Origin of the sequence: Capnocytophaga sputigena, from assembly GCF_002302495.1 — a bacterium.
GTDB classification, from domain to species: domain Bacteria; phylum Bacteroidota; class Bacteroidia; order Flavobacteriales; family Flavobacteriaceae; genus Capnocytophaga; species Capnocytophaga sputigena.
Genome location: NZ_CP022379.1, coordinates 2,511,028 through 2,626,370, shown reverse-complemented (window position 1 = coordinate 2,626,370; position 115,343 = coordinate 2,511,028). Strand labels below are relative to the sequence as shown.

Here is a 115,343-nt window from a genome sequence, read left to right as displayed (position 1 = left end):
TTGCTATCAATCTCATTGATAACCTCCTGCTGACGTTCTTTGCGTTCTCTCACTAAGTTTTGCACTAATAAGAGCGGAATGAGCAATACCAAAGTAAGTGCCCCAATAAGCATCAAACGAAAAGTGTTTGATTGCCATACATTAGATGTTGTTGATGGTTTTTCTGGATACATAATATTTAAATTTACAATTAATAATTAACACTAAAGCACTTTGTATTTCAAAGTGTATATATAAAAAAGAAAGGAGATAATATTCCTCCTTTACGGATCGTCCTCCTTCGGGGGTTCGGGGGCAAATTGGCAAATTGGCAAATTTACTAATCTGCTAATTTCCCAATAATCTTCTCGAGTGCATTTAAATGTTCTTGGAAAGCCTCGCGACCCTTTTCAGTTACTTTATAAGTTGTATTAGTTTTGCGCCCTATAAACGATTTTTCAATAGTGATATACTCTTCAGCTTCCAAGGCACGGGTATGGCTTGCCAGATTGCCGTCGGTTACCCCTAAGAGTTCTTTTAGGGTATTAAAGTTGGCACTGTCATTGACCATCAACACCGACATAATCGCTAAGCGAATGCGGTGGTCAAAAGCCTTATTGATATGTGCTAAAAAAGTTTTCAATTCAGATGTCAGATATCAAGTGTTAGGGATTAAAACTATTACTTTTTAGGTCTGATATAGAAATTTTTATCGCTCAAAATATTAGTAATCATATATTTCCCTTTGTTATTTTTCTTCAATTGATAATCTACGCAAGTTTTCTTCTTTTCCCAGTCAGAAAGCAAAAAACATACTCTATATCTATCATTACCTAAAGAGGTAATTTTCAAACTGCGATTAAGAGTTTTTGCTTCATAGTCTTGTGCTTGTATAAAAGGATCATACCCTGGTGAATTGTCTTCGCCTGGTGGAGAGGGAGGAAATACTTTATTGAACAATTCCTTAGATACATATTTTAAAAATTGCTCTTCTTTCCTTCCTAAATTATCATCGTATATTACTTTGTAAAACTCCTTCAAAGTAGCAATAGCCTTTTGTGTATCACTACTTTCATTTTGGGCTTTTAAAACTGTTGCTCCAATAAGGAAGAATAGTGTTGTGATAAAAATTTTTGCTTTCATAATATTTTACTCTATCCGTCCCAACCTATATCAGTAATTTCTTTGTCGTTAAAATCTATTTCTAACAAATGGTCAGGGGTGAAAATATCTCCTGCCGAGATATGTGCCGAAATCTCTTTACCACCTACCCATATACTGCCACTGTAGACTTCCAAAGTGTTGTACCAATTGTCATCAGCCTGAGGTGTATATTCAATACAATGCTCATTGTAGTAGTTAATGAGTGTCGCTTTAGCATCCGAAAGCCATTCTAAATATTCATTTATACTATGCAAACAGCTTTCTAAGGATGTTTCTTTGTTTATAAAGAATGAAAAATCCTCTTCTTCTACCTCTTTGTTAAAAATCACTACTTTTTTTGTTGAGAGCACATACTCACATTCCAACTCAAAATCTTCTACTTTCTCAAAGTCACTTATTTTAAAGGCAGTCTGCTTTTTCTTTACTTTCAATTTGCGAACATCCTTGATACAAAAAGTATTTTTATGCGTTTTGGCTTTATCTTCCAAAACTAATAGTTTGCTTTTCTCCTTATAATTAGTAGTGTCGGCAATGCGTGCGAAAGTCTCATAAGCCGAAAGGTGGTATTCTAATAAGGTGTACGTATCAGCGAGGATACGCTCTTCCTCTTTAGTGCGCTGGTTTTTAGCTTGCAAATCGTACAACAAATCGTACAATGCGATAGCTCCCTCGTGAGAACCTCCTGCTTTGCGAAAAGCATTAGAAGCATCAATATAGCGTTTTAAGATTTCAGTCATCATTTATTATTTTCGTTCATATTTGAAGTGCATAATGCCTCCATAGAGAATATGGCATACGCCAAAACCTAATGTCCAGAACAAGAGTCCGTAACCAGGGAAATATACAGCTAATAAGCCTAAAATAATTTCGGTAATACCGAGATAATGCACATCACCAAAGGTGTATTTACTCACGTTCACACACGCCAAACCGTAGAAAATAAGTGTCATAGGAGCTAACAGTCCGTAGTACTCATTTTTGATAAGCAACACACTGAGTAAGCCTCCTGTGAGTAGTGGAATCATAAAGTTATACAATGCTCTTTTAGCAGTAGGTGTTACTAAAGTTTCGCCATTGCGTTTGGCTTTGCGTACTGAAAACAAATAAGCTGTGAGAATAGAAGCTACAAGCACTGCTAAAGCAATAGCTATAATAGCTTTAAAGGTTTTGCTTTCGATATACACATACGGATAATAGTTATAATGGTGTTGCAATAATACATACACTCCTGCTGCTCCCATAAGAGCATACACACCTGCCAATACCCCCGAAAGTCCGCTAAGCGAAAGAAAAAGGGTAGATTTACGCATCATTTGGCGTATTTCACGTAGATCCTCTAAATATTTATTTTCTTCCATAGTGAAGCACTTTGTGATGCAAAGTAACTACTAATAGTTGTAACTGCCAAATATTTTTGAAACAATTTGTAAAAATATTTTTCTAAGCACTGATTTTGAATAGGTTACAAAATTAAAAACTTTGCCAAAGGTTGTAGTAATGCATTACAACCTTTGGCAAAGTAAAAATATTGATATGTACAATTAGAATTGTACGATGATAAACTCACTTCGGCGGTTAGCTTGGTGTTCCTCTTCGGTACAAGGTACGCCATTAGAGCAACCATTTACCAATTGCGTTTCACCATAACCTTTACCTGTAATTCTATTTTTCTTAATACCGTGACTTACAATCCATTTGATAGTAGATTTAGCACGACGCTCAGAAAGTGCTAAATTGTACTTATCAGAACCACGACTATCAGTATGCAAACGTACATCCACTTTCATTGTAGGGTATTCTTTCATTATAGCTACGATTTTAGCCAATTGCTCTGCAGCATCTTTGCGAATATTAGCTTTATCATAGTCAAAATAGATGTTTTCTATCTTCAACACTTTAGCTAAATCAGTACCCACAGCTATTTTAGGCGTTGCTGGAATTGGAGTAAGCAACACTTCGGCTGTTACTTTCTGATTGCCATTGAGAGCTATTGATTGTTGCCCCGATTTGTATGCTTCTTTTTCCGATTTGAGAAGCAATTGTAAATCACCACAATCGGCATTGTAGAGAAGAGTGAAATTACCATTGGCATCGGCTGTAGTTTCTTCTAACAGAGTATTATTAGCTCCCCAAAGTGTTACCTTTGCCATTGGTATAATTTGCTTAGTATCTGCATCTTTTACTACTCCTGATAAGCTATACTGACAAGTGAAATGCAATGGAGTATGCTCGTAGAAACTATAAATATCATCACTTCCTTTTCCTTCGGGGCGATTAGAAGTAAGATAACCTATTTTAGTTTGACTATTAATGACATAACAAAAATCATCTTCGGCACTATTAGCGGGACGACCTATATTTACAGGTTTAGTAATAGGGTTGCCTTCTTCATCTAATTTCACTGCATAGATATCCAAACCACCCAAACCAGGGAAACCATCTGATGAATAATAAAGCACATTATCATCTGAGATAAAAGGGAAAGACTCGCGCCCTGAAGTATTGATGCGATCGCCTAAGTTTTCGGGTTTGCCATAACCACTTTTGAGGATTTTAGCACGATAGATATCTGATGAGCCTAAAGTACCTTTCATATCCGATGAAAAGTAGATATACTTACCATCGGGACTGAGAGCAGGGTGTGCCACGCTGTGGATATTGCTATTGAAAGGCATTTCTTGCACATCACCCCATTTGCCGTGTTTATCTTTAGTTGCTTTAAAGATTTTGAGGAGCACCGTTTGGTCTCCATTAGTCTTCACTTCGTTGTTGATGAAGTTATTGCGAGTGAAATACATTGTATTGCCATCTTTGGTAAAAGCAGCTGTCGATTCATTGAATTTGGTATTGATACCATTTAATTTAGCTTTTTTAGTAGCTTTTAAGCTATCGGTATTGGCTTCATAAAGACTATAGAAATTATCCCCTGTCCAATCGGAACGGCGTTTGAGGAATCCGCTTTTAGAAGTAGCATATACGATATTATCACCGTAGAAAGCTGTACCATATTCAGATTTTTTAGTGTTGATTTTTAACAAATTCAGCTCTAACCTATCCGAATTGCGTTTTATCTCTGTTTGATAATCTCTATTTTTAAGGAAAAGAGCTGCTCGGCTATCCGACTTACCTACAAGTTCAGAGAATTTATCCATTATTCTATCGGAATTATCATAGTCACCCACTGTTTTGAGTGTTTGAGCATAACGATAGTAGTATTCTGGTTTGATATTGAAAGGTTTGTTAGTTTTAGCATCTTTGCCTTCAAAAAGTTTTGCATACCACTTATTAGCTTGATTATAATCGGCATTGTAGTAATAAGCATTGCCAAGATTTTCTAAAAGCTCTTGAGGTTCTATTCCTCTCTTTGCAATACTTTCATAAGCATTAATAGCTTGTACATAATCTAAATTCTTGTAGTATTGCGCTGCTTTCTTCAATGCTTCTTTATCGCTTTGAGCATAGCCTAACTGCAAAATCGCCAATGTTATAGCTAAAAAAAGTTTTTTCATAGAATTCAATAGATTTCTTTTTATTATCTAATTTTTAAAGCATTACAAGATTAGAAGAATCGAGGTGATACGATTTTTTTGTAGGTTTTCACCAATTCGTAACGCAAGAAGATTTCGTGTGAACCTGAATTGTATTTGCGCAACTCAGTAGTTTCAAAATCATAACCATAACCTGCAAACCAACGATCGTTGATTTGGAAACCTGCCATTACACTCACCGCTGCAGACCAACGATAAGCTGCTCCTAATACAAACTTCTCGTTGAACATAAAGTTTGCTGAAAAGTCCAATTGCAAAGGCGCTCCAAATGATACTTTAGAAAGTACTGCTGGTTTGAATTTTGTATTTTCTGACAAATCGAATACATAACCTCCTATCAAGTACAAGTGTTGTGCATTTTTAAGCACTGATACTGAACTCTTGTTGTAGTGAGTAGTTTCGAGCATATTAGGCACTGAAAAACCAATGTAGTATTTATCAGTATACCAATACAAGCCTGCTCCTATATTAGGAGAAAATACACTTTCACTTCCTGAAAGGCTTTGATCGGTTTTATCTTTTACATCCAACTTGTTGTAGTCTATTTGAAACAAACTTGCTGAACCATTGATACCGAATGCCAATTTAGAATTTTCAAAGTTTAACGTGTATGACACATCGATTGTTAAATCTGTTTGGTTTTGAGGTCCTATACTTTCACGGAAAATACTACCTCCCAAACCTACATTGCGCAAACTCTCCATAGGCTGGTGATAACTGATGCTTCCATTAGTAGGTGCACCACTGATACCCACCCATTGGGTACGGAACATTCCAAAGAGGCTTCCTACCTCTCGAGACCCTGTGTAAGCAGGGTTAAACAGCATAGTATTATACATATACTGTGTGTATTGAGACTCTTGTTGTGCAAAAATCTCACTGCAAAATAACATTGTTAGTGCTGAAAAAAGTACTTTTTTTATCATTTTATTAAACTTTCTATACTTATTTATCTTAGTTATTTTTGATATAAAATCGGGCAAAGGTACATCTTTTTTATAAATAATACAGCTTCTTGTAAAAAATATTTTCACTTATAGTTTATTTTCTCAAATATAACCAACCTATTTTTCTCTGTAGTTGATGGTTTTCATCGGTGTATTCTATAAAATAGAAGTAAGTGCCTGAGGATAATTCCAAAGATTCTTTTACAGCTACTTTTCCTTGTGTAAAACCTTTAAATGATTGGTTTTTATTATCATAGCCTACAACATCAAACACTTTTAGTCCTTCTTTATTATAAATACGCACTATATTATCAGGATATTTTTCTATACCTTCTATATGGAAATAATCGTTTTTATTATCATCATTGAGAGAAATTGCGTTATAGGTTATCAGTACATTTGTAGGGCTTGCCTTTTCATCTTCTTGAGGTTTAGGAGGGGAAGGAGGTGTTGGGTTATCAGGCACTATTACTTCCACTGTTGTGGCATCACAAATAGTTAGATTCTCTATACACAACTCGTAGTTGAGGGTATAAGTGCCTGCTGGGGTATGAGTAGGTACTATCACATTTCCAGTAGAGGTTTCTATGTAAGGAGCTGTATCCGTAGGTTCTTCTGCTTCAATATTAATATCATCATTTGGAAATTCTATAGGATTATCATCGATTGTATCGTTAGCAAGTATATTCCCAACAATAGAATTCCCCGTATAAGTAAATTCATCAGGAGTTACCACAAGTGAAGAAGGAGGTACAGGAGGAGAGGTAATTGATACTTTCACTATAGCCGTATCACAATTAGACTGGTGATGGATGTCACAAATACGATATTCCAAAGTATAAGTACCTATGGGTGTACCTTGAGGAATAAGTACATTTCCCGCTAAATTAACAGATAAAAGATAGAAATTATCTCTATCTTTACTACCTCCTATCACTTGAAAATTAACCAAAGAAGCATTAGGAGTTTGCTCTCCTATGCTATCATTGCTGTATATACTTTCGGTAATCGTAGTCGTCCCTATGGTAATGGTGTAAGTATCATCACGAGCGACAATAGGAGCTATTGGAATTTCCGTAACAATCACTGTAATAGTAGCAGTAGCACAATTATGAGTATCCTTTACATCACAAATGCGATATCGCAAGGTATAAGTACCTGTAGGCGTACCTTGAGGAATAAGTACATTTCCTGCTAAATTAACAGACAAAACGTAGAAATTATCAGTATCTTTACTACCGCCTATAGATTGAAAATTAACCAAAGAAGCATTAGGAGTTTGCTCTCCTATGCTATCATTGCTGTATATACTTTCGGTAATCGTGGTTGTCCCTATTGTAACGGTATAAGTATCATCACGAGCGATCACAAGAGGGGGGCTAACGATTATTGTAACAGTAGCAACCTCACTACAATTATAAGGGGCTGTTTTGGCACAAAGACTGTAAGTTACTGTATAAGTGCCTGCAGAGGTATGGGCTGGCAAGAAGACTTCTCCAGTTTGTGTAGCGATGTAAGGGACATTTGTTGATGCGGTGGTTGTGCTAATAGTAACACTTGCCGTCGTTACTGATTGAGTGTTGTAGCTATCGTTGGTGAGGATATTGCCTAAGACGATGGTTTGGGTGGTAGTGGTATGGCTGAAAGTATCATCAGTAGTTTGTAAATTTATAGGAGAAGAGCTGACGATTACTGTAACAGTAGCAACTCCACTGCAATTATAAGGTGCAGATTTAGCGCAAAGACTGTAAGTTAGTGTATAAGTGCCTGCAGGGGTATGAGCAGTTAAGAACACTTCACCCGTAGCTGTCGCTATGTAAGGGGCATTTGGCAATGCGGTGGTTGTGCTAATAGTAACACTTTCAGTCGTTACTGATTGAGAGTTATAGCTGTCATTAGTGAGGATATTGCCTAAGACAATCGTTTGGGTGGTAGTGGTATGACTGAAAGTATCATCGGTAGTTTGTAGTTTTATAAGAGAAGGGCTAACGATTATTGTAACGGTAGCTACTCCACTGCAATTATAAGGGGCTGTTTTAACACAAAGACTGTAAGTCAGTGTATAAGTCCCTGCAGGAGTGTGAGCAGGTAAGAACACTTCACCAGTTTGTGTAGCGATGTAAGGGACATTTGTTAATGCGGTGGTTGTGCTAATGGTAACTCTTGCCATCGTTACTGATTGAGTGTTGTAGCTATCGTTGGTGAGAATATTGCCTAAGACAATCGTTTGGGTGGTAGTGGTATGGCTGAAAATATCATCGGTAGTTTGTAAATTTATAGGTGAAGGGGTGACCTTTACTGTAACGGTAGCTACTCCACTGCAATTATAAGGGGCAGATTTGGGACAGAGGTAATAACTTAACGTATAAGTGCCTGCAGGGGTATGAGCAGGTAAAAATACTTCACCCGTAGCTGTCGCTATGTAAGGGACATTTGTCAACGCGGTAGTTGTGCTAATGGTAACACTTGTTGTCGTTACCGATTGAGTGTTGTAGCTGTCATTGGTGAGGATATTGCCTAAGACAATCGTTTGGGTAGTTGTGGTATGACTGAATGTATCGTCAGTAGTTTGTAAATTTATAGGAGATGGGCTAACAATTACCGTAACGGTAGCAACTCCACTGCAATTATAAGGGGCTGTTTTGGCACAAAGACTGTAAGTTATTGTATAAGTGCCTGCTGGCGTATGGGCAGGTAAGGACACTTCACCAGTAGCATTCTTGATGTAAGGGGTATTTGTCAACGTGGTGGTTGTACTAATGGTAACACTTGCAGTCGTTACCGATTGAGAGTTATAGCTGTCATTAGTGAGGATATTACCTAAGACGATCGTTTGGGTGGTAGTGGTGTGGCTAAAAGTATCATCGGTAGTTTGTAGTTTTATAGGATGTAAAAGTGTTTCCTCTATAGGGATAGTTATTTCTTTTTTGATTGAGGTATAGAGAGGAGTAGCCGTACAAGTTTCTCTACCGCTTTCTTCTGTGGTATAATATACCATTTTTGAAGAAGGCACAAACGTCAGTTTTTTATTGGTTTGTAATTTTAAAGTATAATCAAAAGAATCTTCTTTCTTTTTCCCTTGAGGCAATAAGAATGTATATTCTGTGACATTTTGGGATAACGGCACTACACTTTTTAAATCTCCCAATGAGAATACAGGTGTAATTCCTACTGGTAATTGTACTTTAAAATATGATTTTTCACCCGTTTGGATTGTTTTATCAATTGTATTTATTCTAATTTTCCCTTTATACAGCACTTCATCTGTAGTTTCACCCCTTATTTTGCCTTCTTGATAGGACAATAAGTTTGAAACAGTATAGTTGGAAACTATTTTTTCAGTAATTTTAGAGGCTTCAAATAAACCTTCCGTTGTTAAATCACTTCCCCAATAAACTTGATATTGTATAGGTATAACTGAAAAACAATTGGTTATCTCATATATTTCAGAAAAAGAAACTTGAATATTGTTTTCTTTTTTCAGTACATCTGCATTTACTTTATAAAAATACCGTCCTTTGTTAGCAAGTTCTTTAGGAACTATATTTTCTGGAACAAGTAAATATTCTTTACCATTATTTTTCCTATAGCTAAGAGCTTTATTCTTTATGTTATCGGGATATTGTACAGAAAGATAAAATTCCTTTATAGCACCTTCTCCTAAGTTTTTAACACTAAAACCTCTTCTGTTTTCTCCTTTTTCTCCTACTTCTATAGGTTCTGTTACTATTTCTAACTTTGGAGACTTAAGTTTGTAGAATGCTGAAACTCGTTTCTCTACTACTTCTCCCCCTACAATAGCCTCTACTACATCACTATAGTTTACTTCTGTTTTTATTTGATTGGTAAATTTTCTATAAACCAAGAGTTTCACAGGGGAGTCAGAGTTAGTTGTGACTATAAAAATAGGCTGATTGATTGTAGAATCAGTTGTTTTTTCGACCTTAACAAGTGTTCCTTCTTGTTGAGGCACTTCAATTCTAGAATAGTTTATTCCTTCAGGAAAAAAAACTTTTAAGTTTACAGAAGTCTCACCTTTAGGAATTTTTACTTCAATTGCTAAAGGAGCTTCAAAATTTGTTAAAGCAATATGAACAGCAGGATCTACATTAATCCAATTGATAATATTTTGACTAATAGCCGTACTTATTGAAAAGAAAAACAGAAGACTGCTAATGAATATTTGTACTTTCCTACACATTTTCTCGTATCATTTAGTAAATACGGTGCAAATATAGGAATTTTATTTTAACAAAACAACAATAAAAATTAAATCTTTTTTATTAATATTTAACATATCAAGTTTTAATCAACAATAAACTCTACACGTTTATTTGCCTGATGTTCTTCTTCAGTACAAGGCACTCCTTTTTCACAACCATTTACTAACTGAGTAGCCCCATAGCCTTTAGCAATAATACGGTGAGAAGCGATACCTCGTTTGATGAGCCATTGCTCAATAGATTTTGCTTGTGTTTCAGTAAGTTCTCTGTTATATTTATCGTTTCCTCTACTATCAGTATGTACTTTTACGATAATTTTTAAGGTAGGATTATCTTCTAGAAAGGCATCTATTTTAGCTAATTGTACTGAAGCATCTTTGCGAATATTGGTATGTCCAAAATCAAAATAAATATTATCGATATTAAATATATTAGCCAAATTATCTCCTTTGTTTACTTCAAAAACATTAGGAAATAAAGAATATATTTTCTGTTGTGCTGTAGTTAAAGAAATAGGCTGACTCATCAGCTCATAATTATTCTTTTGGATTTCGATATAAGCGTCTTGGAAGTTAGGATATATTTTATTAACCGAAAATACAAAAAAACCATTTATATCACTAGTATCGGTAAGGGTTTCACCTGCCGCATTTATCAAAAATACTTGGGCTCCAGCTACAACTGTACCTTTCTCGGCATCTGTAACTAATCCCATTAAATCATTAGAAGTAGTATTAGGATGTTTAGTAAAAAGCAATTGCATTTTATCATCAAAAACACTCATTTGCCTTTTAGCTTCACTCTTTTTACCTACCTTTTGCAATAGCACTGCATAGCGATAGTGTTCTATAGGATCTAACTGATAACCTATACCTTTTATAAGTTTTTGATAGTATTTGAGCGCTTGAGTCTCGTTGTGATTAGTGTAGTAGTAATTAGCCAAACGCGTTACTACTTCTTGTGTTTCATAACCTCGCTCTACTATTTTTTGATAGAGTTGAGCAGGAATTACTTGTACCTGAGCTGTAGCCAAAGTAACATTGACCAATAACAGCCATAAAAATTTTGCTTTCATATTATTATATCTTTCTTTCTTGGCTACAAATATACAAAAATATAATCACAAGTTGTATCTATAAAAGCAAAAATAAAATAGGCCTCTTGATAAAACAAGAAGCCTATTCTATATTTTTATAAACTACCTATTAGAAGTAAGCGTTCAAAGTAGCTGATAAGATACCAAAACCTGATCTATTTCCTATGTTGAAAGAGAATTTGTTAGTTTCAGCGTTACCGTTGTTAGTAAACAAAAGACCAACTCCGTAAGTGTATTGAGCACCAAGAGCTACTTTAGGGAAGATGAAGTATTCAACTCCAGCGAAACCTTGTACTCCAAGACCGAAGCCAAATTCTTTTTTAGCAGGAGCAGTGAAACCTACTAAAGCATCAGCTCCATAGAAGCCTTGCAAACGAGTAGTACCTTTTCTCCACTCTTTACCATAACCTACAGTCAAACCGAAAGCGGTAGAAGCATCAACATCTTTTTGTTTATCGATATTGAAGTTGAAGTTAACTGTGTAACGAGTTGCTTTGTTATCTTCGTCGAATTTTTTACCTACAAAAGTAATACCTTTTACAGTGCTTGAAAGAACACCAGTGCTGAAATCTAAAACGTTAGAACTTTCTCTGAAAAGATCGTTTCCTGGGTTAGAAGTAGAACCATTAAAAGCTTGACCTAAGTAAGTTAGAGCGTTTCCAACGTTGAAACCAATTGACCAGTCTCCTTGTTTAGGTAGATATTCTTCACCTTTAGAAGAAACTAATTCTTGAGCTGAAGCAGCACCAAAAGCAAATACTGCTGCTAATGATAAAATGATTTTTTTCATCGTATAAATGTTTTTAGTTAAAATTTATATGGCAAAGATAAATCTTATTTTTATATCTACCAAATAAAATGTGAAAAATTTTACACCATCTTTATAAAACGTTTGAAATACAACATTTTATAATTATACAGTAATTATTTTTTTTACATTCTTTAATAGGCTTTGGCAAATAGTACACGTTTAGTAGAAGGTTTACCCGAATAAATACATACTCCAGCTTCTTCTTTGGCATCTAATGGAATACAACGTATTGTTGCTTTTGTTTCCTCTTTGATGCGTTCTTCTGTTTCAGGGGTACCGTCCCAATGAGCAGAAAGGAAACCTCCTTTGGTTTCGAGTAACTCTTTAAATTCGTCATAGCTATTTACCTCAGTAATATGCGTGTTGCGGTACTCCAATGCTTTATTATAGATATTAGCTTGTATATCCTCTAATAGTTGCTGGATATGTGCTACAATTTGATCACCTGTTACGGTTTCTTTTGTAAGGGTATCGCGACGAGCTACCTCAAAAGTATTATTTTCTATATCGCGTTGTCCTACAGCTAAACGCACAGGTACCCCTTTGAGTTCATACTCGTGGAATTTAAATCCTGGTGATTGTGTATCACGATCGTCGAATTTCACGCTAATACCACGTTTTTTAAGTTCTTCTACCAAAGGTTGGATGTGTGTACGCACTTTCTCTAATTGTTCTTCACCTTTATATATAGGTACAATCACTACTTGTATAGGAGCTAATTTAGGAGGTAAAACCAATCCGTTGTCATCACTATGGGTCATAATCAAGGCACCCATCAAGCGGGTTGAGACACCCCAAGAGCTCGCCCATACGTATTCTTGTTTACCTTCTTTGGTAGCATATTTCACTTCAAAGGCTTTGGCAAAATTCTGACCTAAGAAGTGTGAGGTTCCTGCTTGCAAGGCTTTACCATCTTGCATCATTGCCTCTATACAAAATGTTTCATCGGCACCTGCAAAACGCTCACTTTCAGTTTTTAATCCTTTAATTACAGGCACTGCCATAAAGTTCTCTACAAAAGTAGCATAAACATTCATCATTTTTTCAGCTTCTTCAAGCGCTTCGGCTTTAGTAGCGTGTGCAGTGTGTCCTTCTTGCCACAAGAACTCGGCAGTGCGCAAAAACAAACGGGTGCGCATCTCCCAACGTACCACATTTGCCCATTGGTTGATGAGTATTGGCAAATCACGGTAAGACTGAATCCAGTTTTTGTAAGTACTCCAGATAATTGCCTCGGAAGTAGGGCGTACAATGAGTTCTTCTTCTAACTTAGCTTCGGGGTCTACTATCAATTTTCCTTTTTCATTAGGGTCGGTTTTGAGACGATAGTGGGTTACTACCGCACATTCTTTAGCAAAACCTTCAGCATTTTTTTCTTCAGCTTCAAAGTAACTTTTGGGGACAAACAGCGGAAAATAAGCATTGGTATGCCCCGTTTCTTTGAACATACGGTCGAGCTCTGCTTGCATTTTTTCCCAAATAGCATAGCCGTAAGGTTTGATTACCATACAGCCACGCACGCCTGAACTTTCGGCTAAATCGGCTTTTACAACCAATTCATTATACCATTTAGAATAGTCTTCACTACGTGATGTTAAATTCTTGCTCATATATATTTTAAAATCTTTTTATAGATTAGCAGTTCTTCTCCTTGTTTTTGTTTTATGAGGAGTAACAGTTGTGTGTTTTGCTTTGTAGTAATACAAACATTTTTCTATATAAAAATCATTTTGATTGCGAATGAGCCCTGCCACATTATCATTGAACCAAATTTCGGCTAAACTCGCTTTGAGATGTTTAGATATATCACCAACATTTCTATTGAAATCTATTTGGATACGTCTGTTTCTCAGGAAAATGGCAAAGGCTTTTAGCATTTCTTTCGATATTTTATAATCGGTGATGAAATACGCTTTAGAGGGTCGTCTGTTTTGTGATGGGTGTTTATCTAAATACTCAAACAGAAAGAAATTAGTAAGCCCCGAATTGAGTACCTCATTCACCATATAAGTTTCGGGTTTCATATCTATAGGGACATATACATCGGGGTAAATTCCACCTCCTCCATATACCACTTTCCCTTTAGGAGTGATAAACTTCAGTGAATCGGGGATAGAAGCCTCATCTATTTCAAAACTTCGGCGCTGGTGGCGCAAATTATACGGTTTTTGGATAGAACGCCCTGTAGGGGTGTAGTAACGGGCAGTGGTGAGACGTACTGCTGAACCATCGGGTAAGGGCATTTCGCTTTGTACCAATCCTTTACCAAAAGTTCTGCGTCCTACAATCACTCCCCTATCGTTATCTTGCAAAGCTCCTGCAACAATCTCACTGGCAGAGGCACTATTCTCGTTTACTAAGACGAACAGAGGTTTATCTTCAAAAAGACCGCCATCGGTGGCATAAGTTTCTTCAATTTCTTTGCGATTGTTTTTAGTAAATACAATCATCTTGTTCTTATGCAGAAACTCGTCGGCAATTTGTATACCTACATTGAGAAAGCCTCCAGAATTGTTTCGCAAGTCTAAAATCAAACTGTTAATACCTTCTTTTTCTAAGGCTTTCAAAGCAGATGTAAATTCATCGGTAGTGGTTTCGGCAAAGCGATTCATACGAATATAGCCCAATGTATCATTCACCTTGTAGAAACAATCTATACTCCTAATAGGGATAAACTTACGCTCTATAGACAATTTGAAAATACTATCGCTGCTTTTGCGGTAGATTGTCAAATCGACTTTAGATTCCATTTCACCTTTGAGGATATTTTTGATTTTATCGGTGTTTAAATGTTTTTTAAACAGCGTATCACGTCCAGCCATCAAGATACGATCGCCAAAGCGGATACCTTTGTGCATTGCATCGCTTCCCTCAACAGGTTTGATCACAGCAATTGTATCATTATACATATAGAAGCTAATACCTACACCGACAAACTTACCACTCATTGTTTCGGCTACCTCTTCAATATCGTTTTTAGAGATATAGGTAGAATGAGGGTCTAACTTGCGCAAAATACTATTAATTGTAAGGTCTACGATGCTATCGGTATTTACCTTATCCACATAATCTTCCTCTATATAGTCTATAAGTTTACCGAGTTTTACCTTATAAGGATTTTCGGGTACCGTATCTATATCGGTGATAGGCATAGGCACGGGAGGAGGCGGTTTGGGAATATAGAAGTTCGCTAACTGACGACCTAATATAAGCCCCAATGCCAAACTTAAACCTATAAGAATTGGGAGTATGTAGAGTTTGTTTTTCATTGAATGATATTATTTGCCAAAGGCTGTAATCCCCTGTTTGAGCCATTTGTAAAACTCATCGGGGTCATCGGTATCGAGGGTATAACCAATAGGTGCTACCAAGTTCTCTCCTTGGTGATTCATCAACACATAAAAAGGTTGAGTGTTAGCTTTATACTTGAGAGTTTGAAATTCACTCCATTTTTGCCCAATAGTTTTAATCATCTTGCCCTCTCTGATTTGCGATGGTTTCACTTCGCTCTCAGGGAGTTCGCGTTTGTCGTCTACATATAATGAAATCAATACCACTTCATTTCTAAGGGCATCGAGTACTTGAGGATTAGGCCATACGTTTTGTTCCATTTTACGGCAGTTCACACAAGACCATCCTGTAAAATCTAACATTACAGGTTTATTCACTTGTTTGGCATAAGCCAATCCTTTTTCATAATCATTAAAAGTAACGATATTGTGAGGTTTGAACAAGTGAGCCCCATCAGGAAGAGCCCCTTCATCTACATTTGTACTACCTCCTCCAGCGGTATAACCTACACCATAAGGAGATTCACTATAGTGTTGCGGAGGTGGAAATGCATTGATAAGGTTGAGTGGCGCACCCCATAGCCCTGGAATCATATAAATTGTAAAACTAAGGGTTAGTAAGCCTAATAGCAAACGACCTACAGAAATACGATCGGTAGCATCATCGTGAGGCAAGCGTATTTTTCCAAAAAGATAGAGTGATAAGGCAGCGAAAACAGCAATCCAAATAGCGATAAATACCTCACGTTCAATCCAATGGTATTGCAATACTAAGTCGGCATTAGAAAGGAATTTGAACGCTAACGCCAATTCTAAAAATCCTAATACTACTTTCACGGTATTCATCCAGCCACCTGATTTAGGCAATGAATGCAACCAACCAGGGAAGGCTGCAAACAAGGCAAAAGGCAAGGCTATTGCTAATGAGAAGCCGAACATACCGATAATAGGAGCGATACCTCCTTCGGAAGCTGCTTGTACTAATAAAGTACCCACAATAGGACCTGTGCAAGAGAAAGATACTATTGCCAAAGCTAATGCCATAAAGAAAATTCCTACAAAACCACTGCGATCAGCTTGTGCATCTACTTTGGTACTCCACGAGCTAGGCAAAGTAATTTCGAACGCTCCTAAAAACGAAATGGCAAACACTACCAATATCAAGAAAAAGATAAGGTTGAACCAGAAATTACTTGCTAAAGCATTCAAAGCATCTGCTCCAAAGATAGCTGTAATTGCTGAACCCAACAACACATAAATCACAATGATAGAGATTCCATAAATTACAGCATTTTTGATACCTTTAGCTTTAGTTTTGCTCTGTTTGGTAAAATAACTCACTGTCATAGGAATCATAGGAAATACGCAAGGAGTGAGCAAGGCAGCAAAGCCAGAAAGGAAAGATATAAAGAATATTGTCCAAAGACCTTGGTGTGAAATAGGAGTTTGAACAGGAGCTTTGGGTGCTGTAGTTTGGCTTACGGTAGTTGCAGGAACAGTGTTATTTTCCTCGGTATTATTACCAAAAGTAAACTGAGGAGTTGCGCCTTGATTAGCCGCAGCAATCCCTGAAAGGAAAAATTCTAAATCTACTGAATCGGGGGGCAAGCAGTTGCTATCGTCACAACTCATAAACTCTACTTCTGCTTTGATAGACATAGAAGTAACTTCACCCAAGAGTTTAATACGTTGTTTGAAAACTGCTTGTCTATAGAAATAAGCAATTTCCATATCAAACACCTTGTCGTGTTTTACAATAGGTTTAGACTCTTCAGTTTTTCCTACCAACTCAAAAGCAGGCGTTTGGGCGTATTTAAATGAGGTAGGTACCGGTCCGTTAGGCGGGATGTTTTGCCCATAGAGTTTCCAACCTGCCTCAATGGAAGCTGTTGCTACCAAATAATATTCGTTATCGTTGATTTTTTCAACCGCTGTTTTCCATTTTACAGGGTTGTGTATTTGAGCATTTGCTATAGTTGCAAAAGCAATAAGTAGTAATGTAATGAGTTTTTTCATTTGGTCGTTTTATTTAAGAGTGCAAAATTACAACAAAATAATGATATAGGCAATAACAAGCTTTTATAAAGTCTTAAAGCCTCTAAGTTACTTACTTAGTAATTGCTAACAATCCTAATTTACAAAAGTAATTAATGTGAGTTCAATATAATTAATCACTTAACAATCAGCAAAATATTTTTAATCTCCCACGAATTTCACGAATTTACACGAATTTGGGACTGTATAAAACTCTTCGCTTTATATTATCTCACAAATTTTCACCTTACGGTGAATTATTTTGTGAATATATTGTGATACTTTAAAAGTAATTGATTATCAAGGCAATCAACTTTGTCAAAGGTCGTAGCACGACGAGCAATTAAAACTTTGGCAGAGTGTAGCTATGCAAAAGGTTTATAATAGTAGGGCTAATTGCTATTAGCCCCTACAACATACCTAAAAAGCGAGTCTCGCCATATAGAAGCCATCGTAACCTGATTGATGTGCAAATATCACTTCTTCAGCTTCTAAGCGAAAATCTTTTCCGGATTCCGAAGCTAAGAATTTCTCTACTTGTTGATGGTTTTCACTCGGCAATATAGAACAAGTTGCATAAACGAGTTTGCCTCCTTTCTTGAGTAATTTACTATATTGTTGCAAGATTTCTTGTTGGGTAGCACGTATCTCGTCTAAAAACTCAGGGCGTAATTTCCACTTGGCATCGGGGTTGCGGCGCAATACTCCCAAACCACTACAAGGGGCATCGATAAGAACACGGTCGGCAGTGCCTTGCAAGCGTTTGAGCTGTTTAGGGTCTATCAGTTTGGTTTCTATGTTGAAAGCCCCATTACGGCGTGCTCGGCGTTTGAGTTCTTGTAACTTCTGCTCATAGATATCCATTGCAATCACCTGACCTTTATTTTGCAATAAGTTGGCTATATGGAGTGTTTTGCCTCCTGCCCCTGCACAAGTATCGATTACGCGTTTCACCTTGTCGTCTATTTGCATAAAAGGAGCAACTTTTTGAGAGGAAGCATCTTGTACCTCAAATAGACCATCGGCAAAGGCTTGGGTTTTAAAGATATTGCCCCGTTCTACTAATTGCAACGCATTAGGATAGTTACGCAAGGGATAAGTTGCTACTCCTTCTTGTTGTAAAAACTGTTGCAAGCGTTCCAAAGAAGTTTTGAGGGTATTGACACGCAATACTACGGGCGCTAAACTATTGAGAGCGTGCAGTTCGTCATTCCACAAGGTTTCGCCTAATTCTTGTACTCCCAAGGTATCTAACCAATCGGGTACTGATTCACGGAATTTTCTAAGTTTAGAAAGTTCATCGAACTTACCTTTAATTCGGCGAGCAGGCGTATCTTCAAAATAGTTACCCCAATCGGGCAAGGTAATACTTTTTAGGGTTGCCCACACGGCAAACATACGGCGCAGGTTATGCACTGTAAAGGGTTCGTGTACTTCGGCAATTTCGGCATAAAGGCGTTTCCAACGCACGATGTCATAAATAGTTTCGGCGATGAAAGCCCTATCGCGAGCACCCCAACGTTTATCTTTTTTGAGTTGTTTTTCAACTACTTTATCGGCGTATTGCCCTTCATTGAAGATAAAGGTAAGCCCCTCTATCACGGCATCTACTAAGTTTCTGTGTAATTTCATTATACTAAAAATGAGACGGCAATTTTTTATTACCGTCTCTTTTTTTGAGGGGAAATTGCAATAATTCGCCCCTACAATATGATACAAAAGTAATTCTAATATTATTTAATTAAAAGAGCTGTGCCGTAAAGGTAAACAAGAAGTTACCATAAGTTGATTTGATCTGTGCGTTATCAGTAAGGACGGTTTCGTACATTTGGTATAGGTTAGTTTGTTTAGCGATATCATAAGAAGCATCTAAACGAATGCCTCCTAAGGTAATCCCTGCCCCAAATGAATACCCATTAAGGTCTCCTACAGGAGCTATTTTCTTTCTATAAGGACTCTGCTCATAACGATAACCTGCACGGAGACTTACGTAGTTTCTGCTTGTTTCTTGTTCTTTAAACAATTTAAAAGGAATACGGAATTCGCCACCCAATCGCAAGGAAGAAGTGTCTCCTAATTCGTTTTGGATAATAGTATTCTCCGCTTTCATATTGTTACTTCTAAATTTCATATTATCATAGGCTTTATAGGTATAATCTACACTCAATATTGCTCTTTTTTTGATAATATAAGCTATACTACCTGTCCATGAGCCAGGAGTACGAAATTTATATTCACGTTCATACCAAATAGGGTCTCCATAACGATTGATGAGCTCAACATCATAGTCATACGTACGGCTTGCAATTCCTAAAGTTGCATATAAAACTTGGCGTGATTCTTCTTTGAGACTATACCATGTAGGTGATTGATAAGCGACTCCTACTCGTAAATTATCAGTTATTTTAATTATACTTCCCAATTGTAGTGAAATTCCTTCACCTAATGTATTGATATATTGTTTGTGATTAGCATATCGCAGTAAAGGGTTATTATTTTGGAAATTTTCATCCTTCAAGCTATAAAGTGCTTTTTCATTAATGTTATGTACATTTAAATTCATTCCCAAGTAAATAAAATCACCTATTTGAGAAGAGAAGTTAAAATTATATTTATTTATATAACCTGAACGATCTATTCTATAAGTTTCTAATCGTTCTTGATTATAGCCACTAGGTATATAAGTAGTATTAGTAGCTGTAAGAGACTGTGGAGAGAGGACATTTGCCATCAAACCTAAATAAGCCATTTGAGCAGCATAACCTTCTGTACGTCCTAATTTAGCATAGTATTCACCTATTTCCTCTTGCTGATTAGCATGTCTATAATTGTATCCATTAGCAAAAGTATCAAAGCTGAAAGGATTACCTCCGTTACCTTTAGTAGCGTAATACAAAAAATAATCATCTAAGCCTTTGCTATTATAAGCTGAATAAGAAAACTTATCATTATCAAAAGTTTTTGCTAATTGGTAATTAAATCCAAAACTTATTCTTTTAAAAGTAGGTGATGCATCAGGTAGTGTTAGAACAAGACCAAAGTGATTGAGATTAAAATCATTGTTACTTTGTTTGTGATTTCTATCAAGGAAGGCAATATTTCTTTTTTGATTATTATTATTTAAAGAAAAAGAAATTTCACTTGCGTTAAAGACAGCACTTCCTGCAGGGTTTATATTGAAAGCCGAAGGATCACCTCCTAAGGCTCCAAAAGCGCCACTCATTGCTTTGAAACGAGCGGTACCTGTAAGCTCTTCTGTTGTATAACGTAAAGCATCAGTATAATTCTGTGCTTGTATATTCACTACAAAAAGAAAAGCTAATAAAAGTAATATATGATTGACTTTTTTCATTTGTTAATATTTTTAATCACGGTTAGAACTTCTATATCCTCCTCCATTATTAGAGGAATTGCTACTATTATAATTTCCACTTGAATTACTATTGCCATAATTAGAGTTTCTACCTGAATAGTTAGAATTATTAGATTCATAAGCTCTTCTTAATTCATAACCTGAAGGATTGCTATTGTAAGAAGAATTCTGATTTTGATAAGAGGGTCTATTTGTTTCATTGTCATAGCGATGATTATAAGAACCTTGTGTTTGTGAACGATTATAAGAACCTCTGTCATAATCACTATAACGATTTGGATCGCCCCTTCGTCCATCTTCTCTTATGATAGCACGCCCTCTACTATTACCATAGGAATAGTTGGGTTCATAGTAATAATCTCTTGGACGGTAATAGTCGTAATAATATCCATAAGGATAGTAGCCATAAGCATAAGGGTAATAGCCATAGCCATAAAATGAATTATAACCATAATAAGGAGCATAACCATAATAAGGATTGTAACCATAGTAAGGATTGTAACCATAGTAAGGATAGTAGCCTCCATAGTAGTAGTTATCCCAATAAGGGTCGTAATAACTACCCCAACCTAAAGATAGACTCCAACCAGAACGATAAGAACGATAGTATGGATAAGCGTAATAACCATAGTAAGGATTTGCCCAACCGCGATTGTAGACATTTACATTCACCTGTGAAGGGTTAGAACCCCAACCTCCATAAGAAGAAGTTCCTGAAGCATAGGCATTAGAACGGTAACTATTTACATCGGTAAAATGGGTAAAACTACTATCAACAACAGGATTTTCATACTGTTTGGCTTTATCTCTAAAATAGCTGTTATAACCATTATCAGCATAACGATTTTCAGGTGGATAATCATAACGTTGAGGAGGCATTTCTCTCTCTACATAACGTGGCCTTTCGGGCACGGGGTCGTTATAAATGCCATCGGCATAGTAGTAGCCGACGCAAGAAGTGAATGTGAATGAAACTACGATTGCCAAGACAAGTTGTTTCATTACACTTGTAAGTTTTACATTCTTTTTCATAGTCATTTTTATTTTAGTTAATAGCAATGAGTTAATAGTTGATAGCTAATAGTCATAAATCAATTTTTATGCCAAATTCTTTTCTCATCTAGTCTTGAGTTTTCACTTCTTTGAGTTGAGTTCCCCAAAAAAGAACTTTCTCTCCAAAAGTTTCAGCTGCTTGTTGTAAAAGTTGAGGGATAGTATTTTCAATAAAATGCATTAACTGAGTGGGAGATGAGGTTTCGCAATGTACTGCATAATGCTTTTCGGGAGCGTCTAACAATTTGAATACTCGTACTTTTTCTATAGTTCCTGATGTTTTTACTATTGGTAAATAAACAGATTGCAGCCAATTCTGCCAAAGTAAAAACACTTCATCACTCACTACCATCGTTAAATTGTATACGTACATAACTGATTTATTTTTTGCAAAGATAAGAATTAATTTGTAACTTTGCCGGCAAATCACCAATAAATTAAAAACGTATGGCAAGCATTCGCATTTTAAAAAAAGAGATCAACTATGTGTTGGGAGATATCATTGACGCTGTGTATTTCACTGGGAAAATGGAAACCAAAGAGGGCAAAGCTCTTGTAGGAGAAATCCTAAATGATTTTGACTCACTTATTGATAAAGTAGCTGATAAATCAGTAGAAAACAGAGGTGCTCATCTCAAACAAGTAAGAAGAGAGTTTGAAGAAAAAGCAGCTATCTTGATTGGAAAACTCAACGCCTTAGCGTAATTTCACTTTGCTAAAGTCGCAATCCGTCTTTAGCAAAGTTTTAATTTAAAAAAGAAAACAATAATGAAAAAAACATTACAATACATTCTTATCAGTGGTGGTGTAGTACTGCTTTCAGGGTTCTTAGTAAACGCTATGTCGGTTAAGAAAGAAGACCACAATATTTTTGAACAAGCAGAAGCTGAACTAACTGAGAATCCTCTTGCTAGTGAAGAAACTTCTTCTAATCACAAAGATGATTTTTTTGATAACTACAGAACATACGCTATTGACCTACCTGAAAAATTAGATTTTGCAGGTGAAAAAGTACCTATGGATGACCCTGATGTATACGAACGATTAGACCGAGAATTTCTCGTGAATGTTTATTGGCAGTCTAACAGTTTGTTGCTATTCAAGCGCGCCAACAAATATTTCCCCATCATAGAACCTATACTCAAACGCAACAATATTCCTGACGATTTTAAATATTTAGCTGTTATAGAAAGCGGACTCACCAATGCTATATCGCCTTCAGGAGCTAGTGGTTTTTGGCAGTTTATGAAAGCTGCTGCTCAAGAGTACAGTTTAGAAGTAAGCGACCAAGTTGATGAACGTTATCACTTAGAAAAAGCAACGCAAGCTGCTTGTGATTACCTAAATAAAGCCAAACGTAGCACAGGTTCATGGACAATGGCTGCAGCTGCCTACAACGCTGGTGTAGCAGGAATGAACAAACAGACTACTTTTCAGCAAACAAACAACTACTACGATTTGTACCTAAACAGTGAAACTTCGCGTTATGTATTCCGTATTTTGGCTGTAAAAGAAATAATGAAGCACCCCAAAAAGTATGGATTTATCTTCGATAAAAAACACTTGTACAACGAATTACCTACTTATAATGTAATGGTAGATAGCACCATAGAAAATCTTAGTGATTTTGCTAAAAGTCAAAATATCACTTACAAAGAGTTAAAAAATTACAATCCTTGGCTACGTGATAGAAAACTTGACAACAAAGATGGCAAAAACTATTACATTAGGATCCCTAAAAAATAGGAATTAGGAATTAGAAGTTAGAAATTAGAAATTTGCAAGTTTTCTAATCCTTTTTCTTTGGGGGCAAATTGTTTTAATACTTCTGTATTACCATTGGCAAGCCAAAGGTGACTGGGTGTCATACTTGTATCTTCGTTGAGCAAATGGTGTTGTAATAGTATATTTCTCGTTTGTTTAGCAACAGCATAGCCCGAATCTATAACTTTGATATGAGCTGGAATGAGTTGTTGTATCTGTGGTAACAAATAGGGATAATGGGTACAGCCCAATACTAAATAATCAATACCTAAGGCGACCATTGGCAAAAGGTGGCGGCGCAACAATTGAGTCATTTCGGGGCTTTCTATACGTCCTGCTTCTATAAGGTCTACCAACCCCTCACCTACTTGCTCTATAATTTCCACTTGTTCTTCTTGCTTGAGATGCTCACTTGTTTTGGCAAAAAGATCGCTTGCAAGAGTACTACGAGTGGCTAAAACCCCTATTTTTTTAGTTACACTCTGTAAACTTGCTGGTTTGATAGCAGGTTCGATACCTATAAAAGGTACATCCTTATACTTATTTCTCAAATAAGAAATTGCATTAGTCGTACCTGTATTGCAAGCTACTACTATAATTTTAGCTTTTTGAGCTAACAAAAATTGAGTATTGGCATCACAGAGTGCTATGATTTCTTCCTTAGTTTTTTCTCCATAAGGAGCATTCTTATTATCAGCTAAAAAAAGAGTACTCTCATTAGGCATTAAGGCATTAATTTCCTTCCAAATAGTAGTTCCTCCTACCCCCGAATCAAATAAACCTATAGGAGCTGTGGAGAATGTAACATCACTCATTTTTCTATAATCTTATTTTGATGGTGCAAAAATAAAAAAAAGTGTTCATATAGCGAACACTTTTTGTAAATAAACCATTTAAATATGTGTAGTTTTCAATTAGAAACCTAATTTCTTTTTTACAGTGCCATAGAGGTCTTCACCTGTAGCAACAATCACACTTGAACCTGCACTTGAATCTAATACGTATTGCAAGCCTTTTTCTTTAGCAATATTTTCAATAGCAGTTTTTACTTTTTTAAGCAAAGGTTCTACAAGTTCTTGTTGTTTTTTTTGTAAACTTTCGGCAGCTGTTTGTTGAGTTTTACGGATATTTTCTTCCATTGTTTTTATTTCCTCAGATTTTTTAAGGAACTCAGCTTCTCTTGATTTTCTTTGAGCTTCAGAGAGTGCTGCATACTCATTATCATATTTTTGAGCTTTAGCTTGCAATTCTTTGATAGCAGCTTGAATGTCGTTCATATAACCTTGCTCCATTTTCTTCAATTGAGCTTCTATAGACTTTCTTTCAGGCATTTCTTCCAAAAGTTTTTGCACATCTATATGGGCAACTTTCACCTGTGCAGTGAGCATTGTTGTAGCTCCAAAAAAGAGAGCCAATGCAATCATCAATGTTCTAATGTTTCTCATCATCTTTGTTTGTAATATTAGTTATTTTAAAATTTTTACTTAGTTTGTTGTGCGAGATTGTGTTCCCGCTTCTTGTTGTTTTTGCAAGCGTTCTGCTTGTTCTTTTTCACGTTGAGCTTTTAAAGCTTCACGCTCTTGCTGAGCTTTTTGAATGCGCTCAGCTTGTTCTTTTTCACGTTGAGCTTTTAAAGCTTCACGCTCTTGCTGCATTTTCTGTACGCGTTCCGCTTGTTCTTTTTCGCGTTGAGCTTTTAAGGTCTCACGTTCTTGTTGCATTTTCTGCACGCGTTCCGCTTGTTCTTTTTCGCGTTGAGCTTTCAAAGTTTCGCGTTCCTGTTGAGCTTTTTGCTGGCGTTCTGCTTGTTCTTTAGCACGTTGGGCTCTGAAGTTTTCACGCTGTTGCTTCATTTCTTCTGTTTTGCGCAAACGCTCTTGTTCATATTGCACTCGGCGTTCCTCACGTGCTTTTTCAGCTTCTTTGCGTTTTTTTACACGTTCTTCTACAAACTCAAAATCGTAACTTTCTTTTAAGAGCTCTGCCATATCTTTATTGCGATCGGCAGCGTTATCTTTTTTCTTCAGAGCGCGAAGTACTACCTTACTAAGATTGTGTTGCTCGTTAGAAAACAACATTGTCGCATCACTTTTTTCAAAAATAAAGTCATACTTGCGCAATTTACCTATCTCTTGCACTATGTTGAACACTTGGTCTTGAATAGGCTTGGCGAGCAAAAACTTTTGATTGATGTACTCTCCATCTTTAGCATCAAACTTTTGCTGTTTGTAGGCATTGAGGTTGTACTCCATCAAAGCGATTTCCTCTTCCTTATCTTTTATCAATTCGGGAGTAAGTAATGCTTTTTCAGCCTCTAACTTATCTTTTTCAGCTTGTATTTTATTCAGGCGTTTTTCTATCTCTGCTTGCCATTGTTCTACTTGCAATGCAAACTGCTGGTTTGCTACTTTGTATTCTTCCAAATTAGCCAAAATATAGTCCATATCCACATAGCCTATACGGGAAGGCTTCTGTGCAAATGAAAGTGTTATTGTTGCCAATAGCACTGCAAAAAGAACTGATAACTTTTTCATAGAAAATATCGTGCCAAAAATTAGAATTGTTGTCCAAAAATGAAATGAGTTTGCCAACCACTGCGGTTTGTACTATTGGCTGGATTATCAAATCCATAACCAAAATCAATACCCAACATACCGAATTGTGGCATAAAGAGTCTCAAGCCTAAACCTGCTGAACGCTTAAGTTGGAAAGGATTGAAGTTTGAGAATCCATCGTGTACATTTCCTCCTTCAGCAAATGCCAAACCATAGATAGAAGCCATAGGTTTGAGAGTGATAGGGTAACGCAACTCTAATGAGAATTTGTTGAATATAGTTTCTCCACTATCTGAAGATAATCCGTAGTTCTCATAACCACGCATTTGTATATTCTCACGACCATCCATATTGTAATAACCTAATCCATCACCTCCCATAAAGAAGCGTTCAAAAGGTACTATACCACGATTGTTGTTATAAGCCCCAAGATAACCAAAGTCGGCTCCAAATTTCAATACAAACTTGCTGTACAAATTAGTATACCAAGCTGAAGTGAATTTGAATTTATAGAATTCTAACCAGCGGAAGCGTTCTTGGTCTATAGAGGCTATTTTGTCGCTATCGTTATTCGCTATAGCTTGTGTACGCTCTTCTAACAACTTAGCATAATTCACTCCATTAAACAAAGAATAAGGAGGGGTAACCTTTGCGCTGATAGTAAAGCTACTACCTGTCATTGGATAGATAGGGTTAGGTCCGCTAGAATTACGTGATAAAGCAATAGTGTAAGCAAAAGAGTTAGATGAACCATCTTTGAAAGTAAAGAGTCCTAAATTAGGATAATCTTTCAAATCATAGTGTTTATAAGTGAGTGTGTGAGCGATTTGGAAATAGTCGTCTGGAACTCTAAGACGTTTTGCTAATCCTAAACTAAACTCAGTGATATATACACGACGGCTTTTATCTACATCATAACTTCTATAGCTATAACCAAATTGTTCAGTACGGCTAAATGACACTGAGAACTGCACTGGTTGTTTGCCTCCCATCCAAGGTTCAGCAAATGAGAATCCATAAGTGCGATAGTATCTACTCACTTGCAAGCTGAGTGATAAACTTTGTCCGTCACCCATAGGTACAGGACGATAAGCTTTTCTATTGAATATATTTTTGATAGAGAAGTTGTTGAACGATAGAGCTACTGTTCCAATAAAAGAACCTCCTCCATAACCACCTTGTAATTGTACCTGACTTGAACCTGTTTCGGTAAGGTTATACTCAATATCTACTGTTCCTGCATTAGGATCGGCGTTTTTAAATTCGGGGTTGATGTTTTGTGCATCAAAGAGTTGTAACTGACCTAATTCACGCACAGTACGCACTACTGCATCTTTACTATATAGGTAACCAGGGCGGGTGCGCAATTCGCGATAAATCACATAGTCATTTGTTTTTTCGTTACCTTTTACTGTTATTTTATTGAAATAAGCAGGTTTCCCTTCTACAATGCGTATTTCAAAATTGATAGTATCGTTCACCACTGAAGTTTCTACAGGGTGTACTTGAGAGAAAAGGTAACCACTATTTTGGTATAAGTTGGTAATATCTTCAGCATCGGGTTTGGTATTGTCCTGCACGCGTTTTTTGAGTAACACTCCGTTATACACATCGCCTTTTTTGATACCTAAAATTTGATTGAGTACGCGGTCGTTGTAGACTGAGTTCCCCAAAAAGCGGATATCACCGAAATAATAACGTTTGCCTTCTTCTACAGCAATATTTAAACTTACATTACCATCTTTTTCTTTGATGAGAGAATCGCTTACCACACGAGCATCACGATAGCCTTTTTCTTTATAGAAGTCGATGAGATTTGTAAGGTCTTCTTCGTAGTTCTTTTTCACATACTTAGAGCGTTTCCAAAAGCGACCAAATTGTATTTGTTTGGTTTTTTTGAGTTTTTTACGCAACTTGGCTGAACTGAACTGCTGGTTACCTTCAAAAACTATTTTATCTACTTTTACTTTACTACCTTTATCAATATGAATAAGCATATCCACTCCGTTAGCATCGGTAGTATCTACCTTAGTATCAATAGTTACTTTAGTATTTAGGTAACCATCTTTTCGATATTTATTGGTGATATAGTTTCGGGTATTCGCAATCAAACTCTCATTTACTTTAGCACCTTTTTTAATATCTGCATCTTTGAGGAGAGTTTCACTTTTTTTCTGCCCAATACCTGTTACTTTTACATTTACAAGGGAAGGAGTTTCTTTAATAGCTAATTCCAAAAAAACTGTATCTCCCTCTACCTTTTTGATATAGATATTGATATCGCTAAACAACTTATAACTCCATAATTTATGGATAATTGCACTGAATTTCTCACTGGGGATTTCAATTACATCTCCTACCTTCAAACCAGAAGTAGTGAGGATAGTTTGTTCGTTATAACGTTTGGCACCAGTAACTTCGATGCCACCTATGGTGTATTTTTTTCCTTGTCCTAATGATATTCTTTCTTCTTGTGCATTCACAAGGCTTACCAGAGCCAAAAAGGCGAGTAATATAATTTTTTTCAGCATAGTTTTACGTAAGTTGTTCGCTTGTTTTTCCAAATCGTCTTTCTCTATTTTGATAATTGAGGAGTGCATCCTCTAAATGTTTTTTTGTAAAATCTGGCCATAGTACCTCAGCAAAATAGAGTTCGGCATAGGCTATTTGCCATAACAAAAAGTTACTAATACGATATTCTCCACTGGTGCGGATGAGCAAATCTACATCGGGCAAATTATTAGTGTACAAATGTTGTTGTAGCGTTTGCTCGGTGATAGCATCGGCAGTTAATTCGCCGTCTTTCACCTTAGTAGCAATCTGTTTTACAGCGGTGAGCAATTCCTCTCGCGCCCCATAGCTAAGGGCTAAAGTGAGGGTAACTCCAGTGTTGTGTTTTAGTTTATCAATAGTAGCGAGCAATGTTTCACGAGCTTTGGGTGGAAAGCGGTCTAAATTGCCTATAGTGTTCAATTTCACATTGTTTTTCAGCAAACTATCCACCTCTTTTTTTAAGAACTTCACTAATAATTCCATCAAGGCTTTTACTTCTAAAGCAGGACGATTCCAGTTTTCAGTAGAAAAAGCGTACAATGTAAGATAAGGAATTTTGTGTTCTACACAATATTCGACTACCTGTCTTACAGTTTGTACACCTTTTTCGTGACCAAAAGCCCTGAGCAAACCTTGTTTTTTTGCCCAGCGCCCATTGCCGTCCATTATAATAGCCAAGTGTTTCGGGTATTTGGTTATTTCCATTTAAATTTCACTAATTTCTACAATAACAAGGCCATTCTCCAAAAGTATAGGTAAGTGTAAGTCCAGAAAGGGTATACCAATCATAACTTCTACCTATATTACCAAATATAAAAGGACGGTTTTTAGGAGCCGTACCATCTATATTATTAGTAAAGGTAAAATGAAACATCACCTCACCTGCCAAAACCAATCGGTTTGTAATTTTAGCTTTTACACCAAAAGCTACAGGGACTGCAAAGTCGAAATCTCGTCGAGAAGTATCGATAGCATCTGTAGGTTTAGGATAAGCAGGATCAAAATACAAATCATCATGCCAAAATCCTGTAATACCTCCGAAAATATAAGGTGTAATAGGACGATCGAGCAGATTTTTGATTTTGTAGCTAAAGAAATGCCACTCAACCCCTGCGGTCATATCAGTAACATCGGTACGGAAGGAAAACTGACGATTGCGTTTTCCTGGTATATCCGATTGTGCATCATTACCGCTGAGGGCAGTTTTAGTTATCTGCACACGAGCAGACATACGTTCGTGGAAGTTCCATTTGAACAATCCACCAAAAGCAAACTCGTTAGGGTACACGTAGTGAGTGCGACCAATATCAGCAATGGGGTTACTTCCTCCTAAGAAGACACCTAACTCATATCGCTGTGCTGAGGCGAATTGCGCCACTAATACTATAAATAGGATGTGTAATTTTTTGTACATATATACTATTCTATGCAAGGCGCAAATATAGGTGTTTTATATGACATAACACTCATTATTTGTTATTTTTTATTTTATTTAACATTTCTACTTTTCTGAAAAATGTAGTTATTAAGCTGATTTTTAATCATATATAAAACAAATCACTCCTTCACAAAAAAATCGCACTATAAGGATGTATCCACCAAGATTGTGCCAAAATAGCAAAATTGGTATATAAAAATAACTTTGCCAAAGGTCATAGCATTGCAGGCTATTAGCTTTGGCAAAGTTTTGTTAGTTATTAACCATCTGATTTATGCGTGAATAGCACGATTTTCGGTTGCTGCTAAGGCAGCTTCTTTTACAGCCTCGGTGAAAGTAGGGTGTGCGTGGCAAATACGAGCAATATCTTCAGCACTAGCACGGAACTCCATAGCTGTAACAGCTTCAGCTATCATATCGGCTGCACGAGCTCCAATGATATGCACTCCTAATACTTCGTCAGTTTGAGTATCAGCTAAAATCTTGACAAAGCCATCGGTATCCATACTGGCACGAGCACGCCCCAAAGCACGAAAAGCAAACTGACCTACTTTATAAGCAATTCCATCGGCTTTGAGTTGTTCTTCAGATTTTCCTACTGAGGCAACTTCAGGCCACGTATAAACCACCCCCGGTATGAGATTATAGTCGATATGAGGTTTTTGTCCGGCAAGTTGTTCCACTACCAATACCCCCTCTTCTTCAGCTTTATGAGCTAGCATAGCCCCTCGTACCACATCGCCTATAGCATAGATATTAGGCACATTAGTTTGCAAGTGATCGTTTACTACTACCCTACCCCGTTCGTCTTTTTGTACGCCAGCAGCTTCAAGATTGAGCCCACGAGTATAAGGAAGACGACCGACGGCTACCAAGCAGTAATCACCTTCTAAACTAATAGTTTCCCCTTTAGGAGAGATTGCTTTTACAATTACTATATTACCGTCGCGAGTAACTTCGGTTACTTTATGGCTTGTATAGATGTTAAAACCTTGTTTTTTAAGCACTTTAGTGAGTTCACGCCCTAAACCTCTATCCATTGTAGGGATAATACTATCGGTGTATTCGACTACTGATACTTTAGCCCCAAGGCGGCTGTACACTTGTCCTAATTCCAAACCTATCACCCCACCCCCTATTACGATAAGGTGTTTAGGTACTTCTTTGAGTTTGAGAGCTTCGGTAGAGGTAATCACACGTTCTTTATCAAGTTTGATAAAAGGCAAAGTTGCGGGTTTAGAGCCTGTAGCGATGATAGCATATTTTGTTGTTATAGTTTCGGAAGTTCCATCTGAAGCTGTTATTTTCAGTTCCGTAGGTGATTCAAAACTACCAACTCCTGTGAAAACATCAACTTTATTTTTTTCCATCAAGAATTTCACTCCTGCGCAGGTCTGTTCTACCACAGCAGCCTTGCGATCTATCATTTTCTCTAAGCTAAATTTTACCTCTCCAGCAATTTCGATGCCGTGAGCCTCAAGATGTTGTGTTACTTCCTCGTAATGATGAGAGGAATCGAGTAGGGCTTTAGATGGAATACAACCTACATTGAGGCAAGTACCTCCCAAAGTATTGTACTTTTCTATAAGGGCAGTTTTGAAGCCCAATTGTCCAGCGCGAATAGCAGCCACATAGCCTCCTGGACCTGAACCAATGATTACAATGTCGTACATTTTCATAATAGTTACTATTTAATTGTCAATCTGTTTTTTCAATTCTATTGTACACCCCGCAAAGATATAACTTTTTTCTTATTTATCACTTTCTTTTTGCAATTATTTCTTATTTTTGCACTCTAAATAAATTTTACCTTTCTTCAAATGAATTATATAGAATACACTTTTACCATTACTCCTATAGGTATTGCTTCTGAAATATTAGTTGCTGAACTTGCTGAAGTGGGCTTTGAGAGTTTTGTAGATACCGAAACCGGTTTGCAGGCTTATATACAAGAACCTTTTTGGAATGCTGACATACTCTCTGACATACAGATACTTCGCAGTGAAGAATTTCAAATCAGTTACAGCTATCAAACGATTGAACAGGTGAATTGGAATGAGGAATGGGAAAAACACTTTGAGCCTATCACGGTAGATGATAAGTGTACTGTACGCGCTACCTTTCACCCTGAAGCACATACCCCTTATGAGATTGTGATTGACCCTAAGATGAGTTTTGGCACTGGTCATCACGAGACTACCTATATGATGTTGCAATTCCTTCTAAAGGAAGAACTCAAAGGCAAAAAGGTGCTCGATATGGGTTGTGGCACAAGCGTACTTGCTATTATGGCTGCTAAACGTGGTGCCACTGAGGTGCTTGCTATTGATGTAGACGAATGGTGTGTGGAGAACTCTATAGAAAATGTAGAACGCAATGGCTGTAAACAGATTAAAGTACAGCTGGGAGATGCTTCTTCACTAGCTAATGAAAAGGATTTTGACCTTATTATTGCGAATATCAACCGCAATATTCTCTTGAATGATATACCACAATATGTGCCAGCCCTCAAAGCAGGAGGCACTCTCTTGCTCAGTGGTTTTTACAAGGAAGATATTCCGCTTATTCGCGAAAAAGCAGCAGCATACGGTTTGCAATATATTGAGCACTTGGAGCGCAACAACTGGGTTGCAGTGAAATTTGGAAAATAATAGTTATGATTAGTAAAGAGGCTTTAGATAATTAAGAACTTCTTCATTTAAAAGCCTCTCCCCCATTGAGGCTGTCCGAAAAGTTTTATTTATGTGGGCGTTTACAAAACGCCCCTACATAGCACACTCTAAAAGTGATTGATTATCAGATCAATCAACTTTGCCAAAGTTTCAGACTTTGGCAAAGTGTAGCTATGCAAAAGTGATTTTGAGACTTTTTGGACAGCGCCACAATCCGTAAAAGTGAATATTTAGAATACTCTAATATTATTTTGAGATAAATATATTGTGAGTTGAGAAAAAACATAGCGTTCTGAATACATTTTTATTGTAAGTTAAGTTCAGAATGCAAATATTCATTTCAAGTCTCGGACATAATTTTTAAGAATTAAGTTTTTGACAATAAGTTATTTACAAACAAACTTTAACATATTTTTGGAGACACTAGTAATGAAAAATAATACTTTTGCCGATAGAGTTATCAACTTCAACACACATTTAGCATACAACCAATCCTTGCCTGAGGGTTTTGATGTACTCAATCCTTATTTGGATAACCCTGAAACTATGGAAGTGATGCGTGCTTTTTATCACAAATTCTACAACGATAATCACCAACGGAAATTTATTATAGGTATCAACCCCAGTAGGCACGGAGCAGGGGTTACAGGGGTTCCTTTTACTGATACCAAGCGATTGGAAAGCGAGTGTGGTATTGTAATGAAGTCGGCACATACCCACGAAGTATCATCTGTTTTTATGTATGATATGATAAAAGCATACGGTGGAGTCACTAAGTTCTACAATGATTTTTATATCAATTCACCTTTTCCTTTGGCTATTGTGCGAAAAGCTAAAGATGGCAAGTGGCTCAATGCTAATTATTACGATGATGAGGCGCTCTTCAAATCAGTAAAGGAGTATATGATAGAAACTTTAAAAAAACATATCGCCTTAGGAGTAGACACTCAGAAGGTATTCGTATTAGGCAAAAAGAACGCTACTTTCTTAGAAAAGTTGAATAAAGAAGCGGTTTTATTTAGAGAAATGGTAGTATTGGAACACCCTCGCTTTATTCAGCAGTATAAATCAAAAGAGAAAGAGCTGTATATCGATAAGTTTTTAACGAGTTTTGAAATATAGACAATGAAGCAATACGATGTTTTGGTAATAGGTAGCGGGCTCTCGGGACTCTTTTCGGCTTTGCTCTTAGCAAAAGCAGGAAAGAGCGTGTGCGTATTGGAGAAAAATGAGCAGTATGGAGGTAACTTGCAAACTTTTGTGCGCAATAATACGCTGTTTGATACAGGAGTGCATTACATAGGAAGTCTCGCAGAAGGTCAGGTACTATATGAGTATTTTAAAGATGTAGGTATTGCCTCTCATCTTTCCTTAGAACGCCTTGATACAAACGGCTACGACCGTATTTGTTTTGGCGATACACCTAACGTGATGTATCCTCACGCTCAGGGGTATGAGAACTTCGTACAACAACTCCTCGCCTACTTCCCCAATGAAAAGAAAGCCTTAGAAGCATACACCCACACGATGCAATCTATTTGCGATAAGTTTCCACTCTACCGCCATAAACAAGCCGTAGCCGATTACGATGTGCATACGCTTTCTTTGAAACTCTTGGACTTCCTCAATGATATTACTACCAATGACCGACTCAAAGCGGTGCTCTTAGGCTCTAACTTTCTCTATGGAGGCGCTGATGAGCAGACACCTTTATACGTGCACGCACTATCGGTCAATTCGTATATAGAAAGCGCTTGGCGACTCACACAAGGGGGTAGCCAAATCACCCACTTACTCATTGAAAAACTACGCCAATACAGTGCTGACCTTTTCAACCAAAGAGAGGTTATAGGCTTTGAATACAGTGAAGGGAATACTATCAACACAGTACTCACCAAACAAGGAGAGCGGTTTACTGCAAAACAAATTATTTCGGCTATAGATGTAAAGCAACTGCTTAACATCACAGGCAAAACGCCTTTTAAGCCTTCTTTTTGCAAACGCGTGCAGGGCTTACAACCTACGGTTGCTGCCTTTTCATTGCATTTGGTACTCAAACCAAATGCTTTTCGTTACTTGCCCTATAATGTGTATTGGTTTAAGGATAACAATAGTGTTTACCACGCTACTAATTACGCTACTAACGACTTCCCAACTTCGTATATGCTCTCTATGAACCCACCCAAAGACGGCAGGGAATATACTGATAATGTTACTATCCTCACCTATATGAACGCCAATGAATTGCATCGCTGGCAAGATAGTTTCACTACCAATACCGAGGGTAACCCAAGAGGTAACCAATATGAAGTTTTCAAGCAACAACGTGCTATGGATTTATTAGATGTAGTAACTCAACAATTTCCTACACTCAAAAGTGCTATTGCTCATTACTACACCTCTACCCCACTCACTTACCGCGATTATATAGGAAACCCTACGGGAGCATTGTACGGCTACAAAAAAAACGCTAACCATATAATGGAAAGCGTTTTTATGCCACAAACTCACATCAAGAATTTGTATGTTACAGGGCAGAGTGTTGCAATGCACGGATTAGTAGGAGTTACTATCAGTGCGGTGCTCACCTACCAAATTTTGATGCGGTCTTCAGGTTTTTTATAGAGTTTATCACCTTCTTTTACATCAAAGGCTTTATACCAAGCGTCTACATTCACAAGCGGACCAAACGAACGGAAATATCCAGGGCTATGAGGGTCGGTTTTTACTTGGTTTGTAAGGTATTTATCAGTAGAAAGCGTACGCCATACAGTACCCCAAGAGATAAAGAAACGTTGATCTTGAGTAAAATTGCTTATTTTATCTACATTCCCTTTGTCTTTTAAGTACATTTGCAAAGCATCAAAAGCGATGTTTACCCCACCGAGGTCGGCTATATTTTCACCACTGGTGAAAGTACCATTTACAAATACACCTTTTACAGGTTCGTATTGGTCGTATTGTTTAGCAAGGGCTTTGGTAGCGTTCTCAAAGTTCTTTTTATCTTCAGGAGTCCACCAGTTTTGCAAGTTGCCATCACCATCAAATTCAGCACCACTATCGTCAAATCCGTGTGTCATTTCGTGACCTATTACAGCACCAATACCTCCGAAGTTCACCGCAGGGTCGGCTTCAAAATTGAAGAAAGGAGGTTGCAGGATAGCCGCAGGGAACACGATTTCATTATACAACGGATTGTAGTACGCATTCACTGTTTGAGGTGACATACCCCATTTAGTTTTATCTACAGGTTTGCCTACTTTTTCTAAACTCTTTTGGTAAGCCCATTCATTCACACGTTGCAAATTAGTGTAATATACACTTTTAGCGGCAGGTTCAATAGTCAGTTTAGAGTAATCTTCCCATTTATCAGGGTAACCTACTTTCACTGTAAATTTATTGAGTTTAGCCAAAGCCTTTTCCTTAGTAGCATCTGACATCCAAGTTACATCTTTGATATGCTGTGCAAAGCTCTTTTTGAGATAGTCTACCAAAGTAACCATTTCTTCTTTAGCTTTAGGTGGAAAATACTTCTCTACATACAACTTACCAAAGGCTTCACCCAAAATACCATTGATCACACTTAGCGCGCGTTTGTTCATTGGGCGTTGTTCTTGCTGCCCTTGTAACTCTTTGCTATAGAGGTTAAAAGAAAGCTCATCGAGTTCTTTGGTAAGGTTGCTCGCATTATCGGCTACTAATTGATATTTGAGGTAATCTTTGATAAGAGGCAAGTTCTTTTCGTTGATAAACTTATCGTATTGTTTGTACAAACGAATTTCTGAAACAACCACTTTATCAGTGTTTACGCCTACGTTTTTAAGGAGTTGAGGCAAGTTTATATTTTTCACTAACTTGCTAAGCTCAGCCATTGTTTGAGGGTTGTAGCTAAGGTTAGGATTGCGATCTTCCTCATTGGTGAGCATTAGTTTGGCTATAGAGCGTTCAAAATCTACCATTTGTTTAGCTTTTTCAGCTGCTTTGTCGTCTTTGAGCACTTTGAAGATAGCCATTACATAATCTTGATACTTTTGTAAAGCCTCAGTATTCTCCTTGTTGTCTTTTTGGTAGTAATCGCGTCCCATACCGATGCTAAAGTTGCCGAGATACACAGTATTCATATTAGAATCTTTCATATCGGCATATACACCCCAAGCACAAATAGGGTTTTCACCCTCAGGAGTTACCTCTTCTAGATATTTTTGAAGGTCTGCAAGAGTTTTGATATTATCAATTTTAGCAAGAAGTCCTTCAATAGGTTTGAGTCCTTCGGCATCGCGTTTTTTCCAATCGATAAACGATTCGTAGAGGTCTTTTATTTTCTGACCTTCAGTACCCTGAGCAAAGTTTTCTTTGAGGAGGTTATCCAAGATAAGCAAACAATTCTCATCAGTTTTCTCACGGAGGATATGGAAAGAGCCCCACGTAGGTTTATCGGCTGGTATTTTGGCTGTTTTAGCCCAAGTGCCGTTCACATAATTGTAGAAATCATCTTGCGGACGCACCGTAGTGTCCATTTCAGCAAGGGAAAGCCCCTTGTCAGCATTTTTGTCTGTCATTGCATTTTCTGATTTTTTGTTATTTCCGCCACAAGCAACGATGAGTGCTGCCGACGAAAACAACAGTGCGGTTTTTACTGTTTTTCTCATCATCTTGTATAATGTTTTTGTTTAATGAAGCAAAGATAAAAAATAATTAGCAAATAACAATAATGAATATAAAAAAAGCTTTGCTAAACCTTGTAAGAGTTTTGCAAAGCTTTCTTTTTTCTTACCTTAGATAAGCCATTATCTGATACCAAAATTTACTCCTTTATGTTCTCCCAATCCGTAATAATGTTTAAAGTTATAGATAAGTGGTTCCCACTCTAATGGATTGATTTTGTCTCCCTCCATCACCAAATAGTCTTCAGCGTGTACTTGTACTATTTCCAACTCTACAATTGCATACGTATCGCGGTCATTCACTTGTTTTACTATAGCTTCTGCTTGCATAGGACACTCGGCAATGCGTGGAGGGCGCACTTTTTCTGAGGGCAATTGGGTAAATCCTCCAATACTAAACTTGTCGTCTGTATATGTGTATTTATCCTTTTTCACATCAGGCACAGGGTTTTGAGCGGTATAAGGACCTATTGTATCTACTTGCTCCCACATAGCCGCTGTAGGAAAATTGAATACCACTTCAGGCACTTCCATTACATTATGATAGACTTTGTTCAATTTTACAAGGGCTATTACAGCATTTGTACCTATAGTAAAACTACACGAAATAGGAGTTACATTAGCTTTTCCTTCTTTATCTATCGTGCTGAGAAGCACTATAGGAAAGCCATAATAAAACATATTGGGTAAAAAAGATTTCATACTATTTTTTATTTGATAGCACAAAGGTAAGAAAAAAATAACAATGAACAATGAAAAGAATAAAAAAACTTTGCCAAAGTTTCAATTTTGGCAAAGTTTATCACTCGTAATTTATAATTTGTAACTCGTAATTAAAAAAATGCTGCTTTTACTTTTTCAACGAAATCTAATTTTTCCCAAGTAAAGAGCTCTACTTCTATCGTTTTCGTCTTGTGATAAGGCGATGAGAATACTTTGGTTACAACCTCAGGAGTACGCCCCATATGTCCATAAGAAGCAGTCTCGCTGTAAATAGGATTGCGCAATTTTAGGCGTTGTTCTATATCATACGGACGCAAAGGGAAGATTTCTTGTATTTTTTTAGCTATTTCACCATCAGTGAGGTTCACTTTGGCAGTACCATAAGTATTTACATACACTCCCGTAGGCTCAGCTACCCCTATGGCATAACTCACTTGTACCAATATTTCATCGGCAACGCCTGCTGCTACTAAGTTTTTGGCGATGTGACGCATAGCATACGCCGCACTGCGGTCTACCTTGCTCGGGTCTTTACCAGAGAATGCTCCCCCACCGTGTGCTCCTTTACCACCGTAAGTATCTACAATAATTTTGCGACCAGTAAGCCCTGTATCGCCGTGAGGACCTCCAATCACAAAAATACCTGTAGGGTTGATGTGATAAATAATTTTATCGTCAAAGAAAGGTGCGTATTGAGGATACTTTTTAATCACACGCGGAATGAGAATTTTCACGATATCCTCTTTAATTTTTTGAAGCATTTTCTTTTCAGTATCAAAGTCGTCGTGCTGGGTTGAAATCACAATCGTGTTCACACGCACCGGCTTGTTGTCATCGCTATACTCAAGAGTTACCTGACTTTTAGCATCGGGACGCAAATAGGTAATCTCCTTGTTTTCACGGCGTAATGCTGCCAATTCTCTCAGCAAAGCGTGTGAAAGGTCTAAAGCGAGTGGCATATAATTTTCGGTTTCGTTCACCGCATAGCCAAACATCATTCCTTGGTCGCCAGCACCTTGATCTTCAGGTTTTCCGCGGTCTACTCCTTGATTGATATCGGGTGATTGTTCGTGAATAGCCGAAAGTACTCCACACGATTTGGCTTCAAACATATAGTCGCTTTTGGTATAGCCAATTTTCTCAATCACGTTGCGCGCGATTTGTTGTACATCGATGTAAGTGTTTGATTTTACTTCGCCAGCCAATATAACCTGACCGGTAGTTACTAATGTCTCGCAAGCCACTTTAGAGTGGGGGTCGAAAGCGAGGAAGTTGTCAATAAGTGCATCGCTAATTTGGTCAGCGATTTTGTCTGGATGTCCTTCTGAAACGGACTCAGAGGTAAATAAATATCCCATTGATAATTATGATTTAGCAGGGGACGCCATTGTAAAGAAGAACTGTTTTAGCATTTTTTGGGGAACACCCCCAAGAGGTTGCAATCAGTACAAATTTGTCCTCTTTGTTATTAATTGGCGGCAAAATTACAAAATAAAAAACAATAGACAAATAACAACGAACAATTTTTAGTTGTCAAAGCTCAGACTTCTCTGAAATCCTATCTTCTTCTAAATTTGCTAGTTCACTAATTATTTACTACCTTTGCGCCCTTAATTACTGATAGTTGTGGTATTTACCTTGTACTAACAACTATCAACTAAATAGCTAACGACTAATTTATACAATGAAAAACATACGTAATTTCTGCATTATAGCACATATCGACCACGGCAAGAGTACTTTAGCCGACCGTTTGCTCGACTTTACCCAAACCGTTACTGAACGCGAAAAACAAGACCAACTTTTAGACAATATGGACTTGGAGCGCGAGCGCGGTATTACTATCAAAAGCCACGCTATCCAAATGGAATATGTGTACAAAGGCGAAAAATATATCCTCAATCTTATTGATACCCCAGGTCACGTGGATTTCTCTTATGAGGTATCCCGTTCCATCGCTGCTTGCGAGGGGGCTCTCCTCATCGTAGATGCTGCGCAAAGCATTCAGGCTCAAACGATTTCTAACCTCTACTTGGCGCTCGAAAACGACCTTGAAATCATTCCCGTACTCAACAAAATAGACCTACCGAGTGCTAACCCCGAGGAGGTGAAAGATGATATTGTAGATCTTCTCGGTTGCTCGCCCGATGACATTATCCCTGCCAGTGGTAAAACAGGCTTGGGCGTAGAGGCGATTTTGGAGGCAATTATCGAGCGTATTCCTGCCCCTACTGGCGACCCCAAAGCCCCACTACAAGCATTGATTTTCGACTCGGTGTACAACTCTTTCCGCGGGGTGGAAACCTACTTCCGCATAATGAATGGTGAAATACGCAAAGGACAGAAAATCAAATTTATGTCCAACGGCAAAATCTATGATGCCGACGAGGTGGGAACCCTCAAACTCAACCAAGTACCCAAGCAGGTAATTAGTACTGGCGATGTGGGGTACCTTATCACTGGTATCAAAGATGCACGCGAGGTGAAAGTGGGGGATACCATTACCTCGGCAGTAGACGGTTGTACAGAAGCTATTGACGGCTTTGAGAACGTAAAGCCGATGGTATTTGCGGGGATTTATCCGGTAGACACCGAAGATTACGAAGAGTTGCGCGCCTCAATGGAAAAACTCCAACTAAACGATGCCTCGCTCGTGTTTACCCCCGAAAGCTCTGCCGCTTTGGGCTTTGGATTCCGCTGTGGATTCTTGGGTATGCTGCACTTAGAAATCGTACAAGAACGCTTGGAACGCGAGTTTGGTATGACCGTGATTACCACCGTACCCAACGTAAGTTACCACGCCTTTACCAAAAAAGAACCTGAAAAAGCGATTATCGTAAATAACCCTTCTGACCTCCCCGACCCTTCTAAATTAGACCGTGTGGAAGAGCCATATATCAAGGCGAGCATCATCACCAAATCGGATTTTATAGGTCAGGTGATGTCGCTCTGTATTGAAAAACGTGGTGTCATCACCAATCAGCACTACCTCACCCCTGAGCGTGTGGAGCTGAACTTTGATATGCCACTTGCCGAAATCGTGTTCGACTTCTACGACCGACTTAAAACAGTGAGCAAGGGCTATGCCTCATTCGACTATTCACCTATTGGGATGCGTGCTTCCAACCTTGTGAAAGTGGATATTCTCATCAACTCACAATCGGTAGATGCCCTTTCGGCTCTTATCCACGCTGATAATGCTTACAACATAGGTAAGAAGATGTGCGAGAAACTACGCGAACTCATACCGCGCCAGCAGTTCGATATCCCGATACAGGCAGCTATTGGGGCTAAAATCATCTCGCGCGAGACCATCAAAGCCTTGCGTAAGGACGTTACTGCCAAATGTTACGGAGGGGACATCTCGCGTAAGCGTAAGCTCTTAGAGAAACAGAAAGCCGGTAAAAAACGTATGCGCCAAGTCGGCAACGTCGAAATCCCACAAAGTGCGTTTATGGCGGTACTGAAGTTGAATGATTAGACCGTAGCACGGTCAGGCAGTTACTTTAGTAACTTACATTATATCTTAGAAATTTTGTAATACCTCTTTAATAAATAAAAAATATGGACACACAAAATATAGAAAACAAAGAGAATATAATATACATAGAAAGTGTAAGTGATTTTTTAAACGAGATAAAGGGCATAAAGAATAAATCCGGATATACTTTATTCTATAGAGGACATTCTGACAAAAATTATGAGTTAAAACCCTCTATTTATAGAGATGAAAGATTTATAAAGAATGAAGATAAAATCTATAGAGAAACAATTGCTAAAGTACCTTATGAGTTTAATGGAAAAAGCACTATAGAATCATTAGCTCTGATGCAACATTATGGAGTACCTACACGAATATTAGACTTAACAACAAATGCTTTAGTAGCTTTATATTTTGCATGTAAAGAAGTTGAGGAAATTGAAAAAGTTATAAATGAAAAGGGAGAGACTAGCTATAAAAAAAAGGATATGGATGGAGAAGTTATAGTTTTTAATATTCCTAACGAAAGTGTTTGTTATTCTGATAGTGATAAAGTTACTATCTTAGCTAATCTATCAAAATATGATAGAAATTTTTCCTATAAAAAGGATGATTTTTATGAAAGTAAAATAAAAGAAATATACAATAAACGAATTCAGATAAAATTAAAAGAGTTAGATAAAAAAAAATCAGATAATTTATTTAATTATACTCTTCCTCGAAGAGAAAAACTAAAAAAATATATTTATATAAAAAATATAGATCAAAAAATTGAAAAAATAATTCAAGAAATAATTCAAGAAATAACATCAGAATATAAAGTAAATATAGATGATGAGATAAAAAAACTTTTAAAATCTCAATTGCTTTATATATTTCAGGAAAATATAAAAGAAGAACAGCAAGAAGTTATTAAATTTTTAAATATAAATTATTTAAAAAAATTATTACATTATATTAGAGAAGATAAATCCTATTTTAAACCAATTATAAACCCTAATGATATAGCTAAAATTCTTGCTGTGAAGCCAAAATTAGATAATCCACGTATTGTGAGGCAACAAGGTGCATTTTTAATTTTTGGAGTAGAGCCTTCTTTTGATCATAATACTACTAAGCCAATGCCTGAAATAGAAAAGGAATGGATTATTAAAGGGAATAATAATAAAATAATAATAAAAAACTCAAAAAAAGAATCGATTTTAAAAGAATTAGATAAGTTAGGTATAAACAAAAGTACTTTATTCCCTGAAATTGATAAAGTAGCTGATTATATCAAAGAAAAATATACTGCTGAAAACTAAACATTCTCTATGCCCATCCTCATTGGAAACAACCTCTTTATCGAAGAACTCCCAGTAGATTACAATGGGAAGCTATTAGATCTCGACCCTTATATTGCACCGCTAAATACATTTTTTGATAAGTTAGAGGTAACATGTGTTAGGGAGTGCTGTGGTATTCAAGCGTTTTCGTTTATACCTGAGGATATCCACAAGGCACTTGTAGGACTCTCTGCCGAAACTATTGTAACACAACTTAAAGCAATGCAAACTGCCATTGAGGAACAATGGTGGTACAACGCTGTAGGCAGCACTATTCTAAACAATAATTTCAATAGAAAAGTATTTTTGCAACTATTAGCGCATATTATAAAAACCATTGAATCACAATAAAAACACATTTATTTTGTAGAGTGTGTTTTTTTTTACATTTGCACCATTATTCACCAACAACTATTGTATAATGAAAAGATTGAGTTTCTTATTGTGCCTGCTATGCACACTCACAACCCTTTCTGCACAAACACAGTACACCGTAAAAGGTTTTGTGCATAACGCTTCACTCGAAGGCATCGCCAATGTAGCTATCAAAGTATTAGATGCCGACACAAACTTTATTGTAAGTGAACCTCTTACCGAAGCTAACGGACTCTTTAGCTTTACTTCTTCCCCTCGCAAATTGCGTATTTATATTGAAGGCACAGGCAACTATTTGTCGTATACAGGCGAACCTTTTCAGCTGAACAAGTCTATTGAAATGCTTGCTATCGAACTAAAAACATCAGTTACTTTAGAAGAGGTAGTCATTACAGCTCCTCAAAAGAAAGCTGCTGTATATATGGAACAAGGCAAGATTGTGTTTTCACCTAAAAACAGCCTAACACACGCCTCTGGAACGGCTCTCGATGCGCTAAAAAGCACTCCCAATGTAGTGGTAGATAGCAAAAATCACTTGAGCATTGGCGGGAAAAGCAATGTATTGGTGCTCATCAATGGGAAACCTACCTATATGCAACCCGATGATTTGGCAAGTTATCTGAAATCTATCCCAATGTCGCAAATCAAAAAAACGGAATTATTGCTCAACCCTCCTGCCGAATACGAGGCTCAAGGGGGAGCAGGTGCCGTGAACATAGTATTAGATAAAAAAACGGTGGAAGGTACGTTCTTCTCATTGAACAACGGACTGTCGTATTGGTGGAATCTGCGCCAAAATACGGAACTCCAATTGCAACACAGCGTAAAAAAAGGTATATTGCGTTTGGGTTACAATCATCAGTTAGGGCATTACGCAATGGATTACGGCAGCGAGCGCCTACAAAATGGCTTGCGTTACGAAAGTCCCACCGATGATACCGAAAAACGCAAAACTATTGCAGGACATATTGGTTATGACTATTTGCCTGATGAACAACATACTTTAGGTGTGCAACTCTCTGCCAACACCCTATTTGGCAAAGGAACTACTAGCACAACCACTCGCTTTTTCAATGCTGCTAATGTATTGGAAAAAACATTATCGGGCTACAACGATTACTTTATGCAAAAAGCGAACCGCTACAGTGCCAATGCTTATTACACTTTTGCTCCTTCCGATAACGAACGTTACCAGTTGGATATTGATTACGCTTTTTTCGATGGTGGTTCAGGGAATTGGCAACCTAATACTTACCGTTCACCTGCGGGCAATGTGCTTTCTCACGAGTTATATCTTTCCGAAAACGACCGCAAAATACATATCTTCGCTACTTCTTTTCGTTCGGAATTACCGCTATGGGGAGGCAGCCTTACAGCAGGAGCTAAGTACTCACAAGTGTTTTCGGACAATAGCTTTCAGTTTTACAGACACTTGGCTACCCATAACATCATAGATGTAAACCGCTCTAATGCTTTCGACTTCAAAGAGCGTATTTTTGCCGTTTATGCGCAATATCACTACCCTATTACCGACCGTTTGTCTGCTGAGGTAGGGGTACGCAACGAAACTACTTTTTCTAACGGACTATTATTGCCTATTGCGGGTAGTGGAAATAGCCAACAAGAGCATAAAAAACACTATACTAACTTCTTCCCTACCCTGAGTTTGCAATATCAATACAACGATGACCTACAGCTATTTGCAGGCTATAGCACTCGCATCAACCGACCTGAATACCAGAATCTCAACCCATTTGAATATCTTTTAGACGAATTGTCGTATTGGAAAGGAAATCCGTTTTTAGCTCCCGAAAAAATACAAAAAGCTACGCTTTCAGCTTCGTACAAAAAAACTTCTTTCACAATGACTTACAGCTACTCTACCGACTTTTTTAGCAGTATCAGTGAGCCTTTTCAAAGCAACAAAATCATTTCAATTCCTAAAAATATAGGCAGTCAGCACCATTTGCTATTTTCACTCTATCAAGAACTGAATTGGGGCAAGGGTTGCCAGACAACTATTACTCCTAATCTCAGTTATATAGAGAACAAAGGCACTGTTTTGGAAGGCAGTGAGTTACACCTCAATCGTTGGCAGTATAGTATAACAATGCAAAATTACTTTCATTTGCCTTGGCAACTCAAAGGCGAACTCACAGCGGTTTACAATTCACGCAGATTAGCAGGCATCAATGAGATAGCCAAATCTTCAGGCGGTATAGACCTTGGGTTACAGCGCATTTTCTTAAACAATCGCCTTACAGCCACCTTTAGTTTTACCGATATTTTCCATACCCAGCGCTGGGATAGCGAGAGCCATTTGTCTAATTTAGACCTTTATGCTTACGGCAATAGCGAAAGCCGGCAAGTCAAACTAAACCTCACTTATCAGTTTGGAAAAGCCAAAGAAGTCCATACAAACGAACTTGAAGAAGTAGGGCGATTATAATTTTTTAGCGTTTTATTTCGCTATAATAGTAAAAAGATATATCTTTGCGGTTGAAATCATCCCTTGAAAAATAAATTATTAGTATATTTCAAGCAAATAAGATAAACCGATGAAAAGAACACTTTTTACCATCATTGCCCTATTGTTCACGGGCTACATTTTTGCACAAACCGATACTTCGGGTAGAAGTCTTTACCGTGCAACTCCTGAAAAGAAAACTGCCTTGAAGCACACCAAGTTAAAGGTAAGTTTTAACTTCAACAACCAAACCCTCAGCGGAGAAGAATGGCTCACCGCTGCCCCTTATTTTTACGCTACCGATAGCCTTATCCTTGATGCTAAAGCTATGATTATTCACAAGGTAGCCTTAGATCAAAACGGCAAACAACGTGGGCTTTCTTACAGCTATAAAAACGATTTGCTAAAAATAAAACTCAACAAAACCTACCAAAAAGATGAAGCCTACACCATCTATATCCACTACACAGCTCAGCCCGAAAAAGTAACCGATAAGGGTAGCTTAGCGATTACTGATGCCAAAGGGCTTTACTTCATCAACCCTAAAGGAGAACCCGATAAACCTATGCGCCAAGTATGGACACAAGGTGAAACTGAAGGTTCTTCCTGCTGGTTCCCTACCATCGACAAGCCTAACCAAAAAACAACCCAAGAAATTGAAATCACTGTGCCCGAAAGCTTTGTTACCCTTTCTAATGGTCTGCTAAAAAGCAGTGACAAGAAAGGCAATATGCGCACCGACTATTGGGTGATGGATAAACCTCACGCTCCTTACCTCTTCTTTATGGGTGCAGGAGAATTTGCAGTGGTAAAAGATACTCCTTGGCGTGGTAATGTGCCTATTGAATACTATGTTGAAAAAGAATACGAACCTGTTGCTAAACAGATATTTGGCAACACAGGCGAGATGATTACTTTCTTCTCCGAACGTTTTGGCTACGATTTCCCTTGGTCTAAATATGCCCAAATGGTCGTGCGCGAATTTGTAAGTGGTGCAATGGAAAACACTACTGCTGTAAGCCACGCCGAAAGTGCTTATCAAACAGCAGGTGCTTTAGCCGACCAAAATTATTGGGAGCCTATTATTGCACACGAGTTAGCTCACCACTGGTTTGGTGATTTGGTAACTACCGAAAGCTGGTCAAACCTCACTGTAAACGAGTCGTTTGCTAACTATAGTGAATACTTGTGGTTGATGCACAAATACGGCAAAGATGCTGCCGAATACCACTTGAGCAACAACACCCTCCAATACCAACACCGCCCCAACGATTTTGTAAAAGATTTAGTGCGTTTTGGTTATGACTCTCGCGAAGATATGTTCGATTTAGTTTCCTACAACAAAGGAGGAGCTATTCTGCACATGTTGCGCAATTATCTGGGCGATGCAGCTTTCTTTGCAGGACTTACCGATTATCTCAAAACCAATGAATACGGTACTGGAGAAGCTCACCAATTGCGCCTTTCATTAGAAAAAGTAAGTGGTAAAGATCTCAACTGGTTCTTCAATCAATGGTATTTCGGCAATGGTAACCCTGTGGTGAATGTAGAAAAGAGTTTTAGCAAAGGTAAACTCACTCTCAAAGTGATACAAACACAAAGTGAAGACCTCTTGTTCCAATTCCCATTGGATATAGATTTATATATCAACAATCGCGTGATGAGACACACTGTTTGGGTAGATGCTCGCAAAGAGAATGTTTTCACCTTCCCAATGAGAAAAATGCCTACCCTCATAGACATTAACCCTGAAGGAGTGATATTGATGAATGAACAATACCAAAAATCGTGGGCTGAGTATTTATTCCAAATGCAACACGCCAAATCACTCAAAAGCAGATTGCAAGCTGTAAGTGCCCCTATGGAACCCGATGGTAAAGATATTCTAATTGCGGCTCTTAAAGATCCTTTCTTCCAAGTGCGCGTTCTAGCATTGCAAAAACTTGCCAACTACGATCTCAATGCCAAAGAAATGGCTATGGTTGAAAAAATCGCTTCTTCCGATCCTCAAAACTTAGCTAAATCAGCAGCTATGTGGGTATTAGCAACCTCTAAGGACAAAAAGAAATATACTCTTATATTCGAGAAAAACCTTGAATCTCCTTCAGGAGCTATCAAAAATGCTGCTATCAATGGCATAGCTCGCACTGAGCCCGCACGCGCTAAGAGTATTCTTGAAAAAGGAAGCATCAAAGATTTTGATACCGACCAATTAGCAGGATTATCAGGAGTAATTGTAGACAACCAAATGGAGCAATATCTCCCTGCAATACTTCCTTATTTTATATACTATCCTTTCTTTGAAAAAGATAACCCCGATACCGCTGCCAACTTCAAAAAAGGTTATGAATGGGCTATGCATTTAGATAATACTTCACACGTAGAATTATTAGCTAAATCACTCAAAGAAATCGCTAAAGATATGGAAAATCCTGCAGCTAAAGATATGCTTACAAATGTCTTAGATGAAGGTATCACTATCAAACGCGGTTTAAACCAAACTGAATCTGTAAAAAAACAAATTAAAATGTTAGAAGAGATTAAAGGAATGTTCAAGTCGTAGCACGACAAGCTATTAATTTCTTTTACATTGCACACTTTGCCAAAGTTATCTGCCCGTGCGGCTCGCTCCTTTGGCAAAGTGTGTTTATAATATCTAATCTTATGGAAACACTTCAAACAAAACATCTTTTGCTTCGCCCTTGGAAAATTACCGATGCCGAAGCCTTATACACACAAGCACACAATCCTATTATAGGCAAGAGGTGCGGTTGGCCTCTTCACAAAAGTGTAGATGAGAGCCGAGATATTATTGAGGTTGTGCTTAGCAAGCCTCATAGTTTTGCTATTTGTCTGCCCAATAACACACCTATTGGTAGCATAGGCTTGCTTTTACAAGGAGAGAGCAATCTTCCTATAGGGGAAAATGAAGCCGAAATAGGCTACTGGCTTGGAGAAGACTTTTGGGGCAAGGACTATGTTACTGAGGCAGCCCTAAGGGTACTGCAATATGCTTTTGATGAGTTGCACCTTACCCAGTTATGGGCAAGCGCATACAAGGAAAATATTGCCTCACAGCGAGTACTTGAAAAATGTGGATTCCGTTATCATCATACCCTTGAAGATTTCTTGTTTCCGCTTATAGGAGAGAGGCATACAAGTTTAGTATATACATTAAAAAAACAATAAAATAACATTATATGAAAAAACTTATATTAATAGCAATTCTCTCATTAGGAACGATTTCTTGTGAGCAGAAGAAAGCAACAACTGAAAAAACGAGCATTCCGCTCACTTATTCTAATTTGGTAGACACCGCTACTCAAGAAGAAGTGCAAAAAGCCCTTATAGCAGCCGGAATAGCTGAACAAAATGTAACTTCTTTTTTGGAGAGTGTAGCCCTCTTCAACCAAACCGTAGGCGATAAAGCAGGCTTAGTACCAAAAGGATTTGTAACTATTGATAGCCTATTACCTAAATACGATGAGGTTGCTATACAAAATATTTGGACAGCTAAATACCCTATGTTTCAGGGTTATAACTGTCGACTAACCTCTTTTACCCTCTTGCGTGATTTGATTACTTTCCCTGCAGATAAAAAGTTTGCTAGCAAAGAGGAAGACGAGGTGCTTTTTATAGACCGAGAGTCTTTGCACAATACCCCTAAAAAGTTTTTTACCCCAGAGGAAGAAAACAACTTTTTCACCCTTTTTACCGAGGTGCCCACTACTAATACCAAAGATATAAACACCCATTTGCAGGCGATGCAACAAGCGTGGAAAGAACGCGGTATCAATTTCCGTTATAAAAACGACCCCACTAAAGCATCGCTCATATCAGCAGTCTTCCATTCCCAAATCACCCCAGAGGAGAACACCCTCTTTGTGGGGCACGTAGGGGTATTAGTGCCTTTTGAAGGTAAGTTACTCTTTATCGAAAAACTCGCTTTCCAAGAACCTTATCAAGCGATAAAATTTGCCAATCGCACAGAACTTAGCGATTACTTAATGAATCGTTATGATGTAGAATGGGAGCAACCCAATGCCATTCCGTTTATAATGGAAAATGATGCATTAATGGAAGGTTATCGCCCTAATCCGTACAAAAAAGAACAGCGTTTATAAGAAGATAATTGCCATTTGTCAATTATTTTCTATCTTTGCAAAAAATAAGTAGGTATATTATGAATGCTATAGTAGCTGTAGTGGGACGCCCCAATGTAGGTAAATCCACTTTTTTCAACCGTTTGATAAAACGCCGTGAGGCTATCGTGGACGCTGTGAGTGGCGTAACACGCGACCGCCATTATGGTAAAACCGACTGGAATGGGGTTTCTTTTTCTGTTATAGATACAGGAGGTTACTTAGCCGGTGGTGATGATTCTTTCGAGAAAGAAATCAACAAACAAGTCGCCTTAGCCATAGACGAAGCCGATGCGATTATCTTTATGGTAAACGTAGAAGAAGGGCTTACTGGTATGGACGAAGCTGTAGCCGAGATGTTGCGCAAATGCCATAAACCAATATTGGTAGCGGTAAACAAAGTGGATAGCAACAACCGTCGCAACGATATGCACGAGTTTTATGCCTTAGGCTTTGAACATCTCTATGCCCTATCAAGCGTAAATGGTAGTGGAACAGGAGAATTGCTTGACGATTTGGTAGCACTCTTACCCGTAAAAGAACCACAAGAAGAAAACACCTTACCGCGCTTTGCTGTAGTGGGAAGACCTAATGCGGGTAAATCCTCCTTTATCAACGCCCTTATAGGTGAAGACCGCTACATTGTTACCGATATAGCAGGCACCACACGCGATGCTATCGACACGAAATATAACCGCTTTGGATTTGAGTTCAATCTAGTTGATACAGCGGGAATCCGCCGTAAATCTAAAGTAAAAGAGGATTTGGAGTTCTACTCAGTGATGCGTTCTATTCGCGCCATAGAACACTCCGATGTATGTATTTTAATGCTTGATGCTACGCGAGGTTTTGAAAGCCAAGATGCTAATATCTTCTGGTTGGCGCAACGCAATCGCAAAGGCATCGTGATATTGGTTAATAAATGGGATTTGGTAGAGAAGGAAAACAATACCGCTAAAGAGTACGAAGCAGTTATCCGCAAAGAAATAGAACCTTTCACCGATGTGCCTATCTTGTTTGTATCGGCATTGAACAAGCAACGTATCTACAAAGCGATAGAAACTGCGGTAGCAGTGTATAACAACCGCACCAAGCGTATCCCTACTCGCAAACTCAACGAGGTGATGTTGCCTATCATTGAGAACTATCCACCCCCTGCGATCAAAGGAAAGTACATCAAGATAAAATTCTGCACCCAGTTGCCTACCCCTATGCCACAGTTTGCTTTCTTTGCGAATTTGCCACAGTATGTAAAAGACCCATACCGACGTTTTATCGAGAACAAACTCCGTGAGAACTTCGATTTTAATGGTGTGCCTATTGATGTGTATTTCCGTCAGAAGTAATACTATTCTATTAGATTTTTATGTGTTATGAATCACTTTTTAGAACATAACAAAACAAAGATAGACACCTTGTGTAAAAACCACAAGGTGAAATCCTTATATGCTTTTGGTTCAGTGCTTACTCCAAAATTTAATGAGAATAGTGATATAGATCTGATTGTTGATTTCAAACAACAAGATATTTTAGAATATGCTTCCAACTATTTCAATTTAAAATTTGCCTTACAAGCTATTTTTAATCGAGAGATTGATTTATTAGAAGAAAAAGCAGTTAAAAACCCTTATTTCCTAGAGCATATCAACTCAAAAAAACAACTTATTTATGCAGATTGAAATAAAAGTTTGGCTATATGATATATACTTAATGCTATTATTGAAATAGAAAGCTATTCTGAAGAACATACTACTTTTGAAGAATTTAGAAGCGACCTAAAAACCAAAAGAGCTGTAGAGAGAAATATTGAGATAATAGGAGAAGCTATGAATCGCATTTTAAAGAAAGATAACGAGATTCAAATTACACAAGCTCGGCAAATAGTTGATGTGCGAAATAGAATCATACACGGCTATGATACAGTGTCTGATGAAATTATTTGGGCAATAGTAATTCAATATATACCTATCCTTCATAATGAAGTGAGTACCCTTTTAGACGAATAATTTGCAAGAGATATTAATCTCTAAAAATAGAAAATATATAAGAAAAAATACTTGTAAAAGTGAAAAAAAATATAGCAATCATAATGGGAGGTTACTCTAATGAAGCTCCCGTTTCTTTAAAGAGTGCTGCAGTAGTAGCCAAAAACCTCAACCAAGATAAATATGTACCTTACCTCGTTCGTATTGACCGCGATAAATGGGTGTATGTAGATGCTCAAAATAACGAACATCCTATTGATAAAAACGACTTCTCGGTAACAGTAAACGGACGTAAAATTACTTTTGATGCCGTTTTCAATGCCATTCATGGCACCCCAGGTGAAGATGGCTATTTGCAAGCCTATTTTAATTTGATTGGCTTACCGCTCACAGGATGTAGTATGTATGCTTCGGCTCTTACATTCAACAAACGCGATATGCTATCAGTACTCAAACCTTTTGGCATTCTTTCAGCCCCTTCTTACTATCTCAACAAAGGTGAAAACTATAATACAGCTGATATTGTAGCCAAAGTAGGCTTGCCTTGCTTTGTGAAGGCTAATAAATCAGGGAGTAGTTTTGGAGTGTATAAAGTATATGAAGAGGCTCAACTGCCTATGTATATAGACAAAGCATTTGAAGTAGACGACGAAATCCTCATTGAAAGTTTCTTGAAAGGTACTGAAATCTCTATCGGGGTAATCAACTATCGCGGTGAAATAAAAGTACTCCCAATGACTGAGATTGTATCCGAAAACGATTTCTTCGATTATGATGCCAAGTATAACGGTAAGTCACAAGAAATTACTCCTGCACGCCTTTCTGCCGAAATGACTGCTAAAATCAACGCTTTGGCAGAACGCGTATACCGATTGTTAAAAATGGAAGGCTTCAGCCGAAGTGAGTTCATCATCGTAGGTGATACACCTTATTTGCTCGAAATGAATACTACACCAGGGCTTTCAGAAGCAAGTTTATTGCCTCAACAAGCTAAAGTAGCAGGCATCAACCTTGAAGAACTATTCGAAAGCGAAATAGAACGAGTACTGAAACATTAATACTTAATTGTTAATCATTGAAAAGAGCTTTATTTCCAGGGTCGTTTGACCCCATTACCTTAGGTCATTACGATATTATCAAACGTGCTTTAGACCTATTCGATGAAATTGTAGTTGCCATAGGTGTTAATGGTGACAAGAACTATATGTTTACGGTAGAACAACGCAAAGAGTTTATCGAAAAAGCTTTTGCCGATGAACCCAAAGTAAAAGTTACTACCTATCAAGGGCTCACAGTAGACTTTTGCAAAGAAATCGATGCGCAATTTATTCTCAGAGGTTTGCGCAACCCAGCCGACTTTGAGTTCGAAAAAGCTATTGCGCATACTAATCGCAAATTATCTCAAATAGAAACTGTCTTTTTACTTACGGCAGCACGCACTTCGTTTATATCATCGTCTATTGTGCGCGATGTTATTCGCAATCACGGTGATTACACGGTGTTAGTCCCCGAAAGTGTGAGAGTTTAGCCATTAGGGTTTAGAACTCAGTAGAAGAAGAAATAATAATAAAACTTAAAAATATGTGTGGAATTGTAGGTTATTTAGGCAAACGCGCCGCTTTTCCCATCGTGATTGATGGTTTAAAACGCTTAGAATACCGTGGATATGACAGCGCAGGTTTTATCTTAAACGCTGATCAGTTTTACGGAGAAAAAACCAAAGGCAAAGTATCCGATTTAGTAGCCAAAGCAGGCGAGAATGTTCCTACTTATGGTTGCGGTATGGGGCATACCCGCTGGGCAACTCACGGAGTGCCTAACGACATCAATTCACACCCTCATCGTTCTAACTCTGGCAAAATAGCCATTGTACACAACGGTATTATTGAGAACTACGAGAGTATCAAGCAAAACCTCATCAAAGAGGGTTTTGTATTCCATTCTGATACTGATACTGAAGTATTAGTAAACTTCATCGAATACTTCAAAGAAAAAGAAAACGTCAATTTAGAGACTGCCGTGCGCTATGCCCTCAATGAGGTAGTTGGCGCTTTTGCCATTGCTGTAATGGAGGAAAGCAACCCTGAGGAAATAGTAGTAGCCCGCTTGGGTAGTCCGTTGGTAATAGGGGTAGGTGATGGAGAGTTCTTCATCGCCTCCGATGCCTCTCCTTTTATAGAGTATACCCAAAATGCTGTGTATTTAGAAGATGGCGAAATGGCTACCATTCACCTCAACAAACCATTGAAAGTGATTAAAATAGGCAGTAATGAGCAGGTGAGTCCGTTTGTACAACAACTCAAACTCAACCTCGAAGCCATTGAAAAAGGCGGATACGACCATTTTATGCTCAAAGAAATCTATGAGCAACCTAAGTCTATCCAAGACACAATGCGCGGTCGCCTCTTGCCCGATCATACTACCAAACTATCAGGAGTTGATAATCATTTAGAAACCTTCCTCAATGCCAAACGCATCGTTATTGTAGCGTGTGGGACTTCGTGGCACGCAGGCTTGGTAGGTGAATATCTGTTAGAAGAATACGCGCGCATTCCTGTAGAAGTAGAGTACGCCTCAGAGTTCCGTTATCGCAACCCTATTATCAATAAAGGGGATATCGTTATTGCTATTTCACAATCAGGTGAGACCGCCGATACCTTAGCAGCCCTCAAATTAGCAAAAGAAAAAGGCGCTTTTATCTATGGTATTTGCAATGTAGTAGGCTCATCAATTGCACGTATCACCCATTCAGGCACTTATACTCACGCAGGTCCTGAAATAGGGGTAGCTTCTACCAAAGCCTTTACCACCCAACTTACGGTGCTTACCCTTATCGCTTTGCATTTAGGACATAAAAAGGGCACCCTCAGTATGGAAACCTATCAGCACCTTTGTAAGGAATTAGAACGTATACCTCAGTTGCTTGAAACTACTATCAAAACAGTAGATCACAAGGTCGCCGAGATAGCCGAAAGCTACAAAACAGCTACCAATTGCTTGTATTTAGGTCGTGGGTTTAACTTTCCTACCGCTCTGGAAGGGGCTTTAAAACTCAAAGAAATATCCTATATTCACGCCGAAGGCTATCCAGCTGCCGAGATGAAACATGGACCTATCGCCCTTATCGATGAGAATATGCCGGTGATATTCATCGCACCATCTAAAGGACATTATGATAAGGTAGTTTCTAATGCACAAGAAATAAAGGCGCGCAAAGGTAAAATTATAGCCGTAGTAACCGAAGGCGATACTCAAATGGCAGGGTTAGCAAACCATGTGATTGAGATACCCGAAATCAGTGAGGCATTGACTCCTATTTTAGCCTCAGTACCTTTGCAGTTGTTGTCCTATTATATCGCTATCAAGCGCGGTTGCAACGTCGATCAACCTCGTAATTTAGCCAAATCAGTAACCGTAGAATAATTTGGTAATAAAAAAAGAGTCTATTTGTTTTTCCTACAAATAGACTTTTCTTTGTTTAATAAAGAGATAAAATTCTTTAAAAATAGTTTAGCTGTAGAGTAATTTTTCAGCTTCTATGAAAGTTAAAGGTTTTGAAAGAGAAGCTAAATATGAATTATTTGAAACATCTATTAAGTGATTAATATGAAAGGTTTTTGCATCACTATCTACACATTCCTTTTTTATATCTTTCAATAAGTTATTAATCCTTTCAAAATCCTTATTTGAAAAACTGATTAGTAAAGATTGAATATCTTGTCTTGTATTATAGTAAGCAAAAGTATTCTCTTTAATTTTTCCATCATAGATAATATGGAATATTTCTTTTAATAATTCTATATTGCTAAGATTAGTATACTTCAAAATAGCTTTGTTGTTAATTTTATAATCATCTCTTAAGTCAATATTCTTATTTTTAAGGACTCTTAGATGTGTTATATAAAACTCTAAAGCCTTTGGATCATTACAATAGAAAAGAACACTTAAAGCATTAGCTATAAACTCAATTCTATTTGATTTTAAATATCCTTTTGCTTTATCAAGAATAAAATCAATATTTATATCCTCTTTCATGCAACTATCAATTGCTTCCCAAAATAAATATGTATTAATATCTGTACAACATTTTGTTAGAAAACTTTCTTTTCTTTCTTTTGGTAGTACTTCTATATATTCTTTCAAGATAGAAGAATCATGATCTAAAATAGCTTCTTCTATCTTAAGATAACATTCCTCAATCTTATGCTTGATAACATATCTAACATGCTCTCTAAAAGAGCCATAATCCATTTTTATATGGTTAATATTGTAAATGATTTTATCTCTAAAATTTGATTTATCTACTTTACTTTCAATAAAATGAATATTATCTTCCATTTCTCCAATGATATTGCAATACCTCAAAGTTCCTAAGTAAAATTGTCGAGTGTAATTCACTCCATACTTTTTATCAAAAAAGTACAATATTTCTAAGATATTGTAATTAGGATAAATTGAAGAATAGTAATTTTCATCATCAAAAGATATAATATTATTATAGTCAAAATTATTTTCAAGAGATAAGCAAGCTTCTTTTATATAATTGATATGATTATGATTAATTTCAAAAGGTATATCTTTATCTTTAATCATAGATTTTATTTGATATAAGATATAATACTCATTCTCAAGTTTTGAGATGATTTCTTCCTTAGTCTTTGTTTCATCTCCATTTAAAACTTCAATAATAAGTAAATATAAACTATTTCTAATACCATAGTATGAGTTATTTCTATAAGATTCATATTCAAGTTCATGAACTATATCGACACTTATTTTTGTAATGTCATTATCTTCAAAAATTTTAGTTATTCTTTGCTCTATTTTTTGCCTATCAAATAAAATGTCATAGTTTTCCTGAGAAGCTTTTATGTATTTTTTATTATTCTCCTCAATTTCTTCTTCTGTATAGAGTATATTAGGAAAAGTATGACCTAAGAAAGAAAAATGATTGTCAAAATAAAGGGCAGAACGATAATTATGTCTTGAATAATAAAACCTTATAGTAGCAAGAGTGTCGTCTGAGATTTTTATTGTTTTTTCTTTATATTTTTCAACTAAGTAATCAATACATTTTTCATCATTAAATAATGTGATAATCATATAATTATTCTCTGTTACCCCATATTTATCAATAATATAACTGAATACATTAATCTTTTGATCAGACATTTCATTAACTAATGTAGGAAAAATGTTGTTAGGATCATATAGATTAGAAAGTTGACAATCATCTAATTGCATAAATATATCTATAATAGACGAAATATCCTTATTAGATATAATAAAAGAAAGGATTTTTTTTATAAACTTTTCTTTAAAATTACATTTATAAAATTCTGATATCCTAATATCAAAATTATCATCTACAATAATTTTTAGTATTTCTACAAAATGATCTCTATTTTGTATTTTTAAAGCTATTTGAGCAAAATATTCCTTAGTTCCTCTTATTACATTATCTATTTCTCTATTAGGTTCTATCTTGTATAATTTGTATAAAGAATTCTTTAGTATATCAAAATAATTATCAATATCTTCTAACTTATGAAGTATTGTAATTATTAGATGATGAATTTCTCGTGAATAATTATCTTTAAAATATGTGGCAATTTCTTTAAGGAAAGAAATATCTTTATAGAACTCTTTTTCTCTAAAAGTTCTTAAAGCCTCACTTTTTATTTGTAAAGATTCTTGTATTTGATTATTTGAAAGTATTATTGCTTTAAGAGTATTTTTTATTTTATCATTATCCTCATCAGAACATTCCGTAAAAGCTAATACATTTAAAGCAGATATAGTAGTTCTAAAATGTATATTTTTATTAATTACTGACATAAGAAAATCAATATTAGCAAATTCTGCCATTTTATTCATAGAGAAAGGCTGAGTTCCTGCAAACCAATGTTTCTTTTCAATAGCTATATTTGTAAAATGCTTTTTAAAGATATCATTTTTTTGTTCAACATTCAATTTATCCTTTTCTACTAAAAAAAGTATTTCAGGTTCATTATTCAAAAGCCAATCTTTAATGTTTTCAAATTTGTCTTTTTGTAAAATATTTAACAAAAAGCCAATCGTGTTAAATAATGAAGGTTTTGTTTTGTTGATTTCTGAATTTATTTTTATAAAAGATAGGATGTTTTTCCCATTTTTATTAGCTAAGTACTTGGCTGCAAAGAACTCCTGATAATTCTTATGTCTAAATGTAAAGATATTTGAATTAGGTGTCTTTTCTATAAAAGAAACTTCTTCAAAAATTTCGTTGTCCCTACCTAATAAGTTGTATAAATCATTTTCCGATATAAAGTTCTGCTGCATTAATTCATTCACAATAGCCACTTTTTCCAAACAATATTCTATATGAGGAGTGTTGATAGATTCTCTTTTTTTGAATTTTTCTCTATTTAAAAGATTTAATTCTTTTTCAATAGATATATTCCAAATCTCTAATTGACTGTTGGGAAAATTTTTATGTTCCTTATAATAATCACAGAAGAGATTTAGGTTAAAAGAATTTTCTAAAAAAGATCTAAAGCGATTCAGTTCATTAAATGGTAAGGGAATACCATTTTCTCTTTTAAAAATATTACTTATTTGAAGTTCTGATAGTCCTTCCAAAAAAACATATTCAAAATTATCTATTTTGGCAATATATTTTTCATAAATATTGGTTCTACAACTAATAACTACATTAATTCTATATTCTCTATTGTTATCTAAAAATACTTCTAATGCAGATATAAAATCCTGAATATTGGCTATTTCATCAAGACCATCTAAAATAAATGTAATTATAGGTAATTCTCTCCATTCTTTCAAAGGTATTAAATCTTCAAAAGTAGAGGTTCCCCTAAAGTTTTTAAGAGTAATAAAAAAAGGAAAATTCTGTTGTTCTTCTCTTTTATCCCATAGGGAATTAAATAGACACTTTAGTTCAATTGTTTTCCCTATACCTGCATTACCTAATAATACAATTCTATTTTTCTCTTGTAAAAAATGCTCTAAGGTTTCATTCTCTTCATTTATTGTGAAATAATTAATTTCTTCTCTTTTTATATATCTTTTTTCATAATTATCTATTTTTAATATCTCAACGTTGGTAAAATCGCCCAGATTTAATGTTTTAAAGTTTAGTTTGCTTGAAGATATGTTCAGTTCCTTAGATATTGCATCTAATTTATCAGAATTTTCAAATATCTTATCTTTATAATTTTCTTCTATAAAAAGTTTTTTAAGCTCTTTATCTTTTTCAAGATTACTATAAAATAAATTATAAAAAGAAATTATTTGTTCTTTAGTCGGTTCTATAATGTTAGGAATTCTTTTAAATTCATCTAATAATTCATCAAAATCCACTTTTTTAGTTTCAAATAATTTATGTTCAAGTAGCTTTTTATATAAAATTTCTGAGTGATAAAAAGGAATTTTTCCATTTATATCTTCTATAATAGGACATTTCTCACCAAATTCTCGTGTTGTATCTGTTGTAATTTTAACCAATCTACTTGCGTACTTTTTTTTAGGGAAAAATAGCTGTCTAATACAGCTATATCCTTCTTTTTTAACAGTGTACTTTATTAGTTCAATAACAACTGTAGACGTCATAGTTCCAATCATAGAAAAATATTTTTTTTATAGTGCAAAATTAATACTTTCTTATGAAAAATTAATAATAATTCCTAATAAATATTACTTGATGATAAAATTGAAGTAATAAGTATTTTTCGTCATTCGTATTTCGTATTTCGTAATTATTTATTACTTTTGCCCTCTGTAACAAAAATTTAAACCAATGAATACCGTAAATCGTTTATTCGATATACCTTATTATCAACAATCTAAACACCCTTTAGAGGTCGCTTTTGCTACTAAATACAACGGTGAGTGGAAAAAAACCTCTACCGCTGAATATATCCAAAAAGTGAATACCGTAAGCCGAGGCTTATTGCGCTTAGGCATTGAAAAAAATGATAAAATAGCGGTCATTTCAAGTACTAATCGCACCGAATGGCACATAATGGATATCGGCATCCTGCAAGTAGGCGCACAGAACGTACCTATCTATCCCACTATCAACTTAGAGGATTTCGAGTATATCCTCAACCATTCGGAATGTAAATTCTGTGTCGTTTCCGATAAAGAACTATGGGAGAAAATCTCTTCTATCCAAGATAAATTGCCTCATCTAAAAACTATTTTTACCTTCAACGAAGTTCCCTATGCTCATCATTGGCAAGAAATCCTCGATTTAGGCGCCGATGAGAGCAATCAAGCAGAAGTGGAAGCGCGCAAAGAGAGCATACAGAAAGACGATTTGGCGACTATCATTTATACTTCGGGCACTACCAGCCGCCCAAAAGGGGTAATGCTCTCTCATTGGAATATCATCTCTAACATACTGAACTGCCAAGACCGTTTGCCTATTGCCGAAGGCTCTACAGCACTCAGCTTTTTGCCTGTGTGCCACGTGTTTGAGCGTATGCTCACCTATTTGTATCAGTACGATTGTCTAAGCATTTATTTTGCTGAATCTCTCGATAAAATCAGTGATAACTTACGCGAAGTAAAACCACATATCATTACAGTTGTACCCCGACTCATAGAGAAGATTTACGACAAAATCTTTGCAAAAGGTGCTGAACTCAAAGGCATTAAACGCAAACTCTTCTTTTGGGCTCTCGAATTGGGTTTCAAGTATGAACCTTATGGAGCCAATGGCGCTTGGTATCAATTCAAATTAAAATTAGCGCGCAAACTCATCTTTAGTAAATGGCGCGAAGCCTTAGGCGGGCGTATACAGATGATTGTCTCAGGGAGCGCTGCTCTCTCCCCGCGTTTGGCTAAGGTGTTCTCTGCCGCAGGGCTGAAAATTATGGAAGGTTATGGTCTTACCGAAACCGCTCCCGTTATTGCAGTAAACCGCGAATCGGGTAGATATTGGAAAATAGGTACCGTAGGGAAACCTATTGTGAATATAGATGTAAAAATTGCCGAAGACGGTGAAATACTTGTGAAAGGCGAAAACGTAATGTTAGGCTACTATAAAGACCCCGAGCAAACGGATCAAAACATCACCGATGGTTTCTTCCACACAGGCGATATAGGTGAGCTTGACGCTGATGGCTTCCTTAAAATCACTGACCGCAAAAAGGAAATCTTCAAAACTTCAGGCGGTAAGTACGTATCGCCTCAGCTGATAGAAAACCAGTTGAAACTCTCTCGCTTTATTGAGAATGTAATGGTAGTAGGCGAAGGCGAAAAAATGCCTGCTGCTATTATTCAGCTCAATTTCCCATTTGTAAAAGAATGGGCGCGCCGTCACAAAGTACAATTAGGTAAAACCAACGAAGAAATCATACAAAATCAAGCGGTTCACGACCGTATTGCCAAAGAAGTTGAAAAAGTAAATAGTCATCTCGGCAAGTGGGAACAAGTAAAACTTTTTGATTTCACCCCAGATGAATGGACAATAGATGGTGGTCACCTCACCCCTACCCTCAAACTCAAACGACGTGTTATTAAAGAAAAATACATAGACATTTACAACAAGTTCTACAACAAGTGAGAGAAATAACCGATATTACTACTTTTACTACCCAACAGCCTACGGTGCTCACCATAGGCACGTTTGATGGCGTCCATTTAGGACATCAAAAAATTGTTGAAAGAGTAGTAACCACTGCACGTCAAGAGGGGCTTTTAGCTACTGTATTCACTTTTTTTCCGCATCCGCGAATGGTGGTACAACACGACAAAGGCTTAAAACTTATTTACACTTTGGAAGAGAAAAAGCAACTACTCCAGCAATTAGGTGTCGATTTGCTCGTCGTGCAACCCTTTAATGAGGCTTTTGCTCAACTTACTGCTGAGGAGTTCGTAAGTACTATCTTAGTACAACGCCTCAATGTAAAAACGGTGATCATTGGTTATGACCACCGTTTTGGGCGCAATCGTACTGCTAATATAGACGATATGTGTTTATTTGGTAAAAAGTATGGATTTGCTGTAGAAGAAATATCGGTGCAAGAAGTAGATGAAGTATCGGTGAGTTCCACCAAAATTAGAGAGGCATTGAACAAAGGCGACGTTACCACTGCCGCTCATTATCTCGGGACTCCTTATAGCCTCACAGGCAGGGTAGTACACGGACTTAAATTGGGGCGTACCTTAGGCTACCCTACGGCTAATATACAAGTAACCGAAGAATATAAACTCATTCCTAAAGATGGCGTATATGCCGTGTATAGTTACATTGGCGCACGAAAAGTGTATGGAATGATGAGCATTGGCAAGAACCCTACTATCGAAGGGAAAGGAGCTTCTATTGAAGTCTATTTCTTTGACTTCAACGGCGACCTTTACGACCAAAAACTTACCATTGAGTTTGTACAATACCTACGTGAAGAACAGAAATTTGCTACTATCGACCTCCTTAAAAAACAATTACAAGATGACGAAACAGCAGCGCGCAAAGCAATTGCGGTATGACAAAGCCTATATGCGTATGGCAATGGAATGGGCTAAACTCTCCTATTCACAACGCAAGCAAGTAGGTGCTATAATGGTAAAAGACCGTATGATTATTTCTGACGGTTACAATGGTACACCCACCGGTTTTTACAACTGTTGCGAAGATGAGGAAGGCAATACTCATTGGTATGTATTGCACGCCGAAGCCAATGCGATAATGAAAGTTGCCTCATCTACCCAATCATCGGAAGGAGCAACGCTCTACATCACAATGTCGCCTTGCAAAGAATGTAGCAAACTCATCTATCAATCGGGTATCAAACGCGTGGTGTATAAGGAAGGCTATCGCGACAACGAGGGCTTAGCTTTCCTCGAAAAAGCAGGTGTAGAACTCGTCCACTTAGAAGATGTAAGTGAATAAAAAATAAAAATAAGTGCTATTTCTTTGGTAGTTAGAAAATTTTTACTACCTTTGCGCCCGAAAAAATTTGTACATAATAATCATTAAATTAATATTGGAATGTATTTAACTAAAGAAGTAAAAGCGGAAATTTTTAAAAAGTACGCAGGTTCAGAAACCAACACTGGTTCAGCAGAAGGGCAAATCGCTCTTTTTACCCTTAGAATCAATCACCTTACAGAACACTTGAAAGTAAATCGCAAAGATTTCAATACCGAGCGTTCATTGGTGAAATTGGTAGGTAAACGCAGAAGTTTGCTCGATTATTTGAAAAACAACGATATCGAGAGATACCGTGCGATTATCAAAGAACTAAACATCAGAAAATAAGCAATACTAAGGAGGCTTTGTGCCTCCTTTTGTTTATTACAGCAGTTTTTCATTGGTTAAAAACCCTAAAGCCCACAACACAACTAATAAAAAATTTATTAATTTACAATTAACAATTCACAATGATTCCAGAAGTAAAAAAAGAAATCATCGAATTAGGTGATGGTCGTACCATCACTATCGAAACTGGCAAGTTGGCTAAACAAGCCGACGGTGCTGTTGTGGTGCAAATGGGAAATGCAATGCTATTGGCTACTGTAGTATCTGCAAAAGAAATTAATCCTGAAACTGACTTTTTACCTCTTACTGTAGACTATCGTGAGAAGTTTGCAGCAGCAGGTCGTTTCCCTGGAGGCTTCTTCAAACGTGAAGCTCGCCCTAGTGATCAAGAAATCTTGACAATGCGCTTGGTAGACCGCGTATTGCGCCCTCTATTTCCTAAAGATTATCACGCTGAAACACAAGTGATGATTCAGCTTATCTCTCACGATGAGAATGTAATGCCTGATGCTTTAGCAGGTCTTGCTGCTTCTGCTTGTTTAGCAGTTTCTGACATTCCGTTCGATGGTCCTATTTCCGAAGTACGCGTAGGTCGTGTAAACGGTCAGTTTATCGTAAACCCAAGCCGTGAACAATTAGAAGCCTCTGATATTGATATTATGGTAGGTGCTTCTAAAGACTTCGTGGCAATGGTAGAAGGTGAAATGGACGAAGTGAGCGAAAAAGATATGGCTGAAGCTATCAAATTTGCACACGAAGCTATCAAACCTCATATTGAAGCACAATTGCGTTTAGCTGAAAAAGTAGGTAAAACTGAAAAACGTACTTACGAGCCTGAGGTAGAAAACGAAGAAGTAAAAGCAAAAATATACGATTTGGCTTACAATAAATGTTATGCTATAGCCAAAGAAAATACTACTAAACAAGAACGCGGTGAGAAATTCGCGGCTGTAAAAGAAGAGTGTTTGGCGCTCTTTACCGAAGAGGAATTAGAAGAGCTTACTCCTATCATCTCTCGTTATTTTGGAGATGCTGAAAAAGAAGCTGTTCGTAATCTTATCTTAAATGAAAACATCCGTTTAGATGGTCGTAACACTACTCAAATACGCCCTATCTGGTGTGAAGTAAGCTACTTGCCATCAGCACACGGTTCATCTATCTTTACACGTGGTGAAACCCAATCACTTACTACCGTTACTTTGGGTACTTCACGCGAAGCAAACGTAATCGATTTGCCTTCAGAACAAGGTGAAGAACGTTTCTACTTGCATTACAACTTCCCTCCTTTCTCTACTGGTGAAGCACGCCCATTGCGCGGAACTTCACGCCGTGAGATAGGTCACGGTAACTTGGCACAACGCGCCCTTAAACGTATGATTCCTGAGGATTGCCCTTATACCGTTCGTGTAGTTTCTGAAATTTTGGAATCTAACGGTTCATCTTCAATGGCAACTGTGTGTGCAGGTACTTTAGCCTTAATGGATGCAGGGGTACAAATGGTAAAACCTGTATCGGGTATTGCTATGGGACTCATCACCGATGGCGAACGTTATGCAGTACTTTCTGATATCTTAGGTGATGAAGACCACTTAGGTGATATGGACTTCAAAGTAACCGGTACTGCCGATGGTATTACCGCTTGCCAAATGGACATCAAAATCAAAGGTCTTTCTTACGAAATACTTGAAAAAGCCTTAAACCAAGCCCGCGAAGGACGTATGCACATCTTAGGTAAAATCACCGATACGATTGCTCAACCTAACCCAACTGTGAAACCTCACGCGCCTAAAATCGTTAAGATGGATATGCCTAAAGAGTACATCGGGGCATTCATTGGTACAGGTGGTAAGAATATTCAAGACTTACAAGCGCGTACCAATACTACCATTGTGGTGGAAGAAGTGGGCGAATTGGGTGTTGTAGAAATCTTAGGTACTGATGAAGCAGGTATCCAAGAAGCTATCGAAGCTGTAAACGCAGTGAAATTTGAACCTGTAGAAGGAGAAACTTACACTGTAAAAGTAGTACGCTTGGTAGAGTTCGGTGCTTTTGTAGAGTTTGTACCTGGTAAAGATTCATTGCTCCATATCTCAGAAGTATCTTGGGATAGAATCGAAAAAATAGAAGACGCTCTTAAAGAAGGTGATATCATAGAAGTGAAATACCTTGGCATCGACCCTAAAACTAAGAAAACAAGAGTATCACGCAAAGCCTTGTTGCCACGTCCACCACGCGAAGAGCGTCCTGACCGTCCTGCGAGAGAAGACCGTCCAAAATCGGATAAACCATACAATGGTAAACCTCGTAACGACCGCCCTAAAGGACACAATAATAACCAAAAACCACGTCAAGAATAGACGTATGTTATAGAATTTTTGTATTCATAATATTTTTAAAACCGAAGATTTGGTACTTTTATAGTATAAAGTTTTCGGTTTTTCTTTTTTTTAGTATCTTTGCCATCAGATAAAAGATTTGCAAAATGCAAACCAATAGATACATACATTTATGGTTACCTATAATGGGACTACACGCTTTGCATCAAGTAGAAGAGAGTATTTCATTCTGGCAATGGTATATCGACTTTGTAGATAAGATACCCCAATGGTTACAACTCCCTAGAATTGCTAAGAATGCTCATTTAGCAAAAGCTCACCCTGAATATTTTGTGTGGGCTTCTATTGGGCAACTTACTTTGGTAGCAGTCATTGCTTTTTTATGTCGAAAGAGCGAAAAAGCTACAAGAATTGCTCTTGGGATATACCTCACAGGATTGACTTTCTTCTTGGTATGGCATATCTTAATAAGCTATTTCACCCATTCCTATTCACCCGTAATGGTAACCTGTCTCATAGGCGTTTATCTCATCCCGAAATGGGGGTATCAGTTGTTTAAAAGATAGAAACCAATGACTATTTCAGAAATCAAACAAACTTACAGAGCACTTAGTTTAGAAACCTTGTTGAACTTCGGTCGGTATGCTAAGCATCTACAAAATGAGATTGCTAAAGAAAAGGAATTTCGAGAAAAAGAAGACAAAACCATAGAATGGAAATTTTAAAATAAAACAACTATGAAAAAATGGATTATAGGAGCGGTTATAGCCGCTGTAGCCGTAGTAGGCTTCTTTATTTATCGCGCTGTATTGGTAGGTAATACAGCCTTTCAAACCAAAGAAGAAATAGTATATATCCCTACAGGAGCTGATTTTAGCGAGGTATTACACGTGATGAGTCCACTACTGAAAGACCCTACCTCTTTTACTCAAGTAGCCAAACGTATGGGCTATGCCGATAAAGTAAAAGCAGGTAAATACATCATCAAAAAAGGGGCTACCAATATAGATATTGTGCGCACACTCCGCAATCGCAATACTCCTGTAAAACTCAAATTCAACAATCAGGAGCGATTAGAAGATTTTGCTGGGCGCATTGCTACTCAAATAGAACCCGATAGCGCTACTCTAATGCGTGCTTTCTTAAACCCTAACTTCCTCAAAGAAAACGGTTTCACCGATGCTACTGCATTGGCGATGTACATTCCTAATACCTATGAGTTTTATTGGAATACCTCGGCAGAAGAATTTCGCGACCGTATGCTCAAAGAGTATGAGCGTTTTTGGACGCCTGAACGCAAAGCTCAAGCTCAAAAGCAAGACCTTACGCCTATAGGGGTCAGTATATTGGCTTCTATCGTACAAAAAGAAACTGCTAAAGTTGATGAGCGCCCACGCATTGCCGGAGTTTACCTCAACCGCTTGCATAGCAATATGATGTTGCAAGCCGACCCTACTGCTATTTTTGGTTACAAAAACCATCTGGGAGACTACACACTCGTTATCAAACGCGTTACAGGACTGCATACAAGTTTGGAAAATCCTTATAATACCTATCAAAATTACGGTTTACCTGTGGGACTTATCTCTATGCCCGATATATCATCTATTGAAGCGGTACTCAATCCCGAACAACACGATTATTTCTTCTTTGCTGCCGATACTGAAAACTTTGGTTATCACAAGTTCTCACGCACCTTTTTGCAACACGCTCAAGAAGCTAAAAAATATCACAAATGGGCTGATGAAAAAGGCGTTAAATAAAAATAATTATGAAACAGAAATTACGCAAATTAGTTCATAAAGGTCAAGAGTATTTATATCGTGTAAATACTGCTTACAACACTAAAGGAGATAATACCTCATTACTTTCTGTGCGTATTTTCTTAAGTGGAGAGAAAAATACGCCCTTGTGTATTGATTTTATTACCATTGAAGATGAGTTTATGGGGCAACCCCTCAATGGCAACATCAATTTGTTAAATAAAACTACACAAACCAAGGATAATATCAACCTTAATGAACCTAAATACATCCCCAAACTTATTGATTGGGCAGAAACACAAGGTTGGACAGACAGCAACAAAACAGTTCCTTTAAACGGTTTACTTTTTTTGCAATCATTGGGTTATGATACCTCTCCTTTACAAAAATAAGACAAATAATGATACAAAAAGCCTTTCCCTCTTATTTACACAAAGATGCTGGTAAAATTGCAGATTTTCTACAGCAAAATGACCCTAAGAGTTTCAAAACTATAGGAACGGAAGTCGTTTGCCTCAATGGAGAAGTTTTAGAGTTACCTCAAAGAGTCTATTTTGGAGAATTCAACACTCAAAACCTGACTTTGGTTCAAGAGCAAATGCTTAATTGCTTGTATTTGTGTCATTGTAATGGTCATTTAAGAGAATTTTACCTAAGAGAATTGTTAGCAGTAAAAGAAGATTTTGCCTTGCCCTTTATAGCCAAACTTTTTGGTGATTATGTGATAGAAATATTAGAAGTGCTTCACCGCGAACTTCCTAATAACACTCGTGATAGATTGAAGGTCTTCTTTCGTGCCAATCCTCTCTACCAAAAGCGTATAGAGAGCCGTATTGCCAGTTATTGGGATTGTTTCTATAGAAATACACACCCCAATTTCAAAAAATATATAGGATATAAATTATTCCAATCAATCACTAACAACCAACAAATTTGCTAATTTGCTAATTTGCTAATTAACTATTACCTTTGCCTCATAATAAAAAAAATATACTATGGACTTTTTAACAGGAAAACCGCTATCCGACACTATTTACGACACTCTTTTTAAGGCAGAAAAAGAACTTATCATCATTTCGCCTTATATTCAGCTGGGTGATTACCTCAAAGACAATATCTTTAAGCAACACCTCCATAACTCCAAACTGCATATTCTCATTGGCTTTGGCAAAAATGAACGCAATAAAGAGCGTAGTTTCAAGCGCGAAGAAATAGAATATTTTTTAAACTTCCCTAATATCACCATTGTTTATATCCCCGAATTACACGGCAAGTATTATGCGAACGAAAAACAGTCGGTCATTACCTCTATGAACCTTATGGACTATTCCTTGGTAAACAATGTAGAGTTTGGCGTACTTGCCGAAAAAGCCCTCACCGACCTTGTGAACAAAAACAACTTCTTCGAGACTTCTAAAAATACTATTATGAGTGTGCTCGACAGCGGTTACACTATCTTTGCCAAACGCCCTAACTACAACAAGAAGTTTTTAGGTCTGGCAAAAGACTATGTAGGCTCTACTATACATTTGGATTTGGTAGATGATGTACTCTCTAACAGAGCTGTAAAACCTATCCGTTACTCTTCTTTTGTGCCTGAAAACTATGTAAATGCGGAGAACAGACAACGCACAGAAAGAGAGCCTGCACCTGAAAAAGCAGTACAAGAGGAGACTCCACAAGCTATAACACAAGAAATAGTACAACCTATTGCTCAAGCTGCTCCACAAGAAAAGAAAGGACATTGCATACGTTGTAATACAGTTATTCCTTTAGACCCACTGAGACCTCTATGCTATAGTTGTTATCAGGAGTGGGCGAAGTATGGTAATCGTTTTTATGAAGAAAAGTACTGCCATTGTTGTGGTGAAGAGAAAAAAGTAACCGTAGCAACACCTTTGTGTTATAGTTGCTATGCCAAACAATCATAAAATAAAACAAATGTCCCAATTCATTACTCAAAAAGACCAAATCATCGCCCAAATGCGTGCAGAACTCTCAACAACTATTGAGGAAGACCGCTACTATACTGAAGAAAACATCACCGATTGTAACACATATTTGGAGGCTTTCTTGGCTAAATTAGAAAAAGCTGACCAAGCCACAGACAAACAGACTTACCTCGCAGAAGCTATACAAACCCTCTGCGAGCAACTCTCTACTTTTAATAACCCAGAGGAAGAAGAAATGCCTGAATTCCTTTGGGGATTTTTGTATCTTGGCTATACCAAAGAGCTTACTGATTTTATTCGTGAAGCAGCCTTGGCGTATGGCTTTAAGCCTATCCCTACAATAATAGATTTGTATTATTGCAGGGTAGAAATAGGTGGTTTTGATTGGTTTTCAGTAGTATTAGGAGGTATAGAAGAGGAAAACTTTGCGTGTTTGGATTATGATCCTAATACACATCAATTCTATTATGATGAAAACCCTTATGGCGACCCTTTTCCTCTACCTCTTTACAATGTACAAGTAAAACCTGACTACAGCGAATTATCTTTTGAAGTGCTTTCAAGAGATAAACTTCAGCACTTCTGCTTCTTGGCACAATATCCATCGGATAAGGTGTGGATTAAAACTATTTACGATTTACATACTGGGCAAGTACTCTTAACCAAACATAAAAAACACTGGAGTAGTATTACTTTGGTTACCGAAAATGGAAAGCTCAAAGAACTACGCCCCATACAATACGATGAGAGTGGAGAGGTGATTGATATTTTCCAAGAAAACGGCGGTTTTGATGTCTTCCCAATGGGAATCAATGAAAATGGCGAACTACAAGGCAAATACGTGATTGCCAACACCAAGATTATCGAGGAAAAAGTATTCTTTGCCGACCATCGTACAGAGTGGCAACTTTATGAGTTACAAAACATCACTATGCAAAAAGGCAAAATAACCCTTACCTCTACAGAAAAACGATATACTCGCGACCAGAATGGCAAACTGCTTATCAAAAACATTACCCCTATAAGTCTCAGTTACGAACTGAAAAACAGCGATTTTGTATTACACTTCATTGAAGAAGTAATCAATGTAACAAACCAATGAAAAAACTAAAATTCCCTACTCCCTATACAGTACTAATGCTGGTAATTATTTTAGCTGCCAGCCTTACTTTTTTATTACCTTCGGGGGCTTATAACACCTTACAGTATAACAAAGCAAACAATACTTTTGTAATTCACACTTCCGATAGTACTTATGCTCTACCTGCTACACAAGAACAACTCAAGGATTTGGGTATCAACATTCAGTTAAGCAAATTCAAAGAAGAGAAAATACGCAAACCTATCTCAATTCCCAATACGTATGTACAGAGCCAACCGCATTATCAAGGTGTTAAATCAGTGCTCTTCGCTCCTATCAAAGGAATTTACGACACTATTGACATTATATTGTTCGTATTAGTATTAGGCGGATTTATAGGCGTTTTCAACAGTTCGGGAGCTCTAAATATGGGAGTTGGCTATTTGGCTCACAAACTCAAAGGACGTGAGGGTATCCTTATTATTCTACTCACTACTCTTTTAGCATTAGGAGGAACATCTTTTGGCTTAGCCGAAGAAACTTTTGTGTTCTACCCTATGATAGTTCCTATTTTCTTGGCAGCAGGCTACGACCTAATGGTACCGTTGGCTGTAATCTACATAGGTGCCAACATAGGTACATTGGCATCAACTACCAATCCGTTTGCAGTGATTATCGCTTCCGATGCCGCGGGGGTAGATTGGACATCGGGATTGAGTATTCGCATCATAGCTTTGTTTTTGTGTGTTGTGATAAGTATTATTTATATTATCCGCTATGCCGAAAAAGTGCGCAAACACCCCGAAAAATCAATTGTATATGGAGTAGCTATTCCCGAAATATATGCTTCTAACAGCTCCGAACCTACCGCTTCACTCAAACTTTCTACCAAAATAGAGCTCTTAGTATTTGCGTTCTCATTTGTGATTATGATCATAGGCGTATCGCAGTGGGAATGGGATTTTATGGATATGACTGCTCTCTTTTTGGTTGCTGCCATTGCTATTGCATTCTTGCAACGCTGTGGTGAACAGCAATTTATTACTCAATTTATGGCAGGAGCCCGTGATTTGTTAGGCGTTGCTTTTATCATTGGGATAGCCAGAGGTGTATCGTTTATATTGAACGACGGACAAATATCGGGTACTATTTTGCATTACGCTACCGACCTTGTGCAAGAAATGTCGCCTATGGTCTTTCTGCCAATGCTAATGCTTATTTTTGGGCTACTCAGTTTGTTTATAGCTTCCTCCTCCGGAATGGCAGTGCTCACGATGCCTATTATAGGGGCATTAGCTTCAGTTGTAGGAGTAGAAGGACATAGTGTGGTGAATGCCTACCTCTTTGGAATGGGAATAATGGCTTTTATCACCCCTACCGGACTCATATTGCCTTCACTAGCAATGGTAAATATCAACTACAAACAGTGGTTACGCTTCATCTCACCACTAGCACTCATTCTTATAGTAGTACTCACTATTTTATTATGGATTTAAAAATACAAAACTTATGAATATCACTTTTATCATTATTCTTGTTGCTACAATTGCAATAAGCTATCAAGGTTTCAACAATGCGAGTTTCTTCAACCGCTACAAGTTCAATGTAGGAGCGGTGCAAAAAGGCGATTATGTGCGTCTGTTATCTTCTGGTTTCCTCCACGCCGATTGGCAACACCTCATTTTTAATATGATTTCACTCTATTTCTTTCAAGATGTGATTATCGGTTCTATGGGTAACCTACTATTTTTGCTCATCTATTTTGGATCAATGCTACTGGGGAGTATCTTTAGTTTGCGTATCTATAAACATCAACCCTATTACTCTGCCATAGGAGCTTCGGGAGCTGTATCGGGGATTATCTTTGCCGCTATTGCTCTATATCCTAAAACATTGAGTGTAAACTTCTTACCAGGTTGGCTCTTTGGAGCATTGTACTTTGGCTATTCAGTATTTATGATGTTCAACCCACAAAAAGGTGACAACTTAGGGCACACAGCTCACTTAGGGGGTGCGCTCTTTGGTCTGGCAGTAGTAGTAGTTTATGCCCCTGAGATAGTGATACAACACGCTTTCTATTTGGGAGTTATGGCATTGCCTTTAGGCTATATGGGAGTGCGGTTATTAAAAAAATAAGGAAATTAGAAAATTATGGGCTCTTCTATTATCTACATACTTCTTTTAATAGCAATACTCCTTACTTATTACTTTGTAAAGCGATTTCGCCCTCAATCCAGTATTTTTACTTATCTTATCTTTTTTGCAATAGTATCCCCCATTACTTTAGCTGGGATATTGCTCCCGATAACCGTTGTTCAATATATAAAAGACTTAAACCAAAGTGAAACTTACAACGCTAAAATCGTAGATTTTGTATATGAAACAAGAGAGAAAACAGATAGTAGCGACCATACAATAGAAGTTACCGTAAAAGTACCTGTGTTTCAGTTAGTAACCTCACAAGAAGATACAATTACAAAGGAAGCTGTGCATTACAATAGTTCATATTCTTACAAGGAAGAAACAATGTATTGCAAAGTAAACTACAATCCCTCTACAGGAAATGTGTTTATAACAGATAGAGGATTCTATAAAATGCTATCCGTAATGATTTTCTTTGCCTTGTTTTTTGATTTTCTCCTCGTAGGAATTGTGCTTTATGCTTTGGGTAAAGATATGACGCGTTACAAGCAAATGCTGGGGATTGTAGTTTTTCGTATCACTATTCCAATAGCAATACTTGGCTTTGCTGCAATCCTTTTGCTTGCTGCTTATGAAGAAAGTGATATGTCCTTACTTGCCAAAATAGCTTGTATTGGTTTTGGAGTACTCCTTTTATTAGCTTCTATAGGTTTAATAATACTATCCAACTCTAAAAACAAAAACAGAAATAGAAAGAGAAACAGCAACAACCCTCAAAACAACCAACGCTCTCATCCATCTTTTTTAGAATTCAGAAATTAAAATATAAAAAACTTTATACAAAGCTGATTTACAACTATATTTACAAATTGTCCCCTTTCTGGAAAGCTAACGAGTACTCACTATTAGATATTGGGAGGACAAATTGTTAACTGTTAATTGTCAATTGTTAATTGATTATGAGTTATTTACAAGAAGTTATTACCGATGTTTTAGAAAACTATCCCGATAAGATAGAGCGCCTTGTGTTTGTTACTACAGGGAAACGCCCTGCGCTCTTCCTCAAAAAACACTTTGCCGAGCAGGTAAAGCAGGCTACTATTGCTCCTGAGTTCATCGGTATAGCCGACCTATTTACACGTATTTCAGGGGTACAGCCTATCAGCAATTTGCCTTTGCTTTTTGAGTTTTACGATTGCTACACAAAAACTTGTAAAGACACCCCCGATAGCTTTGAAGAGTTCCTCAGCTGGGGACAAACGGCTCTCAAAGATTTTAGCGAAATCGACCAGTATTTAGTAAACCCCGATAAGATTTTTCCTTATATCCACGCCCTCAAAGAAGCCGAACACTGGTCGGGTATGGACGAGCTTAGCGAGATGCAGAAAAAGCACTTAGCTTTCTGGAATAGCCTCGGCGATTACTATTTCGCTCTCAACCGCAAACTCACCGAAATGGGTAAAGGTTATGGCGGTTTCATCGCTAAAAAAGCTGTTGAAAAACTCCCCAAATACCTGCAAACACACACTAATACTATTCATATATTCGTCGGTTTTAACGCCCTTTCCAAAGCAGAACAGCACGTGATTCAATCTATATTAATGGATATAGGCGGTGAAATTTATTGGGATGGCGATACTTATTTTTTGAACAACCCTACTCACGATGCAGGGTTCTTCTTGCGCAAATATACTAACAGTTGGCGCTATTACCAAACTCACAAACCTAAGTTCATACAAAGCAATTACGAAAAAGAAAAAGAACTCTATCTCACGGGAGTACCCAAAAGCATCAATCAGGCGCATAGTGTAGCCGAACTACTCAAAAACACGCCTACCAAAGCATTGGAAAAAACTGCCCTCATCATCGCCGATGAGAATCTGCTCATCCCCGTGCTACAAGCTGTACAACCCAAAACAAGTGTGAACATCACGATGGGTTACCCTTTGCAGCAAACGCCTCTCAACGACCTTTTTGTCGCCTATTTCCGCTTGCATCTCTCCAAGAGTTTTTATCATAAAGATATACTGAACCTGCTCTCTCAACCTTTCTTGCACACCTTACTGAAAGAAGAAGTGGTACGCCATATTTCGCAGTATATCAAAACGCACAACCTCACTTATATCACTCGTAAAAAGCTATTTGAGTCGGTAGATGAATCCGAACACGAAATGCTTACTTTGCTATTCCCCGATGCCAAAGGCAAGGCTCTCATCACTACCCTTATCGACAATGCTATTACGCTTATCTATCGCCTAAAAGCACAAATAGACCCTGAGAGCAATACTCACCTACTCACTCAAGAGTATGCTTATCGCTTCTTTCAGTTATTCAATCAGTTGAAGCAGTTGCAAGAGCAATACGGCTATATCGATTCGGTGAAAACGCTTTATCATTTCTATTTAGATGTCTTACAGAAGAGTTCGCTCAATTTCCGCGGCGAGCCTTTGGAAGGCTTGCAAGTTATGGGGGTGCTGGAAAGCCGTAGTTTGGATTTCGACCGCGTGATTATCACCTCAGTAAACGAAGGGGTACTTCCGTTAGGCAAAAGTGGTGATTCGCTTATTCCTTACGATGTGAAACACGTGTTAGAACTACCTACTTTCAAGGAACGCGATGCCGTGTATAGCTATAACTTCTACCGCATTTTGCAGCGTGCCAAGCAAGTACACTTGTTTTACGACACCGAGATGGACAGCCTGAAAAGCAAAGAAAAAAGTAGGTTTATCCTCCAATTGTTAGCTGAGAAAATCCCCACCCACAAGGTGATACACCAAATCAAAGCTCCTGAAGTATATCCAGCCATATTGCGACCGCTTACCATCGAAAAAACAACTGCTGTAATCGATGCGCTAAAAGTCCTTGCCGAGAAAGGCATTTCACCTTCAGCACTAACTACTTACATCCGCAATCCGCTCACTTTCTACGAGCAACAAGTACTGCATATATACGAAGAAAAAGAGGTAGAAGAAACTGTTGAAGCACGTACTTTTGGAAATATTGTTCACGGCACTTTAGAAGATTTGTACACGCCTTTCTTAAACGAAATACTCACCGAAGAGCATATCAAAAAAATGCAACCTTTGGTACTCCCTACTATCGAAAAACGCTTTGAGGAAGAATATAGAAGTACTGATTTTAGAACGGGCAAAAACTGGCTCATCTTCAATGTAATAGAAAAGTATGTACGCAGTTTTTTAGCTTTAGAACTCAACGAAATAAAAAGTGGTACCGAAATTATTCCTCTCTATTTAGAACAGAAAATAAAGATACCTTTCCAAGCTCCTCACCTCCCCTTCCCTATCTATTTCAAGGGGATTATCGACCGTGTGGATAGGCGCAATGGGGTGTTGCACATTATCGACTACAAAACGGGTATTGTAGAGGAAACCGATGTGCGCATCAAAGATTGGAATAACCTCATTACCGATATTAAGTACGGCAAAGCCTTCCAGCTGCTCACTTATGCTTATATGATTACCAAACACCTAAATATCAATGAAAAAATGATAGTTGCCAACCTATCATTCAAGCGTTTGCAAAAAGGTCTTTTGCCTTTCCATACCTATATCGACAAGGTAAAAGACTATGATGTAACCGCTCAAACTCTCGCTTTGTACAATGAATATACCGAAGAGCTTTTGCGCGAAATCTTTGATATCACAATCCCTTTCTATGAAAAATCCTAACAATTAGCTAATTGACAAATTGGCTAATTGACAAATTATTTGTACTTTTGCCGTTCAAATTCATAATTCAAAACTCAAAAGATGTCTAAACGTTATACCATTACGGCGGCTTTACCCTATACCAATGGACCTATCCATATTGGTCACTTGGCGGGAGTATATGTGCCAGCCGATATTTTTGCACGCTATCAACGATTGAAAAACAACGATGTAGCCTTTATTTGCGGAAGCGATGAACACGGAGTAGCAATCTCTATCAAAGCTAAAAAAGAAGGTACTACCCCTCAGGCTATTATCGATAAATACCACGCGATTATCAAGCAATCATTTGCCGATTTTGGCATTTCATTCGATAATTATTCGCGCACTTCTGCCGCTATTCATCACCAAACAGCTTCCGATTTCTTCAAAAAACTATATGAACAAGGTGATTTTATAGAAGAAATATCAGAACAACTCTACGACGAAGAAGCGCACCAATTCCTTGCTGACCGCTTTGTGATTGGTACTTGCCCAAAATGTGGCAACCCCGAGGCTTACGGCGACCAATGTGAGCGTTGTGGTAGTTCGCTCAACGCTACCGATCTCATCGACCCTAAATCGTCAATCACAGGAAGCAAACCTACGCTAAAAGCTACCAAACACTGGTTTTTGCCCCTCAATCGCTACCAAGAGTTTCTGGAAAAATGGATATTAGAAGGTCATAAATCCGATTGGAAACCCAATGTATATGGGCAAGTGAAAAGTTGGCTTGATGACGAGTTAAAACCACGCGCTGTAACTCGTGATCTTGACTGGGGAATTCCTGTACCTGTAGAAGGCGCTGAGGGCAAAGTGCTCTATGTGTGGTTTGATGCGCCTATCGGTTATATCTCATCTACTAAAGAATGGGCTGAACGCGAAGGCAAAGATTGGCGTCCTTATTGGCAAGATAAAAACACTGAATTAGTGCATTTTATTGGGAAAGATAACATCGTGTTCCACTGCATCATCTTCCCTGCAATGCTCAAAGCCGAAGGCAGCTATATATTGCCTACTAACGTTCCTGCCAATGAGTTCCTCAACTTAGAAGGCAACAAACTCTCTACCTCCAAAAACTGGGCAGTATGGTTACACGAGTACTTGCAAGATTTTCCTAATCAGCAAGATGTATTGCGCTATGCCCTTACCGCCAACGCTCCTGAAACCAAAGACAACGACTTTACGTGGAAAGACTTCCAAGCGCGCAACAACAACGAGCTTGTGGCTATCTTTGGTAATTTCATCAATCGCGTGGCTGTGCTAACGCAGAAATATTACGAAGGAGTTATACCTGCTGCAGGAGAATTCAACGACATAGACACCGAAACGCTTCGCCAAATCACAGAACTCACCGAGAAGATAGAACAATCGTTAGAGCGTTATCGTTTTCGTGAAGCTCAACAAGAACTGATGAATATGGCGCGCTTAGGCAATAAGTATTTAGCCGATGAAGAGCCTTGGAAACTCATCAAAACTGACCCTGAACGCGTAAAAACAGTAATGTACGTCGCTTTGCAAATTGCCACTGCTTTGGCAGTTGCCAGCGAACCTTTCTTGCCTTTCACTTCTGAGAAACTGAAACGTATGTTGCAATTGGGGGCTATCACTTGGGAGAACCTAAAAACAAATGCCACCGAATTGCTAAAAGCAGGACATCGCATTGGCACTGCGGAACTCCTTTTCGAAAAAATTGAAGATGCTGCTATCGAAAAGCAGTTACAACGTTTAGAGAACACCAAATTAGCGAACAAACAAGAAGCTCAAGCCAATACCGAAGTAACTGTAGCTCCACAAAAAGAGCTCATCAGTTATGATGATTTTGCAAAAATGGATATTCGTATTGGTACTATTTTGGAAGCTGAAAAGATGCCTAAAGCCGATAAACTCCTTATCTTAAAAGTAGATACAGGTATCGACCAGCGCACTATCGTCTCAGGAATTGCGCAAAGTTTTGCTCCTGAAGAGATTATTGGCAAAAAAGTAACTGTTTTAGTGAACCTTGCTCCTCGCAAACTACGCGGTGTAGAAAGTCAAGGAATGATACTAATGGTAGAGAATAGTGAAGGCAAATACACCTTCATCAACCCTGATGCCGAGGGAATTGCCAATGGTATTGAAGTAAAATAAGTTTTTTCATTGAATAAAAAGCCCCCAAGAGTATTTGCTCTTTGGGGGCTCTTTTATTGTTTCAACTAAAAGATGTATTATGCAGTGCGTTCAAATTCTTTGAGTACATCCACTAATACTTGTACACTTTCTAAAGGCAAAGCATTATAGATAGAAGCGCGATAGCCTCCTACGCTGCGGTGTCCTTTTATCCCACTGATATTGGCTTCTTTACACAAAGTATCAAAACGTTCTTTGGTGCTTTCATCGGTGAGGTTGAACACTACATTCATTAGAGAGCGGTCTTCTTTGTTAGCATAGCCTACTACTAATGGATTGCGGTCGATTTCTCCGTAAAGCAAATCGGCTTTAGCTTGGTTGCGTTTGCCTAAGGCTTGCAATCCACCTTGTGCTTGTATCCACTCGAGTACTAATAAGTTCACATATACTGCAAAAGTAGAAGGTGTATTGAACATACTATCGTTTTTGATGTGCAACTGATAGTCCATCATTGAAGGCAGCTTACGGCTTACCTTACCTAATATATCTTTCTTCACAATCACCAAAGTAGAGCCCGAAGCGCCTAAATTCTTCTGTGAACCGGCATAAATCAAACTAAACTGTTTGTAGTCTAATGGGCGCGAGAAAATATCAGAACTCATATCGGCTACCAAAGGAATATCAGTTTGTGGCAAGCTGTGAAATTCAGTACCATAGATAGTATTATTGGTAGTGATGTGCAGATAGTTAGCATCTGTAGGAACAATTACATTCTTAGGAATGTACTTATAACCATCAGCTTTAGAGGAAGCGATTACTTCGGTATTGCCAAAGAGCGCAGCTTCTTTTTGAGCTTTGTTAGCCCAAGTTCCTGTATCTATATAAGCAGCTTTGGTTTCGAGCAGGTTGTAAGGCACCATTAGGAATTGCATACTTGCTCCCCCTTGTAAGAAGAGTGTGGTGTACGAATCATCTAAACCAGCGATTTCCAATGCCAAAGCACGCGCGCGTTCTATCACGCGTACAAACTCTGGACTGCGGTGAGATACTTCTATTACCGATAAGCCTGTCCCTTCAAAATCTAACAAGGCTTGAGAGGCTTTTTGGAATACCTCGGGAGCTAAAATAGAGGGACCTGCACTAAAATTATGCTTTTTCATTTTGTTTGTGTTCTGCTTTGTATTTTACAATAAATTCTTCAACTTGGCGTTTGAGGATGCGCCACAATTTATCTTGTGCATACTCACTTGCCCAAGCTACGTGAGGAGTATAAATCACACGAGGATGATCGGCTATTTTTAGAAGAGGATCAGTAGCCAAAGGAGGTTCGCTCTCAAATACGTCGGTAGCAAAGCCCATAATGCGGTTACTTTCAATAGCTTCGTATACTGCTTGAGGATCGACTACTGCACCGCGCGCCATATTGATGAGCAATGGTTTTTTGCGAAGTTTAGACACAAAGTCTTCATTTACTAAATGTTTGGTCTCAGGGGTAAGCGGGCAGTTGAGGGAAATGATATCGCTCTGCGCTAATACTTTATCAAAATCAGTATATTCTTTGCTACGTGGTGCTTTGCCTTGACGTTCAGCCCATAGCACTTTCATACCGAAGGCTTCAGCTACTTTGCTAATAGCTTTACCGATATTACCTACCCCTATGATTCCTAAGGTTTTGCCGTGCAATTCAAACACTGGAGGTTCAGTAAGACAAAAACGACCATCTTTTTGCCAAGTGCCATCGCTTACATTTTCGTGATAGGTCTTGAGAGCGCGCATAGCTGAAAGCAACATCATAAAAAAGTGTTCGGTAACACTCTCGGTAGAGTAGCCAGCTACATTTTTCACTTCTATGCCCAATGCTTTGGCTGCTTCTTTATCGATATTATCCATACCCGTAGCGGTGAGATGGATGAGCTTGAGGTTAGGCAGCTGCCTGAGGATACTCTCATCAATTTTTACCTTATTTACTATAGCTATATCAGCGGGTTTGAGGCGTTGAACAATTTCGTCGGGGGCAGTTTTTTGGAAAGCAACCCATTGAACTACCCCTTTTGGGATATCTACATCTATGCGCTCAGAGAGCGTATTGCGGTCTAAAAATACGGCTTTCATATAATTGACAATTAATGATTTACTATTTTATATTCGGATGCCAGCGGGTAATACATCTTTATATTCCTTATTGCGTTTGAAAAAAGCAATAGCCACAGGACACACAGGCACAACCCTATATTTTTTCTGGGCTACCAGCGCTAAGACCCCTTTGAAGAACTCATCGATAAGGGCTTCATCGGTCGCTTCTGGCAATAAGGTTTTGGTAAAGAATATTTTGCGCTCTTGTATAGCGTAGTCTACAAAGGCAAGTTCACCATTGATTTTGGCTTGGTACTGGCGTGAGAATTCACTGTCTATTACTTCCATTGTATTGCGTTTTTTAGTTTTTTAATTAGTAATATGTATTATTCAACAAAAAGTTGTAACTTTGCTTCTGTTAGTGAAAAAATAAGAGATAAAAGGTAAGATTATTACCAAATTATTTCGCTGCAAAGTTACTAATTTTTCGTAAAAAAACAATACTAAATGAATATAAAAGATAATCCTGCTATTTATTTAATGCCGGGAATGGCAGCCAGTCCTAAGATTTTTGAGCGCTTGCAATTCCCGAGTAACTGCCGTGTGCACTTGCTCGACTGGATTACTCCAGAGAAAAACGAGAGTTTAGCGCACTATGCAGGACGTATTGCTGAAGAAATTACTGAGCCTTCTCCCATACTCTTGGGAGTATCGTTTGGAGGGATTATCATACAAGAAATTGCTAAACAATGTGACAACTACAAGAAATTGATAGTTGTATCGAGTGTGAAAACACAATATGAACTGCCTAAAAAAATGCTTTTGGCGCGCTATACCAATCTGCACAAGTTATTACCTACACGCGCTATTAGCGATTTAGAATTTTGGAAGAGATTTTCATTTTCTGAAGTGCTCAGCAAACGCATTGCCCTATACGAAAAATACATCGGGATGCGCTCACCTGCCTACCTTGATTGGTCGATAGATCGCATTGTGAATTGGCAACAAAAAGAGCCTTTACCCCGCACAATTCACATTCACGGTGATAAAGACCCTGTTTTTCCTATTCAGTATATAAAAAATGCCGTTGTAGTGAAAAACGGCACTCATATTATGATTATCAATCGGTATAAATGGTTTAACGAAAACCTAAATCCTTTGATACTTGAGAATTGAGAATTATCTAATTTTCAGTGTTACTATACTGATAACTGCTAAAAAGATACCTACAATAAGGAAACGCATTACGATTTTGCTTTCGTGATAACCTTTCTTTTGATAATGGTGATGCAAAGGTGACATCAAAAAGATGCGTTTGCCCTCGCCATATTTTTTCTTCGTATATTTAAAATAAGCTACTTGTAGTATCACCGATAAGTTTTCAATTAGGAAAATACCGCAAAGTACAGGAATGAGCAATTCTTTGCGTACAGCGATAGCAATCACAGCGATAATCCCCCCTATAGTCAAACTACCCGTATCGCCCATAAACACTTGAGCAGGATAGGTGTTGTACCATAAGAAACCTACCAAAGCCCCTGCAAAAGCAGCGATGAACACCGTCATTTCTCCTACTCTTGGAATATACATAATATTGAGGTATTCTGAGAAGATAATATTACCTGAAATCCAAGCAAAAATACCCAAAGTCAGGACTATGATAGCCGAGCTTCCCGCCGCCAGTCCGTCGATACCATCGGTAAGGTTTGCACCGTTAGAAACAGCAGTAACAATGAGGATGACAATAGGGATAAATATGAGCCACACATAGTGGTGATAGTTATCACCCGTCCACGCAATAAGGTCGGCATAGTCAAACTCGTTATTTTTCACAAATGGAATGGTAGTTTTAGTAGATTTTACTTCGGGGACAACTACATTATCGGTATTATTTTGGGCAACGACTTCAGTGCGCACACGCCCGATACCTGTTTTTTCGTTTTTAATAGTTACATTGCTATTGAAATAAAGGGTTGCCCCTACGATAATCCCCAAGCCTACTTGTCCTAATACTTTGAAACGCCCTTTAAGACCTTCTTTATTTTTGCGGAAAGTTTTGATATAGTCGTCGATAAAGCCAATAGTTCCCATCCATACAGTTGTGATGATGAGGAGCAAGGTATAGACATTATCTAACTTTGCGAGGAGCAATACGGGAATGAGAGTTGCAAGGATGATGATAATCCCCCCCATTGTAGGTGTTCCTGCTTTTTCATTCTGACCGCTAAGACCTAAATCGCGTACCGTTTCGCCTATCTGTTTGCGTTGTAAAAAACTGATAATGCGTTTCCCATAAATAGTGGAAATGAGCAGAGAGAGCATCAAAGCCAAACCTGCACGAAACGACAAATATTTATATAATCCCGACCCTGGAAAGTCGTAATATTTTTCAAGATTTTCTAGTAAATGGTATAACATTTTTCAATGAACAATTAACAATTAACAATTAAAATGGGGCTTCTCCTTATTTTACTTTTTCGCCAAAAACGAAAATAACACACCTTCTTATTTTACTTTTTCGCCAAAAACGAAAATAACACACCTTCTTATTTTACTTTTTCGCCAAAAACGAAAATAACGCATCTTCTTATTTTACTTTTTCGCCAAAAACGAAAATAACAATTATTTTGTTATAATCACAATTTCATTATCGCGTTTCTTTTTCTTTTTGCCTTCTGGAGCATTTACATCTATTTTTATAGTGTGTGCATCTATTTTTTGAATAAAAGGATGTTTGCCTTTTATTTTCTTTATTTTATTTTCAAAAACAAGGGTATTATTGAGCTCTATGTTGAACATTTTTTTCATTTGAGCAAGACGCTCTGCTTGTTCATCATCGTTTTTGGAATCGAAAATATTCATATCAATATGCAATTCTTTACCTTCCCATTTAAAAGAAGGCAATTGCAGTGGTGTGTTTTTCTGCTTTCCTTTGTCTAAAATAGTAGTGATAGAAGCGAACTGTTCAGGAGGAAAATGACTAAAACGAAGCTCAAATCCCACTTCTTTATCGTCTTTAAACAACCCTTTAATCATAGAGCGTTTGAGCAAAGTAGCCTCTTCTTCTGAGATAGAATCCTTGCTACCTATATTTTTTTGAAAGTCATATACCGATTGCCATTCTTTAGGAAATTTAGGCATATTCACATTTTTCAGGCTATTTTCACCCTGTTTTGCTTTAGCTTCCATAGCGAGCATTTCGCTCATATCTAAGGTCATATCAGTGGAAATAGTTCCATCGTTATGAAAAGTAAATACATTAGTTACACTGCAAGACTGCAAGGTGATGAACGCTATAGCTAATAGAATAAATTTCTTCATTTGTTATATAAGTTTAAGAAAGAAACAAATCAAGGCGCAAATGTACAAAATAATTATGAATGACGAAAAATTTTAGGAATTAGGATTTAGAAATTAGGAAATAATTAGCAAAATATCTGTATCTTTGCCCCCTATTCAAACCATTATGTTTCAATCTATAAAAAAAGAAGCCTTATTGCTGTTGCGCGATGTGGGGGCACTTATCATTCTCTTTGCAATGCCATTGCTATTGGTGGTAACCATTACGCTTTTGCAGGACGGGGCTTTTAAGAATATCAGTGAGCAGAAAACAGCCGTTCTGTTAGTGGATAACGATGGCGGTGAAATTGCTAAAAATATCAGTAAGAGTTTAGAAAGAAGTGCTTTCGAAATGGTGAAAACGCTGGACGGAAAACCTATAGGCGAAGCTATGGCGCGTGAGCAGGTGCTGAAAGGCAACTACCTGCTGGCTATTGTAATTCCCGCTGAACTCTCCTCCAGCTTGCAAACTAAAGTGCAACAGAATGTGGAGACGATTATCAGCACTTTTGCAGGAGAAACCGTAACGCCTACTGAAACGGCTTATACAACCAAAGAAATACGCCTCTATTTTGACCCTACTTTACAGACTTCGTTTAAAGAAAGTGTGAAGAGTGGCATTGACAAATTGCTATACCAAATAGAAAATCAGTTTATTTATAAAGCCTTTGAGAGTCAGTTAGAGGAAGGGGTGCGTTTACCAAAAACTGAAGCGTTAGTAAGTTTTAGAGAAATCAATCCTAATACGGCTACTGCTGCTATCCCCAACGCTACCCAGCACAACGTACCCGCGTGGGCTCTCTTTGCTATCTTCTTCATAACCATACCGCTATCGGCAAGTATTGTAAAGGAAAAAACACAAGGCACAGGACTCCGACTCTTCACGAGTCCCCTACCCTACTGGGCATTGCTCACCGCTAAAATCATTGTTTTTCTGATGATTAGCTTACTACAATTCACTTTGATGGTAGTAATGGGGGTGTTCGTATTTCCTTATTTAGGCTTACCAACATTGGACGTGGGAGGTAAACTTTTACCCTTGTTGTTAGTCGCCATAGCCTCAGGGCTTTCAGCAATAGGATTGGGGGTACTCTTAGGTACTTTAGCAAAAACACAAGAACAATCAGCGCCCTTGGGAGCTACCCTCACAGTGCTTTTTGCAGCCATTGGAGGTGTGTGGATACCTACCTTTGCAATGCCCCATATTATGCAATTACTTTCTAATATTTCCCCTATGAACTGGGGATTACAAGCCTTCTACGAGGTATTACTAAGAGGCGGTTCTGCGAGTAGTTTGTTGCCTAAAATAGGCGCTTTACTGCTCTTTTTCATCACTTGTATTCTTATCTCTATTTATTATGACAAAGCCAAAAGAAACGTATAAACCTGCGAATTTATCTGAGAGTTTTATTATTACGGTACGCTTTAGCGAAACCGACCCGCTTGGTATTGTGTGGCACGGCAACTATATCAAATATTTTGAAGACGGACGAGAAGCCTTTGGGAGAAAGTACGGCATTTCTTACCTTGATGTAGAGCGCGAAGGCTATGCAACCCCTATTGTGAAGAGCGTATGCGAACACAAAAAAATGGTACGATATGGCGAACGCTTGCGTATTGAAACTCAATATATTCCCTCCAATGTAGCGAAACTCATCTTTCAGTATTTTATCTACAACGAAGCTAATGAGTTAGTTTGTACGGGAGAAACTGTACAGGTATTTACTTCATTAAAAGATAATAGTTTATCACTGTATAAACCCACTTTCTACGAAGAATGGGAGAAAAAAGTGATAAGTGACAATTGATGTCTTTACTTTTACTTTGTAGGAAAATTAGCAAATGTCCCTAATGAAGAACTAAAAAAATTATTCAACAAATATAGTAAAATCATTGAAAAAGATAACTTTTATGAATTTAGTGAGAAATTTTCACTTTTAAAAAATAAAGTACTAAAAGAATTAAAATGAACGAATTTATTGAAAGATTAGACTTCTACATAGAGTCTTACGATGTAGAAAAAAGGCTTTACGAAGAGGGAAAAGAATGGCGTAAAAAAGGTTATCTTACCAAAGATGAGTTTATGCAAATTTGCTTGTGAAAATCACGTCGTGCTAAAAAAAGATATGATTCTAACGATGCTGCCCTTGTAGAGAAAATCACTAGAGAAGCCTTTGCAGAAAGTGATGAGAAGAAAAAAATAGAGAAGCTTACAGAACTCAAAGGTGTAAGAATTCCGGTCGCTTCTGCAATTTTAAGTGTAACAGATAGTGATAACTATCCGATTATTGATGAACGCTGTATGCAAGCTTTAAAGACTCTTTACAAAATTGAATGGAAAGTTATTACTTCTAATAGCTGGCTTAATTATTTAGATTTTCTGCGAAAACTTGCAAAAGAACATAACAAAACAGCCCGAGAAATAGAAAAAGGGCTTTTTGCTTTCAATCGAATGGTTTTAGATAAAGATTTAACAAATCTCTATTCTTGAAAACAAAAAAACTTTGTCAAAGTCTCTAAGACTTTGACAAAGGGTATTGCAATTAAGAGTGTTGTGATTATTATTTTTTAAGGCGTTTGACAATGAGCTTTCCAAAGGATTTAGCGGTTTTTGCAAAGCCCTCGCCTATACGTGATTCATTGCTAAAATTATTACCAAACTGATCACCTGGAGCCTCAATAGAACGCAACTGAAATAGTTCTTTATCTTTGTTTTGTGTTTCTACAAATTTCAAGACCATTGTTACTTTGGCAGCTTGTTTCATCACCCAAGCATCCCAACCTGGGTATATCCATTGTACATCCACAATGAGAGTATAAGGGGCATCAGTAACTCCTTCTTTAAATTCAATACCTTTAGATGATGTAATAGTCTTTACCATAAGCTCTAAAAACTTGGGTTTCCAAATACCTTCTTTAGCATTTTCCCACTTCTTAAACCAAACATCACCATTTCCTTTATCTTTATTATTTAGGTATTCACGACGTTCATCTACATATTCTTTTTCGGTAACATTGTCTTTCATTAGTCGCAAATTATCGTATTTGAACTCTACATTTACGACTTTTTGATCTTTTAGGAAAGACAAATTACCTCTTTCTTCTTGAAAATCTTGGGCTGTTACAGCTAAAGTAACACATAAAAATAAGATTGCTAATAGTTTTTTTGTCTTCATATATAATTAATTTAATGGTTTGCGTTTATCTACAAATTTCATCGGTTTGCGACTGCCTAACGGGTAGAGCTGCTGCTCAATGAGGGCTATATCGCAGAACTCAATCTTAGGGACTACCCTTAGTTTAGCGCGAAAATGGTTGCATATTTGCTCGCGAAGGGCTTCTGTAGGAGTTTTTGTTCCTATTTTGATAAGAATTTCATCGGTGAGGATATCATTAGTATTGATTTCTATAATGTAATTCTCTATAGCCTCAAAGCCTGTAAGCAAATCCATTAGGGCTGGCGGGTAGAGGGTTGTTCCTTTGTATTTGATCATCTGCTGTTTGCGACCCAGTACAGGACTCACTCGTGCCGTATGTCGCCCGCACTTACAAGGGGTGTTGTGCATCGCTACTATATCGCCTGTGCGAAAACGCAATAGTGGCATACCTTCCACTCCCAAAGTAGTAATCGTTAGCTCTCCACTCTCGCCATCGGGTACGGGATGACCATCGTCGTCTAATACCTCAGTGATGATGAGCTCGGGGTGGTGATGCCCTCCGTGTTGGTACTCACACTCGGTGAAAGTAGTGCTCATCTCGGTAGAAGCATAAGTGGAGTAAAGTTGCAATCCCTGCCATTTTTCAGTAATCTTTTTTGCTAAGAGTGTAGGACTAAAATCCTGATTGCGCAACGCCTCACCTATACACACCACTCCTTTCACGGAAGAAGCGCGATAGTCGATACCATTCTTTTCGGCATATTCTATCATTTTCAGCACAAAGGAAGGCACTGCAATAAGGTATTTAGGTTCGTACAATCGGATAGAATCCCATTGCAATTCAGGAATTCCTGCCCCTACCCTAATGATGCTTGCCCCCATTTTGCGTATGCCTAAGAAATAAGCTAAACCTGCCATAAAACGGCGGTCGATAGTAGTCATCAGTTGGACTACATCGCCTTTTTGAATGCCTGCACAAGCCAATGAGATAGTTTCGTTGTACGCCAAACGATCTAAATCCTTGTCGGTAAGACCAAAAGTAACGGGCGTTCCCATAGTACCTGAGGTAGAAGCATAGTCTACAATAGCACTTTTAGGCACGCAGAGAAAAGCATCGTTTTCACGCTGCAAATCGTCTTTATGGGTTGTGGGTATTTTTTGTAAATCGGCAAGAGTGCGGATATCCTCTATACGGATATGGTGCTTGCGGAAGAGATTTTGATAAAAAACCGATTTTTTATTGAGATATTGCAATAGTTCTCTCAGTTTTTCTTCTTGAAAAGCAATAATTTCGGCTTCAGATTGGGTTTCTATGGTTGGAAGCAGTGCACTCATTATTTTTATTAATAAAACTTTGCCAAAGGTTCTATGCCTGTGTGGCTCGCACCTTTGGCAAAGTGTAAGTATCTTATTTAAAAAGTCGTTTTAAAGAATTTAAGAATCCTTTTTCTACCACATCGATACCGATACCGAAGTTGCTATCAGCCATAGTGTGATAATCTTCACGGATAGGTTCTAACTTATGCAATGGCAATTCGATATTTGTGAGCGGATTGTACTCTACAATCACCTTACCAGAGTTTTTAGTGATGAACTTTTGGGTTTTATGGGTGAAATACTCATTTTTGATATCACACTCTTGTACGGTGTATTTTTCCTTAGTATCGATATTTTCATCGGTTTTGAGTTCAATTTCATAACGCTCACTATCGAAGTTATGCCAAAAACTCGCATCGCTGTGCTGGTGTTCACGAATGCTGTTTTTCAACACACTACCATCGTAGTACATCAAGAAACGACGACCTTCGCTATCTACAAAGTAAGGTTGCTCGATGGTTGCTTCGTACTTCACTACAAATTCATTTTCCACCTTGTCATCCTTTACTATTTGCAAAGTAGCATCTTTGAATATCTCGCGAAAATCTTTGCCTTTGCGGTCGTTTACATAGTTGAGTGCGTAGAACAAAGAGTTGTTCCAGCTGTCCAAACGTTCGTTTTTATTGCTCGACTTGAAGTAACTACGCATAGAATTAGCGCGATTATAACGATAAGTAGTAAGCAATTGAATTTTACCTATATTGCCTTTGGCTTCTAAAGTGATGCGTTCATCGATACAAAAATCATCGAAATAGGTAGGTTTACGCACTTGTAACTCTTGGTTAGGCAAGATTTCCATAAAGTGACAGAAAGAAATCACAGCGCGTTTCTCCAATCTACCAAACTCATTACGAGCAGTAGCGTCCACAAAGTACTCTTTCCCTTTATAGTTGATTTTCACTATCACGTGGTTGAACGAAAGCAATGAAGGAAGGTAGAACTGCATATAGTAATCGGAATTGTAGTTCACCAACACCACTGAAGCCTCTACGCCAAGATAGTTGAGAATAGATTTCAACAATACACATTTCGCTTTACAGTCACCTTGTTTATTTTGGTAAGTAAGCGCGGGCGCTTGTGGTTTGTGTCCGTTCATCTCATCGGCGTTGTACACGTAGTAGATGTTGTTTTGCACGAACTCTATAGCGTATTGCAATTTCTCGTCGAGGGTAGCCATACTGTTGAGTTTTTCCACCAAATCGGGAGCAAAATCAGCGGGTTGCGCTTTGAATACCTCTTCGTAAAGCGGATAGATATAGTTAGACAAGTCTTTCCAAGTACTATCGGTAGCGAAGTCTATAAAAGGGAAGATTTCGCGGTTAGGGTCTACTGGGTTGATATAGTTTTCTTGTACTATTTCAAACGCCTCTCCTTGTGCTAAATACTTCACCTGACTTGGGATTACGTTACCTTGCTCGTCGCGGAAGAACACATCTTTATAAGCCACGCGTTTGTTGCGATTGTTGATGAGCTTGAAGTGGTATTTGCCATACGCCCAATAAGTATCAGGGGTTACATATACGTACTTCATAAAGTCACGGCGCAAGAACTCTTTTTCAGTAAACACCTTTTCTTTGGTGTCTTCCAAAATGAGGATATCATCGAGGTGAAGGTCTTTGATAGAGAAGTTCAGCTTTTTAGAACTACTGATAATACCACGACCGCTTTGCCCTTCGTTATCCAATACTTTTATAGTAGTATCGGCAGTTTTATCAATCAGCTGACCGTTGCGATACACACTAATACGATGGATGCTAAAGTACTCATTTTCCTCAAGTACCATATCGTACATAGAGGCACGTTCCAAGTTTTCGGGTTGAGTGAGGGTGTAAGCCATCAACGTATAATCGGAAGTACTATTATTATCTACTTTGCTGTATTTATGTAAGAAATAGCAGTAGTCACGTCCCTCATCAGTTTGTTCACGAGAGAAATCAGTTTCTACTAAAAGTTGTACCATTTCATTATCTGAAAGGGATTTAGCCCAATCAGGTGCTTCTGAGAAGCTGTATAGTTCTTTTTCTTCTGTTTGCACTTTTTTTGTTTAGAGTTTTTAAATTAAGAGTTATGAAAGGCGCAAAGGTAATACTTTTTTACTATTTAGCCAAAAAACACTTACGCTTCTTTCATTCCTAAGCCGTTATTGATTGCATACGCCATATTTTCGATGATATGCTTATGTTTGGCTACAAACGGATTGGTGGTATCCCATACATAACCCGCTAATACAGCACAGATTTTTTCTTTTACATCTTCATTACCTGGTTGATGGAAGAAAAGTGTTTGCAAATTACCTGTATACCACTCTTTTACGTAAGATGTGAACACATCGATACCTCGTTGCATATAGTCGGTGTATTCTTTTTGCCAATCTACTTTTTCTCCCGCAAGTTCGCGTTTTACCAATTTAGCTGCCAACATACCTGATTCAGTTGCAAAAGCCACACCTGATGAGAATACAGGGTCTAAGAACTCGGTGCTATTACCGGTGAGTACAAAACCATTGCCAAAGAGTTTTTTCACTGAACAAGAATAGCTTTGTATCTTGTTAGGTTCAAATAGAAAATCGGAATGCTGGAAGCGCTCTCTGTAAAAATCTGAGGTTACGATAGCCTTACGCAAAGCTTCAGCAGTATCACCAGAAGCCGATAGACTATTGATGTAGTGCGTAGGCCCTACGACTCCTACACTGGTATTGCCATTAGAGAAAGGAATCACCCAGAGCCATACTTCTCTCTCTAAAATATCAAAAGAAATCAAAGTACCTTCTTCACCTACCGGGCGCACATTTTCTTCTTTGATATGAGTGAATATAGCAGAGTGGTCGTCTAATTTAGAAGGAGAATTCAAGTCTAACAAGCGAGGCAATACACGACCGTAGCCACTGGCATCAATGACGAATTTAGAGGTGATTTCATACACCTCTCGATTCTTGTCTTTAACAGTAGTAACTTGATGATCATCAAAAAACTGCACATTAGTAACTTCGGTTTCAAAGCTAAGAGGTACGCCTTTGCGAATAATTTCTTGAGCTAAAACATTATCAAAATCGGCACGGGGCACTTGCCACGTCCAATCCCAACCTTTACCATACTTTTTACCGAAATCAAACTGACATACTTGTTCACCACGGATAAAACGGGCACCCCATTTTACTTCGTACTTTTGGGCTTCCAAGGCAGGCATAAAACCCGCTTCGTCAAAATGATCCATCACACGCGGAATAAGGCTCTCCCCCACTACCAAACGCGGGAATTTAGTTTTTTCTACTACGCGTACTTTTACGCCATTATTGTGCAAATAGGCAGCTGACACACATCCTGAAGGTCCTGCGCCTATTACTAATACATCAGTTACTTCTTTTTTCATAAAAACTTTTTTTTAAAGCTACGGGGCAAATATAGTAATTTTTTACTATTTAGCCAACAATTTTGCACTTTTTACCAAGCGCACAAATTCTTTGCGATAGCCTTCTTCATCTTTGCCTATAGCACCATTAGCTAATTCTACTACTTGATCGTAAGTAGCTTGGGCTTTATTGCTATTACCACGCAGAAGGATACCAAACTCGGCTACACTAGCTGCAAAGCGAAAATCTACAGAAGTTTCATTTAAAGATTTCTTAGCAAATAACAAAGGTTCGGTTACTTCTACACTTTTGGCATCTTTTACCTTAGGGTCTTTATAACGTATTTTGAGGAATCCTAACTCATTGCCTTTACCTTTTTCGTTGAGTTCTTTTGTTTGATAACGGAGATTTTGAGCCACTTTACCTTCCGATGGAATGAGTTCGTAGAGGGCTGTGACAGTATGCCCAGCACCTATTTCACCTGCATCTTTCTTATCATCAGTAAAATCCTCATTGGCAAGCATACGGTTTTCATAACCTATGAGCTTATACTCTTTTACGTATTTAGGGTTGAACTCGATTTGCAACTTCACATCTTTTGCTACGGCGAAAAGCGTACCGCTAAACTCGTTTACCAATACTTTTTTAGCTTCGGTAAGATCATCGATATAAGCGTAGTTACCATTACCTTTATCGGCTATGGTTTCAGCCATATCATCGCGATAATTACCCATACCAAAACCTAAAACTGACATATAAATACCACTTTCGCGCTGTTTTTCAATGAATTTTTCTAACTCTCTTGGATTACTAATCCCCACATTGAAATCGCCATCAGTAGCTAAAATAATACGGTTATTACCATTTTTAATGAAGTTTTTTTGAGCTTCTTTGTAAGCTAATTGAATACCACTACTACCTGAGGTAGAACCACTTGCATACAGATTATCAAGTACTTTTTCTATTTTTTGTCTCTCTTTTACAAGAGTAGACGAAAGGGCTACTTTTGTACCGCTGGCATAAGTTACAATCGCCACTCTGTCGGTAGGTTTGAGCTGAGTAAGCAAGAGTTTGAAAGAAGATTTTAGCAAAGGGAGTTTGTTAGGCTCATCCATTGATCCCGATACATCAATTAGGAAAACAATATTAGAAGGTGGAGCTTGAGCCAAATCCAATTTTTTAGCTTGCAAACCAATGCGCAATAGCAAATGCTTAGGATTCCAAGGTGTAGGAGCTAATTCGGGGGTCACGCGCAAAGGAGAAGTAGCCTCCTTAGTAGGTGCAGGATAGTCGTAATCGAAGTAGTTTATCATCTCCTCTATGCGAATGGCATCTTTAGGAGGTAACTGACCATAACCTAACATACGACGCAAATTAGCATACGAAGCGCGATCAACATCGGCAGAGAAAGTGGTAACGGGTTGTTGCGCTACTGCTACAAATGGATTTTCAGAAATCTCTTTGTAGGTTTCATTACTACGCGGTTGCTGTTGAGAAGGTTCTTCAGAATTGGCAATTTCCATTTCTTCTACTACAGCATCATACGCAGGTGGTGGGGGTGGCGGAGGTGGTGTTTCAGGCGAAGCCATTTTGTTCGCTGTAAGTTCTTCCACTGTTGTAGCAGGTGCAGGAGGTGGAAGCTGGTTGGCTGAATTGCTTGAATTTCGGTGACCTTCGGGGTTACCACAAGCCGCTAATAACAAAGCTGATAACAGCATTAAAGATACATTTGTTTTCATAAGGGTAATACATTAAAAATCTTACCCTTATAAAGTCAAATGTTATGCCAAACTAAGCTTCTTCGTTGTGAATAAATCGCTTTTTAGCATAAAGTTCCTCATCAGTTTCTTGATGAGCATCATCGGGCACACAACAATCTACAGGGCATACCGCAGCACATTGAGGTTCATCGTGAAAACCTATACACTCGGTGCATTTATCGGCAATGATAAAATAAATATCATCGCTGATAGCTTGTTGAGGCTCATCGGCATCTACTTCCAATCCGCTGGGCAATACTACTCGTCCTTTTAGGGCTGTACCATCGCTATAGCGCCAATCATCGGCACCTTCGTAGATAGCGTTGTTAGGACATTCAGGTTCGCAAGCCCCGCAGTTGATACAATCATCTGTTATTATTATAGCCATTTTTAGTCGTTAGTGATTATAGTGTTTAAAGGTTGTGGATTAGGAAAGGGCGCAAAGATAATACTTTTTTATCAATTTACTACTTTTTGAATTTGGGTTGTACCTCAAACCACAAGTCTACAAAGAGTTTGGTGCGTGCTAAATACTCGCGTACACGTGTTTTAAAACCGTAGTAGGCAGTAACATCTTGCGCATCAAAACCAATAGCTTGTATATCGTGATGCTTTGCCAAGAAAAGGGCACGCTCATTGTGAAAACGTTGTGAGATAACAATGAATGTATCATAGCCAAATACTTCTTTGGCTCGCACTACGGAGTCTAAGGTTCTGAAACCCGCATAGTCTAAGATAATACGTTCTTCAGGGATTCCGTTATTCATCAAGGCTCTTTTCATTTCTTCGGGCTCGTTGTAGTCATTTCTATGATTATCGCCACTCACTAAAATATATTCAATTTTCCCTGCCTTATATAGGGCAACCGCAGCATCTATTCTATAAAGAAAATACTTGTTGGGCGCCCCACTTTTTAAATAAGGATTAGTTCCTAAAAGTAAACCTACTTTATGTGCAGGCACCTCAGCAACTTGAGTGTACAACAAGTTTTTAGTCTCTTTAGTTACCTGCACGTTACAAGCAATGATTACTAAGAGCAACCACAGTGATAGTAGAGCAGTAACTTTCCAGAAACGTTTGGTTTTTAAGGGTTTTAGAAAAGATTTTATTTTGTTCATTTTGTTTAGGTAAGAAGTAAGAGATAAGAGGTTACTTACCTGCAAAGGCTTTGACATCGTCTTCTGAGATTTCTTTACCTCCTAAGATGATAAGTCGCTCTACTACATTGCGCAATTCGCGAATATTACCTGTCCAATCTTGTTTTTGGAGAAGTTCCATAGCTTTTTTGCTAAATTTCTTAGGGCTAATACCTTGTTCTTCGGCTATTTTTGCTGAAAAATAATCAATAAGTAATGGAATATCATCTCTTCTTTCATTGAGTGAAGGCACACGAATAAGAATTACTGCCAAACGGTGGTACAAATCCTCGCGAAAACGACCTTCAGCTATCTCTTTTTTCAAATCCTTATTGGTTGCAGCTATCACTCGTACATCTACATTGATATCTTTATCACTACCTACACGGGTAATCTTATTTTCTTGCAAAGCACGCAATACTTTGGCTTGTGCAGAGAGGCTCATATCGCCTATCTCGTCCAAGAAAATTGTACCATTGTTAGCGGCTTCAAACTTACCTGCACGATCTTTAACTGCTGAAGTAAATGCCCCTTTGATATGCCCAAAGAGTTCACTTTCTATGAGTTCTGAAGGGATAGCTGCACAATTCACCTCTATCATAGGGGCTTCACTGCGCTCACTCTGGTAGTGAATAGCGTGAGCTACCAACTCTTTACCTGTACCATTAGAACCCGTGATAAGCACACGAGCTTCAGTAGGCGCTACTTTTTCTATCATCTGACGGATTTGTTGCAAAGGAGCACTTTCTCCTATCATCTCATAACTCTTGCTCACCTTCTTTTTGAGGTGTTTATTCTCTACTACTAACTTCTTCTTATCGAGAGCATTACGTACTGTATTGAGCAAGCGGTTCAAATCGGGTGGTTTTGAGATATAGTCGTAAGCCCCAAGACGCATTGCATTTACAGCGGTTTCAAGGTCGCCGTGACCAGAAATCATTACAAAAGGGATTTCAGGTTTCACCTTTTTAATCTCGGTGAGTACCTCCATACCGTCCATTTTAGGCATTTTGATGTCGCAAAGCACCAAATCGTAGTCCTCTTTTTTGAGTTTTTCTACGCCTTCGATACCATCAACCGCCTCCTCTACTTCGTACTCTTTGCTTTCTTCTACTAATATTTTGCTGAGTACACGACGAATAGCCGATTCGTCTTCTATAATAAGTATTTTTGCCATAATTCTAATTTGCCAATTTAGTGCGAGCCGCACGGGCATTAATTTGCCAATTTATGTGGCAAAGATAATAAAAAATTAAAAAACTCTTGACATTTTGCCAAGAGTTTTTCGCGTGTGTTTATGAAAAAGTGTATTTATTAGTTTTTAAATGTAGGTTTGAACTTTGACTGATATACTTGGAACTCTTGTTGGTTAGTAATGCTTTTATGTTCGTCATTTTTAAACATTTTCAAGTAGAGTTCTAATTGGGTAGGTGACATATAGCCAGTGATACCTGTAATCAAATCGTTTTTCTCGTCTAAGAACACCATTGTAGGGTATGCTTGCACTTGCAAGTAATTGGTGAGCGGGTGGAGTGAGTTGCGCGATTGAGCTCTTGCAGGATCATAATCCTTATTCTCAAACTTTTGACCTTTGTAATTTACTACTTCGTTACCTTCACCATTGAATTTCACAGCGTAGTAGTTATCATTTACATAGTTCACTAAGTCTTTGTTCTTAAAGGTGTTATTAGCTAACATTTTGCAAGGACCACACCAATTAGTGTATACATCTACAAATATTTTTTTAGGTTTTTTCTTTTGAGCAGCAATAGCTTGGTCAAAAGTCATCCATTTAATTTCTTGAGCTTCGAGGGTAGCAGTTGTTGCTAAAATAAAAGCTACAATAGCGATGAGTTTTTTTGTCATAGTTGATAAAAGTTTGAAATTATTTCGTGTTTACAGATTTTCAAAAACCGTGCCAAATATATGTTCATCGGAAGGGGTGAGGAACTGCATTGCAATGGGCAAATAGTATAAGTTTTGTAAATGAGATTGTAGGCGCACATAGTCTTTTTCGGTAGTGAGAATACATTTATCTTGCAATTGCTGTATTTCTTCTGAACTAAAATGGTGATGATCGGGGAAGTTTAAGTGCTGAAAATCTGCTCCTTGTTCTTTTAAATACACTAATAGAGGTTGTGGATTAGCAATACCTGTTACCAAAGTAAAAGGTTTTTTGATAAAGTTTGACAAAGAGATAGCTTCATCTTGTTTGAACACTTGTTCATCATAAGCTATAGTAGCAAAAACTATAGGGCAATGAGCCTTTTTTTGTAACTGTTTTTCAATAAGAGAACGTTCACTTTGAGACAAGGAAGTAGGACATTTGGTTACTACCACTATATCAGCTTGTTGCACTCGACTTACTACATCACGGAGTTGCCCCATTGGCAGTAGCCAATCGTTAGTAAATAACTGTTTATAAGCTGTAAGTACTATATTGATTTTTGCTTTTACGGGACGATGTTGGAAAGCATCGTCTAAAATGATTACTTCGGGAGGCTCTGGTAGCGCAAGCATCTGCTCTATTCCTTCCACCCTATTACCACATACAGCTAATATAATATTATCTTTAAATTTCTTCCAAAACTGAAAAGGTTCATCGCCTAAATCGTATACTGTACTATTTCCATTAGCTAATACAAAACCTTTAGATTTGCGTTTATACCCTCTGCTCAACACCCCTACGCGCTGGGTTGTTTTTAGCTGCCTAATTAGATACTCCACCATCGGACTTTTACCGGTACCTCCTACTGCTACATTGCCCACACAAATTGTAGGCACTGCAAAGGTATGTACTTTAAAAATGCCAACGTTATAGCACCAATGGCGCAAACGAACGATTGCCCCATAGATCACTGCAAAGGGGAAAAGCAAATAACGAATGACGAATGACGAATGACGCATTATTAAGTTAATTATATTAATTGACACCTCAATTTTTCTTTATTAATTTGAGCTTTTATTCTGTCTTAATTTCCTTACAACCCATACCAAAAACAGTACAATCATCACACTGAAAGTCATCATCCCGCTAATGTTTTTTAGAAATGTGCAGACACTTCCCAATTGAACAAGCGTAGGGGACAACTCAGGATAACTTTTGAGAGTAATGAAGATACTGATATTCTCAGAATAATCAAAAAAACTGGTAATCAATGGTAAATAACACAAACCTTTTAACCATTTATTTTGTATGGAGAGTTGTTGTAATAGCCTGATGATAATCCAAGTATAAGTCACTGCAAAAAGCCCTGGATAAAATATATCAAAAAATAACTGAGGAAAAAGATAGTAACTTCGCCCCTCACTTCCTAAGGCTGTATATAGTGCTTGCACCTCTTCCAAAGTATAGCCGCCTGCCCTCATATCCAATATAGGTAAGCCTTGCGAAAGTTTTTGCAAATGAGGGATACTTATAAAAATCATTAATGAATAAAGCAAATTAGCTACAATAAATATTATCCATATCTGGCGATTATTCTTATTTCCAAATAAAAATTTATTCATATATCTATTATTTTGTTAAATTATTTTTTGAGGTGTCAAGTTAATGGCATATTAACAGAGGTTGGAAAATAGGTTCTCTTTCAATCAATCTTTTTATTAGATTGTTAAAGATAGTCTCTTTGCTCTGTGAGCGATTGATTCTAAAACTGTATTCTGCTAAATAGCGGTCTATATTAAACTCTGAAACCCAAGAATATATACCTCGTATCCAAGACTTTACTTGGTGTATTTCCTTTCTCTTTTCCTCCTATGGTAAATTCATCAACCTAAACGCTATCATTCAATTTGTGCAATTCACGGGATTTCATAGTTTTGCGGACTTTTTGCTTAAAATAGTGTTTCTGCAGTAGGACTTTCTGTATCAAATCCATAAAAATCTTTTCTGACTTGGTATTTTTTATGACCACATTTACGGCAACAATACCCTTTTTCCCATTTTATGGAAGCTAAGTATTCTTCGCAATCTAAGTCTGTTTTAAAGCGTTCAGTAAACTCTAAGAGGCTTTGTCCCTTAAATAATTTCATAATACATTAATTTTCAGAGCGCAAATACATGAAATTATTTTGACACCTCAATTATTAATTATTTATAATGCCTAAATATTCCTGAATCGGTGGCAGTCCAGAGGGCGTATTTTTGTCCGGCAGCGCGAAGTCCATAGTCTGCCCAAGTGTTGCAGGTATAGAGAAAGTTGTAAGTACTTTTAGCTTCGTAGAAAGCATCGGTAGTGCCATAAACGGCATTGGTGGGTATAGGTATATATTTACCTTGTGCATCTTTGTCGAACTGCTGGTCGATATAGCTTACCAAACGCTTGTATTGTGCAGCTGTAAGACTTAGTTGTGCTACTTTTTCATATCCTTCACTACCTCCTAAATAGGTGGTGTGCATAGCCGAATCACTCATCCAAAAAGCAGCTTTTACTGCTGTAGAGAACTTTAAATCAGCCCAAGTAGGGGTATTGAGGTAAAAGCCTTTGTCGCCCCAACCAAAAGCCAACCAATCGCCTCTTTTTTTTCCTTTGGTATCATCAGGGGAGACTTTGGTAGTCCAATCTATAAACTCATTTTGAGTAGGGAGGACTAAATCGGTATGCTTTCCGTTAGAGAGAAGGTAGATAGTAATAGTTTTGGGCTCTGTGGTTTTTTCTGCAGAAATGGGAATCAATGGCAACAGCAAACACAGCACCCCATAGAGTACTACAAAACCTACTACAAAGAGTAGAGTTTTTAGGAAATATTTTAAAAGTTTTTTAATCATAGAGAGCTTCCAAAAGTTGTAGTTTTTATTTTAACGTGAGTTCGACGTAAGTAATTATTTAACAATCAGCAAAATATTTTTAATCTCCCACGAATTTCACGAATTTTCACGAAATTTGGAGTGCACAAAACTCTTTACTTTATATTATCTCACAAATTTTCACCTGACGGTGAATTATTTTGTAAATAAATTGTGATACAGTGCTGTAAATCAACATTCTGTTATATCTAACTCACGTTATTTTATGACAAATTTCTTGGATTACTTCATCAATATCACTGTATTGAAAATCAACAAACTTTTTAATTTTATCACCATTATAAGTGGTTACCAATCCGAGAGCATCGGCTGTTTGGAGAGTGAGGGTTCGCTTTTTGATACCCAAGAAACTTAAAAAGCCGTCTAAACGCGCCAAACGACGCAATACTTTATGTGAAATCTTTTTAGTAGGAGCTTTCACTCCTAATCCTTTGGCTATCTTTTCAAAAACTGATTGATAAGTAAGATTAGCTGTATTTAGCACAAAACGTTCTCCCGTAACTTCGGAGAATTGTAAGGCAATCATTGCACGTACCACATCGTCTACCGCCACAAAACCTGTGCCCCCTGTGGGGTAATATTTTAGTCCGCTAGCTACTTTTTTAAACAATAAACCAGATCCTTGCTCGTAGAAATCAGCACCTAACACCACTGAAGGATTTACAATAACTACTGGCAATCCTTCTTGAGAGCCACGCCATACTTCCATCTCACCGCCGTTCTTACTGATAGCATAATCGGTATTATTTTCCTCATTATTCCAATCGTTTTCCTCGTCAATAGGTGTGTGAGGCAAGGCAGAAAGGGTAGCTACAGAACTTACATAACAGAGTTTTTTTACCTTAAAATCAATAGACAAGTTTACGATATTAGCCGTTCCCTCTACATTCACTTTGAGGAGTTGAGCAAAATCTTTAGGTTGGAAAGAGATAAAGCCTGCACAATGAAAAACAAAAGTAACATTCGCAAATGCTTGTTCAAGCGCTGGAATGTTACTTATATCGGTTTGTACCCACTCAATAGAGCAGAATTGTTCCGCTCCATTGGGGGATTGTTGTATAAAAAGTTGTTCGACTTTCTCTAACGAATGGGCACTGCGATAGATAGCCCTTACTTTATGCGCCTTGTTTTGAGTAAGGTAAAAAAGCAAGCGGCTGCCAATCAGCCCTGTTCCGCCAGTTACTAAAATCATTATTTTTCGTCTAAAGGAATACGTTCGTCGATAAGTTTGAGAGCTATAGGCGAATCGTTCTCGTTGTAGAATTCGAAGAGGTCGAGGATAGAGTGTACCAAACGTTCTTCTTCTAACTGTTCTTGAACGAACCATTGCAAGAAGTTTTCAGAAGCGTAATCGTCTACTTGGCGTGCTTTTTTGAAGATCGCGAAGATAGATTGAGTAACTTTGATTTCGTGTTCCAAAGTTTTTTCGTAAACTTCTTTAAGTGAATCAAATTCTTGTTGTACTTCACCTACTTTAGGAGCAAAAGCACGTGCGCCATTTTCGTTGAGGAAGCGGAAGATTTTCATCATGTGATCTCTTTCTTCTACAGCGTGGTCATAAAAGAACTCGGCACTGCGAGAGTAGCCATTATATTCAGCCCAAGAAGCCATAGCTAAATAGAGAGAGCTTGCTTCAGCTTCTTTACTTACTTGTTCATTCAATAGGTCGATGATTTCGGGGTGCAAACTAGTTTGCGATCTGGTGTACTTGTGTTTTGTCATTTTAATAAATTGTTTTTAAGTTTTTTAGTGGGTGCAAAGATAGTAATTATTTGCTAAATACGGATAAAAGAGTTGTAATTTAGACGTGTTCTTCCAAATACGCCTTTCGCACTTTTTTGAAGAGTTCCGATGAATATACGAAATCGGTAACGGCTTCATTGTCTGTACGGAAGATTGTATCTTTAGAACCTTCCCACTCTTTGTATCCATTTTTCAAGAAAACAATCTTAGCCCCTATTTCCATTACGGAGTTCATATCGTGAGTGTTGATAACAGTGGTGATATTGAACTCTTGGGTAATTTCCTGAATAAGGTTATCTATTACGATAGAGGTTTTAGGGTCGAGACCTGAGTTAGGTTCGTCGCAGAACAAGTAGTTAGGATTATTTACAATTGCACGAGCAATAGCCACTCGTTTTTGCATACCTCCAGAAATTTCGGAAGGCAATTTGTTTTCGGCATTTACCAAATTCACCCTGCTGAGCACTATATCAGCACGTTCACGGATTTCATCAGCTGATTTTTGGGAGAACATCTTCAAAGGAAACATCACATTTTCAAGCACCGTCATCGAATCGAATAAGGCACTACCTTGAAATACCATTCCCATTTTTTGGCGGAGGGCTACTTGTTCTTTGCGTTTCATATCGGCGTATTTTACACCATCGTAGATGATGTCGCCAGCATCGGGGGTAAAGAGTCCTAAGAGTGATTTGAGGAATACTGTTTTTCCTGAACCACTTTGCCCAATAATAAGGTTTGTTTTGCCTTTCTCGAATGTAGTGGAAATGCCTTTCAGCACTTCAGTTCCATTGAAAGATTTATGTAAATTTTCTACTTGTATCATAGTTCAGCCGAGGCTACCACAGCCTCTTTATTTATCTTTTTCACCAAACCTTGTAGTACTTTACCAGGTCCTACTTCAATAAATTCGGTAGCACCATCAGCAATCATTTGTTGTACGCTTTGTGTCCATTTCACAGGAGCGGTAAGTTGCTTGATAAGGTTGGTTTTGATAGCATTTTCATCGCTTACGGCTGTAGTGGTTACATTTTGATAAACAGGGCATAACGGCTTGTGGAATGTTGTTTGCTCAATTGCTGCAGCTAATTCTTCTTCAGCAGGTTTCATCAGTACTGAGTGGAATGCACCACCTACGGGAAGAACAAGAGCGCGTTTAGCGCCTGCTTCTTTCATCTTTTCGCAAGCCGTCTCTACAGCTTTGAGTTCACCTGAAATCACCAACTGACCTGGGCAATTATAGTTGGCAGGAGTTACAATCCCATCGACTGTAGCACAAAGTTCTTCCACTTTAGCATCCTCTAAACCCAATACGGCAGCCATTGTACCAGGTTGTAATTCGCAAGCCTTTTGCATAGCAGCAGCACGCTTGGCTACTAATTGCAAACCATCTTCAAATGAGAGAGCCCCATTGGCTACTAAAGCAGAAAATTCACCTAATGAATGTCCTGCAACCATTTGAGGAGCAAAATTTTTACCGAGCACCTTGCTAAGGATTACTGAGTGCAAGAATATAGCAGGCTGGGTAACTTTGGTTTGTTTAAGGTCTTCATCAGTACCACTGAACATTATATCGGTGATAGAAAATCCAAGAATGCCATTAGCTGCTTCAAAAAGTGCTTTGGCTTCAGCAGATTTTTCATATAAGTCAAGCCCCATACCTACAAATTGGGCTCCTTGACCAGGGAAGATGTATGATTTCATTTATTTTATTTTTTATAAGATTGAAAGTACAAAGATATTACTTTTCTATAAGAATGCCAAATATTTGCGCCAAAATATCTTTAGCGACTTCTTCTTTAGTTTTTAAAGGAAAACTGATTTGTGTTTCTTTAGTAATAAAAGTAACTTTATTAGTATCGGTACCAAAACCTGCTCCTGCATCGCGCAACGAATTGAGCACAATGCCATTTAAGTTCTTTTTCTCCAATTTGGTTTGGGCATTAGCCACCTCATTTTCAGTTTCTAAAGCAAAGCCTATAAGCGTTTGAGTAGTTTTGATTTTACCCAAAGAAGCTAATATATCGACGGTAGGAACTAAGGTTAGACTGAGATTACCGCCTTTCTTTTTAATTTTTTCGGGGGCTACAGTTTCAGGAGTATAGTCGGCTACAGCTGCGGCGAGGATAGCGATGTCACAAGTAGAAAATTCGGTTACAGCAACTTCGTACATCTGTTGAGCGCTTACCACCCGATGTAAATGAATTTGTGAGTGAATATTCTTTTCAGAAGATGGTCCTAACACTAAATGTACTTCAGCGCCTTGTCGTACGGCTTCATTAGCAAGAGCAATCCCCATTTTGCCAGAGGAGAAGTTTCCTATAAAACGCACAGGGTCAATAGCCTCGTAAGTAGGACCTGCTGTGATAAGTATTTTTTTACCTTTAAGAGGAAGATTTTCGGTGATTGTATTTTCTATAAAGAGCACTATATCTTCGGGTTCAGCCATACGTCCTTGTCCTACAAGTCCGCTAGCTAGTTCGCCATAAGTTGCGGGAATAATATGATTGCCATAGGATGCTAATTTTGCTAAATTCTCGGTGACCGTGGGGTGGGCATACATATCCAAATCCATTGCGGGAGCAATGAATACGGGTGCTTTAGCGGAAAAATAAGTAGCTAACAGCAGATTGTCGCATACCCCGTGAGCCATTTTAGCAATGGTATTTGCAGTAGCAGGCGCAATGAGCATTGCATCAGCCCATAAAGCTAACTCTACGTGACTATGCCAATCACCCTCAGGAGATGAAAAACTCGTAAGCACCTGATTTTTAGACACTGTACTGAGAGTAAGAGGTGTTACAAACTCCTTCGCATTTTCGGTAAGGATAACCTTTACATTATGTCCTTTTTTAGTGAGCAAACGCACCAATTGAGGCGTTTTGTAGGCGGCAATTCCTGCTGTAATACCAAGTACTATATTCATAATTAAATAGATTGAAAAAGGCTTTAAACGGCAAGCGATAGCTTACTACTTAAAGCCTAACAAACAATTTATAAATACCCATTTTTATTCGGTTTCACGATAGTATACCTTACCATCTAACCATTCTTTTACAGCAATAGCTTGAGGTTTAGGCAAACGCTCGTAGAAACGAGATACTTCTATTTGCTCTTTGTTCTCAAAGATTTCCTCTAAACTGTCGTTATTAGTAGCAAAAGCCTCTAACTTTTCTACCAATTCTTTTTTAATTTCGGCGTTTATTTGATTAGCACGTTTGGCAATAATAGAGATCGCCTCGTAAATATTACCAGTAGGTGCTTCTATAGCCGATTTGTTGTAAGTAACCGTAGAGGTAGGAGCATCTATTTTTTTAAAATCCATAATGTAATTATTTTTGTGATGTAAAACTTTTTAGTGATGTATTAATTTTAGCGAGCATATTCTCAGCTTCCTTTTTGAATTTGCTTTCAGGGTAAGCGCGCAACAAGTTGTCATAGGCTTCTTTAGCTGTATTGAGGCGTTCTTCTTTTTTGCTTTCCACACTATTGATTGCCCACTCATAGGCTGAGTGCAAACGGGTGTATAGGGCTTCTTCTCTGAAAGGACTTCCAGGGTTATTGGTTAAGAAATTATCTAACGATTTCATCGCAGCCTGATAGTCGCGTATTTTATCATACTGTTTGGCAATTTCAAAATCTTTCTTTTCCAAACGCGTTACCAAATCTAAGGTAAGCTCGTTAGCCTCTTTGGTATACTCACTATTAGGGTATCTATCCAAAAAGTACTGCAATTTCTCGAGCGCCTGATAAGTATAGGTTTGATCTACACTATATTTAGGTGTTTCTAAGTAAAGCGATTTAGCTTCTAAAAAGGAGGCTTCGGTAGCTTTTTCACTACGAGGGTACAGCTTCTGCAAACGTTCGAACTGATAGGAAGCTAAACTGTACTGCTTGAGTTGATAACAAGCGTCACCATACATATAGTAGATGCGTTCCCCTTGAGGTTTTCCTGCATATTCTGAGGCTATTTGTTCAAAAAGGCGATTTGCTTTTTTGTATTTTTTAGCCTTATAGAGCTTTTCAGCTTCTATGTATTTTACGCTCCCATCTGTAGATTTCAGAGCTTTTTGGTACTCACCACAGGAGGCAAAAAGCACACCGAGCAGACCGATGATGATATATTTTTTCATTAACATTCGGCAAAAGTAAAAAGTTTTTCTGATATAACAAAATTATGTGAGCATTCCGCCATCTACATTGAGCACTTGCCCAGTGATATAAGCCGACATATCGGAGGCTAAAAACACGCAAGCATTGGCTACATCTTCAGGCTGTCCGCCACGTTTAAGAGGAATAGCATCACGCCATCCTTGTACTACTTTTTCATCAAGCACAGCTGTCATTTCAGTTTCTATAAATCCTGGTGCAATAGCATTGCAACGGATGTTACGAGACCCCAATTCTAAAGCTATAGATTTAGTAAAACCGATGATTCCCGCTTTAGAGGCTGCATAGTTAGACTGACCAGCATTACCTTTTACCCCTACCACGCTACTCATATTGATAATAGAGCCTTTGCGCTGTTTGAGCATCACACGTTGTACTGCTTTGGTCATATTAAACACTGATTTGAGGTTTACTTCAATTACTTTATCGAAATCCTCTTCGCTGATACGCATTAGCAAGTTATCTTTGGTGATACCAGCGTTGTTTACAAGGATATCAACAGTGCCAAACTCGGCAACTACAGCATCGACAAATTCTTGTGATTGTGCAAAGTTGGAGGCATCACTTTGATAGCCTTTCACTTTTATACCTTGTGCGGCTAATTCTTTTTCTAGAGCTTTTGCAGCATCTACCGATGAGCTATACGAAAAAGCAATATTCGCTCCGTGAGCGGCAAACACTTCGGCTATACCACGACCGATACCACGACTAGCACCAGTGATAATAGCTGTTTTTCCTTCTAATAATTTCATATTATAATTGTTAATTATGAATTGTTAATTATCTTTAACCTCCTACACATTTTACTTTAAATCCTTTTTCTTTAAGGAGTTGCATAATAGTGTCGCGGTAATCACCTTGTATGAGTATTGTATCATCTTTTATTGTTCCGCCCACTCCAAGGTATGTTTTTAGTTCTTTAGCTAATATTTTGAAATCGCTATCGGCTCCGTTATAACCTTCGATTACTGTTACAGGTTTGCCTTTGCGCTTCTCGTATTTACAAAGTAGAGGTTCATCTTGCAACCATATAGTAGATGGTATTTCTTGAGGTACTTCCTCTTCTATATGGTCGGGGAAAAGATTTTTAAGTTGGTCTCTTAAGTCCATACTTATTTTACTTTGGTATAGTTGACAATCAATTTTACATCTTTAATCACTACTCCTAAAGGGGTAGCAAGGGCTGTATTGGCAATTTTGCCTTCACCACTTGCACTTTTATAACTACCTGTTGTTGTTTGCTTTATATTAGACCCTATAGCAATTGCTAAAGGTACATTCGCACCATTATTAGTTACCATATTAAGAATATGGTTAGTAATTCTTAGTTGGTAATATTTACCTACCCCATTTTCTTTTTGCAATTTTCCTAAATGCACCAAGTGTGAATAGGCAGAAGTAGTGTTGTTAGCGGTAGGGTCGTACTGATAATCGGCTAACACAGCCCCCGTTTGAGCATTATAGATATAAAGGCGTTCAGGAGTTTTGCTATAAGTCACGCTTTCATCTACATAAAAGAACAAACTCGCATCGGTAACTAACCATTTTTCAGATTTGATACGAGCGATATCGGTATCTGAAATTGTAATAGAAGCAGTTTGCCCTAAAGCGCCACTCAAATAAGTTTTACTAGTATCCGTAAGACTTTCACCTGCATTGTTGAAAAGGTTTACAGCAATACCATTGAGAGGCAAATCATAACGGCTGTACTGAGTTTTAGTAGCTGTGCTACCACTTACATAAGCGGTATAACTATACTCCAACTGTATTTTGGCATTTGCCATATTGAGGAGCATCATCACATCTTTAGAGAAGTTAGAGGCACTGACTTGTATTCCTTTAAAATACTTTTTAAAGTCGGTAACACTTGCTAATTCACTACTACCTTCTTTGTCTAATATTTTAGATTGAAAGAAAGAAGTACTAAGAGGAATACGCAAACCAGGGGCTAAGACATCGTGTACAGTTTTAGATTCATCGGCAGTAGTTTGGGGATCATCAAACTGGAAACGAGCGATTGCCTTATTACTAATAGTTGTAGCTGAAGTAGTAGTTGAAACTATTGAGCTACCTAAGTTTGTGAGTATATCAGTATTATTAGAATAATAGACTTTTGATTTTAGGTCGGTACCTATATCGCTGAGGAAGTAGTTAGTTTCTTTCACTTCTACACGAAAAGAAGCACTTTTGTCGCCATAGATGGAATCTAATTGGTATTCAACATTTTGGCTATAGGTAGCATTGTTGCTTGAACTATTGGGATTGAAGAAAGGTATATACAAATAAGCATTCATCACCTTTTCATTTTCAGGTTTATTTTCACTAATTTCTAGTGCTTGAGTTTTGCTACCAAAAGAAGGATTAGCGGCTGGAAGCCCTACTTGTGCAACAATAGTAGCCGATTTAGTACCAAAAGGAGCTTGAGTGTATTGCCCGAGCAAATATCCTCCTAAACCATTGGTTTGTACGGCAGTTTGTTTGACTTGGTTCACTGAAATAGTAGCTGTGAACACGTTAGTTTCGTAGTTAGGATTTTTGAGAAGTGCGCCATCTATTTCGTTGAAATCATCGGAAGAGCAGGCACTAAAAAGTGTTAGTACAGTAAGGAAAAAAAGTAATTTGTAAGTATTATTCATTCGTTTGCTGTTATTTCTTTAGTATTTTAGTGTAAAAATCGCGATAGGAATCTTGGAAAGTTTCTTTATCGCTGTTGTAAATCACTGGTTTTCTTAAGTTTTTGAGATAAGTTTTAAAATCTTCGGGCATATCTTCGCTCACTACAATTACGCCATCGGAGTGCTTGATAGCGATGCGCATCAGGTTGTAGTAAGTAGGATTTTTGAGGGGGTCAATTGTTTTTTTACTAATGCCATCAAAAGCTACTTTGTTGATAAGTGAGGCATCGAGAGCACCTTCGTAATCACTATCAAACACAGAGGTAATAATTTTGCTTTCGGAAAAGATAGGTTCATCTTTATAGTAAGTACGCAAGTAAAGTGGCAACAAAGCAGAAACCCAACCGTGTATATGGATAATATCGGGTAACCAATTGAGTTTTTTCACTGTTTCTACAATGCCTTTTGCAAAGAAAATACAGCGCTCATCGTTATCGGGATACATATTGTTTTCCTCATCAAAGAGTGTGCCAGTGCGTGCGAAATACTCATCATTATCAATAAAGTACACTTGAATGCGTTCTTTGGGGATAGAGGCTACTTTGATAATGAGCGGCACATCGATGTCGTTGATAACAATATTCATACCTGATAGGCGTATCACCTCGTGCAACTGGTGACGACGCTCGTTGATATTACCGAACTTAGGCATAAAAATACGTATTTGTCCGCCGTTAGTATTCACCATTCTAGGGGTTTCAAACGACATTTTAGCCAACTCACTATAAGGCGAATAAGGCAACACTTCCGACGACACGTAGAGTACTTTTTTATCTTTCATAAAGAGTATTTCTTTAATTTATTTTGCTCTTAGAAGGCACAAAAGTACAAAAAAATATGCACATATCCATAAAATTATATAAGTTTGCACCCAAAAAAGATTTTATACCGATGATTTACACACAGCAAAAGGAACTCCATTCACTTATGGAAACCCTTAAAAATCAAGGAAAAACAATAGGTTTAGTACCTACTATGGGCGCTTTACACGACGGACATTTATCACTCATAAAAAAAGCTAAAAAAGAGAATGATATAGCTGTTGTAAGCATTTTTGTGAACCCTACACAGTTCAATAATCCTACGGATTTAGAAAAATATCCGCGTACCTTAACAGCCGATGCTGAGAAGATTGCCCAATACAGTCAAGAGGTAATTATATTTGCCCCTACCGTTGATGATATTTACGGTGAAGAGGTAGTAGCTCAACCTTTTGACTTTGCAGGATTAGACAAAGTAATGGAAGGCAGTTCACGACCTGGGCATTTTGATGGTGTAGGTACTATTGTTAAAAAACTTTTTGAAATTGTAATACCCAACAGAGCTTACTTTGGTGAAAAAGACTATCAACAACTGCTCATCATCCAACAAATGGTACGACAAACAGGCTTTCCAGTGACTATCGTCCCCTGCCCTATCGTGCGCAATAGTGAAGGGTTAGCCCTCAGCTCACGCAACGCTCTGCTAAGTGAAGCAATGACACAGCGCGCTTCATTTATCTATCGCACTCTTTTGGCTGCCAAAGAGCGTTTTGCCACTCATACACCTGCTGAAGTAGAAGCGTGGGTGGTGGATACTTTTGCCAAAGAACCCGATTTTACCTTAGAGTATTTCACTATCACTGATGCTCATAACTTGCAACATATCAATACAAAAGAAGCAGGCAAAGAGTATCGCGCTTTTATAGTGGTATACGCAGAAGGTGTGAGATTAATTGACAATTTGGCAATGTGATGATTTAGCGATTAGCCCTTGAAGGGGACAATCTGGAAAAGTGAGAGTGATGGGAGCTGTGGGAGCAGTGAGAGTAATGAGAGTGATGGGAGCGACAGATAACGATTTGATGATTTGATAGAGGCGTTTGCAAAACGCCCCTACATAACATACTCTAAACAGAGTACTCAATTCTGCAAAAGGTATGAGCTCACAAATAGTTTTTGTTACTTGTTACCTATTTGTTACTTCAAGTTAATTTCCTTTGGTTACTATAAATACATTTTCTTTCTCTACTCCTATCACTTCGTGTTCTACATCTACAGGGATTTGATAGGTATCGAGGTCTTTGAGAACAATTTCTTCACCATTGATAAGAAAACGTACAGTTCCTTTTACCATAATAAGGGTTGCTGGAATATTAGTAGTATGTTTTTTTAGTACAGCTCCTTCACCTAAAGCTATGGCTACTTGTCTCACATTTTGACCATCTTTTACAAAATAGGTAGTTTGTTTATCATTGCGGAAAGTAAGTTTATCGGCTAAATTTACTTTTTGCAAAGATTTTATATGCTCTACAGTTTTGCCATTCACAGCTGCAATATTATGCTTCTTGAGAATATCTTGAGCTTTGCCAGCACGAATTCCCCTACGACAAAAGAGTACAACATTCTCTTTTCCTTTTAATTCTTGCCATCGGGTTCCTATTTCTTCCAACGGGATATTAATTGCTCCTTCGGCTGTACCCTTAGCAAATTCTTCGGGGGTACGCACATCAATTAAAGTAGTATTTTTAGCATTAATACGCTCGGCGAGCGTTTGAGCTTTTGCTGTAATCATCGTAAGCAAAAGCATTCCTAAAGTTATTGAATATTTCATTATTGTTAGTTTGTTTATTAGTTTATTATTTTATTTTTTCAGAAAGTTCGACCAAGCGAATGAACTCTTTGCGATAGCCCTCTTCATCTTTTCCAATCGCATTCTTAGCTAAATCTATTACTTGTTTATATGAGGATTTTGCTTTGTATTTAGAATTTCTTAGGAGCATTCCCCATTCGGCAACAGCGGCGGCAAAGCGATAATCATCATCGGTTTGGGTGAGATCAGTGAGAGAAAAAGGAATAGGAGTGCTTTCTTCTACACTTTTAGCATCTTTTACCACAGGGTCTTTATAACGTATTTTGAGGAAAGCTAATTCGTTAGCAAATCTTTCTTTCACTTGTTTTTGATAGCGCAACCCATCGGTAGTAGCGCCTTTGGCAGGTACCAATTCATACAAAGCAGTTACGGTATGTCCTGCACCTATCTCACCAGCATCTTTCTTGTCATCTTCAAAATCCTCATTGGCTAAAGCGCGGTTTTCATAGCCTACCAAGCGGTATTCTTTCACATATTGAGGATTGAATTCTAATTGTAATTTCACATCTTTAGCTACGGTGTAGAGCGTACCGCCAAATTCATTTACCAATACTTTTTTAGCTTCAGTAAAATTATCGATATAAGCATAGTTACCATTCCCTTTGTTGGCAATAGTTTCTGCCATATCATCGCGGTAATTACCCATACCATAGCCCAATACCGAAATGTAAATTCCATTGTTGCGCTTCTCTTCTACCAATCGTTGCAACTCATCACGTGAAGAAATTCCTACGTTGAAATCACCATCGGTAGCCAAGATAATACGGTTATTACCTTTGGGTAAAAAGTTTTTTTCGGCTACTTCATAGGCAGTTTGCAATCCTGCTCCTCCTGCAGTAGATCCACTAGCCACCAAATCGTCTATTACTTTGGAGATTTTCTCTTTTTCTTTCGCTGGAGTAGAAGGTAAAGCGATACCCGTTTGGCTTGCATAAACTACAATCGCTATCCTATCTTCTGGACGTAAGTTATCCAAAAGCAATTTGAAGGATGCTTTGAGTAGAGGCATTTTATTGGGCTCATCCATAGAACCTGAGGTGTCTATCAAGAATACCATATTAGAAGGTGGCGCTTTGGTAAAATCTATTTTCTTTGCTTGTAATCCAATGCGCAACAGATAATTATCAGGATTCCAAGGACAAGTACTTAGCGTGGTAGTAGCTTTCAAAGGGGTTTTGCCTCCTTCGGCTGGTGGAGCATAATCATAGTCAAAATAGTTGATAAGCTCTTCTATACGCACAGCATCTTTATGAGGCTTTTGTCCGTAGTTGAGCATACGGCGCACATTGCTATAAGAAGCTCTATCTACATCGGCAGAGAAAGTAGTTACGGGGTCTTTTGTTGTTTTCTTAAAGCCGCCTTCATCTATCGCTTTATAAGTCTCGCGAGAACTATTTAAAGTATAGCTATTTTTTGTTCGATAAATTCCACTAACACTTCCTGCACCTCTTATACGTATAGAAGAACTAGTTACGTCTCGTCTTTTTGCAGTTTCATAACTTGTTACCACCACTTCTTGAAGGGCAACGTTATCTTCTTCTAAAACTACATTGATAATCTTCTGTCCGGAAACTTTTACTTGCTTGATTTTCATTCCTATAAAAGAAAACTCTAAAATATCACCATTCTTTACTTTGATAGTGTATTTACCATCAAAATCAGTAGTAACTCCTCTAGTAGTCCCTTTGATGAGTACTGAAACTCCAGGTAAAGGATTGTTAGAGACATCAGTAACCTTTCCAGTTACTTCGTACTCTTGTGCGTAGAGGCTTCCTATAAACAGAAAGCAGAATAATAAAATTTGTTTCATATTGTTAGTTATTAGATGTTAGTTCATTAGGGGTTAATTGTTAGTCCTTAGGGGACTACCTAACAATTGATTAAGTACTAAAATTTATTTTATTGGACAAGTTAGACGAGTCGGACAATTCGGACTAGTTGGGCGGGTATTTTACAAAGGAAATGTAGTGTTAAAAGAGTACAACTGATTATCAAGCAATCAACCTTAACTGATTGCTGCCATTTCCTCCATAAAGCGAGTGGCTAAAGCATCGGCTTCTGCTTGGGTTTTAGCCTCAGTATAGATGCGGATAATCGGCTCGGTATTCGATTTGCGCAAGTGTACCCAGCTGAAAGGAAAATCAATTTTAAGTCCGTCGATAGTGGTGATTTGCTCGTCTGCGTACTTTTCTTGCATTGCGAGCAACACTTTATCTGGATTGAGCCCGCTACTGAGTTGGATTTTATTTTTGCTCATAAAATAAGCAGGGTAACTACGGCGCAAAGCACTCACTGTAATACCTTTTTCTACCAAAAGTGAGAGGAAAAGCACTACCCCTACTAAGGCATCGCGACCATAATGCAATTCGGGAAAAATAACACCACCATTGCCTTCACCTCCTATCACAGCATTTACTTCTTTCATTTTGGTTACTACATTCACCTCACCAACAGCAGCAGCTGCATATTCTACCCCGTGTTTTTCGGCTATATCGCGCAAAGCACGTGAAGAGGAGAGGTTAGACACCACATTTCCTTTCTTTTTACTGAGGTAATAATCGGCGCAGGCTACAAGGGTATATTCTTCACCAAACATTTCGCCTTCTTCGGTAATAAGCGCAAGGCGGTCTACATCGGGGTCTACCACCACCCCTAAATCGGCTTTTACTTCCACTACCTTAGCACAGATATCGGAAAGATGTTCTTTAAGAGGTTCGGGATTATGCGGGAACTGACCGTTAGGTTCACAGTAGAGTGGTACTACCTCAGCCCCCAAGCGTTCTAACAAAAGTGGGATAGCGATACCTCCGGTAGAGTTTACAGCATCGACCGCTACTTTGAATTTGCGTTTGCGAATAGCTTCCAAAGTTGCCAATGGCAAGAGCGAAAGCACCGCATCGATATGGCGTTGTATATAAGTATCGTTATGAGTGATATGCCCCAGAGCATCTACTTCGGCAAAAGTAAACTCATTGGCAGCAGCAATGCGCAAGATTTCTTCGCCTTCCTGAGCGTTGAGAAACTCACCTTTGCTGTTTAGCAGTTTGAGGGCATTCCACTGTTTAGGATTATGACTGGCAGTGAGGATAATACCGCCATCGGCTTGTTCCATAGTTACCGCCACTTCTACGGTAGGGGTGGTACTCAAACCTATATCTACCACATCAATTCCTAAACCTACGAGGGTGTATTGCACAAGATTCTGCACCATTTCACCCGAAATACGCGCATCGCGACCTACAACCACTTTCACATGGTTTTTATAAATATGTTTTTTAAGCCACGTACCATAAGCAGCGGCAAATTTTACAGCATCAATGGGGGTTAAGTTGTCATTGGGTACTCCCCCTATAGTACCGCGAATGCCTGATATAGATTTTATTAGAGACATATTCTTACAATTAAAATTTTATAATTTAGAATTAATAAGCGCAAAGGTAATAAATAATTACGAATTACGAGTTACGAAAGATGTTTTTTTTTATACTAATTTGCTAATTTACTAATTATTGACTATTTTTGTCGCATCAAATTATTCGTTTATGACAAAACATCAACTCCGCGTGCAAGATGCTCTTAAATTCTTTGCACAAAAAGATACTGAATTAGGCTTTCGCAAACTTTTAGATTGTGTAGCCGACACACAACAAATGTCCCTCTACCTAAAGGCTATAGAACTTACCGACTGGAAGGAAAACAATCCTAATGAGTTGGATCAACTTACGGAAAAGGCTTCTGCCTTACTTGAAGAAGTAGGGCAATGCACCGTAGAGGAGGTAATAACTGAAAAAGCTGTGCTTGTTGCTAAAGACATTAAAAAAACCTACAATTCGGGAATGTTTTCATTAGGTCCTGTATCACTTACTATTAATAAAGGACAAGTTTATGGCTTAGTAGGTGAAAATGGCAATGGGAAAACAACCCTTTTGCGCATCTTAGCGCACGACCTCTCTTATAATTCGGGCGAAATAACCTATTACTTCAAAAAAACGCCCACTAATGAATACGATTTACGCACTAAATTAGCTTACATTCCCCAACGCACCGACAAATGGTATGGTAGTTTGAAAGACAATCTCAAATTTACTTTGGCGTGCTATGGTATCCCTGCTGAAGAAAACGAACCACGCACTCTGCTAATAATTGCCCGTTTAGGTTTGTGGAAATACCGCAATCTAAACTGGAATGCACTATCATCAGGGTATAAAATGCGTTTTGAATTAGCGCGCACCCTATTACGTCAGCCAGAATTATTGCTTTTAGATGAGCCTTTAGGGAACTTAGACGTATTGGCACAACAGGTAATATTAGAAGACCTCAAAATGATAGCTAACTCAGTAAATCACCCTATTGCTTTGATATTGAGCTCTCAACAACTCTTTGAAGTAGAAAAAATATCTGACAAGGTAATTTTCCTCAAAAATGGACAATACCGCGAAAATGTTGAGACTGCCCAAGAGAACACCCCTACCCCACTCATTGTAGAAATTGACACCACTAACAGCAGAGAAGAATTATTAGCCGTATTTAGCACTTTAAATCTTGAAAAATTACAGTACAACGGAGGTATTTACATTGCTTATTTTGCCGAAGGCACTGAATATTCTACTGTGTTAGAAGCTCTTGGTAAAGCTAAAATAGAGCTTACTTATATACGGAATATTTCGGCTAGTACAAGGAGATTTTTTGTGAGTTAGGAGTTAGGTGTCAGGGGTCAGGTGTTAGGTTTTAGGAGGTATAGGTTATTAATTATAAAACACTCATTATCAATTGAAAAAATATTTATTAGAACGCTTTCCTTTGGTTTGGAACAGCCATTTAATATGGGCTTTGCCTCTTATTCTCGCGACCCACTTGTTCTTTTTTACGTGGGGGTTTGCTATGGTTACTGATGAGGCTATGGGTAACTATTATTTCAGTTCGAGAAACCGATTTGAAGGCTTGCCTATGGTGATGAACTTTATCGCCATTGTATTGCTATTAGTGGGATGGCTCATTCGCTTATTTAGGAATAATGCTTTTGAACGCTTTTACCCTGTGAGCCGATGGCAACTATTCAGGCAGTTTGTGATATATCTGTTTATTATGGGAGGCATACTCAGTTCAG

Annotated in this window: 101 protein-coding genes and 1 pseudogene (2 of these 102 only partly in view); 42 read left to right on the top strand and 60 right to left on the bottom strand. The window is 37.9% G+C overall.

Annotated features, from left to right (window positions below; translation table 11 throughout):
* The 17 genes from creD to CGC57_RS11730 form a co-directional block, all read right to left on the bottom strand.
* Positions 1 to 173: the beginning of a cell envelope integrity protein CreD gene (gene creD, locus CGC57_RS11810; RefSeq protein ID WP_095899286.1), read on the bottom strand. It extends 1,174 nt beyond the left edge of the window; 173 of the gene's 1,347 nt are visible here — the first part of the coding sequence; it begins with the start codon at positions 171 to 173; its stop codon lies beyond the left edge, outside the window.
* A 146-nt stretch (positions 174 to 319) separates the two neighbouring features.
* On the bottom strand, positions 320 to 622 hold the full coding sequence (locus CGC57_RS11805; RefSeq protein ID WP_095899285.1) for a winged helix-turn-helix domain-containing protein: 303 nt from the start codon (positions 620 to 622) through the stop codon (positions 320 to 322).
* Between the two features lie 38 nt (positions 623 to 660).
* Positions 661 to 1,122, bottom strand: coding sequence for a hypothetical protein (locus CGC57_RS11800; protein WP_095899284.1), 462 nt, complete (start codon positions 1,120 to 1,122; stop codon positions 661 to 663).
* Positions 1,123 to 1,133: 11 nt separating this feature from the next.
* Entirely contained in the window at positions 1,134 to 1,880 is a 747-nt protein-coding gene (locus tag CGC57_RS11795; protein ID WP_095899283.1) for a hypothetical protein, read from the bottom strand.
* Positions 1,881 to 1,886: 6 nt separating this feature from the next.
* Positions 1,887 to 2,501: a hypothetical protein gene (locus tag CGC57_RS11790; RefSeq protein ID WP_002681439.1), complete on the bottom strand. Its 615-nt coding sequence runs from the start codon at positions 2,499 to 2,501 to the stop codon at positions 1,887 to 1,889.
* Between the two features lie 183 nt (positions 2,502 to 2,684).
* Positions 2,685 to 4,652, bottom strand: coding sequence for an OmpA family protein (locus tag CGC57_RS11785; protein ID WP_095899282.1), 1,968 nt, complete (start codon positions 4,650 to 4,652; stop codon positions 2,685 to 2,687).
* A gap of 50 nt (positions 4,653 to 4,702) precedes the next feature.
* Entirely contained in the window at positions 4,703 to 5,617 is a 915-nt protein-coding gene (locus tag CGC57_RS11780; RefSeq protein ID WP_095899516.1) for a PorP/SprF family type IX secretion system membrane protein, read from the bottom strand.
* 115 nt (positions 5,618 to 5,732) lie between these two features.
* Positions 5,733 to 9,839, bottom strand: coding sequence for a T9SS type B sorting domain-containing protein (locus CGC57_RS11775; protein ID WP_095899281.1), 4,107 nt, complete (start codon positions 9,837 to 9,839; stop codon positions 5,733 to 5,735).
* 104 nt (positions 9,840 to 9,943) lie between these two features.
* Positions 9,944 to 10,936 (bottom strand): OmpA family protein, encoded by a 993-nt coding sequence (locus CGC57_RS11770; RefSeq protein ID WP_095899280.1) that lies wholly within the window; start codon positions 10,934 to 10,936, stop codon positions 9,944 to 9,946.
* A gap of 130 nt (positions 10,937 to 11,066) precedes the next feature.
* Positions 11,067 to 11,747 carry a hypothetical protein gene (locus tag CGC57_RS11765; RefSeq protein WP_095899279.1) on the bottom strand — a complete coding sequence of 227 codons (681 nt, stop codon included), beginning with the start codon at positions 11,745 to 11,747 and terminating at the stop codon, positions 11,067 to 11,069.
* Between the two features lie 152 nt (positions 11,748 to 11,899).
* Positions 11,900 to 13,378, bottom strand: a complete 1,479-nt coding sequence (proS, locus tag CGC57_RS11760; protein WP_002677490.1) for a proline--tRNA ligase — start codon at positions 13,376 to 13,378, stop codon at positions 11,900 to 11,902.
* A gap of 18 nt (positions 13,379 to 13,396) precedes the next feature.
* Entirely contained in the window at positions 13,397 to 15,037 is a 1,641-nt protein-coding gene (locus tag CGC57_RS11755) for a S41 family peptidase (RefSeq protein WP_095899278.1), read from the bottom strand.
* Positions 15,038 to 15,046: 9 nt separating this feature from the next.
* Positions 15,047 to 17,074, bottom strand: a complete 2,028-nt coding sequence (locus CGC57_RS11750; protein ID WP_095899277.1) for a protein-disulfide reductase DsbD family protein — start codon at positions 17,072 to 17,074, stop codon at positions 15,047 to 15,049.
* A gap of 438 nt (positions 17,075 to 17,512) precedes the next feature.
* A complete protein-coding gene (locus tag CGC57_RS11745) occupies positions 17,513 to 18,724 on the bottom strand; it encodes an RsmB/NOP family class I SAM-dependent RNA methyltransferase (RefSeq protein WP_095899276.1) in 1,212 nt (403 codons plus the stop codon).
* A gap of 109 nt (positions 18,725 to 18,833) precedes the next feature.
* Positions 18,834 to 20,444, bottom strand: a complete 1,611-nt coding sequence (locus CGC57_RS11740; RefSeq protein WP_095899275.1) for an OmpP1/FadL family transporter — start codon at positions 20,442 to 20,444, stop codon at positions 18,834 to 18,836.
* Between the two features lie 12 nt (positions 20,445 to 20,456).
* Positions 20,457 to 21,497, bottom strand: coding sequence for a hypothetical protein (locus CGC57_RS11735; RefSeq protein WP_095899515.1), 1,041 nt, complete (start codon positions 21,495 to 21,497; stop codon positions 20,457 to 20,459).
* A gap of 88 nt (positions 21,498 to 21,585) precedes the next feature.
* Positions 21,586 to 21,891, bottom strand: coding sequence for a DUF4286 family protein (locus tag CGC57_RS11730; protein ID WP_095899274.1), 306 nt, complete (start codon positions 21,889 to 21,891; stop codon positions 21,586 to 21,588).
* 74 nt (positions 21,892 to 21,965) lie between these two features.
* On the opposite strand from CGC57_RS11730, the gene CGC57_RS11725 reads away from it, so the two are divergent.
* Positions 21,966 to 22,223, top strand: coding sequence for a hypothetical protein (locus tag CGC57_RS11725; RefSeq protein ID WP_095899273.1), 258 nt, complete (start codon positions 21,966 to 21,968; stop codon positions 22,221 to 22,223).
* 63 nt (positions 22,224 to 22,286) lie between these two features.
* The gene (locus CGC57_RS11720; protein WP_172595633.1) at positions 22,287 to 23,264 is read left to right on the top strand and encodes a lytic transglycosylase domain-containing protein; all 978 of its coding nucleotides are present in this window, start codon (positions 22,287 to 22,289) and stop codon (positions 23,262 to 23,264) included.
* Between the two features lie 17 nt (positions 23,265 to 23,281).
* Here CGC57_RS11720 and murI read toward each other — a convergent pair whose 3' ends face one another.
* The 7 genes from murI to lpdA form a co-directional block, all read right to left on the bottom strand.
* On the bottom strand, positions 23,282 to 24,097 hold the full coding sequence (gene murI, locus CGC57_RS11715) for a glutamate racemase (RefSeq protein ID WP_095899271.1): 816 nt from the start codon (positions 24,095 to 24,097) through the stop codon (positions 23,282 to 23,284).
* Positions 24,098 to 24,196: 99 nt separating this feature from the next.
* Positions 24,197 to 24,730 carry an OmpH/Skp family outer membrane protein gene (locus CGC57_RS11710; RefSeq protein WP_040360600.1) on the bottom strand — a complete coding sequence of 178 codons (534 nt, stop codon included), beginning with the start codon at positions 24,728 to 24,730 and terminating at the stop codon, positions 24,197 to 24,199.
* Positions 24,731 to 24,766: 36 nt separating this feature from the next.
* Complete coding sequence (locus CGC57_RS11705) at positions 24,767 to 25,816, bottom strand: OmpH/Skp family outer membrane protein (protein WP_095899270.1); 1,050 nt, start codon at positions 25,814 to 25,816, stop codon at positions 24,767 to 24,769.
* Between the two features lie 20 nt (positions 25,817 to 25,836).
* The gene (locus CGC57_RS11700) at positions 25,837 to 28,368 is read right to left on the bottom strand and encodes a BamA/OMP85 family outer membrane protein (RefSeq protein WP_095899514.1); all 2,532 of its coding nucleotides are present in this window, start codon (positions 28,366 to 28,368) and stop codon (positions 25,837 to 25,839) included.
* A 4-nt stretch (positions 28,369 to 28,372) separates the two neighbouring features.
* Positions 28,373 to 29,095: an undecaprenyl pyrophosphate synthase gene (uppS, locus tag CGC57_RS11695; RefSeq protein WP_095899269.1), complete on the bottom strand. Its 723-nt coding sequence runs from the start codon at positions 29,093 to 29,095 to the stop codon at positions 28,373 to 28,375.
* Positions 29,096 to 29,105: 10 nt separating this feature from the next.
* The gene (gene porG, locus CGC57_RS11690; RefSeq protein WP_095899268.1) at positions 29,106 to 29,804 is read right to left on the bottom strand and encodes a type IX secretion system protein PorG; all 699 of its coding nucleotides are present in this window, start codon (positions 29,802 to 29,804) and stop codon (positions 29,106 to 29,108) included.
* Between the two features lie 296 nt (positions 29,805 to 30,100).
* Positions 30,101 to 31,507 carry a dihydrolipoyl dehydrogenase gene (gene lpdA / locus CGC57_RS11685; RefSeq protein ID WP_095899267.1) on the bottom strand — a complete coding sequence of 469 codons (1,407 nt, stop codon included), beginning with the start codon at positions 31,505 to 31,507 and terminating at the stop codon, positions 30,101 to 30,103.
* A 141-nt stretch (positions 31,508 to 31,648) separates the two neighbouring features.
* On the opposite strand from lpdA, the gene prmA reads away from it, so the two are divergent.
* The 3 genes from prmA to CGC57_RS11670 all read left to right on the top strand — a co-directional run bounded on the left by prmA (position 31,649) and on the right by CGC57_RS11670 (position 35,125).
* On the top strand, positions 31,649 to 32,479 hold the full coding sequence (prmA, locus tag CGC57_RS11680; protein WP_095899266.1) for a 50S ribosomal protein L11 methyltransferase: 831 nt from the start codon (positions 31,649 to 31,651) through the stop codon (positions 32,477 to 32,479).
* Positions 32,480 to 32,929: 450 nt separating this feature from the next.
* Positions 32,930 to 33,622, top strand: a complete 693-nt coding sequence (locus tag CGC57_RS11675; protein ID WP_095899265.1) for an SMUG2 DNA glycosylase family protein — start codon at positions 32,930 to 32,932, stop codon at positions 33,620 to 33,622.
* A 3-nt stretch (positions 33,623 to 33,625) separates the two neighbouring features.
* On the top strand, positions 33,626 to 35,125 hold the full coding sequence (locus tag CGC57_RS11670) for a phytoene desaturase family protein (protein ID WP_095899264.1): 1,500 nt from the start codon (positions 33,626 to 33,628) through the stop codon (positions 35,123 to 35,125).
* Here CGC57_RS11670 and CGC57_RS11665 read toward each other — a convergent pair.
* The 3 genes from CGC57_RS11665 to metK form a co-directional block, all read right to left on the bottom strand.
* Positions 35,089 to 37,152: a M13 family metallopeptidase gene (locus tag CGC57_RS11665; protein WP_095899263.1), complete on the bottom strand. Its 2,064-nt coding sequence runs from the start codon at positions 37,150 to 37,152 to the stop codon at positions 35,089 to 35,091. The genes CGC57_RS11670 and CGC57_RS11665 overlap by 37 nt on opposite strands.
* Positions 37,153 to 37,287: 135 nt before the next feature.
* Positions 37,288 to 37,866, bottom strand: coding sequence for a flavin reductase family protein (locus CGC57_RS11660; RefSeq protein ID WP_095899262.1), 579 nt, complete (start codon positions 37,864 to 37,866; stop codon positions 37,288 to 37,290).
* Positions 37,867 to 37,997: 131 nt separating this feature from the next.
* Positions 37,998 to 39,245, bottom strand: coding sequence for a methionine adenosyltransferase (gene metK / locus CGC57_RS11655; protein WP_095899261.1), 1,248 nt, complete (start codon positions 39,243 to 39,245; stop codon positions 37,998 to 38,000).
* A gap of 326 nt (positions 39,246 to 39,571) precedes the next feature.
* On the opposite strand from metK, the gene lepA reads away from it, so the two are divergent.
* The 13 genes from lepA to glmS all read left to right on the top strand — a co-directional run bounded on the left by lepA (position 39,572) and on the right by glmS (position 55,085).
* Positions 39,572 to 41,368 (top strand): translation elongation factor 4, encoded by a 1,797-nt coding sequence (gene lepA / locus CGC57_RS11650; protein ID WP_095899260.1) that lies wholly within the window; start codon positions 39,572 to 39,574, stop codon positions 41,366 to 41,368.
* A gap of 83 nt (positions 41,369 to 41,451) precedes the next feature.
* Positions 41,452 to 42,672: an FRG domain-containing protein gene (locus tag CGC57_RS11645; protein WP_095899259.1), complete on the top strand. Its 1,221-nt coding sequence runs from the start codon at positions 41,452 to 41,454 to the stop codon at positions 42,670 to 42,672.
* A 9-nt stretch (positions 42,673 to 42,681) separates the two neighbouring features.
* On the top strand, positions 42,682 to 43,044 hold the full coding sequence (locus CGC57_RS11640) for a DUF6331 family protein (protein WP_095899258.1): 363 nt from the start codon (positions 42,682 to 42,684) through the stop codon (positions 43,042 to 43,044).
* A 70-nt stretch (positions 43,045 to 43,114) separates the two neighbouring features.
* On the top strand, positions 43,115 to 45,517 hold the full coding sequence (locus tag CGC57_RS11635) for a TonB-dependent receptor domain-containing protein (RefSeq protein ID WP_095899257.1): 2,403 nt from the start codon (positions 43,115 to 43,117) through the stop codon (positions 45,515 to 45,517).
* A gap of 109 nt (positions 45,518 to 45,626) precedes the next feature.
* Positions 45,627 to 48,098 carry a M1 family metallopeptidase gene (locus CGC57_RS11630; protein ID WP_095899256.1) on the top strand — a complete coding sequence of 824 codons (2,472 nt, stop codon included), beginning with the start codon at positions 45,627 to 45,629 and terminating at the stop codon, positions 48,096 to 48,098.
* 101 nt (positions 48,099 to 48,199) lie between these two features.
* Positions 48,200 to 48,724 carry a GNAT family N-acetyltransferase gene (locus tag CGC57_RS11625; RefSeq protein WP_095899255.1) on the top strand — a complete coding sequence of 175 codons (525 nt, stop codon included), beginning with the start codon at positions 48,200 to 48,202 and terminating at the stop codon, positions 48,722 to 48,724.
* A gap of 11 nt (positions 48,725 to 48,735) precedes the next feature.
* Positions 48,736 to 49,659: a DUF4300 family protein gene (locus CGC57_RS11620; RefSeq protein WP_095899254.1), complete on the top strand. Its 924-nt coding sequence runs from the start codon at positions 48,736 to 48,738 to the stop codon at positions 49,657 to 49,659.
* Between the two features lie 59 nt (positions 49,660 to 49,718).
* Positions 49,719 to 51,023 (top strand): ribosome biogenesis GTPase Der, encoded by a 1,305-nt coding sequence (der, locus tag CGC57_RS11615; RefSeq protein WP_095899253.1) that lies wholly within the window; start codon positions 49,719 to 49,721, stop codon positions 51,021 to 51,023.
* 27 nt (positions 51,024 to 51,050) lie between these two features.
* Positions 51,051 to 51,356 (top strand): nucleotidyltransferase family protein, encoded by a 306-nt coding sequence (locus CGC57_RS11610; RefSeq protein ID WP_095899252.1) that lies wholly within the window; start codon positions 51,051 to 51,053, stop codon positions 51,354 to 51,356.
* 24 nt (positions 51,357 to 51,380) lie between these two features.
* Positions 51,381 to 51,683, top strand: a complete 303-nt coding sequence (locus tag CGC57_RS11605; protein WP_172595647.1) for a HepT-like ribonuclease domain-containing protein — start codon at positions 51,381 to 51,383, stop codon at positions 51,681 to 51,683.
* Positions 51,684 to 51,742: 59 nt separating this feature from the next.
* A complete protein-coding gene (locus CGC57_RS11600) occupies positions 51,743 to 52,720 on the top strand; it encodes a D-alanine--D-alanine ligase (RefSeq protein ID WP_095899251.1) in 978 nt (325 codons plus the stop codon).
* Positions 52,721 to 52,737: 17 nt separating this feature from the next.
* Entirely contained in the window at positions 52,738 to 53,190 is a 453-nt protein-coding gene (coaD, locus tag CGC57_RS11595) for a pantetheine-phosphate adenylyltransferase (RefSeq protein WP_002677379.1), read from the top strand.
* A gap of 53 nt (positions 53,191 to 53,243) precedes the next feature.
* A complete protein-coding gene (gene glmS, locus CGC57_RS11590) occupies positions 53,244 to 55,085 on the top strand; it encodes a glutamine--fructose-6-phosphate transaminase (isomerizing) (protein ID WP_095899250.1) in 1,842 nt (613 codons plus the stop codon).
* Between the two features lie 87 nt (positions 55,086 to 55,172).
* Here glmS and CGC57_RS11585 read toward each other — a convergent pair whose 3' ends face one another.
* Positions 55,173 to 59,282, bottom strand: a complete 4,110-nt coding sequence (locus tag CGC57_RS11585) for an NACHT domain-containing protein (RefSeq protein ID WP_095899249.1) — start codon at positions 59,280 to 59,282, stop codon at positions 55,173 to 55,175.
* A 175-nt stretch (positions 59,283 to 59,457) separates the two neighbouring features.
* On the opposite strand from CGC57_RS11585, the gene CGC57_RS11580 reads away from it, so the two are divergent.
* The 17 genes from CGC57_RS11580 (at position 59,458) to metG (ending at position 78,036) form a co-directional block, all read left to right on the top strand.
* Entirely contained in the window at positions 59,458 to 61,230 is a 1,773-nt protein-coding gene (locus CGC57_RS11580; protein WP_095899248.1) for an AMP-dependent synthetase/ligase, read from the top strand.
* A complete protein-coding gene (locus tag CGC57_RS11575; protein ID WP_095899247.1) occupies positions 61,227 to 62,153 on the top strand; it encodes a bifunctional riboflavin kinase/FAD synthetase in 927 nt (308 codons plus the stop codon). The genes CGC57_RS11580 and CGC57_RS11575 overlap by 4 nt, the downstream gene beginning before the upstream one ends.
* Entirely contained in the window at positions 62,116 to 62,556 is a 441-nt protein-coding gene (locus tag CGC57_RS11570) for a deoxycytidylate deaminase (RefSeq protein WP_095899246.1), read from the top strand. The genes CGC57_RS11575 and CGC57_RS11570 overlap by 38 nt, the downstream gene beginning before the upstream one ends.
* 99 nt (positions 62,557 to 62,655) lie before the next feature.
* Entirely contained in the window at positions 62,656 to 62,925 is a 270-nt protein-coding gene (gene rpsO / locus CGC57_RS11565; protein WP_002677173.1) for a 30S ribosomal protein S15, read from the top strand.
* A 122-nt stretch (positions 62,926 to 63,047) separates the two neighbouring features.
* Positions 63,048 to 65,282, top strand: coding sequence for a polyribonucleotide nucleotidyltransferase (locus CGC57_RS11560; protein WP_095899245.1), 2,235 nt, complete (start codon positions 63,048 to 63,050; stop codon positions 65,280 to 65,282).
* A gap of 125 nt (positions 65,283 to 65,407) precedes the next feature.
* Complete coding sequence (locus CGC57_RS11555) at positions 65,408 to 65,827, top strand: HXXEE domain-containing protein (protein ID WP_095899244.1); 420 nt, start codon at positions 65,408 to 65,410, stop codon at positions 65,825 to 65,827.
* A 6-nt stretch (positions 65,828 to 65,833) separates the two neighbouring features.
* On the top strand, positions 65,834 to 65,986 hold the full coding sequence (locus CGC57_RS12940) for a hypothetical protein (RefSeq protein ID WP_002677359.1): 153 nt from the start codon (positions 65,834 to 65,836) through the stop codon (positions 65,984 to 65,986).
* Between the two features lie 12 nt (positions 65,987 to 65,998).
* The gene (gene mltG / locus CGC57_RS11550) at positions 65,999 to 67,024 is read left to right on the top strand and encodes an endolytic transglycosylase MltG (RefSeq protein WP_095899243.1); all 1,026 of its coding nucleotides are present in this window, start codon (positions 65,999 to 66,001) and stop codon (positions 67,022 to 67,024) included.
* Between the two features lie 8 nt (positions 67,025 to 67,032).
* The gene (locus CGC57_RS11545; protein WP_095899242.1) at positions 67,033 to 67,416 is read left to right on the top strand and encodes a hypothetical protein; all 384 of its coding nucleotides are present in this window, start codon (positions 67,033 to 67,035) and stop codon (positions 67,414 to 67,416) included.
* An 8-nt stretch (positions 67,417 to 67,424) separates the two neighbouring features.
* On the top strand, positions 67,425 to 67,964 hold the full coding sequence (locus tag CGC57_RS11540) for a hypothetical protein (protein ID WP_095899241.1): 540 nt from the start codon (positions 67,425 to 67,427) through the stop codon (positions 67,962 to 67,964).
* 55 nt (positions 67,965 to 68,019) lie between these two features.
* Positions 68,020 to 68,955 carry a phospholipase D-like domain-containing protein gene (locus CGC57_RS11535; RefSeq protein ID WP_095899240.1) on the top strand — a complete coding sequence of 312 codons (936 nt, stop codon included), beginning with the start codon at positions 68,020 to 68,022 and terminating at the stop codon, positions 68,953 to 68,955.
* A gap of 10 nt (positions 68,956 to 68,965) precedes the next feature.
* Positions 68,966 to 70,078, top strand: coding sequence for a DUF8184 family protein (locus CGC57_RS11530; RefSeq protein WP_095899513.1), 1,113 nt, complete (start codon positions 68,966 to 68,968; stop codon positions 70,076 to 70,078).
* Positions 70,075 to 71,553 carry a YfcC family protein gene (locus CGC57_RS11525; RefSeq protein WP_095899239.1) on the top strand — a complete coding sequence of 493 codons (1,479 nt, stop codon included), beginning with the start codon at positions 70,075 to 70,077 and terminating at the stop codon, positions 71,551 to 71,553. Before CGC57_RS11530 ends, CGC57_RS11525 begins: the two co-directional genes overlap by 4 nt.
* Before the next feature lie 13 nt (positions 71,554 to 71,566).
* Positions 71,567 to 72,193 (top strand): rhomboid family intramembrane serine protease, encoded by a 627-nt coding sequence (locus CGC57_RS11520; RefSeq protein WP_095899238.1) that lies wholly within the window; start codon positions 71,567 to 71,569, stop codon positions 72,191 to 72,193.
* 15 nt (positions 72,194 to 72,208) lie between these two features.
* Positions 72,209 to 73,021 (top strand): hypothetical protein, encoded by an 813-nt coding sequence (locus tag CGC57_RS11515; RefSeq protein WP_095899237.1) that lies wholly within the window; start codon positions 72,209 to 72,211, stop codon positions 73,019 to 73,021.
* 137 nt (positions 73,022 to 73,158) lie between these two features.
* The gene (locus CGC57_RS11510) at positions 73,159 to 75,888 is read left to right on the top strand and encodes a PD-(D/E)XK nuclease family protein (protein WP_095899236.1); all 2,730 of its coding nucleotides are present in this window, start codon (positions 73,159 to 73,161) and stop codon (positions 75,886 to 75,888) included.
* A gap of 81 nt (positions 75,889 to 75,969) precedes the next feature.
* Positions 75,970 to 78,036 carry a methionine--tRNA ligase gene (gene metG, locus CGC57_RS11505; protein WP_095899235.1) on the top strand — a complete coding sequence of 689 codons (2,067 nt, stop codon included), beginning with the start codon at positions 75,970 to 75,972 and terminating at the stop codon, positions 78,034 to 78,036.
* A gap of 77 nt (positions 78,037 to 78,113) precedes the next feature.
* Here the strand turns inward: metG and serC are convergent, their stop codons facing one another.
* The 3 genes from serC to CGC57_RS11490 are packed head-to-tail and all read right to left on the bottom strand — an operon-like array spanning position 78,114 to position 80,436.
* Positions 78,114 to 79,175 (bottom strand): 3-phosphoserine/phosphohydroxythreonine transaminase, encoded by a 1,062-nt coding sequence (gene serC / locus CGC57_RS11500; RefSeq protein WP_095899234.1) that lies wholly within the window; start codon positions 79,173 to 79,175, stop codon positions 78,114 to 78,116.
* Positions 79,162 to 80,127, bottom strand: coding sequence for a D-2-hydroxyacid dehydrogenase (locus CGC57_RS11495; protein WP_095899233.1), 966 nt, complete (start codon positions 80,125 to 80,127; stop codon positions 79,162 to 79,164). The genes serC and CGC57_RS11495 overlap by 14 nt, the downstream gene beginning before the upstream one ends.
* A 27-nt stretch (positions 80,128 to 80,154) precedes the next feature.
* The gene (locus CGC57_RS11490; RefSeq protein ID WP_009412912.1) at positions 80,155 to 80,436 is read right to left on the bottom strand and encodes a GNAT family N-acetyltransferase; all 282 of its coding nucleotides are present in this window, start codon (positions 80,434 to 80,436) and stop codon (positions 80,155 to 80,157) included.
* Positions 80,437 to 80,595: 159 nt separating this feature from the next.
* Between CGC57_RS11490 and CGC57_RS11485 the strand changes: the two genes are divergently transcribed.
* Positions 80,596 to 81,264 (top strand): alpha/beta fold hydrolase, encoded by a 669-nt coding sequence (locus CGC57_RS11485; protein WP_095899232.1) that lies wholly within the window; start codon positions 80,596 to 80,598, stop codon positions 81,262 to 81,264.
* Positions 81,265 to 81,267: 3 nt separating this feature from the next.
* Here the strand turns inward: CGC57_RS11485 and mraY are convergent, their stop codons facing one another.
* Together mraY and CGC57_RS11475 are read right to left on the bottom strand one after the other, a co-directional pair.
* On the bottom strand, positions 81,268 to 82,506 hold the full coding sequence (gene mraY, locus CGC57_RS11480; RefSeq protein ID WP_095899231.1) for a phospho-N-acetylmuramoyl-pentapeptide-transferase: 1,239 nt from the start codon (positions 82,504 to 82,506) through the stop codon (positions 81,268 to 81,270).
* Between the two features lie 204 nt (positions 82,507 to 82,710).
* Positions 82,711 to 83,409 (bottom strand): hypothetical protein, encoded by a 699-nt coding sequence (locus tag CGC57_RS11475; RefSeq protein WP_095899230.1) that lies wholly within the window; start codon positions 83,407 to 83,409, stop codon positions 82,711 to 82,713.
* A gap of 145 nt (positions 83,410 to 83,554) precedes the next feature.
* Here CGC57_RS11475 and CGC57_RS11470 point away from each other — a divergent pair, with 145 nt between their 5' ends.
* The 3 genes from CGC57_RS11470 to CGC57_RS13125 all read left to right on the top strand — a co-directional run bounded on the left by CGC57_RS11470 (position 83,555) and on the right by CGC57_RS13125 (position 85,528).
* Positions 83,555 to 84,811: an ABC transporter permease gene (locus CGC57_RS11470; RefSeq protein ID WP_095899229.1), complete on the top strand. Its 1,257-nt coding sequence runs from the start codon at positions 83,555 to 83,557 to the stop codon at positions 84,809 to 84,811.
* Positions 84,786 to 85,235, top strand: a complete 450-nt coding sequence (locus CGC57_RS11465) for an acyl-CoA thioesterase (RefSeq protein ID WP_095899228.1) — start codon at positions 84,786 to 84,788, stop codon at positions 85,233 to 85,235. The genes CGC57_RS11470 and CGC57_RS11465 overlap by 26 nt, the downstream gene beginning before the upstream one ends.
* A 158-nt stretch (positions 85,236 to 85,393) precedes the next feature.
* Positions 85,394 to 85,528, top strand: coding sequence for a hypothetical protein (locus CGC57_RS13125; RefSeq protein ID WP_262482406.1), 135 nt, complete (start codon positions 85,394 to 85,396; stop codon positions 85,526 to 85,528).
* Between the two features lie 460 nt (positions 85,529 to 85,988).
* On the opposite strand, the gene CGC57_RS11455 is transcribed toward CGC57_RS13125, so the two are convergent.
* From CGC57_RS11455 to CGC57_RS11340, 24 genes and pseudogenes are all read right to left on the bottom strand, one after another.
* On the bottom strand, positions 85,989 to 86,603 hold the full coding sequence (locus tag CGC57_RS11455; protein ID WP_095899227.1) for a hypothetical protein: 615 nt from the start codon (positions 86,601 to 86,603) through the stop codon (positions 85,989 to 85,991).
* 6 nt (positions 86,604 to 86,609) lie between these two features.
* Positions 86,610 to 87,920 carry a flexirubin biosynthesis putative acyl-CoA ligase FlxY gene (gene flxY / locus CGC57_RS11450; protein ID WP_095899226.1) on the bottom strand — a complete coding sequence of 437 codons (1,311 nt, stop codon included), beginning with the start codon at positions 87,918 to 87,920 and terminating at the stop codon, positions 86,610 to 86,612.
* Positions 87,921 to 87,993: 73 nt separating this feature from the next.
* Positions 87,994 to 89,997: a DUF3857 domain-containing protein gene (locus tag CGC57_RS11445; RefSeq protein WP_095899225.1), complete on the bottom strand. Its 2,004-nt coding sequence runs from the start codon at positions 89,995 to 89,997 to the stop codon at positions 87,994 to 87,996.
* 80 nt (positions 89,998 to 90,077) lie between these two features.
* Positions 90,078 to 91,331, bottom strand: coding sequence for an NAD(P)/FAD-dependent oxidoreductase (locus CGC57_RS11440; RefSeq protein ID WP_095899224.1), 1,254 nt, complete (start codon positions 91,329 to 91,331; stop codon positions 90,078 to 90,080).
* 45 nt (positions 91,332 to 91,376) lie between these two features.
* Positions 91,377 to 93,050, bottom strand: a complete 1,674-nt coding sequence (locus CGC57_RS11435; RefSeq protein ID WP_095899223.1) for a vWA domain-containing protein — start codon at positions 93,048 to 93,050, stop codon at positions 91,377 to 91,379.
* A 52-nt stretch (positions 93,051 to 93,102) separates the two neighbouring features.
* Positions 93,103 to 93,459: a 4Fe-4S binding protein gene (locus tag CGC57_RS11430; protein ID WP_002677354.1), complete on the bottom strand. Its 357-nt coding sequence runs from the start codon at positions 93,457 to 93,459 to the stop codon at positions 93,103 to 93,105.
* Between the two features lie 79 nt (positions 93,460 to 93,538).
* Complete coding sequence (locus tag CGC57_RS11425; protein WP_095899512.1) at positions 93,539 to 94,189, bottom strand: SanA/YdcF family protein; 651 nt, start codon at positions 94,187 to 94,189, stop codon at positions 93,539 to 93,541.
* 31 nt (positions 94,190 to 94,220) lie between these two features.
* Complete coding sequence (locus tag CGC57_RS11420) at positions 94,221 to 95,384, bottom strand: sigma-54-dependent transcriptional regulator (RefSeq protein WP_095899511.1); 1,164 nt, start codon at positions 95,382 to 95,384, stop codon at positions 94,221 to 94,223.
* Positions 95,385 to 95,521: 137 nt separating this feature from the next.
* Entirely contained in the window at positions 95,522 to 96,073 is a 552-nt protein-coding gene (locus tag CGC57_RS11415; RefSeq protein ID WP_002677498.1) for a thioredoxin family protein, read from the bottom strand.
* A gap of 30 nt (positions 96,074 to 96,103) precedes the next feature.
* Positions 96,104 to 97,114, bottom strand: a complete 1,011-nt coding sequence (gene lpxK, locus CGC57_RS11410; protein ID WP_002677393.1) for a tetraacyldisaccharide 4'-kinase — start codon at positions 97,112 to 97,114, stop codon at positions 96,104 to 96,106.
* A gap of 42 nt (positions 97,115 to 97,156) precedes the next feature.
* Positions 97,157 to 97,717 carry a hypothetical protein gene (locus CGC57_RS11405; protein WP_095899222.1) on the bottom strand — a complete coding sequence of 187 codons (561 nt, stop codon included), beginning with the start codon at positions 97,715 to 97,717 and terminating at the stop codon, positions 97,157 to 97,159.
* 40 nt (positions 97,718 to 97,757) lie between these two features.
* Positions 97,758 to 98,242: pseudogene (locus CGC57_RS13165) on the bottom strand (hypothetical protein).
* Positions 98,243 to 98,300: 58 nt separating this feature from the next.
* Positions 98,301 to 98,978, bottom strand: coding sequence for a TIGR02117 family protein (locus tag CGC57_RS11395; protein WP_095899221.1), 678 nt, complete (start codon positions 98,976 to 98,978; stop codon positions 98,301 to 98,303).
* Positions 98,979 to 99,210: 232 nt separating this feature from the next.
* On the bottom strand, positions 99,211 to 100,209 hold the full coding sequence (locus tag CGC57_RS11390) for an NAD-dependent epimerase/dehydratase family protein (protein WP_095899220.1): 999 nt from the start codon (positions 100,207 to 100,209) through the stop codon (positions 99,211 to 99,213).
* Complete coding sequence (locus tag CGC57_RS11385; protein ID WP_088594723.1) at positions 100,209 to 100,739, bottom strand: ferritin; 531 nt, start codon at positions 100,737 to 100,739, stop codon at positions 100,209 to 100,211. The genes CGC57_RS11390 and CGC57_RS11385 overlap by 1 nt, the downstream gene beginning before the upstream one ends.
* Before the next feature lie 79 nt (positions 100,740 to 100,818).
* Positions 100,819 to 101,586, bottom strand: coding sequence for an ABC transporter ATP-binding protein (locus tag CGC57_RS11380; protein ID WP_095899219.1), 768 nt, complete (start codon positions 101,584 to 101,586; stop codon positions 100,819 to 100,821).
* On the bottom strand, positions 101,583 to 102,464 hold the full coding sequence (gene fabD, locus CGC57_RS11375) for an ACP S-malonyltransferase (RefSeq protein WP_095899218.1): 882 nt from the start codon (positions 102,462 to 102,464) through the stop codon (positions 101,583 to 101,585). The genes CGC57_RS11380 and fabD overlap by 4 nt, the downstream gene beginning before the upstream one ends.
* Before the next feature lie 37 nt (positions 102,465 to 102,501).
* A complete protein-coding gene (coaBC, locus tag CGC57_RS11370) occupies positions 102,502 to 103,686 on the bottom strand; it encodes a bifunctional phosphopantothenoylcysteine decarboxylase/phosphopantothenate--cysteine ligase CoaBC (protein WP_095899217.1) in 1,185 nt (394 codons plus the stop codon).
* Positions 103,687 to 103,770: 84 nt separating this feature from the next.
* Positions 103,771 to 104,085, bottom strand: a complete 315-nt coding sequence (locus CGC57_RS11365) for a DNA-directed RNA polymerase subunit omega (RefSeq protein ID WP_002677367.1) — start codon at positions 104,083 to 104,085, stop codon at positions 103,771 to 103,773.
* A 7-nt stretch (positions 104,086 to 104,092) separates the two neighbouring features.
* Positions 104,093 to 104,899: an outer membrane protein assembly factor BamD gene (locus tag CGC57_RS11360; RefSeq protein WP_002677223.1), complete on the bottom strand. Its 807-nt coding sequence runs from the start codon at positions 104,897 to 104,899 to the stop codon at positions 104,093 to 104,095.
* 36 nt (positions 104,900 to 104,935) lie between these two features.
* Positions 104,936 to 105,682, bottom strand: coding sequence for a 3-oxoacyl-[acyl-carrier-protein] reductase (fabG, locus tag CGC57_RS11355; RefSeq protein WP_095899216.1), 747 nt, complete (start codon positions 105,680 to 105,682; stop codon positions 104,936 to 104,938).
* Positions 105,683 to 105,716: 34 nt separating this feature from the next.
* Positions 105,717 to 106,040: a translation initiation factor gene (locus CGC57_RS11350; protein WP_095899215.1), complete on the bottom strand. Its 324-nt coding sequence runs from the start codon at positions 106,038 to 106,040 to the stop codon at positions 105,717 to 105,719.
* 2 nt (positions 106,041 to 106,042) lie between these two features.
* Positions 106,043 to 107,566 (bottom strand): DUF4270 domain-containing protein, encoded by a 1,524-nt coding sequence (locus CGC57_RS11345; protein WP_095899214.1) that lies wholly within the window; start codon positions 107,564 to 107,566, stop codon positions 106,043 to 106,045.
* A 10-nt stretch (positions 107,567 to 107,576) separates the two neighbouring features.
* Positions 107,577 to 108,386, bottom strand: coding sequence for a glycogen/starch synthase (locus CGC57_RS11340; RefSeq protein WP_002677247.1), 810 nt, complete (start codon positions 108,384 to 108,386; stop codon positions 107,577 to 107,579).
* 110 nt (positions 108,387 to 108,496) lie between these two features.
* Here CGC57_RS11340 and panC point away from each other — a divergent pair, with 110 nt between their 5' ends.
* Entirely contained in the window at positions 108,497 to 109,339 is an 843-nt protein-coding gene (panC, locus tag CGC57_RS11335) for a pantoate--beta-alanine ligase (RefSeq protein ID WP_232747246.1), read from the top strand.
* A 234-nt stretch (positions 109,340 to 109,573) separates the two neighbouring features.
* Here the strand turns inward: panC and CGC57_RS11330 are convergent, their stop codons facing one another.
* From CGC57_RS11330 to glmM, 3 genes are all read right to left on the bottom strand, one after another.
* Entirely contained in the window at positions 109,574 to 110,197 is a 624-nt protein-coding gene (locus CGC57_RS11330; RefSeq protein WP_095899213.1) for a rhodanese-like domain-containing protein, read from the bottom strand.
* Positions 110,198 to 110,222: 25 nt separating this feature from the next.
* Positions 110,223 to 112,046 (bottom strand): vWA domain-containing protein, encoded by a 1,824-nt coding sequence (locus CGC57_RS11325; RefSeq protein WP_095899212.1) that lies wholly within the window; start codon positions 112,044 to 112,046, stop codon positions 110,223 to 110,225.
* Between the two features lie 195 nt (positions 112,047 to 112,241).
* Complete coding sequence (glmM, locus tag CGC57_RS11320; RefSeq protein ID WP_095899211.1) at positions 112,242 to 113,627, bottom strand: phosphoglucosamine mutase; 1,386 nt, start codon at positions 113,625 to 113,627, stop codon at positions 112,242 to 112,244.
* Positions 113,628 to 113,778: 151 nt separating this feature from the next.
* Here glmM and CGC57_RS11315 point away from each other — a divergent pair, with 151 nt between their 5' ends.
* Both CGC57_RS11315 and CGC57_RS11310 read left to right on the top strand, forming a co-directional pair.
* Positions 113,779 to 114,933, top strand: coding sequence for an ATP-binding cassette domain-containing protein (locus CGC57_RS11315; protein ID WP_095899210.1), 1,155 nt, complete (start codon positions 113,779 to 113,781; stop codon positions 114,931 to 114,933).
* Between the two features lie 73 nt (positions 114,934 to 115,006).
* A protein-coding gene (locus tag CGC57_RS11310) for a hypothetical protein (protein WP_095899209.1) crosses the window boundary here: on the top strand, positions 115,007 to 115,343 show its start. 698 nt of this gene lie beyond the right edge of the window; the window shows 337 of its 1,035 coding nt (coding positions 1-337); it begins with the start codon at positions 115,007 to 115,009; its stop codon lies beyond the right edge, outside the window.

What these genes read in the sequence shown, in the direction of transcription:
- CGC57_RS11800 (WP_095899284.1), bottom strand. Translation starts at nt 1,122, where the DNA reads ATGAAAGCAAAAATTTTTATCACAACACTATTCTTCCTTATTGGAGCA.
- CGC57_RS11795 (WP_095899283.1), bottom strand. Translation starts at nt 1,880, where the DNA reads ATGACTGAAATCTTAAAACGCTATATTGATGCTTCTAATGCTTTTCGC.
- CGC57_RS11790 (WP_002681439.1), bottom strand. Translation starts at nt 2,501, where the DNA reads ATGGAAGAAAATAAATATTTAGAGGATCTACGTGAAATACGCCAAATG.
- CGC57_RS11785 (WP_095899282.1), bottom strand. Translation starts at nt 4,652, where the DNA reads ATGAAAAAACTTTTTTTAGCTATAACATTGGCGATTTTGCAGTTAGGC.
- CGC57_RS11780 (WP_095899516.1), bottom strand. Translation starts at nt 5,617, where the DNA reads ATGATAAAAAAAGTACTTTTTTCAGCACTAACAATGTTATTTTGCAGT.
- CGC57_RS11775 (WP_095899281.1), bottom strand. Translation starts at nt 9,839, where the DNA reads ATGTGTAGGAAAGTACAAATATTCATTAGCAGTCTTCTGTTTTTCTTT.
- CGC57_RS11770 (WP_095899280.1), bottom strand. Translation starts at nt 10,936, where the DNA reads ATGAAAGCAAAATTTTTATGGCTGTTATTGGTCAATGTTACTTTGGCT.
- CGC57_RS11765 (WP_095899279.1), bottom strand. Translation starts at nt 11,747, where the DNA reads ATGAAAAAAATCATTTTATCATTAGCAGCAGTATTTGCTTTTGGTGCT.
- proS (WP_002677490.1), bottom strand. Translation starts at nt 13,378, where the DNA reads ATGAGCAAGAATTTAACATCACGTAGTGAAGACTATTCTAAATGGTAT.
- CGC57_RS11755 (WP_095899278.1), bottom strand. Translation starts at nt 15,037, where the DNA reads ATGAAAAACAAACTCTACATACTCCCAATTCTTATAGGTTTAAGTTTG.
- CGC57_RS11750 (WP_095899277.1), bottom strand. Translation starts at nt 17,074, where the DNA reads ATGAAAAAACTCATTACATTACTACTTATTGCTTTTGCAACTATAGCA.
- CGC57_RS11745 (WP_095899276.1), bottom strand. Translation starts at nt 18,724, where the DNA reads ATGAAATTACACAGAAACTTAGTAGATGCCGTGATAGAGGGGCTTACC.
- CGC57_RS11740 (WP_095899275.1), bottom strand. Translation starts at nt 20,444, where the DNA reads ATGAAAAAAGTCAATCATATATTACTTTTATTAGCTTTTCTTTTTGTA.
- CGC57_RS11735 (WP_095899515.1), bottom strand. Translation starts at nt 21,497, where the DNA reads ATGAAAAAGAATGTAAAACTTACAAGTGTAATGAAACAACTTGTCTTG.
- CGC57_RS11730 (WP_095899274.1), bottom strand. Translation starts at nt 21,891, where the DNA reads ATGTACGTATACAATTTAACGATGGTAGTGAGTGATGAAGTGTTTTTA.
- CGC57_RS11725 (WP_095899273.1), top strand. Translation starts at nt 21,966, where the DNA reads ATGGCAAGCATTCGCATTTTAAAAAAAGAGATCAACTATGTGTTGGGA.
- CGC57_RS11720 (WP_172595633.1), top strand. Translation starts at nt 22,287, where the DNA reads ATGAAAAAAACATTACAATACATTCTTATCAGTGGTGGTGTAGTACTG.
- murI (WP_095899271.1), bottom strand. Translation starts at nt 24,097, where the DNA reads ATGAGTGATGTTACATTCTCCACAGCTCCTATAGGTTTATTTGATTCG.
- CGC57_RS11710 (WP_040360600.1), bottom strand. Translation starts at nt 24,730, where the DNA reads ATGATGAGAAACATTAGAACATTGATGATTGCATTGGCTCTCTTTTTT.
- CGC57_RS11705 (WP_095899270.1), bottom strand. Translation starts at nt 25,816, where the DNA reads ATGAAAAAGTTATCAGTTCTTTTTGCAGTGCTATTGGCAACAATAACA.
- CGC57_RS11700 (WP_095899514.1), bottom strand. Translation starts at nt 28,368, where the DNA reads ATGCTGAAAAAAATTATATTACTCGCCTTTTTGGCTCTGGTAAGCCTT.
- uppS (WP_095899269.1), bottom strand. Translation starts at nt 29,095, where the DNA reads ATGGAAATAACCAAATACCCGAAACACTTGGCTATTATAATGGACGGC.
- porG (WP_095899268.1), bottom strand. Translation starts at nt 29,804, where the DNA reads ATGTACAAAAAATTACACATCCTATTTATAGTATTAGTGGCGCAATTC.
- lpdA (WP_095899267.1), bottom strand. Translation starts at nt 31,507, where the DNA reads ATGAAAATGTACGACATTGTAATCATTGGTTCAGGTCCAGGAGGCTAT.
- prmA (WP_095899266.1), top strand. Translation starts at nt 31,649, where the DNA reads ATGAATTATATAGAATACACTTTTACCATTACTCCTATAGGTATTGCT.
- CGC57_RS11675 (WP_095899265.1), top strand. Translation starts at nt 32,930, where the DNA reads ATGAAAAATAATACTTTTGCCGATAGAGTTATCAACTTCAACACACAT.
- CGC57_RS11670 (WP_095899264.1), top strand. Translation starts at nt 33,626, where the DNA reads ATGAAGCAATACGATGTTTTGGTAATAGGTAGCGGGCTCTCGGGACTC.
- CGC57_RS11665 (WP_095899263.1), bottom strand. Translation starts at nt 37,152, where the DNA reads ATGATGAGAAAAACAGTAAAAACCGCACTGTTGTTTTCGTCGGCAGCA.
- CGC57_RS11660 (WP_095899262.1), bottom strand. Translation starts at nt 37,866, where the DNA reads ATGAAATCTTTTTTACCCAATATGTTTTATTATGGCTTTCCTATAGTG.
- metK (WP_095899261.1), bottom strand. Translation starts at nt 39,245, where the DNA reads ATGGGATATTTATTTACCTCTGAGTCCGTTTCAGAAGGACATCCAGAC.
- lepA (WP_095899260.1), top strand. Translation starts at nt 39,572, where the DNA reads ATGAAAAACATACGTAATTTCTGCATTATAGCACATATCGACCACGGC.
- CGC57_RS11645 (WP_095899259.1), top strand. Translation starts at nt 41,452, where the DNA reads ATGGACACACAAAATATAGAAAACAAAGAGAATATAATATACATAGAA.
- CGC57_RS11640 (WP_095899258.1), top strand. Translation starts at nt 42,682, where the DNA reads ATGCCCATCCTCATTGGAAACAACCTCTTTATCGAAGAACTCCCAGTA.
- CGC57_RS11635 (WP_095899257.1), top strand. Translation starts at nt 43,115, where the DNA reads ATGAAAAGATTGAGTTTCTTATTGTGCCTGCTATGCACACTCACAACC.
- CGC57_RS11630 (WP_095899256.1), top strand. Translation starts at nt 45,627, where the DNA reads ATGAAAAGAACACTTTTTACCATCATTGCCCTATTGTTCACGGGCTAC.
- CGC57_RS11625 (WP_095899255.1), top strand. Translation starts at nt 48,200, where the DNA reads ATGGAAACACTTCAAACAAAACATCTTTTGCTTCGCCCTTGGAAAATT.
- CGC57_RS11620 (WP_095899254.1), top strand. Translation starts at nt 48,736, where the DNA reads ATGAAAAAACTTATATTAATAGCAATTCTCTCATTAGGAACGATTTCT.
- der (WP_095899253.1), top strand. Translation starts at nt 49,719, where the DNA reads ATGAATGCTATAGTAGCTGTAGTGGGACGCCCCAATGTAGGTAAATCC.
- CGC57_RS11610 (WP_095899252.1), top strand. Translation starts at nt 51,051, where the DNA reads ATGAATCACTTTTTAGAACATAACAAAACAAAGATAGACACCTTGTGT.
- glmS (WP_095899250.1), top strand. Translation starts at nt 53,244, where the DNA reads ATGTGTGGAATTGTAGGTTATTTAGGCAAACGCGCCGCTTTTCCCATC.
- CGC57_RS11585 (WP_095899249.1), bottom strand. Translation starts at nt 59,282, where the DNA reads ATGATTGGAACTATGACGTCTACAGTTGTTATTGAACTAATAAAGTAC.
- CGC57_RS11580 (WP_095899248.1), top strand. Translation starts at nt 59,458, where the DNA reads ATGAATACCGTAAATCGTTTATTCGATATACCTTATTATCAACAATCT.
- CGC57_RS11570 (WP_095899246.1), top strand. Translation starts at nt 62,116, where the DNA reads ATGACGAAACAGCAGCGCGCAAAGCAATTGCGGTATGACAAAGCCTAT.
- rpsO (WP_002677173.1), top strand. Translation starts at nt 62,656, where the DNA reads ATGTATTTAACTAAAGAAGTAAAAGCGGAAATTTTTAAAAAGTACGCA.
- CGC57_RS11560 (WP_095899245.1), top strand. Translation starts at nt 63,048, where the DNA reads ATGATTCCAGAAGTAAAAAAAGAAATCATCGAATTAGGTGATGGTCGT.
- CGC57_RS11555 (WP_095899244.1), top strand. Translation starts at nt 65,408, where the DNA reads ATGCAAACCAATAGATACATACATTTATGGTTACCTATAATGGGACTA.
- CGC57_RS12940 (WP_002677359.1), top strand. Translation starts at nt 65,834, where the DNA reads ATGACTATTTCAGAAATCAAACAAACTTACAGAGCACTTAGTTTAGAA.
- mltG (WP_095899243.1), top strand. Translation starts at nt 65,999, where the DNA reads ATGAAAAAATGGATTATAGGAGCGGTTATAGCCGCTGTAGCCGTAGTA.
- CGC57_RS11545 (WP_095899242.1), top strand. Translation starts at nt 67,033, where the DNA reads ATGAAACAGAAATTACGCAAATTAGTTCATAAAGGTCAAGAGTATTTA.
- CGC57_RS11540 (WP_095899241.1), top strand. Translation starts at nt 67,425, where the DNA reads ATGATACAAAAAGCCTTTCCCTCTTATTTACACAAAGATGCTGGTAAA.
- CGC57_RS11535 (WP_095899240.1), top strand. Translation starts at nt 68,020, where the DNA reads ATGGACTTTTTAACAGGAAAACCGCTATCCGACACTATTTACGACACT.
- CGC57_RS11530 (WP_095899513.1), top strand. Translation starts at nt 68,966, where the DNA reads ATGTCCCAATTCATTACTCAAAAAGACCAAATCATCGCCCAAATGCGT.
- CGC57_RS11525 (WP_095899239.1), top strand. Translation starts at nt 70,075, where the DNA reads ATGAAAAAACTAAAATTCCCTACTCCCTATACAGTACTAATGCTGGTA.
- CGC57_RS11520 (WP_095899238.1), top strand. Translation starts at nt 71,567, where the DNA reads ATGAATATCACTTTTATCATTATTCTTGTTGCTACAATTGCAATAAGC.
- CGC57_RS11515 (WP_095899237.1), top strand. Translation starts at nt 72,209, where the DNA reads ATGGGCTCTTCTATTATCTACATACTTCTTTTAATAGCAATACTCCTT.
- CGC57_RS11510 (WP_095899236.1), top strand. Translation starts at nt 73,159, where the DNA reads ATGAGTTATTTACAAGAAGTTATTACCGATGTTTTAGAAAACTATCCC.
- metG (WP_095899235.1), top strand. Translation starts at nt 75,970, where the DNA reads ATGTCTAAACGTTATACCATTACGGCGGCTTTACCCTATACCAATGGA.
- serC (WP_095899234.1), bottom strand. Translation starts at nt 79,175, where the DNA reads ATGAAAAAGCATAATTTTAGTGCAGGTCCCTCTATTTTAGCTCCCGAG.
- CGC57_RS11495 (WP_095899233.1), bottom strand. Translation starts at nt 80,127, where the DNA reads ATGAAAGCCGTATTTTTAGACCGCAATACGCTCTCTGAGCGCATAGAT.
- CGC57_RS11490 (WP_009412912.1), bottom strand. Translation starts at nt 80,436, where the DNA reads ATGGAAGTAATAGACAGTGAATTCTCACGCCAGTACCAAGCCAAAATC.
- CGC57_RS11485 (WP_095899232.1), top strand. Translation starts at nt 80,596, where the DNA reads ATGAATATAAAAGATAATCCTGCTATTTATTTAATGCCGGGAATGGCA.
- mraY (WP_095899231.1), bottom strand. Translation starts at nt 82,506, where the DNA reads ATGTTATACCATTTACTAGAAAATCTTGAAAAATATTACGACTTTCCA.
- CGC57_RS11475 (WP_095899230.1), bottom strand. Translation starts at nt 83,409, where the DNA reads ATGAAGAAATTTATTCTATTAGCTATAGCGTTCATCACCTTGCAGTCT.
- CGC57_RS11470 (WP_095899229.1), top strand. Translation starts at nt 83,555, where the DNA reads ATGTTTCAATCTATAAAAAAAGAAGCCTTATTGCTGTTGCGCGATGTG.
- CGC57_RS11465 (WP_095899228.1), top strand. Translation starts at nt 84,786, where the DNA reads ATGACAAAGCCAAAAGAAACGTATAAACCTGCGAATTTATCTGAGAGT.
- CGC57_RS13125 (WP_262482406.1), top strand. Translation starts at nt 85,394, where the DNA reads ATGAACGAATTTATTGAAAGATTAGACTTCTACATAGAGTCTTACGAT.
- CGC57_RS11455 (WP_095899227.1), bottom strand. Translation starts at nt 86,603, where the DNA reads ATGAAGACAAAAAAACTATTAGCAATCTTATTTTTATGTGTTACTTTA.
- flxY (WP_095899226.1), bottom strand. Translation starts at nt 87,920, where the DNA reads ATGAGTGCACTGCTTCCAACCATAGAAACCCAATCTGAAGCCGAAATT.
- CGC57_RS11440 (WP_095899224.1), bottom strand. Translation starts at nt 91,331, where the DNA reads ATGAAAAAAGAAGTAACTGATGTATTAGTAATAGGCGCAGGACCTTCA.
- CGC57_RS11435 (WP_095899223.1), bottom strand. Translation starts at nt 93,050, where the DNA reads ATGAAAACAAATGTATCTTTAATGCTGTTATCAGCTTTGTTATTAGCG.
- CGC57_RS11430 (WP_002677354.1), bottom strand. Translation starts at nt 93,459, where the DNA reads ATGGCTATAATAATAACAGATGATTGTATCAACTGCGGGGCTTGCGAA.
- CGC57_RS11425 (WP_095899512.1), bottom strand. Translation starts at nt 94,189, where the DNA reads ATGAACAAAATAAAATCTTTTCTAAAACCCTTAAAAACCAAACGTTTC.
- CGC57_RS11420 (WP_095899511.1), bottom strand. Translation starts at nt 95,384, where the DNA reads ATGGCAAAAATACTTATTATAGAAGACGAATCGGCTATTCGTCGTGTA.
- CGC57_RS11415 (WP_002677498.1), bottom strand. Translation starts at nt 96,073, where the DNA reads ATGACAAAAAAACTCATCGCTATTGTAGCTTTTATTTTAGCAACAACT.
- lpxK (WP_002677393.1), bottom strand. Translation starts at nt 97,114, where the DNA reads ATGCGTCATTCGTCATTCGTCATTCGTTATTTGCTTTTCCCCTTTGCA.
- CGC57_RS11405 (WP_095899222.1), bottom strand. Translation starts at nt 97,717, where the DNA reads ATGAATAAATTTTTATTTGGAAATAAGAATAATCGCCAGATATGGATA.
- CGC57_RS11395 (WP_095899221.1), bottom strand. Translation starts at nt 98,978, where the DNA reads ATGATTAAAAAACTTTTAAAATATTTCCTAAAAACTCTACTCTTTGTA.
- CGC57_RS11390 (WP_095899220.1), bottom strand. Translation starts at nt 100,209, where the DNA reads ATGATTTTAGTAACTGGCGGAACAGGGCTGATTGGCAGCCGCTTGCTT.
- CGC57_RS11385 (WP_088594723.1), bottom strand. Translation starts at nt 100,739, where the DNA reads ATGACAAAACACAAGTACACCAGATCGCAAACTAGTTTGCACCCCGAA.
- CGC57_RS11380 (WP_095899219.1), bottom strand. Translation starts at nt 101,586, where the DNA reads ATGATACAAGTAGAAAATTTACATAAATCTTTCAATGGAACTGAAGTG.
- fabD (WP_095899218.1), bottom strand. Translation starts at nt 102,464, where the DNA reads ATGAAATCATACATCTTCCCTGGTCAAGGAGCCCAATTTGTAGGTATG.
- coaBC (WP_095899217.1), bottom strand. Translation starts at nt 103,686, where the DNA reads ATGAATATAGTACTTGGTATTACAGCAGGAATTGCCGCCTACAAAACG.
- CGC57_RS11365 (WP_002677367.1), bottom strand. Translation starts at nt 104,085, where the DNA reads ATGGATTTTAAAAAAATAGATGCTCCTACCTCTACGGTTACTTACAAC.
- CGC57_RS11360 (WP_002677223.1), bottom strand. Translation starts at nt 104,899, where the DNA reads ATGTTAATGAAAAAATATATCATCATCGGTCTGCTCGGTGTGCTTTTT.
- fabG (WP_095899216.1), bottom strand. Translation starts at nt 105,682, where the DNA reads ATGAAATTATTAGAAGGAAAAACAGCTATTATCACTGGTGCTAGTCGT.
- CGC57_RS11350 (WP_095899215.1), bottom strand. Translation starts at nt 106,040, where the DNA reads ATGGACTTAAGAGACCAACTTAAAAATCTTTTCCCCGACCATATAGAA.
- CGC57_RS11345 (WP_095899214.1), bottom strand. Translation starts at nt 107,566, where the DNA reads ATGAATAATACTTACAAATTACTTTTTTTCCTTACTGTACTAACACTT.
- CGC57_RS11340 (WP_002677247.1), bottom strand. Translation starts at nt 108,386, where the DNA reads ATGAAAGATAAAAAAGTACTCTACGTGTCGTCGGAAGTGTTGCCTTAT.
- panC (WP_232747246.1), top strand. Translation starts at nt 108,497, where the DNA reads ATGATTTACACACAGCAAAAGGAACTCCATTCACTTATGGAAACCCTT.
- CGC57_RS11330 (WP_095899213.1), bottom strand. Translation starts at nt 110,197, where the DNA reads ATGAAATATTCAATAACTTTAGGAATGCTTTTGCTTACGATGATTACA.
- CGC57_RS11325 (WP_095899212.1), bottom strand. Translation starts at nt 112,046, where the DNA reads ATGAAACAAATTTTATTATTCTGCTTTCTGTTTATAGGAAGCCTCTAC.
- glmM (WP_095899211.1), bottom strand. Translation starts at nt 113,627, where the DNA reads ATGTCTCTAATAAAATCTATATCAGGCATTCGCGGTACTATAGGGGGA.
- CGC57_RS11315 (WP_095899210.1), top strand. Translation starts at nt 113,779, where the DNA reads ATGACAAAACATCAACTCCGCGTGCAAGATGCTCTTAAATTCTTTGCA.